Annotated in this window: 69 protein-coding genes, 2 tRNA genes and 1 pseudogene (1 of these 72 running past the window's edge); 32 read left to right on the plus strand and 40 right to left on the minus strand. The window is 69.7% G+C overall.

The window, feature by feature from the left end; genetic code table 11:
* Positions 1–153 precede the first annotated feature (153 nt).
* The 4 genes and pseudogenes from NY1_RS20350 to NY1_RS20365 all read left to right on the plus strand — a co-directional run.
* On the plus strand, positions 154–13,722 hold the full coding sequence (locus NY1_RS20350; protein ID WP_233434405.1) for a type I polyketide synthase: 13,569 nt from the start codon (positions 154–156) through the stop codon (positions 13,720–13,722).
* A 24-nt stretch (positions 13,723–13,746) separates the two neighbouring features.
* Positions 13,747–24,594, plus strand: a complete 10,848-nt coding sequence (locus NY1_RS20355) for a type I polyketide synthase (RefSeq protein WP_067715691.1) — start codon at positions 13,747–13,749, stop codon at positions 24,592–24,594.
* Positions 24,591–40,595 (plus strand): type I polyketide synthase, encoded by a 16,005-nt coding sequence (locus NY1_RS20360; protein ID WP_067715694.1) that lies wholly within the window; start codon positions 24,591–24,593, stop codon positions 40,593–40,595. Before NY1_RS20355 ends, NY1_RS20360 begins: the two co-directional genes overlap by 4 nt.
* Positions 40,596–40,626: 31 nt before the next feature.
* A pseudogene (locus tag NY1_RS20365) lies at positions 40,627–46,776 on the plus strand (type I polyketide synthase); the annotation flags it as partial.
* A gap of 45 nt (positions 46,777–46,821) precedes the next feature.
* On the opposite strand, the gene NY1_RS20370 reads toward NY1_RS20365, so the two are convergent.
* The 5 genes from NY1_RS20370 to NY1_RS20390 form a co-directional block, all read right to left on the minus strand.
* Positions 46,822–47,682 carry a class I SAM-dependent methyltransferase gene (locus NY1_RS20370; protein ID WP_067715699.1) on the minus strand — a complete coding sequence of 287 codons (861 nt, stop codon included), beginning with the start codon at positions 47,680–47,682 and terminating at the stop codon, positions 46,822–46,824.
* A complete protein-coding gene (locus NY1_RS20375; protein WP_169815380.1) occupies positions 47,675–48,412 on the minus strand; it encodes a thioesterase II family protein in 738 nt (245 codons plus the stop codon). Before NY1_RS20375 ends, NY1_RS20370 begins: the two co-directional genes overlap by 8 nt.
* 43 nt (positions 48,413–48,455) lie before the next feature.
* Entirely contained in the window at positions 48,456–49,673 is a 1,218-nt protein-coding gene (locus NY1_RS20380; protein WP_067715706.1) for a cytochrome P450 family protein, read from the minus strand.
* Positions 49,674–49,815: 142 nt separating this feature from the next.
* On the minus strand, positions 49,816–51,093 hold the full coding sequence (locus NY1_RS20385) for a cytochrome P450 (protein WP_067715709.1): 1,278 nt from the start codon (positions 51,091–51,093) through the stop codon (positions 49,816–49,818).
* 87 nt (positions 51,094–51,180) lie between these two features.
* Complete coding sequence (locus NY1_RS20390) at positions 51,181–52,203, minus strand: class I SAM-dependent methyltransferase (protein ID WP_067716219.1); 1,023 nt, start codon at positions 52,201–52,203, stop codon at positions 51,181–51,183.
* 540 nt (positions 52,204–52,743) lie between these two features.
* On the opposite strand from NY1_RS20390, the gene NY1_RS20395 reads away from it, so the two are divergent.
* Complete coding sequence (locus NY1_RS20395; protein WP_233434406.1) at positions 52,744–54,012, plus strand: ATP-binding protein; 1,269 nt, start codon at positions 52,744–52,746, stop codon at positions 54,010–54,012.
* Between the two features lie 75 nt (positions 54,013–54,087).
* Here the strand turns inward: NY1_RS20395 and NY1_RS20400 are convergent.
* A tRNA-Ala gene (locus NY1_RS20400) sits at positions 54,088–54,160 on the minus strand.
* 139 nt (positions 54,161–54,299) lie between these two features.
* Between NY1_RS20400 and NY1_RS20405 the strand changes: the two genes are divergently transcribed.
* A complete protein-coding gene (locus NY1_RS20405; RefSeq protein WP_067715712.1) occupies positions 54,300–55,010 on the plus strand; it encodes a phosphatase PAP2 family protein in 711 nt (236 codons plus the stop codon).
* A 116-nt stretch (positions 55,011–55,126) separates the two neighbouring features.
* Positions 55,127–55,459, plus strand: coding sequence for a hypothetical protein (locus NY1_RS20410; protein WP_157762396.1), 333 nt, complete (start codon positions 55,127–55,129; stop codon positions 55,457–55,459).
* Positions 55,460–55,462: 3 nt separating this feature from the next.
* Here the strand turns inward: NY1_RS20410 and NY1_RS20415 are convergent, their stop codons facing one another.
* The gene (locus NY1_RS20415; protein WP_067715717.1) at positions 55,463–56,950 is read right to left on the minus strand and encodes a condensation domain-containing protein; all 1,488 of its coding nucleotides are present in this window, start codon (positions 56,948–56,950) and stop codon (positions 55,463–55,465) included.
* A 179-nt stretch (positions 56,951–57,129) separates the two neighbouring features.
* Entirely contained in the window at positions 57,130–58,302 is a 1,173-nt protein-coding gene (locus tag NY1_RS20420; RefSeq protein ID WP_067715720.1) for a cytochrome P450, read from the minus strand.
* A 35-nt stretch (positions 58,303–58,337) separates the two neighbouring features.
* On the opposite strand from NY1_RS20420, the gene NY1_RS20425 reads away from it, so the two are divergent.
* On the plus strand, positions 58,338–59,180 hold the full coding sequence (locus NY1_RS20425) for an SAM-dependent methyltransferase (protein ID WP_067715723.1): 843 nt from the start codon (positions 58,338–58,340) through the stop codon (positions 59,178–59,180).
* Here NY1_RS20425 and NY1_RS20430 read toward each other — a convergent pair.
* The 4 genes from NY1_RS20430 to NY1_RS20445 all read right to left on the minus strand — a co-directional run bounded on the left by NY1_RS20430 (position 59,177) and on the right by NY1_RS20445 (position 64,318).
* Positions 59,177–59,614, minus strand: coding sequence for a hypothetical protein (locus NY1_RS20430; protein ID WP_067715726.1), 438 nt, complete (start codon positions 59,612–59,614; stop codon positions 59,177–59,179). The two genes, NY1_RS20425 and NY1_RS20430, sit on opposite strands and share 4 nt — an antisense overlap.
* Entirely contained in the window at positions 59,611–60,447 is an 837-nt protein-coding gene (locus tag NY1_RS20435) for a hypothetical protein (protein ID WP_067715728.1), read from the minus strand. Before NY1_RS20435 ends, NY1_RS20430 begins: the two co-directional genes overlap by 4 nt.
* A 178-nt stretch (positions 60,448–60,625) precedes the next feature.
* The gene (locus NY1_RS20440; protein WP_084535155.1) at positions 60,626–61,792 is read right to left on the minus strand and encodes a polyprenyl synthetase family protein; all 1,167 of its coding nucleotides are present in this window, start codon (positions 61,790–61,792) and stop codon (positions 60,626–60,628) included.
* Between the two features lie 354 nt (positions 61,793–62,146).
* Entirely contained in the window at positions 62,147–64,318 is a 2,172-nt protein-coding gene (locus NY1_RS20445) for a terpene synthase family protein (protein ID WP_067715734.1), read from the minus strand.
* A gap of 166 nt (positions 64,319–64,484) precedes the next feature.
* On the opposite strand from NY1_RS20445, the gene NY1_RS20450 reads away from it, so the two are divergent.
* Positions 64,485–65,693: a UDP-N-acetylglucosamine--N-acetylmuramyl-(pentapeptide) pyrophosphoryl-undecaprenol N-acetylglucosamine transferase gene (locus NY1_RS20450; protein WP_067715736.1), complete on the plus strand. Its 1,209-nt coding sequence runs from the start codon at positions 64,485–64,487 to the stop codon at positions 65,691–65,693.
* Between the two features lie 129 nt (positions 65,694–65,822).
* Positions 65,823–66,173: a ribosomal subunit interface protein gene (locus tag NY1_RS20455; protein WP_067715739.1), complete on the plus strand. Its 351-nt coding sequence runs from the start codon at positions 65,823–65,825 to the stop codon at positions 66,171–66,173.
* Between the two features lie 22 nt (positions 66,174–66,195).
* On the opposite strand, the gene NY1_RS20460 is transcribed toward NY1_RS20455, so the two are convergent.
* Together NY1_RS20460 and NY1_RS20465 are read right to left on the minus strand one after the other, a co-directional pair.
* Complete coding sequence (locus NY1_RS20460) at positions 66,196–67,311, minus strand: esterase-like activity of phytase family protein (protein WP_233434407.1); 1,116 nt, start codon at positions 67,309–67,311, stop codon at positions 66,196–66,198.
* Between the two features lie 43 nt (positions 67,312–67,354).
* Entirely contained in the window at positions 67,355–68,212 is an 858-nt protein-coding gene (locus tag NY1_RS20465) for a helix-turn-helix transcriptional regulator (RefSeq protein ID WP_067715744.1), read from the minus strand.
* Positions 68,213–68,280: 68 nt separating this feature from the next.
* Between NY1_RS20465 and NY1_RS20470 the strand changes: the two genes are divergently transcribed.
* The 6 genes from NY1_RS20470 (at position 68,281) to NY1_RS20495 (ending at position 74,242) form a co-directional block, all read left to right on the plus strand.
* Positions 68,281–69,927: an AMP-binding protein gene (locus tag NY1_RS20470; protein ID WP_067716224.1), complete on the plus strand. Its 1,647-nt coding sequence runs from the start codon at positions 68,281–68,283 to the stop codon at positions 69,925–69,927.
* Positions 69,924–71,627 carry an AMP-binding protein gene (locus NY1_RS20475; RefSeq protein WP_067715747.1) on the plus strand — a complete coding sequence of 568 codons (1,704 nt, stop codon included), beginning with the start codon at positions 69,924–69,926 and terminating at the stop codon, positions 71,625–71,627. The genes NY1_RS20470 and NY1_RS20475 overlap by 4 nt, the downstream gene beginning before the upstream one ends.
* A gap of 39 nt (positions 71,628–71,666) precedes the next feature.
* Positions 71,667–71,858 (plus strand): hypothetical protein, encoded by a 192-nt coding sequence (locus tag NY1_RS20480; RefSeq protein ID WP_067715750.1) that lies wholly within the window; start codon positions 71,667–71,669, stop codon positions 71,856–71,858.
* 111 nt (positions 71,859–71,969) lie between these two features.
* Positions 71,970–72,848, plus strand: a complete 879-nt coding sequence (locus NY1_RS20485; RefSeq protein WP_169815381.1) for an AraC family transcriptional regulator ligand-binding domain-containing protein — start codon at positions 71,970–71,972, stop codon at positions 72,846–72,848.
* Entirely contained in the window at positions 72,845–73,837 is a 993-nt protein-coding gene (locus tag NY1_RS20490) for an AraC family transcriptional regulator ligand-binding domain-containing protein (protein ID WP_169815382.1), read from the plus strand. Before NY1_RS20485 ends, NY1_RS20490 begins: the two co-directional genes overlap by 4 nt.
* Positions 73,838–74,050: 213 nt before the next feature.
* Entirely contained in the window at positions 74,051–74,242 is a 192-nt protein-coding gene (locus tag NY1_RS20495; protein ID WP_067715756.1) for a hypothetical protein, read from the plus strand.
* Here NY1_RS20495 and NY1_RS20500 read toward each other — a convergent pair.
* Positions 74,231–74,680: a MarR family winged helix-turn-helix transcriptional regulator gene (locus NY1_RS20500; RefSeq protein ID WP_067715758.1), complete on the minus strand. Its 450-nt coding sequence runs from the start codon at positions 74,678–74,680 to the stop codon at positions 74,231–74,233. The genes NY1_RS20495 and NY1_RS20500 overlap by 12 nt on opposite strands.
* A 127-nt stretch (positions 74,681–74,807) precedes the next feature.
* Positions 74,808–75,452 carry a TetR/AcrR family transcriptional regulator gene (locus NY1_RS20505; RefSeq protein ID WP_067715761.1) on the minus strand — a complete coding sequence of 215 codons (645 nt, stop codon included), beginning with the start codon at positions 75,450–75,452 and terminating at the stop codon, positions 74,808–74,810.
* A 107-nt stretch (positions 75,453–75,559) separates the two neighbouring features.
* Between NY1_RS20505 and NY1_RS20510 the strand changes: the two genes are divergently transcribed.
* Positions 75,560–76,276, plus strand: coding sequence for an SDR family NAD(P)-dependent oxidoreductase (locus NY1_RS20510; RefSeq protein WP_067715764.1), 717 nt, complete (start codon positions 75,560–75,562; stop codon positions 76,274–76,276).
* On the opposite strand, the gene NY1_RS20515 is transcribed toward NY1_RS20510, so the two are convergent.
* Together NY1_RS20515 and NY1_RS20520 are read right to left on the minus strand one after the other, a co-directional pair.
* Positions 76,277–77,119, minus strand: coding sequence for a hypothetical protein (locus tag NY1_RS20515; protein ID WP_067715767.1), 843 nt, complete (start codon positions 77,117–77,119; stop codon positions 76,277–76,279). It lies immediately after the preceding gene.
* 67 nt (positions 77,120–77,186) lie between these two features.
* Positions 77,187–78,149 carry a DNA polymerase domain-containing protein gene (locus tag NY1_RS20520; RefSeq protein WP_218028403.1) on the minus strand — a complete coding sequence of 321 codons (963 nt, stop codon included), beginning with the start codon at positions 78,147–78,149 and terminating at the stop codon, positions 77,187–77,189.
* A gap of 55 nt (positions 78,150–78,204) precedes the next feature.
* On the opposite strand from NY1_RS20520, the gene NY1_RS20525 reads away from it, so the two are divergent.
* Positions 78,205–79,830, plus strand: coding sequence for an alkaline phosphatase D family protein (locus NY1_RS20525; RefSeq protein WP_067715769.1), 1,626 nt, complete (start codon positions 78,205–78,207; stop codon positions 79,828–79,830).
* Here the strand turns inward: NY1_RS20525 and NY1_RS20530 are convergent.
* From NY1_RS20530 to NY1_RS44640, 4 genes are all read right to left on the minus strand, one after another.
* Positions 79,808–81,076, minus strand: coding sequence for a CHAT domain-containing protein (locus NY1_RS20530; protein ID WP_067715772.1), 1,269 nt, complete (start codon positions 81,074–81,076; stop codon positions 79,808–79,810). The genes NY1_RS20525 and NY1_RS20530 overlap by 23 nt on opposite strands.
* An 82-nt stretch (positions 81,077–81,158) precedes the next feature.
* Positions 81,159–82,685: a tetratricopeptide repeat protein gene (locus NY1_RS20535; protein ID WP_067715775.1), complete on the minus strand. Its 1,527-nt coding sequence runs from the start codon at positions 82,683–82,685 to the stop codon at positions 81,159–81,161.
* Positions 82,685–83,860, minus strand: coding sequence for a proline dehydrogenase family protein (locus NY1_RS20540; protein ID WP_067715777.1), 1,176 nt, complete (start codon positions 83,858–83,860; stop codon positions 82,685–82,687). The genes NY1_RS20535 and NY1_RS20540 overlap by 1 nt, the downstream gene beginning before the upstream one ends.
* Positions 83,857–85,362, minus strand: coding sequence for a hypothetical protein (locus tag NY1_RS44640; protein WP_233434426.1), 1,506 nt, complete (start codon positions 85,360–85,362; stop codon positions 83,857–83,859). Before NY1_RS44640 ends, NY1_RS20540 begins: the two co-directional genes overlap by 4 nt.
* Before the next feature lie 148 nt (positions 85,363–85,510).
* On the opposite strand from NY1_RS44640, the gene NY1_RS20550 reads away from it, so the two are divergent.
* From NY1_RS20550 to NY1_RS20560, 3 genes are all read left to right on the plus strand, one after another.
* Positions 85,511–86,062, plus strand: coding sequence for a lipoprotein LpqH (locus tag NY1_RS20550; protein ID WP_067715780.1), 552 nt, complete (start codon positions 85,511–85,513; stop codon positions 86,060–86,062).
* Positions 86,063–86,145: 83 nt separating this feature from the next.
* Positions 86,146–86,928, plus strand: coding sequence for a hypothetical protein (locus NY1_RS20555; RefSeq protein ID WP_067715783.1), 783 nt, complete (start codon positions 86,146–86,148; stop codon positions 86,926–86,928).
* Positions 86,929–87,057: 129 nt separating this feature from the next.
* Positions 87,058–87,675, plus strand: a complete 618-nt coding sequence (locus tag NY1_RS20560) for a DUF4328 domain-containing protein (protein WP_157762398.1) — start codon at positions 87,058–87,060, stop codon at positions 87,673–87,675.
* Here the strand turns inward: NY1_RS20560 and NY1_RS20565 are convergent.
* Entirely contained in the window at positions 87,669–88,670 is a 1,002-nt protein-coding gene (locus tag NY1_RS20565) for a polysaccharide deacetylase family protein (RefSeq protein WP_067715788.1), read from the minus strand. The two genes, NY1_RS20560 and NY1_RS20565, sit on opposite strands and share 7 nt — an antisense overlap.
* A gap of 121 nt (positions 88,671–88,791) precedes the next feature.
* Between NY1_RS20565 and NY1_RS20570 the strand changes: the two genes are divergently transcribed.
* Positions 88,792–90,120 carry a putative glycoside hydrolase gene (locus NY1_RS20570; RefSeq protein WP_233434408.1) on the plus strand — a complete coding sequence of 443 codons (1,329 nt, stop codon included), beginning with the start codon at positions 88,792–88,794 and terminating at the stop codon, positions 90,118–90,120.
* A gap of 17 nt (positions 90,121–90,137) precedes the next feature.
* Here the strand turns inward: NY1_RS20570 and NY1_RS20575 are convergent, their stop codons facing one another.
* Both NY1_RS20575 and NY1_RS20580 read right to left on the minus strand, forming a co-directional pair.
* Positions 90,138–91,367, minus strand: a complete 1,230-nt coding sequence (locus NY1_RS20575) for a cytochrome P450 (RefSeq protein WP_067715792.1) — start codon at positions 91,365–91,367, stop codon at positions 90,138–90,140.
* Between the two features lie 84 nt (positions 91,368–91,451).
* The gene (locus NY1_RS20580; protein ID WP_067715794.1) at positions 91,452–92,255 is read right to left on the minus strand and encodes a class I SAM-dependent methyltransferase; all 804 of its coding nucleotides are present in this window, start codon (positions 92,253–92,255) and stop codon (positions 91,452–91,454) included.
* Between the two features lie 109 nt (positions 92,256–92,364).
* Between NY1_RS20580 and NY1_RS20585 the strand changes: the two genes are divergently transcribed.
* Positions 92,365–93,054 carry a winged helix-turn-helix transcriptional regulator gene (locus NY1_RS20585; RefSeq protein ID WP_067715797.1) on the plus strand — a complete coding sequence of 230 codons (690 nt, stop codon included), beginning with the start codon at positions 92,365–92,367 and terminating at the stop codon, positions 93,052–93,054.
* A gap of 166 nt (positions 93,055–93,220) precedes the next feature.
* Here the strand turns inward: NY1_RS20585 and NY1_RS20590 are convergent, their stop codons facing one another.
* The 10 genes from NY1_RS20590 to NY1_RS20635 form a co-directional block, all read right to left on the minus strand.
* Positions 93,221–94,423, minus strand: coding sequence for an MAB_1171c family putative transporter (locus NY1_RS20590; protein ID WP_067715800.1), 1,203 nt, complete (start codon positions 94,421–94,423; stop codon positions 93,221–93,223).
* Positions 94,424–94,427: 4 nt separating this feature from the next.
* Positions 94,428–94,985: an ImmA/IrrE family metallo-endopeptidase gene (locus tag NY1_RS20595; RefSeq protein ID WP_067715803.1), complete on the minus strand. Its 558-nt coding sequence runs from the start codon at positions 94,983–94,985 to the stop codon at positions 94,428–94,430.
* A 3-nt stretch (positions 94,986–94,988) separates the two neighbouring features.
* A complete protein-coding gene (locus NY1_RS20600; protein WP_067715805.1) occupies positions 94,989–95,444 on the minus strand; it encodes a hypothetical protein in 456 nt (151 codons plus the stop codon).
* A 129-nt stretch (positions 95,445–95,573) separates the two neighbouring features.
* Positions 95,574–96,752 carry a cytochrome P450 gene (locus NY1_RS20605; RefSeq protein ID WP_067715808.1) on the minus strand — a complete coding sequence of 393 codons (1,179 nt, stop codon included), beginning with the start codon at positions 96,750–96,752 and terminating at the stop codon, positions 95,574–95,576.
* A gap of 66 nt (positions 96,753–96,818) precedes the next feature.
* A complete protein-coding gene (locus NY1_RS20610) occupies positions 96,819–97,682 on the minus strand; it encodes a DMT family transporter (RefSeq protein ID WP_067715810.1) in 864 nt (287 codons plus the stop codon).
* Positions 97,683–97,883: 201 nt separating this feature from the next.
* Entirely contained in the window at positions 97,884–98,339 is a 456-nt protein-coding gene (locus NY1_RS20615; protein WP_067715813.1) for a pyridoxamine 5'-phosphate oxidase family protein, read from the minus strand.
* Between the two features lie 243 nt (positions 98,340–98,582).
* On the minus strand, positions 98,583–99,026 hold the full coding sequence (locus tag NY1_RS20620) for a type II toxin-antitoxin system VapC family toxin (protein ID WP_218028404.1): 444 nt from the start codon (positions 99,024–99,026) through the stop codon (positions 98,583–98,585).
* Positions 99,023–99,253 (minus strand): ribbon-helix-helix protein, CopG family, encoded by a 231-nt coding sequence (locus NY1_RS20625; RefSeq protein ID WP_067715814.1) that lies wholly within the window; start codon positions 99,251–99,253, stop codon positions 99,023–99,025. The genes NY1_RS20620 and NY1_RS20625 overlap by 4 nt, the downstream gene beginning before the upstream one ends.
* A 69-nt stretch (positions 99,254–99,322) precedes the next feature.
* Positions 99,323–100,123 (minus strand): helix-turn-helix domain-containing protein, encoded by an 801-nt coding sequence (locus NY1_RS20630; RefSeq protein WP_169815383.1) that lies wholly within the window; start codon positions 100,121–100,123, stop codon positions 99,323–99,325.
* Positions 100,124–100,193: 70 nt separating this feature from the next.
* Positions 100,194–100,266: transfer RNA gene (locus tag NY1_RS20635), tRNA-Ala, on the minus strand.
* A gap of 125 nt (positions 100,267–100,391) precedes the next feature.
* Here NY1_RS20635 and NY1_RS20640 point away from each other — a divergent pair.
* Complete coding sequence (locus NY1_RS20640; protein WP_169815384.1) at positions 100,392–102,017, plus strand: DUF222 domain-containing protein; 1,626 nt, start codon at positions 100,392–100,394, stop codon at positions 102,015–102,017.
* A 360-nt stretch (positions 102,018–102,377) separates the two neighbouring features.
* The gene (locus NY1_RS20645) at positions 102,378–102,680 is read left to right on the plus strand and encodes a hypothetical protein (RefSeq protein ID WP_067715822.1); all 303 of its coding nucleotides are present in this window, start codon (positions 102,378–102,380) and stop codon (positions 102,678–102,680) included.
* 130 nt (positions 102,681–102,810) lie between these two features.
* Here NY1_RS20645 and NY1_RS20650 read toward each other — a convergent pair whose 3' ends face one another.
* The 4 genes from NY1_RS20650 to NY1_RS20665 are packed head-to-tail and all read right to left on the minus strand — an operon-like array spanning position 102,811 to position 106,845.
* Positions 102,811–103,548 carry a DsbA family protein gene (locus NY1_RS20650; RefSeq protein WP_067715825.1) on the minus strand — a complete coding sequence of 246 codons (738 nt, stop codon included), beginning with the start codon at positions 103,546–103,548 and terminating at the stop codon, positions 102,811–102,813.
* Between the two features lie 51 nt (positions 103,549–103,599).
* Entirely contained in the window at positions 103,600–104,802 is a 1,203-nt protein-coding gene (locus NY1_RS20655) for an MFS transporter (RefSeq protein WP_067715828.1), read from the minus strand.
* Positions 104,795–106,435 (minus strand): phosphoglucomutase (alpha-D-glucose-1,6-bisphosphate-dependent), encoded by a 1,641-nt coding sequence (pgm, locus tag NY1_RS20660; RefSeq protein ID WP_067715831.1) that lies wholly within the window; start codon positions 106,433–106,435, stop codon positions 104,795–104,797. Before pgm ends, NY1_RS20655 begins: the two co-directional genes overlap by 8 nt.
* 47 nt (positions 106,436–106,482) lie before the next feature.
* Entirely contained in the window at positions 106,483–106,845 is a 363-nt protein-coding gene (locus tag NY1_RS20665; protein WP_067716233.1) for a CrcB family protein, read from the minus strand.
* Between the two features lie 397 nt (positions 106,846–107,242).
* Here NY1_RS20665 and NY1_RS20670 point away from each other — a divergent pair, with 397 nt between their 5' ends.
* On the plus strand, positions 107,243–108,415 hold the full coding sequence (locus NY1_RS20670; protein ID WP_233041302.1) for a lipase family protein: 1,173 nt from the start codon (positions 107,243–107,245) through the stop codon (positions 108,413–108,415).
* Positions 108,416–108,565: 150 nt separating this feature from the next.
* Here the strand turns inward: NY1_RS20670 and NY1_RS20675 are convergent, their stop codons facing one another.
* A complete protein-coding gene (locus NY1_RS20675; RefSeq protein ID WP_067715833.1) occupies positions 108,566–110,062 on the minus strand; it encodes an MFS transporter in 1,497 nt (498 codons plus the stop codon).
* A 119-nt stretch (positions 110,063–110,181) separates the two neighbouring features.
* Here NY1_RS20675 and NY1_RS20680 point away from each other — a divergent pair, with 119 nt between their 5' ends.
* The 6 genes from NY1_RS20680 to NY1_RS20705 all read left to right on the plus strand — a co-directional run.
* Entirely contained in the window at positions 110,182–110,856 is a 675-nt protein-coding gene (locus tag NY1_RS20680; RefSeq protein WP_067715836.1) for a TetR/AcrR family transcriptional regulator, read from the plus strand.
* 57 nt (positions 110,857–110,913) lie between these two features.
* On the plus strand, positions 110,914–112,212 hold the full coding sequence (locus NY1_RS20685) for a D-arabinono-1,4-lactone oxidase (protein ID WP_067715839.1): 1,299 nt from the start codon (positions 110,914–110,916) through the stop codon (positions 112,210–112,212).
* 213 nt (positions 112,213–112,425) lie between these two features.
* A complete protein-coding gene (locus NY1_RS20690; protein ID WP_067715841.1) occupies positions 112,426–112,653 on the plus strand; it encodes a hypothetical protein in 228 nt (75 codons plus the stop codon).
* Positions 112,654–112,667: 14 nt separating this feature from the next.
* A complete protein-coding gene (locus NY1_RS20695) occupies positions 112,668–113,000 on the plus strand; it encodes a hypothetical protein (RefSeq protein WP_067715844.1) in 333 nt (110 codons plus the stop codon).
* Positions 113,001–113,073: 73 nt separating this feature from the next.
* A complete protein-coding gene (locus NY1_RS20700) occupies positions 113,074–114,630 on the plus strand; it encodes a BCCT family transporter (RefSeq protein ID WP_067715846.1) in 1,557 nt (518 codons plus the stop codon).
* Positions 114,631–114,728: 98 nt separating this feature from the next.
* On the plus strand, positions 114,729–115,343 hold the 5' portion of the coding sequence (locus NY1_RS20705; protein WP_067715849.1) for a peptidase inhibitor family I36 protein. 39 nt of this gene lie beyond the right edge of the window; the window shows 615 of its 654 coding nt (coding positions 1–615); it begins with the start codon at positions 114,729–114,731; the stop codon falls past the right edge of the window.

Below are 115,343 nucleotides of genomic sequence, written 5' to 3' on the forward strand. Positions count from 1 at the left end.
CCGTGAGCGCCGGCGCCGCCGATCCCGGCCGCTGCGCCGGCCACCGGCCAGGCCCCCTCGCTAGATTCCCAAATCCATTGGTGTAGTAGACATTTCACACCTGCGCGACGCTGAGGCGCGCAGGTGCGTGCTCGTCGTGAGGAAGGTTCTCGAGTGGTGACCCGATCGGATTTCCCCGTAGCTGTCGTTGGCATGGCGTGCCGGCTGCCGGGGGTTGCTGATCTCGACGAATTCTGGCGGCTGCTCGGCGCGGGCCGCGCCACCGTCGGCGCCGCCCCGGCCGCCCGCGCGAACCTCAGCGAACACGCGAGCTTCCTCGATTCGGTGAGCGATTTCGACGCGGAGTTCTTCGGCATCGCCCCCAACGAGGCCCGCTCGATCGATCCCCAGCAATTGCTGGCCTTGGAGCTGAGCTGGGAGGCCCTCGAGGATGCGGGACTGGCCGGCGCCGCCCGCGAATCACGGCGCGGGGGCGTGTTTCTCGGCTGTACCGGCGGTGATTTCGCGGAGCTGGTCACGGCCGCCGAGGGGCCCGGCATCACGCGCCACTCGCTGTGGGGCGCGACGCGCGGCATCATCGCCAACCGGGTTTCCAACTATTTCGGGCTCACCGGCCCCAGCCTCCTGGTCGACAGCGCCCAGGCTTCCTCGCTGGTCGCGGTGCACCTGGCGTGCGAGAGCCTGCGGGCGGGCGAGACCGATATCGCGCTGGCCGGTGGCGTCAATCTGATCCTGTCGCCGACCAGCGGTGAGCGGATCGAGCACTTCGGCGCCCAGTCCGCGCGCGGCCGGTGCTACACCTTCGACTCACGCGCGGACGGGTTCGTGCGCGGCGAAGGCGGCGGCGTGGTCGTGCTGAAGCCGCTGGCCCGGGCCATCGAGGACGGGGACCGGATCCACGCCGTGATCCGCGGCAGCGCGGTCAATACCGGGAACGAGCGGCGGGTGCTGAGCGCGCCGAGCCGCGACGCGCAGATCGCCGCGATTCGCGGCGCGCTCGAAGCGGCCGCCGTACCAGCCGATTCCGTGCAGTACGTGGAATTGCACGGCACCGGAACGCCGGCGGGCGATCCGGTCGAGGCCGCCGCCCTCGGCGCGACCTACGGCGCCGAGCGCGATCCGGACGCGCCGCTGGCGGTGGGATCGGTCAAGACGAATGTCGGCCATCTGGAGGGCGCGGCCGGCATCATCGGCCTGATCAAGACCGCGCTGTGCCTGCGGCATCGCGAACTGGTGGCCAGCCTCAACTTCGAACGGCCCAATCCGGCGATTCCCCTGGACGAGCTGCGATTGCGGGTGGTCGGCGCATCGGAGCGGTGGTCCGCGACCACCGTCCGGCGGGCGGGCGTTTCCGCGTTCGGCATGGGCGGTTCGAATGTGCACCTGATCCTGGACGAGGCGCCGCTCCCGGCGATCGCGGCCATTCGCGAGCCCGGGGACGTGCGCGAGGTGCCGATCGTGCTCTCGGCGCGCGATGAGGACGGCTTGCGCGCACAGGCGGACCGGCTCCGGGACTGGCTGGTGCGTCACCCGGAACTCGCCCCGGTCGATGTGGCGCATTCGCTGCTGACCACCCGCGCCCGGATGGCTTGGCAGGCAAGCTTTCTCGCGTCCGATCGGGAGCAGCTGCTGGCTGGGCTGGAGGCACTCGCCGAAAACGGCGGCGGTTCGGAATCGACTGCACCGCTACCGGATTCGAGCGACTGGGCGACAACCGGCATCCGGGTAGACTTGCCGCCGTACGCGTTTCGCCGGAGGGAGACCGCCGCGGATCGTGCGTTCCTCGAGACGCCGCCGGTAGCGGCCACCCCTTCGGAGCGGACTCCCGATACCGATGCCGACATCGAGCATCGCGCCCCATCGGACAGCATCCTGGCCCAGCACCTGGCAACGCTGCCCGAATTCCGGCACCGCACAACGGTTCTCGCAATCGTCCGCGAGCAGGCCGCCGCGGTCCTGGGGTACGAATCGGCCAGCTCGATTCGTGACGACCTGCCGTTCACCGACCTGGGGTTCGACTCGCTCAGTGGCGTGGAACTCCAGAAACGGCTGTCCCGGGCCACGGGCGTGGAACTGCCGCCCTCGCTGATCTTCGATCACCCGACCGCCACCGCGGTGGCCGATCTACTGAGTTCGCGCGCCACCGCGGCCGGTACCCGGCGCGGCCGGGTCACGCGGCGCACCTCGTCGGAGGAACCGATCGCGATCGTCGGTATGGGTGCGCGGTTCCCGGGCGGCATCTCCTCCCCCGCGGAGCTGTGGGAGCTGGTCGCGGCGGGCCGCGACGCCATCGGCGATTTCCCCGCCGATCGCGGCTGGGATCTGGATCGTCTCTACGATCCCGACGCCGACAAGGCGGGCACCGTCTACACGCGCCGGGGTGGATTCCTGGACGGCGCAGGCGATTTCGACCCGGCCTTCTTCGGCATCAGCCCGCGCGAGGCGCTGGCGATGGACCCGCAGCAGCGGGTATTCCTCGAAACCGCTTGGGAAGCACTGGAAGACGCCGGAATCGACCCGACCACCCTGCGCGGCAGCGATACCGGTGTATTCGTCGGCGCCTGCGCCTCGGGCTATTCCGGACTCGTCACCGGTGAGCTGGAGGGCTTCCGGCTGACCGGCACCTCGCACAGCGTCATCTCGGGGCGGCTCGCCTACGTCCTGGGCCTGGAGGGCCCGGCGGTGACGGTGGACACCGCGTGCTCCTCCTCGCTGGTGGCGCTGCATTCGGCGGTTCAGGCGCTGCGCCGGGGCGAGAGTTCCCTGGCGATCGCAGGCGGCGTGACCATCGCCGCGACTCCGGACCTGTACGTCGATTTCGCCCGGCAGCGTGGCCTTTCGCGCGACGGCCGCTGCAAGGCCTTCTCCGCCGCCGCGGACGGTGTCGGCTGGTCCGAGGGGTCGGGGGTGCTCGTGCTGGAGCGCCTGTCCGATGCGCGCCGGCTCGGGCACCAGGTCTTGGCGGTGGTGCGCGGCAGCGCGGTCAACCAGGACGGCGCGAGCAATGGGCTCACCGCGCCGAATGGGCCGTCGCAGCAGCGCGTGATCGAACAGGCCCTCGCCGACGCCGGCATCACCGCCGCCGAGGTGGATGCCGTCGAGGCGCACGGCACCGGTACGCGGCTGGGCGATCCGATCGAGGCGCAGGCGCTGATCGCGGTCTACGGACAGGATCGCGGCGACCGGGAACCGCTGCGGATCGGTTCGCTCAAATCGAATATCGGTCACACGGTCGCCGCCGCCGGTGTCGCCGGTGTGATCAAGACCGTGCAGGCCATGCGGCACCGGCAGTTGCCGCGCACGCTGCATGCGGAAACGCCTTCCCCGCACGTGGATTGGACCGCCGGTTCGGTACGGCTGCTGACCGTGGCCGAACCGTGGGAGCGCGAGGATCGGCCGCGCCGGGCGGGGGTGTCCTCGTTCGGGATCAGCGGCACGAACGCCCACGTGATTCTCGAGGAAGCGCCCGCCGATGCCACGGTATCGGCTGCGCCGCAGACTGATTCCGGCTCGCCGGGCAATCCGGTGCCGCTGGTCGTCTCGGGTAAGGGCGAGGCGGCGCTGCGCGCCCAAGCCGCCCGGTTGCACACGTGGTTGTCGCAACGTCCGCAGCTGGATGTCGCCGCGGTGGCGAGTGCGCTGACTTCGACTCGGGCACAGCTCGATTCGCGTGCGGTGGTGTTCGGCCGCGACCGGGACGAGCTGCTCGAACGGCTGCGCGCGCTCGCCGAGGCGGACGACGCGGCCGATGCGGGCGGCCCCGATATCGTCACCGGCGCCCCCGTCGCGGGCCGGACCGCGTTCCTGTTCACCGGACAGGGCGCCCAGCGCGCCGGTATGGGCGCCGGCCTCTACGACGCCTTCCCCGCCTTCGCGACCGCGCTGGACGAGGTGTGCGCACACCTCGATCCGCTGCTCGGACAGTCACTGCGCACGGTGATGTTCACCGATGCCGCCGGCGTGCTCGATCGCACCGAATGGACGCAGCCCGCGCTCTTCGCCTTCGAAGTCGCGCTGTACCGGCTGCTGGAAACGTTCGGAACGACGCCGGACGTGCTCGCGGGGCACTCCATCGGCGAACTGGCGGCCGCGCATGTGGCCGGGGTGCTGTCGCTGCCCGACGCCTGTGTGCTGGTGGCGGCCCGGGGCCGGTTGATGGGCGAGCTGCCCGAGGGCGGGGCGATGCTGGCCGTCGCCGTCGACGAGGAGCGAGCGCACGAGATCATCGCCGGACACGGCGGCCGCCTGTCGCTGGCCGCGATCAACGCGCCCGCCGCGACCGTGCTCTCCGGTGCGGCCGACGCGATCGACGCCGTCGAGAAAGCGCTGGCAGCCACGGGAATTCAGACCACCCGGCTGCGGGTCAGCCACGCCTTCCATTCGGCGCGAATGGATCCGATGCTGGCGGAATTCCGCACCGTCGCCGAGCGTCTCGCCTACCACCCGCCCCGGGTGCCCATCGTTTCCACCGTCACCGGCGACCTCGCGGACGAGACCATCGCCACCCCGGACTACTGGGTGCGGCAGGTGCGGGACGCGGTCCGCTTCGCACCCGCGATCACCACCCTGCTCGCGAGCGGCGTGCGGCGCTTCGTCGAGGTGGGACCGGATGCCATTCTCAGCGCGGCGACCAACCGGGTGCTGGCGGCCGATCCCGCCGGCGAGTCACCGGCCGCCGTGGTGGCCACCTCGCGACGGTCGAATGATCAAGTGCCGCAGCTGCTCTCCGCGCTGGCACAGCTCCACGTCACCGGTGGCCCGGTCGACTGGCGGCCGCTGCTGCGCGCCGCCGAGCGCCGAATCCCGTTGCCGGCCTACGCGTTCCAGCATCAGCGGTTCTGGCTGCGCCCGGTTCCCGTCGCGAGCACGTCCGGCGGTCACCCGATTCTGAGCGGCGTCGTCGGTGTCGCGGGCACCGACGAGTGGCTGTTCACCGGCCGGCTGTCCATGCGCGAACACGCGTGGATCAACGACCATGCGGCGCACGGCGTCGTGGTCGTCCCGAGTGCGGTCCTGGTGGAATTCCTGCTCGTCGCGGGCACGCGGATCGACTGCGGGGTGCTCGAGGAACTGACGCTGCAGGCGCCGATCGTCCCGGCCGCGGACGACGAGATCGAACTCCAGGTCGCCGTCCGGGCGCTCGAGTCGGGCCGCCGGCATTTCGACTGCTATTTCCGCAAGTCCACGGCTGATCCGTGGGTGCTCAATGCGACCGGCGCACTCGCGCAGGAGCATTCGGGCGATTCCGGGGCTTTGCGATTGCTCGGCCAGGCTTGGCCGCCCGCCGCGGAGACGCTCGACGCGGCGAGCATTCCGAGCCTGATGACAGCGGGCTCGGGACTCGAATACGGCCCGGCGTTCCGTGGCGTCCAGGGCGTGTGGCGGCAAGCGGACGCGGTCTTCTCCGAGATCGCCTTGCGCACCGAATCGGACAGCACCGCAGGCACTTTCGGCCTGCACCCGACGCTGGTGGATATGACGGTGCACGCCGGGCTCGCCGAACTGCTCTGGCGCGGGCTCGACCACGATCCGAACGCCGGGAAACTGCTGTTCCGTTGGGGCGGTGCACGATTGCATCGATCGTCCGCCGACGGTGCGGCGCGACCGGCGTCGCTGCGCGTCGCCGCCGTCGCGACGGGGCCGGAGACCATTTCCGTGGCCGCCGTCGACACCGCCGGCCGGCCGGTCCTCTCGGTGGATGCCGTCGTCATGCGCCCGTACGACGTGCGCCGATTCTTCGAAGGGCAGTCCCGGGGCACGGCAGATCTGTATCGGGTGCGCTGGGAGCGCGCAGGCGGCGCAGTCGGCGGCGACCCGGAGCGCATTCCGGCCGCGGTCACCTACCGGCCCGAGGTTCCTGGCGACGCACCGGCCGATATCCATTCCGCAACCCGGCAGGCGGTGAATGAGACTCTCGCCCAACTGAATTCGTGGCTGCGCGACGAGCGATCAACGGCTCGGCTGGTCGTCGTCACCACCGGCGGCGTGGGCGTCGCCGACGAAACCCCCGATCTCGTCGCCTCGGCGGTGTGGGGTGTGGTGCGCAGCGCGCAGTCGGAGCATCCGGATCGCTTCGTGCTGGTCGACGAGGACCCGGCGGCACCCCTGGACGCTGACGCCCTCGCCGCCGTATTGCGCACAGAGGAACCGCAAGTCGCGGTCCGCGGATCCGAACTGCTGGTACCGCGATTGGTTCGCGCCGAGACGTCCGGCGCCGACGTCGAGTCCACCCCGTTCGGCGCCGGAACGGTGCTGATCACCGGTGGCACCGGCGGATTGGGCGCACTGTTCGCCCGGTATCTGGTGACCGAATACGGTGTCCGCGATCTGGCGTTGACCTCCCGCCGCGGCCCCGATGCTCCCGGCACGGCGGCCCTGGTCGAGGAATTGGCGGCCCTGGGCGCGCAGGCCCGGATCATCGCCTGCGACATGGCCGATCGCGAATCGGTACGACAGCTCGTGAGCGGTCTGGCACCGAGCGCGGTGATACACGCCGCGGGTGTCCTGGACGACGGCACCATCGGCTCCTTGACGGCCGAGCAGGTCGACCGGGTACTCGCGCCGAAGGTCGCGGGCGCCTGGCATCTGCACGAAGCGACCGCGGACCTCGACCTCGCCGCCTTCGTGCTGTTCTCCTCGGTCGCGGGTGTGATCGGTTCGGCCGGGCAGGGCAACTACGCCGCCGCGAACAACTTCCTGGACGCCCTCGCCGAGCAGCGGCGCACCGCCGGACTGGCCGCGACCTCCCTGGCCTGGGGACCGTGGGGCGAAGCGGGCGGTATGACAGGCGAGCTGGACCGCGTCGCCGTCGCGCGCTGGGATCGCCTCGGGCTCGGTCAGATCGAGCGCGCGGAGGGACTGCGACTGTTCGATGCCGCACTCGCGAATCGGGCGGCGCGCCTGGTTCCGCTGCGTTTCGACGCCGCCGCCCTGCGGCGCGGATCCGACGGCCGCGCACTGCCGGCGGTCCTGCGCGGATACGGACGCCCGCGCACCGAGGTCGTGCCGTCCGCCGGTGCGGTTCCCACCTTGGCCGCGCGGCTGGCCGAGGCGGCGTCGGACCGCGGCGCCGACCTGACCTTGGAAACGGTGCGCGCCCAGGTCGCTACCGTCCTCGGACATGATTCCGGCGATTCGATCGACGCCGAGACGCCGTTCCGGGAACTGGGCCTGGATTCCCTGGGCGGTGTGGAGCTGCGCAATCGGCTCGGCAAGGCCACCGGCCTGACGCTGCCCTCGACCCTGGTCTTCGACTATCCGACGCCCGCGGCGGTGGCGAAGCTGGTCCAGTCCAGAATCGCGCCGGCGGCGCCATCGATCGCGCAGCCGACGGCGACGCGAACCGGCAGCACCGACGAGCCCATCGCGATCGTCGGCATGGCCTGCCGCTACCCGGGCGGTGTCGAATCCCCGGACGCACTCTGGGATCTGGTGTTCACGGGATCGGACGCCACCAGCGACTTCCCCGACGACCGCGGCTGGGAACTGGACCGGCTCATCGATCCGGACCCCGACCATCCCGGCACCACCTATTCCGGTCGCGGCGGGTTCATCACCGGCGCAGCCGATTTCGACGCGAACTTCTTCGGCATCGGCCCGCGTGAGGCCGTCGCGATGGATCCGCAGCAGCGCCTGCTGCTCGAAGTGAGCTGGGAGGCGCTCGAACACGCGGGCATCGACCCGAACTCGTTGCGCGGCAGCGATACCGGCGTCTACGCGGGCGTGATGTATCAGGATTACGAGGCGCTGACCCGCAATGCCGGTCCGGAGGTCGAGGGCTTCGCGCTCACCGGCTCGCTGGGCAGCGTGGTCTCCGGACGGATCGGCTATGCCCTGGGATTGGCGGGTCCCGCACTCACGGTGGACACCGCGTGTTCGTCCTCGCTGGTGGCGCTGCATCTGGCCTGCCGGGCGCTGCGGCAGGGCGAAAGCTCCCTGGCCCTGGTCGGCGGAGCCACGGTGATGGCCACGCCGGCGGTCTTCCTCGACTTCTCCCGGCAGCGCGGTCTCGCCTCGGACGGACGCTGCAAATCGTTCTCCGCGGCCGCCGACGGCGTGGCGTGGTCGGAGGGCGCGGCCGTGCTGGTCGTCGAAAGGCTGTCGGACGCACAGCGACTCGGCCACCGCGTGCTGGCGGTGGTGCGCGGCAGCGCGGTCAATCAGGACGGCGCCAGCAATGGCCTGACCGCGCCCAACGGACCGGCCCAGGAGCGGGTGATCGCCGACGCGCTGGCCGACGCCGGGGTGACGCCCGCCGACGTGGACGCCGTCGAGGCGCACGGCACCGGCACCACCCTGGGCGATCCGATCGAGGCGCAGGCGCTGATCGCGGCCTACGGGCAGGCGCGCGGCGACCGCGAACCGCTGCGGATCGGCTCGCTCAAATCCAATATCGGGCATGCGCAGGCGGCGGCGGGCGTCGGCGGCATCATCAAGATGGTGCAGGCCATGCGCCACGGCGTACTGCCGCGGACCCTGCACGCGGAAGAGCTGTCACCGCACGTCGATTGGTCCGCGGGAGCGGTGCGGGTGCTCACCGGCGCCGAGCCGTGGCCCCGTGGTGCGCGGCCGCGCCGTGCCGGTGTCTCGTCCTTCGGCATCAGCGGAACCAATGCGCACGTCATCCTCGAGGAGCCGCCCGTCGCGGCCGAACCCGTTGCCGCCCCGGCGAATCCGAACGTCACCGCCCTGATGCTCTCGGGGCGGTCCGAGGCGGCGCTGCGGGCACAGGCGGATCGCCTGCGGCAGTGGATGATCGAACGTCCGGCCCTGGCGGCACCCGACATCGCGGCGGCCCTGACCGGCGCCCGGGCGCGGATGGACTGGCGCGGCGGGGTCATCGGTCACGATCGTGACGAACTGCTCGCCGGGCTGGCGGCCCTCGCGGACGGCCGGGCCACCGCCACGACGGTCGCGGGTACGGCGACGCCGGGTCGCCTGGCGTTCCTGTTCACCGGGCAGGGTGCGCAGCGCCGCGGCATGGGCGCCGGGCTCTACCGCGACTACCCGGTCTTCGCGAGCGCCCTCGACGAAGTGTGCGCCGAATTCGACGCCATCCTCGGCGGATCGCTGCGCGCGGTCATGTTCGACGCGCCCGAAGGCGGCCTGAACCGGACGGAATTCACCCAGCCCGCGCTGTTCGCTTTCGAAGTCGCGCTGTTCCGGCTGCTGGAGTCCTTCGGCGTGATACCGGACGTGGTCGCCGGGCATTCCATCGGTGAGCTCGCCGCGGCCTATGTGGCGGGCGTGTGGTCGCTGCCGGACGCCTGCGCCCTGGTGGCGGCCCGCGGACGCTTGATGGGCGCCCTGCCCGAAGGCGGTGCCATGCTCGCGGTGGCCGTCGCCGCGGCGGACGCGGAAGCCGTGGTGGCCGGCTACGCCGATCGGCTCGCGGTGGCCGCCGTCAACGGTCCCGCCGCCGTGGTGCTTTCCGGCGACGAGGACGCCGTCGACGAGGTCGAGCGGCTGTTCGAGCAGCGCGGTGCCCGCACCAGCCGGCTCCGGGTCAGCCATGCGTTCCATTCCGCGCGGATGGACCCCATGCTGGCCGAATTCCGTGCTGTGGCCGCGGGTTTGAGCTATCGGCAGCCGCTGCTGCCGATCGTTTCGAACGTCACCGGCGCCGAGGCGGGCGACGCCGTCCTGGACCCGGAGTACTGGGTGGCGCAGGTGCGGGGCTGCGTGCGGTTCGCGCCGGGCGTGGACACGCTGATCGAGCGCGGGGTGCGCAAGTTCGTGGAGGTCGGTCCGGACGCGGTGCTCACCGCCATGACATCGGCCTGTGTGGCGCAGCACCCGGAGGTGGAGCCGAAATCCCTTGCGGTGGCGACCGCGCGGCGATCGATGGACGAGGCCGCCGCGTTCGTGACCGCATTGGCGCGGGTGGATGCCGCCGGGATCGCCGTCGACTGGTCGCGGGTGTACGCCCGGCCGTCGGCCCGGATCGAATTGCCCACCTACGCATTCCAGCGGCAGCGCTATTGGGCCCGGCCGGTGCGGGTGAACGATGTCCGGCGTTCGGGACTCGAGGACGCCGGGCATCCGCTGCTCGGCGCGATCGTCCGGCTGCCCGATTCCGAACAGGTGGTGTTCACCGGCCGGCTGTCGCTCGGCACGCATCCGTGGCTCGAAGACCATGCGGTCGCGGGCACGGTGCTGTTGCCCGGGGCGGCCTGGGTCGAGCTCGCGCTCCATATCGGAGCGGTGACCGAGCGGCCGCGATTGGCCGAACTGGTGATCGAGGCGCCGCTGCCGATACCGGCGGGCGCGGAGGTCGAACTCCGCCTGGTGACAGCCGCTTCCGGCGACTCGAACAGTGTTACGGCACAGTTCTATTCGCGGACCGAGCCCGCCGGATCCCCCGGCGACGACGAGCCGCGGTGGGTGCGCCATGCCGTCGCGACCCTCACCGGCGACGCGTTCGCCACCTCGGATCCGGAAGGCTCGCCCGAGTGGCCGCCAGTGGACACCGCCGCGGTCGCCGTCGAGGACGGTTACGCGGCACTGAAGGAACGCGGCTACGGATACGGGCCAGCCTTCCGGGGCGTGCGGGCATTGTGGGCGCGGCCCGGCGAGGCGTTCGCCGATATCGCGCTACCGGATTCGATCCGCGATCAGGCCGGGGAGTTCACGCTGCACCCCGCGGCCCTGGATGCCGCACTGCACACGATCCTGCTCGGCGGATTGATCTCCGTACCGCCGAGTGGTTCGGTGGCCGTGCCGTTCTCCTGGGAACTGGTCGACCTGCATGGCATCGGAGCGAACGCGCTCCGGGTGCACGCCAGGGTTTCCGGCGCCGGTCAGGGGACCGAGCGCATCGCCCTGTCCTTCACCGATCAGGCCGGCACGCCCGTCGGCGAGGTCGGGGCATTGACCCTGCGCACCATCGCGGCGGGCGCGGTCGGCGTCACCGAACCTCTTGGCTACCAGGTAGATTGGGTGGCCCAGCCGCCATCGGACGGTACCGTGCGGGTCGTCTGGGACGACAACACCTCCGATACCGCCGGGGACTACGAGACCGCCACGATCGACGGGCGCCGATACCGGGTCGCCCGCATCGAACCGGCGGCCACGAACGGATCCGTGCCGGATACCGTGCGCGAGAAGGTCATCGGCGTCGCCGCGCGGGTACGGCATCTGCTCGACGGCGACGATCCCGTCGTGATCGTCACCAGCCGGGCGGTCGCGGCCGAGCCCGGCGAGCACATCGATCCGGCGAGCGCCTCGGTGTGGGGCCTGCTGCGTACCGCGCAAGCCGAGAATCCGGACCGGATCGACCTCGTGGACGTCCGGGGCGATGACTATCGAGCGGGTGTGGAATCGGCGGCGGCGATAACCGGCGAATCCCAGCTGGCCGTGCGGGATTCGGCGGTGTACGCCCCGCGGGTCGCCCGCGACTCCGGCGCCCTGACCGCCCCCGGCGGCGCGGCCTGGGCGCTGACCCTCCGCGACAAGGGCACCCTGGCCGCGGAGAACTTCGGCCTGGACGAAACCTCCGGTGCGACAGTCGCTCTGGAGCCGGGGCAGGTCCGGGTGAGCATGCGAGCGGTGGGCCTGAACTTCCGCGACGTGCTCATGGCATTGGGCACCTATCCGGATCCGCTCGGCCGCATCGGCGGCGAGGGCGCGGGCATCGTGCTCGAGGTCGCGGCCGATGTCACCGAATTCGCCGTCGGGGACCGCGTTTTCGGCTTCACCCCCGGTATGGGCTCGGTGGTCGTGGTGGACCGGCGACTGCTCGCCCCGATGCCACGAGGCTGGTCGTTCGCGCAGGCCGCCGCGGTTCCGATCGTGTACGCGACCGCCTACTACGGTCTGGTCGACCTCGCCGAGGCCCGCTCCGGTGAGACGCTGCTGCTGCACGCCGCGACCGGCGGCGTCGGCATGGCGGCGGTGCAACTCGCCCGGCACCTGGGGCTGCGCGTCCTGGCCACGGCGAGCAAACCGAAGTGGAACGTCCTGCGCGACATGGGTTTCGACGATGCGGATATCGCCGATTCCCGGACCCTGGACTTCGAGCGGGAGTTCCTGGCGCGCACCGGCGGCGCGGGCGTGGACATCGTGCTCGATTCGCTGGCGGGCGAATTCGTGGACGCCTCGCTGCGCCTGCTCCCCCGCGGCGGCCGATTCGTCGAAATGGGCATGATCGACCGGCGCGACCCGGCCGAGGTCGGCGCGACCCATCCCGGCGTGCGCTACGCCAGCTTCATGCTGATGGAAGCCGGGCCCGAGCGGCTCCGGGAGATCCTGGCGGCCCTGGTGGAACTGTTCGACCGCGGCGAGCTGCGGCCGTATCCGATCACCGCGTGGGATCTGCGGCGCGCCCCCGAGGCCTTCCGTTACCTCAGCCAGGCCCGGGGCGTCGGCAAGAACGTGCTGACCGTCCCGGCGCCGCCGCGCCCCGACGGCACCGTGCTGATCACCGGCGGCACCGGCGGTTTGGGCGTGATCGCCGCACGCCACCTGGTCACCGCGCACGGCGCTCGCCGGCTCGTGCTCGCCAGCCGGCGCGGCGCGGACTCGCCCGGCGCGGCGGAGGCGGTCGCCGAACTCACCGCGCTCGGCGCGCACGTGGAAGTCGTGGCGTGTGACGCGGCGGATCGGGCGGCACTCGATCGGCTGCTGGCCGGCATCCCCGCCGAGCACCCGCTGACGATGGTCGTGCACGCAGCGGGCGTGCTGGCCGACGGACTGCTCGCCACCATGACCGACGAGCAGATCACCCGGGTGCTGCGGCCCAAGGTCGACGCGGCCTGGAATCTGCACGAGGCCACGGCGGGCCTGGACCTGTCGGCGTTCGTGCTCTACTCCTCGATCGCGGGTGTGCTCGGCACCGCGGGCCAGGCCAATTACGCCGCGGCCAATGTCTTCCTCGACGCGCTGGCGCACCAGCGGCGCGCGGCGGGGCTGCCCGCTACCGCCATCGCGTGGGGGCCGTGGCAGCAGAGCAGCGGGATGACCGGCGAGCTGACCGAAGCCGATCTGGCGCGGCTGCGACGAGAAGGCTTGCTGCCGCTGGATTCCCGCGCGGGCATGGAACTCTTCGACGCGGCGACCGCCGCCGGTCGTCCGGTCGCCGTGGCGGTCCGCATCGACCGCGACGCGCTCGGCGCGGGCGATCCGGGGAGTGTGCGACCGATCATGCGGGGACTAGCACGGCCCGCGCCGCGCCGTGGCGCGGCCACCGAACCGGCGGCGACGGTGGCTGATTCGGGACAGCTGGTCGCCCGCCTGCTCGGGCGTTCGGCCGAGGAACAGCAGCGGGTGCTGCTCGGTGTGATCGGCGTGCACGCGGCGGCCGTGCTCGGGCACACCGGCTCCGACGCGCTGGAACCGGATAAACCGTTCAGCGCGATCGGGTTCGACTCGCTCGGGGTGATGGAATTCCGCAACCGGTTGAAATCGGCGGCGGGCGTGCAATTGCCGGCCACCGCGATGTTCGACCACCCCACCCCGGCGGCCCTGGCCGATTTCCTCCGCCGGGAGCTGGTGCCCGCCGACGCCGCCGCACGCGCGCTCGCCGCCGAAGTCGACGCGCTCACCAGGAGTTTCGCCGCGGCGGAACTGACCACGTCGGAACGTTCCGACCTGGCCGGGAAATTGTCCGCGCTATTACGCAAGCTCGAGGACGCGGCGGCCGTCCGAACCGATCGCGGCGACAGCGCCGGCGATCTCGAATCCGCCGACGACGACGAGCTTTTCGATTTCATCGACAGCCTCTGAGCTGACAGACCAGGAGTTGCACTGATGGCTGACGACGACGAACTGCGCCGGTACCTCAAGAAGACCGCCAAGGAGCTGTACGACACCAAACAGCGGCTGCGCACGCTCACCGACCGCATGCGCGAACCCATCGCGATCGTCGGCATGTCGTGCCGGTACCCGGGCGGCGTGCGCTCGCCCGAGCAGCTGTGGCAGCTGACCGCGGACGGCGTCGACGCCATCGGCGGCTATCCGGCCGATCGCGGCTGGGACCTCGCGCGACTGTTCGACCCGGACCCCGACGCGGCGGGCACCATCTACACCCGCGACGGCGGATTCCTCGACGAGATCGGCGATTTCGACGCCGCCTTCTTCGGCATCGGCCCGCGCGAGGCGGCGGCGATGGACCCGCAGCAGCGGCTCATGCTGGAAGCGGCCTGGGAGGCCCTCGAGGACGCCGGCATCGACCCGATCTCGCTGCGCGGCAGCGAAACCGGGGTGTTCGCCGGGGTCATCCATCAGCACTACGGCCCGCGCATCGGTTCCGCCACCATCGGCGCGGAGACCGAAGGCCATGCCTACCTGGGTGTTTCCAATAGCGTCCTGGCCGGGCGGATCGCCTACACCTTCGGCTTCACCGGTCCGGCGATCGCGGTCGACACCGCGTGTTCGTCCTCGCTGGTGGCCATCCATCTGGCCTGTCAGGCCCTGCGTTCCGGCGATACGGACGTGGCGCTGGCCGGTGGCGTCACCGTCATGTCGGATCCGTCGCTGCTGATCGCCTTCGCCCGGCAGCGGGCGCTGTCCGGCGACGCCCGGTGCAAGGCGTTCGCGGCCGCCGCCGACGGCACCGGCTTCTCCGAGGGCCTCGGAATGCTGGTACTGGAACGACTTTCGGACGCCCAGCGCGCGGGCCATAACGTGCTGGCGGTGATTCGCGGCAGCGCGGTCAACCAGGACGGTGCGAGCAACGGTCTCACCGCGCCGAACGGCCCGTCCCAGGAGCGGGTCATCGCCCAGGCCCTGGCGGGCGCCGGGCTGGAGCCCGCCGATATCGACGCGGTCGAGGCGCACGGCACCGGCACCATGCTCGGCGATCCGATCGAGGCGCGGGCGCTCATCGGCGTCTACGGCGCGGGGCGGGCGGGCGAGCCGCTGTATCTGGGCTCGCTGAAATCCAATATCGGTCACACCTCGGCCGCGGCGGGCGTCGGCGGCGTGATCAAGATGGTGCAGGCCATGCGCCACGGCGTGCTGCCGAAGACGCTGCACGTGGACGAGCCGACGCCGCACGTGGATTGGTCCGCCGGTACGGTCCGGCTGCTCGAGGACAGCCGGCCCTGGCCGCACGGGGAACGCGTGCGCCGGGCGGGCGTGTCCTCCTTCGGCGCCAGCGGCACGAACGCGCATCTCATTCTCGAGGAAGCGCCGGCCGTGGTGCCCGCGGCGGCCGAGGCGGAGACCCCTGCCGCGGCGGAGATCGCGCCGCGCGTCACCGCCGACAGCGTCGCGCTCGTGGTTTCGGCCAAATCCGAGGCCGCGCTGCGTGCCCAGGCCGATCGGTTGCGGCAGTGGCTGTTCGAGCGCCCCGAGGTGGACGCGCACGAGCTGGCGCACGCCCTGGCCAGTTCGCGGGCGCTGCTCGATTGGCGCGGCGCGGTCACCGGCCGCGATCGGGACGAACTGCTCGCCGGTTTGACGGACCTGGCCGCGGACGGCACGAATACCGTTGCGGCGAAAGCGACTTCCGGCGCCACCGCGTTCCTTTTCACCGGTCAGGGTGCGCAGCGCGCCGGGATGGGCGCGGACCTCTACGCCGCGTATCCGGTCTTCGCCGCCGCACTGGACGAGGTGTGCGCCGTACTGGATCGCGCCCTGGGACGGTCGCTGCGCGAGGTGATGTTCACCGACCCCGACGGCCTGCTGGACCGCACCGAATGGACGCAGCCCGCGCTGTTCGCCTACGAGGTGGCGCTGTTCCGACTGCTGGAATCCTTCGGTGTCACACCGGATGTGCTGGCCGGACACTCGATCGGCGAGCTGGCGGCGGCACACGTCGCCGGCGTGCTGTCGCTGCCGCACGCCTGCGCGCTGGTGGCGGCCCGGGGCCGGCTGATGGGCGCGCTGCCCGCGGGCGGCGCCATGCTCGCGGTGGCCATCGACGCGGGCCGCGCAACCGAACTCATTGCGGCGGTGTCCGATCGAGTGTCGATCGCCGCGCAGAACGGTCCGGCCTCGACGGTGCTGTCCGGCGACACCGAGGCGATCGAGGGCCTGGAACGCGAACTCGCCGCGACGGGCGTCCGGACCAAGCGGCTGCGGGTGAGCCACGCCTTCCATTCGGCCCTGATGACGCCGATGCTCGACAAATTCCGTTCGCTCGCACAGAAACTCGATTACCGCGCGCCCACCCTGCCGATCGTCTCGACCGTCACCGGGGAGTCGGCCGGTCCGGCGATGACCGACCCCGAGTACTGGGTGCAGCAGGTCCGCGCCACCGTCCGCTTCGCGCCCGCCATCGACACGCTGCGCGCCGACGGGGTCGGCCGCTTCGTCGAGGTCGGACCCGACGCGGTCCTGACCGCCATGACCCGCGAATGCCTGGGCGAGAACGGCGATCCCGCGGCCGGCCCGGTCACCGTGGCCCTGGCGCGGCGGTCGTCCGGCGAGGTCGCGCAGTTCGTCGCGGGCCTGGCGCAGCTCCAGGTCACCGGCGCGCGCGTCGACTGGCGCCCGGCCTTCGCCGGGCGCGGCACGAGCACCCTCGCCTTGCCCAAGTACGCCTTCCAGCGTCGCCGCTACTGGCTCGACCCCGATCACGGTGCGGCGGCGGACCTGTCGGATCATCCGATCCTCACCGGCGTGCTCGGCTTGGCCGCCTCGGACGAATGGCTCTTCACCGGCCGGCTGTCCCTGGCGACGCACCCGTGGATCGCCGACCACCGGTCCTACGGCGTGATGGTGCTGCCGAGCGCCACCCTGATCGAGTTCCTGCTCGTCGCCGGTGGCCGGATCGGTTGCGCGGCGGTCGAGGAACTCACCCTGCAGGCGCCGATCGTGCCGTCCGAGGGCGACGAGATCGAACTCCAGGTGCTGGTGCAGGCCGCCGACGCGACCGGCCATCGCCCGTTCGAATTCTATTTCCGCACAGCGGCTTCCGAGGAGTGGATCCACAACGCGACGGGTTCGCTCGCCGTTTCCGCCGGGCCCGAGCCGGAAGCGCTCGCCCGCCTGCGGGCCGAATCGTGGCCGCCCGCAGACGCGGAACCCTTCGACAGTGCCGGTCTCCCCGCGCAGATCGCCCGGGACGCGGGACTGGAATACGGTCCGGCATTCCTCGGGGTGCGGCAGGTGTGGGAGCGCGACGACGCCGTCTTCTCCGAGATCGCGCTGAACCCGGATCTCACCGCCGCGGCCTCGAATCCGGTCCGCCACACCCTGCATCCCGCGCTGCTCGACATGGTGATGCACGCCGCGTTCTCGCGCCTGATCTGGCGGGACGGCAACCCCGATCCGAATACCGGCAAACTGCTGTTCCGCTGGGCCGGGGCACGATTCCACCAGGCCGCGGACGCGGACGCGGGCGCCAAGCCCGCCGAGGTGTCCGCGTTGCGGGTCATCGCGGTCACGCAGGGGCCGGAGGCGGTGGCGGTCGCGGCCGTCGACAGCGAAGGCAATCCCGTCGTCTCGGTGGACGCCGTGGTGATGCGGCCGTACGACGTCAAGGAATTCCGGGGTGCGCTGGCGGGCGACGACGCCGCGCTGTACGAGGTGCGCTGGGAGGAGGATCCGAGCGCCATGGTCGCCGGGTCCGCACCAACTCTCGCACTGCTCACCGAGACGGAAACACCCGGCACGGCAGCGGATTTCGAGAAGCGATACGCATCGGTCCACGACCTGGTCGCGACCCCCGATCTCCCCGGGGCGGTGGTCTGGCGCGCCGTATCGGGCACGGCCGCAGCGGATTCCGGCGCGGCCCCCGTGATTCGCGCACGCGTGCACTCGACCTTGGAGCTGGTGCGCTCCTGGCTCGCAGCGCAACAATTGGCCGCCACCCGGCTGGTGGTGGTGACTTCGGGCGGAGCCGGTCTCCCCGGGGAGCCTCTCGATCCGTCGGCGGCGGCGGTCTGGGGATTGCTGCGCAGTGCGCAATCGGAGCATCCCGATCGATTCGTACTGATCGACGAGGATCCGGCCGCACCCGCGACCGCCGAGCGGATCGCCGCCGTACTGGCTACGGGCGCAACCCAGGTCGCGCTGCGCGGCGAGCGCGTGCTGGTCCCTCGGCTCCGGCTTGCGGTCGAAACGAGCAGCGCCACCGGGAAACCCGTCGCCGATGCGGCGTCGCTCGACGGGGCGACGGCGCTGATCACCGGCGGCACCGGCGGCCTCGGCGCGCTGTTCGCCCGGCACCTGGCCACCGAATACGGTGTGCGCGAACTGGTTCTGACCTCACGCCGTGGCCCGGACGCACCGGGAGCCGACGACCTGGTGGCGGAGCTGGCGCGGCTGGGCGCCCGCGCCCGGATCGTCGCCTGCGATGTCGCCGACCGTGACGCGGTGCGCGAGCTGCTGGCCGGCCTCGGTGACGCTCCGATCGCCGTGGTGCACACCGCCGGCGTGCTCGAGGACGGCACCGTCGCGGCACTGACCGGCGCCCAGCTCGATCGCGTGTTCGCGCCGAAGGTCGACGGCGCATGGCATTTGGACGAACTCACCCGGGACCGGGACGTCCGGTCCTTCGTGCTGTTCTCCTCGATCGCGGCCGTCCTGGGCACCTCGGGCCAGGCGAACTACGCCGCGGCCAATGCCGCGCTGGACGCCCTGGCCCAGCGCCGTCGGGACGCCGGTCTGGCGGCGACCGCGCTGGCGTGGGGTCCGTGGAATCAGTCCGGCGGGATGACCGGCGGACTGGATCGCGGCGCACTGGCGCGCTGGGAACGACTGGGGCTGACCCCACTCGCCGACACCGACGGCCTGCGCCTCTTCGACGCGGCCCGCGCGCACGGCTCGGCACGGTTGTCGCCGATCCGCTTCGACGCCGCCGCCCTGCGCACCGGCGCCGAATCCGAAGTGCCCGAGGTGCTGCGCGGATTCCTCCCCCGCCGGGCGCGTACCACCGCACCGGCCGCCGCGGCGGCGGGGACGCTCGCTGCCCGCCTGGCCGAAGTGCCGGCGGCCCGGCGCGGCGACCTGGTGCTCGAGACCGTGCTGACGGCGGCCGCGGCGGTCCTGGGGCACGACTCCGCGGCCGACATCCGGTCGGATCAGCGCTTCGACGAGATCGGTTTCGACTCGCTCGGCGGCGTGGAGTTCCGCAACCGGCTGGGGAAGGCCACCGGTCTGCAATTGCCGTCGACGCTGGTGTTCGATCATCCGACCCCGGCGGCGGTGGCGAAGCTGGTGCTGTCCCGCATCGAACCCGCGACCGCCGAACCCGTGAAGAAGGCGGCGACCCGGGTCCGGGCCGACGAGCCGATCGCCATCGTCGGCATGGCGTGCCGCTTCCCCGGCGGTGTCGAAACACCCGATCAGCTCTGGGATCTCGTCGCCGCCGGGATCGACGCGACCGGTGACTTCCCGGCCGATCGCGGCTGGGATCTGGAGCGGCTGTTCGACGCGAATCCGGATAAGCCCGGCACCGTCTACGCGCGGCGCGCCGGATTCCTCGACCGGGCCGGTGATTTCGATCCGGCCTTCTTCGGGATCGGTCCCCGGGAAGCCTCCGCCATGGACCCGCAGCAGCGCCTGCTCCTCGAAACGTCCTGGGAGGCCCTGGAAGACGCCGGCATCGACCCGAACTCGTTGCGGGGCACCGACACCGGGGTGTTCGTCGGCGCGGGCGCCTCCGGTTACGTCGACCTGGTGGGCGGTGATCTCGAAGGCTATCGGCTCACCGGGACCACCGGCAGCGTGATGTCCGGGCGGGTGGCCTACGCGCTGGGGCTGGAGGGCCCGACGCTCACCGTGGACACCGCCTGCTCCTCCTCGCTGGTCTCGCTGCACCTGGCCGCCCAGGCCCTGCGCAACGGGGAGAGCTCCCTGGTAATGGCGAGCGGTGTGACGGTCGCGGCCAGCCCGTATCTGTCCGTCGATTTCGCGCGACAGCGCGGACTCTCGCCCGACGGCCGCTGCAAGGCGTTCGCCGCGGCGGCCGACGGCGTCGCCTTCTCCGAAGGCGTCGGAGTGCTGGTGCTCGAACGGCTCTCGGACGCGAAACGACTGGGGCACCACATCCTGGCGCTGGTGCGGGGCACGGCGATCAACTCCGACGGGGCCAGCAATGGGCTGACCGCGCCGAACGGCCCGTCGCAGGAGCGCGTGATCACGGCGGCGCTGGCGAATGCCGGGCTGTCGCCGTCGGATGTCGACGCGGTCGAAGCGCACGGCACCGGTACCCCGCTGGGCGATCCGATCGAGGCACAGGCGCTGATGGCGGTCTACGGTCGCGACCGCGCGGAGCGTCCGCTGCGGATCGGCTCGCTCAAATCCAATATCGGTCACACCGTGGCCGCCGCGGGCGTCGGCGGCGTCATCAAGATGGTGCAGGCGCTGCGGCACGAAACCCTGCCCCGCACACTGCATGTCGACGCACCGAGTCCGCACGTGGACTGGACCGCCGACGTCGCGCTGCTGACCGAGCCGCACCCGTGGCCCGCCGGTGACCGGCCGCGCCGCGCCGGGGTGTCGTCGTTCGGTGTGAGCGGCACCAACGCGCACGCCATCATCGAAGAGGCGCCGCGCCAGATCGTTCCGGCGGCAGCCGATGACCGGCCACTCCGGACGGTGCACTGGCTGCTGTCGGCCAAGAACGAGACCGCGCTGCGGGCGCAGGCGGCGAAACTCCAGCGGTGGCTGACCGAACATCCCGACGCCGATCCGGAGCAGATCGCGCACGCCCTCGCCACCACCCGCGCCCACCACGAGACACGGGCGGCGATCCTGGGCGGCGACCGCGACGAGTTGCTGGCCCGGCTGACCCAATTTGCCGCCGGAACCTCCACTGCCGGAGTGGTTTCCGGCACCGTGATCGCCGGGAAGACCGCCTTCCTGTGCACCGGTCAGGGCGCACAGCGGGCCGGAATGGGCGCGGAACTCGCCGCGGCCTTCCCCGTCTTCGCCGCCGCGCTGGACGAGGTGTGCGCGCAGTTCGATCCGCTGCTCGGAGGTTCGCTGCGGGAGGTGATGTTCACCGGTGAGCTGATCGATCGCACCCGCTTCACCCAGCCCGCGCTGTTCGCGTTCGAGGTGGCGCTGCATCGGCTGCTGGAGTCCTTCGGCGTGACACCCGATGTCCTGGTGGGCCATTCGATCGGCGAGCTGACCGCGGCGTACCTGGCGGGCGTGTGGTCCCTGGCGGACGCCTGCGCACTGGTCGCGGCCCGCGGCCGGTTGATGGACGCACTGCCCGAGGGCGGTGCGATGCTCGCGGTCGCCGCACCCGAGGACGACGTCGCCGCCGCGATCGCCGAGTTCGGTGATCGGATCTCGATCGCGGCGGTGAACTCCCCTGCCGCCGTGGTGATCTCCGGTGACGCCGCTGCCGTGGACCTGCTCGACCGGCGGTTCACCGAACAGGGCCGCCGGACGAATCGGCTGCGGGTGTCGCACGCCTTCCATTCGCATCTCATGGACCCCATGCTGGGCGAGTTCGAGGCCGTCGCCGCCGGCGTCACCTACCATGCCCCGCGAATTCCCCTGGTATCCAATGTCTCCGGCGAGATCGCCGGTGACGAGATCCTGAAGCCCGGCTACTGGGTGGCGCAGGTGCGCGGCGCGGTGCGTTACGCACCCGGCGTGCGGGCGCTGCTGGCCGCCGGGGTGCGCCGCTTCCTGGAAATCGGCCCGGACGCCGTCCTGGCGGCGATGACCCGCCAGACCCTGCCCGCCGAGCTCGAGTCGCGCACGATGGTCGCGGCGGCGACGCGCCGGGACCACGACGAGGCCGGGCAATTCGTGACGCTGCTCGCGCAGGCCCACACCGCGGGCGTGGCCGTCGACTGGACGCCACTGTTCGGCGACCGCCCCGCACCGCGAATCACCCTGCCCACCTATGCCTTCCAGCATCAGCGCTACTGGCTCGAACCCGGCCTGGCGCAGCGGCGGCCCGACGCCTCGGAACACCCGCTGCTCACCGATGTGGTGCGGGTGGCCGATCGCGACGAGTGGCTGTTCACCGGCCGGTTCTCGCTGCCCACCCACCCGTGGATCACCGACCACACCACCTACGGCGTGGTCGTCGTCCCCAGTGCCGCGCTCATGGAAATGCTGCTGGTGGCGGGTCGGCGCATCGGCTGCGAGGTCGTGGACGAACTCATCCTCGAGCGGCCAATCCTGCCGCCCGCGGACGGCGCGGTCGAACTCCAGGTGCTGGTGCGGGAACCCGATGCGGCGGGACGCCGGTCCTTCACCTTCCACTACCGCCTCCCCGGCGGCGAGTGGGCGCGCAATGCCAGCGGCGTACTGAGCGGACGGCAGCTGATCGACCTCGGCCTGATGGAGATGCTGCGCAGCACGACGTGGCCGCCGGTCGGCGCCGAAGCGGTCGACACCGAATGGATTCCGGAGCATGCGACACGGGTCGCGGGGCTGGCGTACGGGCCGTCGTTCCGCGGCATCGACGCCGCCTGGCACGACGGTGACACGTCGTTCTCCGAGATCACCCTGAACGCGGAGACGCCCGGCGACGGCTTCCAAATGCATCCGGGCCTGTTCGACATGGTCATGCACGCCGGGCTGGTCAGCTTGATCTGGTCGGATCTCGACAGCAACCCCACCGAGGGCAAACTGCTGTTCCGCTGGGGCGCCACGCAATTCCACACCGCCGCCCCGATCACCTCCATGCGGGTGATGGCGGTGCGGCGCAGCAGCGAGGCCATCGCCGTGGTGGCCGTGGACCAGGACGGCAACCCGGTGGTGTCCATCGACGAGGTCGTCATGCGTTCCTACGACGTCGACCAGTTCCGCGCCACGCTGTCGGGCGGCGGCGCGGGCCGGTACGGACTGCGGTGGGCGCCGGTCGAAACACCGGACGCCGCCGTGCTCGGGAGCGCGGCCGTACTCGGCACGGCGGTCGTCGCCGGGATCGAGGAGCGCTACCCGGATCTGGCGACGCTGGCCGCGGCCCCGACCGTGCCGGACGTCGTGGTCTGGACGGAAGCCACCGGACCACACAGTGATTCGGCGCAATCCGCGCGTGCTCGCGTACATGCCGCATGGGATCTGGTCCGAAACTGGCTGACCGACCAGCGGTTCGGCCGGGCACAGCTGGTCGTCGTGACCGAAGGCGCGGCGACCCTGCCCGATTCGGCACCGGATCCGGCGGCGGCCGCCGTCTCGGGGCTGATTCGCAGCGCGCAGGCCGAGTACCCGGACCGGGTCGTCCTCCTCGACCTGGATCGATCCGCTGGTACGCAACACCTTTCGGCCGATCTGATTCAAGCCGCGCTCTCGGCGCACGAGCCACAGGTGACGGTCCGAGGCGACCGCGTCCTGGCGCCACGCCTCGAGCCACTGACATCGACTGCGGGTGAACCGATCTCCTTCGGCGCCGGGACCGTACTGATCACCGGCGGAACCGGCGGACTGGGTGCGCTGCTGGCCCGGCACCTGGTCACCGCACACGGCGTCGATCAGCTGCTGCTGGTCTCGCGGCGCGGTGAACAGGCCGACGGCGCAACGGAACTCGCGGCGGAGCTGTCCGGCTACGGCGCGCAGGTACGCATCGCCGCCTGCGATGTCACCGACCGCGACGCCCTGCGGGCGCTGCTCGCCTCCCTGCCGGACGAGCATCCGCTCACCGGCGTCGTGCACGCCGCGGGCGTGCTCGCGGACAGCACCTTCGACGGCCTCACCACCGACCGGATCGACCGGGTGTTCGCGCCGAAGGCCGAGGCGGCCTGGCACCTGCACGAGCTGACCCGGGAGCTGAACCTGTCGGCGTTCGTCATGTTCTCCTCGATCGCGGGCCTGATCGGTTCGGCGGGACAGGCGAATTACGTTGCCGCCAACGGCTTCCTGGACGCCCTCGCACTGCGCCGCCGGGCCGAGGGACTGCCGGGGCTCGCGCTCGCGTGGGGTCCGTGGCGACCGGACCTCGGCATGACCGGCGCGCTGGATCATGCCGCCATGAGCCGGCTGGACCGGCTGGGCCTGACGCCGCTGGATCACGAGGACGGACTGCGCCTGTTCGACGCCGCCCTGACCACCGCGGAGCCGGTACCGGCGCTGCTGCACCTCGACACCGACAAGCTCCGCGTCGAAGCGCACACCGGATCGCTGCCCGCGGTACTGCGCGGCTTCGCGCGCGCGGGCGGCCGGACCCCCGCCAAGGTGAGCGACGGACCGACGCTCGGGGAGCGATTGCACGGGGTGCCCGAGGCCAAGCGCCGCGGCGTGGTGCTGGACCTGGTGCGCGAACACGCGGCCACGGTGCTGGGTTACGAGTCGCTCGACGACATCGGTCCCGATCGCGGCTTCGACGAACTGGGCTTCGATTCGCTCGGCGGCGTGGAATTCCGCAACCGGCTCTCGAAGCTGACGGGGCTGTCGCTGCCCTCGACGCTGGTCTTCGACTACCCCACCGCCTGGGATCTGGCGGGCTACCTGCTGGAGCAGGCGCTGGCGGAGACGCCCGCACCGGCCGCGGCGCCCACCCCGGCCGTGCCGGTCGCGGCGGCCGCGCCCGAGGTCGCACAGCTCGAGGCCATGGTCGAGCGGATCATCGCCGTCGGGGGCAATACCGACGAGACCATCGCGGCGCTGCGGGGTCTCGCCGACCGGCTGCACGCCCACCTGGGTGACGCGTGGTCCGACGGCGTTTACGACGACCTCGAATCCCATTCCGACGATGAACTTTTTAATCTGATCGACGAGGAGTTCGGCCCAGCATGAGCAATGCCAGCGTGAGCAATCCGAGCGGCAGCAACGAGGAACGCCTCAGCCGGTATCTGCGGAAGGTCACCGGGGACCTGCGCACCGCCAACAAGCGCATTGCGCAGCTGGAGGAACAGGCCGGGGAGCCGATCGCGATCGTCGGGATGAGCTGCCGGTACCCGGGCGGCGTCGACACCCCGGACGGGTTGTGGGATCTGGTCGCCGCCGGGACGGACGCCATCGGCCCGTTCCCCACCGACCGCGGCTGGGATCTGGAGCGGCTGTTCGACGCCGACCCGGACGTGCCCGGCACCGTCTACGCCCGGGAGGGCGGATTCCTCGACGCGGCAGGCGATTTCGACGCCGGCTTCTTCGGTCTCGGCCCGCGCACCGCGGAGGCGATGGATCCACAGCAGCGGCTGTTCCTCGAAGCGTCCTGGGAGGCGCTGGAGAACGCCGGCATCGATCCGGTGTCGCTGCGGGACAGCGACACCGGCGTCTACGCGGGCGTGATCCACTTCGACTACGGCCGCCGCGTCGGCGCGCCCGGGCACAGCGCCGAATCCGAAGGCAATGCGCACCCGGGCGTTTCGGCCAGCATCCTGTCCGGGCGGGTGTCGTTCAGCCTCGGTTTCAAGGGCCCGGCGCTGTCGGTGGACACCGCGTGCTCGTCGTCGCTGGTCGCCCTGCATCTGGCCTGCCAGGCGCTGCGCCAGGGCGAGACGTCGCTGGCCCTGGTCGGCGGCGTCACCGTGATGTCGGATCCGGCCCAGCTCATCAGCTTCGCCCGGCAGCGCGCGCTGTCGCCGGACGGCCGGTGCCGGGCGTTCGGGGCCGGAGCCGACGGGACCGGATTCTCCGATGGTCTCGGCATGCTCGTGGTCGAACGGCTCTCCGACGCGCGCCGCAACGGCCACCCCATCCTCGCGGTGGTGCGCGGCACCGCCGTGAACCAGGACGGCACCAGCAGCCGGCTGACCGCGCCGAACGGCCCGGCGCAGGAGAAGGTGATCGCGCAGGCGCTCGCCAATGCCGGTCTGACGCCCGCCGATATCGACGCGGTCGAGGCGCACGGCACCGGCACCCAGCTCGGCGACCCGATCGAGGCGCGGGCCTTGATCGCCACCTACGGTCGCGATCGCGTCGGCGAGCCGCTGCGCATCGGATCGCTCAAATCGAATATCGGGCACACCTCCGCGGCGGCCGGTGTCGGCGGCGTGATCAAGATGGTGCAGGCCATGCGGCACGAAACGCTGCCCGCCACACTGCATGCCGATACCCCGACACCGCATGTGGACTGGTCCGCGGGCACGGTGCGGCTGCTGACGGCGGCTGAGCCGTGGCCGGCGGGCGAGCGGGTGCGGCGGGCCGGTGTGTCGTCCTTCGGCGCCAGCGGCACCAATACGCACGTGATTCTGGAAGAGGCGCCCGCCCCGGTGGAGCCCGCGGCCGCTCCGGCGAACGGGACCGGTGCGGATGCCGCCGCCGAGACCGCGGCGGTGGCCGCGGATGACACCGCTGTCGTCACCGAGCTCGCCGCGCTGCCGCTCTCTTCGAAGACCGAGGAGGGCGTGCGCGCGCAGGCGGCCAAACTGCTGGCGTGGGTGCGTGAACGCCCGCACCTGACGGCCGGCGATATCGCCTATTCACTGGTCACCGGACGCACGCAGATGGAATGGCGGGGCACGGTGGTGGCGGGCGACCGCGACGCCATGCTGGCCGGACTGACGGCGCTCGCCGAGCACGGCACCGAGCCCGCCGAGCACCGCCCGGTGAGCGAGGTCGTCACCGGCCGGGCGGTGACGCGCAAGACCGCCTTCCTGTGCACCGGACAGGGCGCGCAGCGCGCGGGCATGGGTCGCGAACTGTACGAGGCGTTTCCGGTGTTCGCGGCCGCGCTGGACGAGCTCTGCGCGCAGTTCGACCCGCTGCTGGGCGTCTCGCTGCGGCAGCTGATGTTCACCGGCCGGGCGGCCGGCGACGGTCCCGAGGACGCCGAGGCGCTGCACCGGACCGAGTTCACCCAGCCCGCGTTGTTCGCCTACGAAGTCGCGCTGTACCGGCTGCTCGAATCCTTCGGCGTGACGCCGGACGCGCTGATCGGGCATTCGATCGGCGAGCTGGCCGCCGCGCATCTCGCCGGGGTGTGGTCGCTGCCGGACGCGTGCCGCCTGGTCGCGGCGCGCGGCCGGCTCATGGGGCGGTTGCCCGCCGGGGGCGCGATGCTCGCCATCGCGGCGAGCGAGGACGCGGTCGCCCCGCTGCTCGCCGACGCGGCGCTGAGTATCGCCGCCGTGAATTCGCCGACGGCCGTAGTGGTCTCGGGCGACGCGGACGCCGTGACCGCGCTCGCGCAGCGGTGCGCCGAGCGCGGCTGGCAGACCTCGCGACTGCGGGTGTCGCATGCGTTCCATTCCCACCTGATGGACCCGATGCTGGCCGAATTCGCCACCGTCGCCGGGTCTTTGACCTACCACCGCCCGAACGTTCCGCTGGTGTCGAACCTTTCCGGGCAACTGGCCGGTGACGAGGTACTCGACCCCGGCTACTGGGTCCGGCAGGTACGCGAGGCGGTTCGATTCGCCCGCGGCGTGGACACTTTGGTCGCCGCGGGCATGCGCCGATTCCTGGAGATCGGCCCCGACGCGGTGCTGACCGCGATGACCCGGCAGTGCCTGCCGGAGCCGATCGAAGCACAGGCGGCGGTACTGGCCGGAGCCCGGCGCGGGCGGGCCGAGGTCGAACAGTTCGTGACCTGTCTCGCGCAGGCGCACGCCGTCGGCGTCGAGGTCGAATGGACGGCGCTGTACACCGGACGCCCGGTGGCGCGAGTCCCGTTGCCCACCTACGCGTTCCAGCGCCGCCGCTACTGGGTCGACCCGGTCGGCGGCAATGCCGGGGTGGAAGCCGCGGGTCTGGGCGCGGTCCAGCATCCGCTGCTGGGCGCGGTGCTGTCGGCGCCGGAATCGGGCGAGGTCCTGCTGACCGGCCGGCTCTCGATCGCGGCCCAGCCGTGGCTCGCCGATCACGTGATCGGCGGCGCGGCACTGTTTCCGGGCACCGGTTTCGCGGAGCTGGTGCTGCGCGCCGGCATCGAGGTCGGCTGCCCGGTGCTCGAGGAGCTGACCCTGCAGGCGCCGCTGCTGCTGCCGGCGACGGGCGGGGTGCAGATCCAGGTCGTCGTCGGCGCGCCCGAGCCGGAGCAACGGCCGGTCGCCGTCTACTCCCGGGGCGAGAACGACGATGACGACGCCTGGGTGTTGCATGCGAGGGGCGCGCTGACCGTCGCCGACGGTGCGGCCGAAGCCGCCACCGAGGCGTGGCCGCCGAGCGGTGCGACCGAAATCGAGGTCGCCGCAGCGTATTCGAACCTGTTCGCCCGTGGTTACGAGTACGGTCCGGCCTTCCAGGGAGTGCGGGCGCTGTGGCAGCGCGGCGACGAGGTGTTCGCCGAGATCTCTGCCGATGCGGACACCGGGGTGCGCGCCGAAGGTTTCGGCATCCATCCGGCGCTGCTGGACGCCGCCCTGCACGCCGGCTACCTGGCCGGTGCGTCCGAAGGCTTTGCAGGACAATCGGAGTCGCTGTTCACCGTCCCGGCCGGTCAGGTTGCCTTGCCGTTCGCGTGGGACGCCGTCGAACTGCATGCCACGGAAGCCGCCGTGCTGCGGGTGCGGCTGACCCCGGCCGGATCCTCGGTGTCGGTGCTCGTGACCGACGAATACGGGCAGCCGGTCCTGTCGGGATCGGTTGCGGCCCGGCCGATGCCACTCGAACAGCTCGTCGCGACCACGACGGGCGGCGCGAACGATCCGGTCCTCGAACTCGTGTGGTCCCCGGACCGCTCGAGCGGGACAGACGATACGACGCAGCTCCCCGCGCCCGAGCTGGGCGGCTGGGACGAGCTGGACGAAACGGCGGAACTGCCGCCGGTGGTGCTCGTCGAAGCCGGCACCGGATGGAACGACACCGGCGACACCGGTGTGGTGGCAGCCACCCACGACGAAATCGCCCGCGTCCTCACGGTATTGCAGGAAGCGCTGGCCCAGGAACGGTTCACGGCGAGCACGCTGCTGATCGCCACCCGCGGCGCGGTCGCCCTGCCCGGCGAGGAGCCCACCGACCTTCCCGGCGCGGCGGTGTGGGGTTTAGTGCGCGCCGCCCAGGCCGAGGAGCCGGGCCGGATCATCCTGGTGGACACCGACTCCCGCATCGATGCGCAGCTCGCGGCCGCCGTCGTGGCGGTGGGCGAACCGCAGGTGGTCGTGCGCGGCGGCATCACCCACACCGCTCGCCTCGTCCGGCCCGCACCCGAGCACACGGACGGCGGCGAGGCGGGGTTCGGCACGGGAACCGTGCTGATCACCGGCGGCACCGGCGGTTTGGGCGCGGTGCTGGCCCGGCACGTGGTGGCCGAACACGGCGTGCGGTCGTTGCTGCTGGTCAGCCGCAGCGGCCCCGAGGCCGCGGGAGCGGCCGCCCTGCGCGCCGAGCTCGAGCAACTGGGCGCCCACGTGACGGTCGCGGCCTGTGACGTCGCGGACGCCGCGGCGGTCACCGACCTGATCGCCGCCGTACCGGCCGAGCGCCCCCTGACCGGTGTCATCCACGCCGCCGGTGTGCTCGACGACGGGACCATCGCGTCTCTGACCCCGCAGCGGATGAACACGGTACTGGCGCCGAAGGCCGATGCCGCCTGGTACCTGCACGAGGCGACCGCGGACCTGAATCTGGCCGCGTTCGTGATGTTCTCGTCGGTATCGGGCACCCTCGGCGGCCCCGGGCAGGGCAATTACGCGGCCGCGAACACCTTCCTGGACGCGCTGGCGGCCCAGCGCCGGGCCCGCGGGCTGGCCGGCCTATCGCTGGCGTGGGGTCCGTGGGCCCGTTCGCGCGGCATGACCGCGCACCTGCAGACCTCCGATGTGGCGCGGCTGAACCGCGGCGGATTCGCCGCGCTCACCGACGAGCAGGCACTGACCGGCTGGGCCGCGGCCCTGCGGCGGAACGCCCCGCACACGGTGATCGCGACCCTCGACACCGCAGCCCTGCGCGACAGCGCCGAAACCGGGCTGCTCCCCGCCGTACTGCGCGAACTGGCGCCCGCGGCCCGTCGCCGCGCGGTTACTGCCGCGCCGGTTTCCGGTCTGCGGCAGCGCCTTTCGAGCCTGGACCTGGAACGGCAGCGGCAGCTGGTCTTCGAGACCCTGCGCACCCAGATCGCGGCGGTGCGCGGCACCGACGGCGGTTCCGCGCTCGAGCCCGGCCGCACCTTCCAGGACCTGGGTTTCGACTCGCTGAGCGCCGTCGAACTGCGCAACCGTCTCAAGACCGTCACCGGGCTGTCGCTGCCCGCCGCGGTCATCTTCGACTACCCCACCCCGCAGGCGCTCGCCGAACATCTGGCCGACAAGCTGACGGGCGTCGCGAACGATACCGCGGTCACCGCGAAAGTCGTTGCCGACGAACCGATCGCGATCGTCGGCATGGCATGCCGGTACCCGGGCGGCGTCACCTCGCCCGAGGACCTGTGGACCCTGGTCTTCGACGGCGTCGACGCGACCTCGCGGTTCCCGGGCAATCGCGGATGGGACACCGAGCGGATCTACGATCCCACCGGCGAGCGGCCGGGCACCACCTACACCCGCGAAGGCGGATTCCTGCATACCGCGGGCGAATTCGATCCCGCGTTCTTCGGCATCAGCCCGAACGAAGCGGCGACGATGGACCCGCAGCAGTTCCTGCTGCTGGAGACGTCGTGGGAGGCCCTCGAACGCGCGGGCATCGATCCGGCGACGCTGCGGGGCAGTGCCACCGGCGTGTTCGCGGGCATGATGTATCACGACTACCCGGCCAACGCGAACTCGGGATCCATTGCCTCCGGGCGGGTTTCGTATGTGCTCGGGCTGGAAGGCCCGTCGGTCACCGTGGACACGGCGTGCTCGTCGTCGCTGGTGGCCATGCACCTGGCCGGGCAGTCCCTCCGTTCGGGCGAGTCCGATCTGGCCCTCGCGGGCGGTGTGGCCGTGATGGCCACACCCGAAGTTTTCGTCGAATTCAGTCGCCAGAAGGGGCTGGCTCCGGACGGGCGGAGCAAGTCGTTCGCCGATGCCGCCGACGGGGTGGCGTGGTCCGAGGGCGCCGGCGTGCTGGTGCTGGAGCGCTTGTCCGACGCCCGGCGCAACGGGCACGAAGTGCTCGCGGTGATCGCCGGCTCGGCGGTGAACCAGGACGGCGCGTCCAATGGTCTGACCGCGCCCAACGGCCCCTCGCAGCGGCGGGTGATCCGGCAGGCGCTCGCGAACGCGCGGGTCGCGCCGGGCGAGGTCGACGTGGTGGAGGCACACGGCACCGGCACCACGCTGGGCGATCCGATCGAGGCCCAAGCGCTGCTCGACACCTACGGGCAGGAACGCGCCGCGGACCGGCCGCTGTGGCTGGGCTCGCTGAAATCCAATATCGGGCACGCGCAGGCCGCGGCGGGCGTGGGCGGCGTCATCAAGATGGTGATGGCCATGCGGCACGGGCTGCTGCCGCGCACGCTGCACGTGGATCGGCCGTCGAGCAAGGTGGATTGGTCCGCGGGGCAGGTCGAATTGCTGACCGAACCGGTGGCGTGGCCGCGGATCGACCGGCCGCGCCGCGCCGGGGTGTCATCCTTCGGCATCAGCGGCACCAATGCCCACGTCGTCATCGAAGAGGCAGCGGCGGAACCGGTTCGGACGCCAAACAGCGACGCGGACCTTCCGGCTCTCGCGGACGCTCCGGCCGCCCGGGTGCTGCCATGGGTGGTGTCGGCGCGCAGCGATGCGGCGCTCGCCGATCAGGCCGCACGGCTGGTCGCGGCCGTGACCGAACAGGAGCTGGATCCGGCGGACGCCGGTCTCTCGCTGGCTTCCACGCGCGGCGTCTTCGAGCATCGCGCGGTGGTCCTCGGGGACAACCGAAGTGCGCTGTTGTCGGGGACCCGGGCGCTCGCCGCGGGCGCGCCGTACCCGGATGTGGTGTCCGGGCGTGTGGTTCCGGGATCGACCGGACTGGTGTTCTCCGGTCAGGGCGCGCAGTGGGCCGGGATGGCGAGCGAATTGCGCTCGGCATATCCGGTGTTCGCCGCGCACTTCGACGCGATCGTCGCCGAGCTCGAGCCGCTGCTGGGGCAGCCGGATGCGCTGAGCGTCGCGCTGGCCTCCGAGGAACTCGTGGATCGGACGGTGTACGCCCAGGCCGGGTTGTTCGCCTTCGAGGTCGCGCTGTACCGATTGCTCGAATCGTGGGGCGTGCGTGCCGATGTGGTCGCGGGCCACTCGATCGGCGAGGTGGCCGCCGCGCACGTGTCAGGGGTGTTGTCCCTGGCCGACGCGTGTGTGCTGGTGGCCGCGCGCGGCCGGTTGATGCAAGCCCTGCCCGGCGGCGGCGCGATGGTCGCCGTCGGTGCGGCACAGGCCGACGTGACGCCCCTGCTGACCACGGGGGTCGCGATCGCCGCGGTGAACGGACCATCGGCGGTGGTGCTCTCCGGTGTCGAGGACGAGGTTCTCGCGGTCATCGAAGCGTGTGCCGAACGTGGCTGGCGCACCCATCGCCTGCGGGTCTCGCACGCCTTCCACTCGGCGCTGATGGAACCCATGCTGGCCGAATTCGCCGCTGCGATAGCAGATTTGACCTTCGCCGAGCCGCTGATTCCACTGGTGTCGACGGTGACCGGTGCGCTGGTCACCGACGAGATGACCGATCCGCGGTACTGGGTCGATCAGGTCCGCGACACGGTGCGCTTCGCCGATGCCGTTGCCACGATGGCGGATTCGGGCGTATCGCGGTTCGCCGAGGTCGGCCCCGACGCGGTACTCACCCCGATGGTCGGCCAGCTCACCACGGGCGCGGTGGCGCTGGTACGGCGCAATCGCGCCGATGCCGCCACCCTGCTGACCGGTGTGGCCGGACTGTTCGTGTCCGGTGCCGCGGTGGACTGGGCCGGGTTCTACGCCGGTACCGCCGCGCGGCGAATCGACCTGCCCACCTATGCCTTCCAGCGCGAGCGGTACTGGCTCGACGCCCGCAAACTGCTCGCGCAATCGTGGATGGGCGCCGAACTGGGCGGCGTGACCGACGCCGGACTCGACACGGTGCAGCACCCGCTGCTGGGCGCCGTTGTGCCGCATCCGGATTCGGGTCAGGTGAGCTTCACCGGCCGCTGGTCCCTGGACTCGGTGGAATGGCTCGCCGACCACAGCGTGCACGGCACGGTGCTGCTGCCGGGTACCGGATTCGTCGAACTGGCCGCCCACGTCGGCGGCCTGCTGGGCTGCGACGTGGTCGAGGAACTCGTCCTGCACACCCCGCTGACCCTGCCCGCCACGGGCAGCGTCGCGGTACAGGTCGTGGTGGCCGACGCGGACGACACCGGCCGCCGGCGGCTGCGCGTGCATTCCCGTGCGGATGCCGAGGGTCCGTGGCTGCTGCACGCCGAGGGCAGCCTCGCCGTGGACCCGGAAACTCCTAACGCAACAGCCGATTTCGACCTTTCCACCTGGCCTCCGGCCGGCGCGCAGCCGCTGGACGTCGACGGCGCTTATGACGATCTGCTGGCACTCGGATACGGGTACGGCCCGTTCTTCCAGGGGCTGCGGGCGGCATGGCAGCGCGGCGACGAATTGTTCGCCGAGGTCGCGCTGCCCGATCCCCGGGACACCGACGGCTTCGGTATCCATCCCGCACTGTTCGACGCGGCCCTGCACGCCGGGATCCTGCACGGCCGCAAGGCCGGTGAGGCGGTATTGCCGTTCGCCTGGAACCGAGTGGTGGTGCACTCGGCCGGAGCGGCCACCGTGCGGGTGCGCAGCGTGCCCGTGGGCGACGACTTCGCCGTGCAAATCGCCGACGAGCAGGGCCGGCCCGTCGTGTCGGTGGGCGCGTTGGTGTCTCGCCCGGTGCCGGTCGAACGCCTGACGGCCGACCGCGTGCCGGACGCCTTGTTCACTGTGGAATGGGTTGCGGCACCGGGTTCCTCGGAGCAGGCCGAACCGGACCGCATCGAGAGGCTCGATACCGGCCGTGACCTCGCGGCCTTGCTCACCGAGCTGGACGCGGCCGAGAATTCGGTGGTTCCCGATCTCGTGCTGTTCGAATGCCCGCGTCACGACGGCTCCCCGGCAGATGCGGCGCGGCAGGTGCTGGGAGGTGTGCTGGACACCGTTCAGCGGTGGCTGGCTGAACCTCGTTTCGCCACCTCACGTTTGGTGATCGTCACCGAACAGGCTGTGGCAGTGCGCGATTCCGACACCATCGCCCTGGATCAAGCGCCGGTATGGGGTCTCCTGCGTGCCGCGCAGGCCGAAAACCCCGGTCGCTTCCAGCTATTGGATGTGGAGCGCGACGGCGGCGCGGTCGCCGCGGACGTCCTGGCTGCCATCGCCGGGGAACCCGAAGCCGCGTTGCGCGGCGCGACCGTACTGGTGCCGCGGTTGACCCGCCGGACACCGAGCACGACCGCCGAGCCGAACCAGCCGATCGAGCCCGGCACGGTACTGGTGACCGGCGGCACCGGCGGTCTGGGCGCGGTCATCGCCCGGCATCTGGTGACCGAACACGGTGTGCGCCGGCTCCTGCTGACCTCCCGGCGCGGCCTGGACGCTCCCGGCGCCGCCGCCTTGCGTGCCGAACTCGCCGAGCTCGGCGCCGAGGTCACCGTGGCGGCCTGCGACGTGTCGGATCGGGCGGCGCTGACGGCTGTGCTGGCGGGCATCCCCGACGAGCATCCGCTGGTGGGCGTGGTGCACGCGGCGGGCGTCGCCGACAACGGCCTGATCGCGTCGATGTCGGCGGATCGCATCGACACCGTGTTCCGCCCGAAGGCGGATACCGCGTGGCATCTGCACGAACTCACCCGGGACAGGCCGCTGTCGTTGTTCGTGCTGCTGTCCTCAGCGGGCGGTTTGGTACTGGCCGCGGGTCAGGCGAATTACGCTGCGGCGAACGTCTTCCTGGACGCGCTCGCCGCGCATCGGCATGCCCTGGGATTGCCCGCGACCGCGCTCGACTACGGCATGTGGGAGCGATCGAGCGGGCTCGGCGCGGAACTGTCCGAGGACGACTTCGACCGGATGCGCCGACTGGGCTTCCCGCCGCTGTCCGAGTCCGACGGTCTGGCGCTGTTCGACGCGGCGGTGGCCGCCGGGCACCCGCAAACGGTCGCGCTGCGAATCGATCCGGCGGTGCTGCGCACCCGGGGCGAGCAGATTCCGGCCCTGGTGCGCGGACTCGTCCCGGCGCCGGCGCGCCGCGTCAACCGGACCCCGGCGGGTCAGGCCCTGCTGCACAAGCTGGCGGGACTCCCGGACGCCGACCGCGCCGCCGCGCTGGTCGATTTCGTCCGCACCGTGGCGGCCGGGATCCTCGGCCACGCCACCGCCGACGCCGTCGCACCGCAGCAGGCCTTCCAGCAGCTCGGGTTCGACTCGTTGAGCGCCATCGAATTCCGCAACAAGCTCAATACCGCGACCGGGCTGCAACTACCGGCCACGCTGATCTTCGATTACCCGACCCCGCAGGCCGTCGCCGAATTCATCGGCACGCAACTCACCGGCACCGCCGCCGTGGCGGAGCGCGCGGTGCGCCGGGTCCGCGCCGACGACGAGCCGATCGCCGTGGTGGCCATGGCCTGTCGTTATCCGGGCGGGGTCGCCTCGCCGGAAGACCTGTGGCGGCTCGTCGTCGAGGGCGGCGACACCGTCGGGGCCATGCCGGTCGATCGCGGCTGGGACCTCGAGGGCATCTACGATCCCGAACCCGGCAAGGCGGGCAAGACCTATACGCGCAGTGGCGGATTCCTGTACTCCGCGGCCGAATTCGATGCCGACTTCTTCGGGATCAGCCCGAACGAGGCCACCATGATGGACCCCCAGCAGCGGTTGCTGCTGGAGGTCTCGTGGGAGGCCGTCGAACGCGCCGGACTGGATCCGGCGGCGCTGCGCGGCAGTTCGACCGGCGTGTTCACCGGACTGATGTATCACGACTACGCGCAGGCCACCGGGACCGGCAGCGGGGCCGCGGGCAGTCTGGTCTCGGGCCGGGTGTCGTATGTGTTCGGTCTGGAGGGGCCGTCGGTCACCGTGGACACGGCGTGCTCGTCGTCGCTGGTGGCCCTGCATCTGGCCGGGCAGTCGCTGCGCTCGGGCGAATGCGATCTGGCGCTGGCCGGTGGCGCCGCGGTCATGGGGACGCCGGATATGTTCCTGGAGTTCGGCCGCCAGCGCGGATTGTCGCCGGACGGACGGTGTAAGTCGTTCTCCGACACCGCCGACGGGGTGGGCTGGGCCGAAGGCGTCGGCGTGCTGGTGCTGGAGCGATTGTCCGACGCCCGCCGCAACGGGCACGAAGTGCTGGCGGTCATCGCCGGGTCGGCGGTGAATCAAGACGGTGCGTCGAACGGCCTGGCCGCGCCGAACGGTCCGTCGCAGCGGCGGGTGATCCGCCAAGCCCTGGCCAATGCCGGTCTGGCACCCGTCGACGTCGACGCGGTCGAAGCACACGGCACCGGAACGACGCTGGGCGATCCGATCGAAGCGCAAGCGCTGCTCGCCACCTACGGACAGGAACGCGCCGCGGACCGGCCGCTGTGGCTGGGTTCGCTGAAGTCGAATATCGGTCACGCGCAGGCGGCGGCGGGTGTGGGCGGCGTCATCAAGATGGTGATGGCCATGCGGCACGGGCTGCTGCCGCGCACGCTGCACGCGGATCAGCCCAGCACCAAGGTCGATTGGACCGAGGGCAATGTGCGATTGCTGACCGAGGCGGTGCCGTGGCCGGAGGTCGGCCGGGCCCGGCGCGCGGGCGTGTCATCGTTCGGCATCAGCGGCACCAATGCGCACGTCATCATCGAACAGGCTCCCGCGGCGGAACAGGTTGCGGCGCCGGTGCTTCCGGCGGGCGGGCTGCTGCCGTGGGTGCTCTCGGCGCGCAGCGGCGCGGCACTGGCCGGGCAGGCCGCCCGGCTGTCCGCGCAGCTGAATGATCCGGAATCGCCGGTGGCAGCGCACGATCCGATCGATATCGGCTTCTCGCTGGCGTCCACGCGCAGCGTGTTCACCCATCGGGCCGTCGTGCTGGCCGAGGGACGCGCGGAACTGACGGCCGCCGTACACGCCTTGGCCGCGAGCGCCGATGCGACCGCTGCGGGCACGACCGGTGTGGTGGCGGGTCGCGCGGTGGCGGGCTCGACGGCGCTGGTGTTCTCGGGGCAGGGCGCGCAATGGGCCGGGATGGCGACCGAGTTGCGCAAGGCGTATCCGGTGTTCGCGGACCATTTCGACACCATCGTGGCGGAACTGGATCCGCTACTGGCACAGCCGGCTTCGCTGGATGCGGCATTGACCTCCGAGGACCTCGTCGACCGGACGGTGTTCGCGCAGGCCGGGTTGTTCGCGTTCGAGGTCGCCTTGTTCCGGCTGCTCGAATCCTGGGGCCTGCGTGCCGATGTGGTGGCCGGTCATTCCATCGGCGAGATCGCCGCGGCGCATGTGGCCGGAGTGTTGTCGCTGACCGACGCGTGCGTGCTGGTGGCCGCACGCGGCCGGTTGATGCAGGCCCTGCCCGCCGGTGGGGCGATGGTCGCGATCGGCACCGCCGAAACCGCTGTGCTGCCGCTGCTTTCGGGCGAGGTGTCCGTGGCGGCGGTGAACGGTCCGTCATCAGTGGTGATCGCCGGCGCCAGCGACGCGGTCCAGGCCGTGGCCGACAACTGCACCGAGAAGGGTTGGCGCACCACTCGTTTGCGGGTGTCACACGCCTTCCATTCGGCACTGATGGAACCGATGCTGGCCGAATTCGCCACGACGATCGAGGGTTTGACGTTCGAACGGCCGAGCATCGCCCTGGTATCGACCGTGGCGGGTGCACGGGTCGGCGACGAGATGCGCGATCCGTCGTACTGGACCGGTCAGGTCCGGGACACGGTGCGTTTCGCGGACGCCGTTGCCGCAATAGCGGATTCCGGGGTTTCCCGGTTCGCCGAGATCGGCCCCGACGCGGTATTGACCCCGATGATCACGCAAACCCTCGACAGCGCGCACCCGGCCGCCACGGTGGTCCCCCTGGCGCGCCGCGGCAAAGCCGACGCCGCATCGGTGTCGAGCGGTGCGGCCCGATTGTTCGTCTCCGGCGCGGACCTAGATTGGGCCGCGCTGTACAGCGGCACCGGTGCCCGCCGCATCCCCCTGCCCACCTACGCCTTCCAGCGGCAACGGTATTGGGTCCCCGAGGACTCCACCGGCACGGGCGATGCCCGCTCACTGGGCCTCGCCACCACCGGGCACCCGCTGGTACCCACGGTGATCGCACAGCCGGACACCGGCGGCGTGATCCTCACCGGCCGCCTGTCGGTCCGGACACACCCCTGGCTGGCCGACCACGCCGTGCTCGGCACCGTGCTGTTCCCCGGCGCGGGCCTGGTCGAGTTCGCGCTGCAAGCCGCCAGCCGGGTGAACCTCCCGACGCTGACGGACTTCGTCCTGCACGCCCCGCTGGTACCGCCGGAAACCGGCGGCGTCGCGGTACGCAGCGTCGTCGGCGCCGCCGACGAGCCAGGCCAACGCCCGGTACGGATCTACTCCGCCCCGGAAAGCGAGACCGACTCAGCGGAATCGTGGACGCTGCACGCCGAAGGCACCCTCACCGCCGACGCGACCACCGACCCCGAAACCCCCCGAGCCGACCTCACCGCATGGCCCCCGCACGGGGCACAACCCCTACCGATCGACGACGTCTACAACGGCCTACGCGCCAACGGATACGAGTACGGACCCGCCTTCCAAGGTCTGCGCGCGGCCTGGCAGCGCGGCGACGAGGTCTTCGCCGAAGTCGCACTCCCCGACCCCCGGGAAGCGACAACATACGGACTCCACCCCGCACTACTGGACTCCGCCCTCCACGCCCTGCTCATCAGCGACTCCACCCCCGACGGCTCCGGCCCAGCCCTGCCGTTCGAATGGTCCGGCGTCACCGTCCACACGCCCGGAGCCGCAGCACTGCGCGTACACGCAACCCGCACCGGCAACCGCACGGTCCGAGTAAACCTCACGGATCCGACCGGCACTCCGGTGGCAACAGTGCACCGACTGGCCGCCCGGCCAATCGACCCCACACAACTCGCAGCGCTCACCTCCACCGTCGACAACGCGCTGTATCGGGTCGAATGGTCACCGATGGCGCTGTCCGACAGCGAAATACGCGCCGTATCGTGGACGGAGCTCGATGGCGAGGTTCCGGCCGCACCCGGCCACGAGGTTCCGACCGCTCCCAGTGGCGAGGTTCCAGCCGCTCTCGGTGGAGAGGTTCCGGCCGCCGTGGTGCTGGATGCACCGGCGGGGAATGATCCCGGCGCTGTTCGTGCCGCGACTCATGCTGTGCTGCACGTGCTTCGAACCTGGATCACGGATCCGCGATTCAGTCGGGCGGCGCTGGTGATTCGGACCAGCGGTGCGGTTTCCATTGCCGGTGAGGACATCACGAACCTTGCCGGTGCCGCGGTGGGCGGCCTGGTTCGGTCCGCCCAGGCGGAGGGTGCGGGGCGAATCATTCTGGTGGACAGCGATTCCGATGTCGCCGGACTGTTGGGCGGGATCCTGGCCTCCGGGGAGCCGCAGGTGGCTGTGCGCGGTGGACGAGTCCACAGCGCGCGACTGGTCCGAGCGGCGACCACATCGAGCCCGGGCGTTGTCTTCGGTCCGGACGAGACCGTGGTCATCACCGGCGCGAGTGGTTTCCTGGGTGGATTGTTCGCTCGGCATCTGGTGCGCACCCGTGGTGTGCGGCATCTGCTGTTGCTGAGTCGGCGTGGCGAGTCGGCGCCGGGCGCTGGTGAGCTGGCGGCCGAGCTGCGGGATGCCGGTGCCGAAATCGACTTCGTCGCTTGCGATGTCGCTGATCGGACCGCACTCGCCGAGGTGCTGTCCGGTATCCCCGCGAGTCGTCCGCTCACCGGTGTGTTCCACACGGCCGGTGTGCTCGACGACGGCGCTATTACCGCGTTGACTCCGGAGCGGATGGATACGGTGTTGCGCCCCAAGGTGGATGCGGCCCTGCATCTGCACGAGTTGACCGCCGAGCTGCCGCTGAAGGCGTTCGTGTTGTTCAGCTCGGTGGCCGGGACGCTGGGCAGTCCGGGGCAGGGCAACTATGCCGCGGCCAATGCCTGCCTGGATGCGGTGGCGGCGCACCGCCGGGCCTCCGGGCGCAGCGGGCAGTCGCTGGTGTGGGGGTTGTGGAGCGGCGACGGCGGTATGGGCGACGGGCTCGGTGAGGTCGAGCGGCAGCGTATGACACGTTCGGGGCTGCTGCCGTTGTCGGCGGAGCAGGGTTTGGCGCTGTTCGACGCCGTCTCCGGAATTGGCACGGCGGCACCGGTTCTCGCCCGGCTCGACCGGCAGGGACTGCGTGGCGCGGGGTTCGCGACGGCGCTGTTGTCGGGGCTCGTGCCTGCGCGCCCGGTGTCGGCCGCCCCGGCCGCACTACATGCGCGACTGGCCGAGACTCCCGAGAGCGAACGTCTCGGCGTGCTCGTCGATTTGGTTCGCGACCAGGTGGCCACGGTGCTGGGGCATCAGAACGCGAAGGCCATCGCGGCCGACCGGGCGTTCAACGAGCTGGGCTTCGATTCGATCACCGCCATCGAATTCCGCAACGCCCTCAAGGCCGCCACCGGCCTGCCTTTGCCCGCGACGCTGGTCTTCGACTACCCGTCACCGGGGGTGCTGGCCGAATACCTGGCCGGGGAGTTCACCTTCGAAGACCACCCCGAGGCGCCCGCGGCGGCGTCCGAGGACGAGATTCGCGACGCGCTCCAGTCGATTTCGCTGTCCCGGCTCCGCGAGGCCGGACTGCTGGACGCGCTCATGCAACTGGTGCAGGAACGCCCGGACGAGACGGCAGCGCACATCGAGACGACAGCGCCCAGCGCCGACGAGTCCATCGACGAACTCGATCTCGACGACTTGATCAATCTGGCTTACAACTCCGAGGACTGATAGCGATATGACGAATACCGAGAGCACCGCAAAACTCGCCGACGCGCTCCGGGCCTCGCTGAAGGAAACCGATCGGCTGCGGGCGCGCAACCGGCAGCTCGACGCCGCCCTGCGGGAGCCGATCGCGATCGTGGGCATGGCCTGCCGCTACCCCGGCGGCGTCGAATCGCCGGAAGACCTGTGGCGCTTGGTGACCGACGGCGTCGACGCCACCACCGACCTGCCCGCCAACCGCGGCTGGGACATCGAACGCATCTACGACCCCACCGGCGAACTGCCCGGCCGCTCCCACACCCGCTCCGGCGGCTTCCTGCACGGCGCGGGCGATTTCGATCCCGCCTTCTTCGGCATCAGCCCGAACGAAGCGGCCACCATGGATCCGCAGCAGTTCCTGCTGCTGGAAACCTCCTGGGAGGCTTTCGAACGCGCCGGAATCGACCCGGCCACCCTGCGCGGCAGCGCGACCGGCGTCTGGGTCGGCATGATGTACCACGACTATCCGGCCAACGCCAACGCCGGATCCCTCGCCTCGGGCCGGCTCTCCTACACCTTCGGACTACAGGGACCGTCGGTCACCGTCGACACCGCGTGCTCATCCTCGCTGGTGGCCATGCATTCGGCCGCCGCCGCACTGCGCGCGGGCGAATGCGAACTGGCGCTGGCGGGCGGGGTGACCGTGATGGCGGGCCCGGACACACTGGTGGAGTTCAGCCGGCAGCGCGGACTGGCCATCGACGGCCGCTGTAAGTCGTTCTCCGACAGCGCCGACGGCGTCGGCTGGGCGGAAGGCGCCGGCGTACTGGTGCTGGAACGACTGTCCGACGCACAACGCAAGGGCCACCGGATTCTCGCGGTGCTGACCGGTTCGGCGGTGAACTCCGACGGCGCCTCCAACGGCCTGACCGCCCCCAACGGTCCCGCGCAGCGGCGCGTCATCGAACAGGCGCTGGCCAATGCCGGCATCGCCGCGGACGGCGTCGACGCGGTCGAAGGACACGGCACCGGAACGACGCTGGGCGACCCGATCGAAGCGCAGGCGCTGCTGGGCACCTACGGCCGTGATCGCGCCCCGGAACGACCGCTGTGGCTCGGATCGCTCAAGTCGAACATCGGGCACGCGCAGGCCGCCGCGGGCGTGGGCGGCGTCATCAAGATGGTGATGGCCATGCGGCACGGGCTGCTGCCGCGCACGCTGCACGTAGACCGGCCGTCCACCAAGGTCGACTGGTCCGCGGGCGAGGTACGGCTGCTGACCGAACCGGTGCCGTGGCCGCCGCTGGATCGCCCACGGCGCGCGGGCGTTTCGTCGTTCGGCATCAGCGGCACCAACGCACACGTCATCCTCGAAGAGGCGCCCGCCGCCGAACCGGCTCCCGACGTCGCGACGCCTCCAGCCGAGTCCGGCGGGGCGGTCCTGCCCTGGGTGCTGTCCGCCGCCACTGCTCGTGCGCTCGGCGAGCAGGCCGCGCGCCTGGGACGGCACGTCCGCGAAAACGCCGACGCAGCACACGATGTCGGGTATTCACTGGCCGCCACCCGCGCCACGCTCGGCCATCGAGCGGTGATCCTCGGCGCCGATCGGGACGAATTGGTCTCGGGCGTAGAGGCATTGGGTCGCGGCGACTCCGTATCCGGTGTGGTGTCGGGGCGCGCGGTCTCCGGTTCGACGGGGTTCGTCTTCTCCGGTCAGGGCGCGCAGTGGGCCGGTATGGCCGACCAGCTGCGTACCAACCCAGTCTTCGCGGAAACCTTCTACAAGATCGTCGCAGAGCTGAATCCCCAACTCGATCAGCCCATTTCGCTCGACGAGGCGCTCACCGAGACGGACCAGATCAATCGAACCGTCTTCGCGCAGGCCGGGCTGTTCGCCTTCGAGGTCGCCCTGTATCGCCTGCTCGAGGCGTGGGGCCTGCGCCCGAACCTGGTGGCGGGCCACTCGATCGGCGAGATCGCCGCCGCGCATATCGCCGGCGTGCTGTCGTTGCCGGACGCCTGCACCTTGGTGGCCGCGCGCGGCCGGTTGATGCAGGCGCTCCCCACCGGCGGCGCGATGCTCGCGGTGGGAGCCCCGGAATCCGCCGTGGCCTCGTCGCTGACCGACGGCGTATCGATCGCGGCGGTGAACAGCCCCACCTCGGTGGTGATCTCCGGCGTCGAGACCGAAGTCGACGCACTGGCCGGGGTTTTCGCCGAGAAGTCCTGGCGGACCAGTCGTTTGCGGGTGTCGCACGCCTTCCATTCCGGCTTGATGGACCCGATGTCGGCGGAGTTCGCCGCGGTGGTCGCGGGCTTGACCTTCGCACGGCCGAAGATTCCGCTGATCTCGACCGTGACCGGCGCCCGGGTGACCGATGAGATGTCGGACCCGGCGTACTGGGTGCGCCAGGTCCGCGCCACGGTGCGCTTCGCCGACGCGGTCACCGCGATGACGGACGCGGGCGTGGTGCGCTTCGCCGAGATCGGGCCGGACGCGGTCCTCACGCCCATGGTGGCCGGCACCGTGGACGCCGCGGGCATCATCGCGGTCGCGACCGCGCGCCGCGAAGCCGCCTCCACCGCCACGGTCGCGACCGCGGTCGCGAAGTTGTTCGTGTCCGGTGCGGAGGTGGACTGGACCGCGTTCCACCCCGGTGCGCGGCCGATCGACTTGCCCACCTACGCATTTCAGCGCGAACGGTTCTGGCTCGACGCGAAACGGCATCTGTCGACCACCTGGCTGGCCGCCGAGGCCGATGCCGCAGGCTTGGATCCCGTCGCCCATCCCCTCCTGGCAGTGCGTGTTCCGCAGCCCGATTCGGACGGGGTGAGCTTCGTCGGCCGCTGGTCGCTGGACTCGATCGAATGGCTGGCCGATCACAGCGTCCTCGGCACGGCACTGCTGCCGGGAACCGGTTACGTCGAACTGGCGACCCATGTGGGCGGCCTGCTCGGTCACCCGCGACTGGACGAGCTGATCCTGCACGCACCGCTGCCATTGCCCGCCCGCGAAGGGGTTTCGATTCAGGTGGTGGTCGGCGGTGCGAACGATGCCGGACGCCGCCGCATCACGATCCACTCGCGCCAGCCCGAGGCCGTCGCCTGGACATTGCACGCGGAGGGCGACCTCACCGCCGAGGCCGTCCGGCCCGATTTCGATCTCGCCGCCTGGCCTCCGGCCGACGCGGAAGCGATCGACGTCACCGGCGCGTACACCGAGATGCTGGACGCCGGATACGGATACGGCCCCTACTTCCAGGGCCTGCGCGCGATGTGGCGACGCGGCGAGCGCGGCTCCGCGGGTTACGAGCTGTTCGCCGAGGTCGCCCTGCCGGACCCGGACGCCGCCGACGGCTACGGCCTGCATCCCGCGCTGTTCGATGCGGCCATGCATCCGCTCATCGTGGACGGCATCCGCAACGGCGGCCTCGACGCGCCCGCACTGCCGTTCAGCTGGCGCGGCGTCACCCTGCACACGGCCGGATGCAGTGCCGTCCGGGTGCGAATCGGCGTGCACGACAACCGTTTCCAGCTGTGGCTGGCCGACGGCAACGGCAATCCCGCATTGTCGGTCGATGCGCTGGACACCCGCCGGGTGTCCGCGGACCGGCTGCGCGCGGACCGGGTGGCCGACGCCCTGTTCACGGTGGATTGGATCACCGCGCCGGTCGCCGCCGGTGCGGTGGCCCCGGCCCGCACCGCCGTCCTCGGCGCGACGGGATCGGCGGAGATACCCGGCTATCCCGACCTCGCGGCACTCGTCGCCGAACTCGACGCGGCCGCCGAAACGGCACTCGCCGCCGAGCTCGACGCGGCCGCCGAAACCGTTGTCCCCGAACTTGTTCTGCTCCATTGCGCCGATACCGGTGACGCATCGTCGCACGCCGCCCGTACTGCGGTGCACGGCGTGCTGGCCACCGTACAACAGTGGCTGGGCGATCCTCGCTTCGCCGACTCCCGCTTGGTGATCCTGACCAGCGACGCCGTCCGCGCCGGCGAATGGGAGCAGGTACGCCCGGCCCAGGCCCCGGTCTGGGGTCTGGTGCGCGCGGCCCAGGCCGAACACCCGAACCGCTTGCAGCTGTTGGATATCGAAGGCGCGGCCGAACTCGATCCGGCCGCCGTCGCCACCGCCTCCGCCGCCCTGGCGAACGAGCCCGAGGGTGCGCTGCGCGGCCCGAATCTCCTGGTGCCGCGCCTGGTTCCGCATCAGCTCACCGAGGAGAACCGCGAACCGCTCGAACCGCTGGACCCCGGCACCGTGCTGATCACCGGCGGCACCGGCGGGCTGGGCGCGCTGTTCGCCCGGCACCTGGTCACCGAATACGGTGTGCGGCGGCTGATTCTGACGTCCCGGCGCGGGCCGGAAGCACCCGGCGCCGACTCCTTGCGTGACGAGTTGACCGAACTCGGCGCGCAGGTGACCGTGGCCGCCTGCGACGTCTCCGATCGGGACGCGCTGAAAGCATTGCTCGACGGCATCGATGCCGAGCACCCGCTGACCGGTGTCGTGCACGCGGCGGGCATCGCCGACCACGGCCTGATCGAAACGATGACGAGCGATCGCATCGACACCGTCTTCGCGCCCAAGGCCGACGCCGCCTGGCATCTGCACGAGCTCACCAGCGACCTGCCGCTGTCGCTGTTCGTGCTGCTGTCCTCCGCCGGCGGCCTGGTGCTGCCCGCCGGGCAGGCCAACTACGCGGCGGCCAACGTCTACCTCGACGCCCTCGCCACCTACCGCCGGGCGGCCGGATGGACGGCCACCTCGATCGACTACGGCCTGTGGGAACGCGCGACCGGTCTGGGCGCCGAACTGTCGGACGAGGATTTCGAACGGATACGGCGACAGGGTTTTCCGGCGCTGTCCGAAGCCGACGGACTGGCCCTGTTCGATACCGCGGTGGTCTCCGGCGTCGCCCAGCTGGCCGCGGTGCCCCTGGACCGCGCCGTGCTGCGCACCCGGGCCGAGCAGGCGCCCGCCCTGGTGCGCGGACTGGTACCGCTGTCCGCACCGTCCGCGACGCCGTCACCGCTGCTGGAACTGGTCGGCCTGCCGTCCGCCCAGCGGCTGCCGCTGCTGGTGGAGTTCGTGCGCAAGCAGGCCGCCGCGACGCTCGGCTACGCCGATTTCGAGCTCATCGAGGTCGACAATGTGTTCGGCGAAATGGGATTCGACTCGCTCACCGCAGTCGAATTCCGCAACGCGCTGCGCGATGCCACCGGCGTGCAGCTGCCCGGCACCCTGGTCTTCGACTTCCCGACGCCGCAGATTCTCGCCAAACAACTGGACGAGCGACTGTCCGAGGGCGCGGGCGCGCTGGCCAGCGCCATCGACGCGGCCGCCCGGCGCGATCGCGAGGAGGGCGTCGCCGACGACTCGCTGTACGGCATGTTCCGCACCGCGGTGGGCCGGGAACAGTTCTCGGTCGCCTTCCTGCTGCTGCACCTGGCCGCGCAGATGCGGGACCTGTTCACCGTCAACGACGAACTGGACGTCGAGCCGGAACTCATCCGGATGACCGAGGGCGCCGCCGCGCCGCGCATCATCTGCATCGCCCCGCCCATGGCGGCGGGCGGGGTGCGCCAATACGCCCGGATGGCAAGCAAACTGCGGACGCCCCGCGACGTGGTCGGCCTCGCGCCGATGGGATCGCACGCGGGCCAGCCGCTGCCCACCGACTACGCCGCGGCCACCAAGGCCCTGATCCGGCCCATCCTGGCCGCCGCCGAGGACCAGCCGTTCATCCTGTTCGGGTACTCCTCCGGCGGGGTGCTGGCCTACAGCGTCGCCGAACAGCTGGAAGCGCTCGGCGGGCCCAAGCCGGCGGGCGTGGTGCTGGTGGACAGCTACCGGGTGGCCGAGGGCGATGCGAGCGAATGGATTCTCAAGCCGGTCGCCGAGAACATGGTGACCAACGAGGCCGCCTTCGACCGCTTCGATCCGGCGCGATTGACCGCCATGGGCCAGTACATCCAGGTGCTGCGCGGCATCGTGCCCGGCAAGATCGCCGCGCCCACCCTGTTCCTGCAGTGCGGGCAGCGGATTCCCGGTGTCCCCGAGGACTTCCCGGATTGGCAGGCCAAGCCGTGGGACGAGAGCCACCGGGTGGTCCAGATCGACGCCAACCACTTCGCCATGCTGCACGAGGGGTCCGATCAGGTCGCCGCGGCGGTCGACGATTGGCTGGACGAGCTGGTGTGATCGATGCGGCCGGGAGGGTGATCGCCCTCCCGCGCCGCACTCGGATCAGGCGCGGGCGTGCGTGAGCCGGACCGCCGCGTACCACGGTATCCGCTTGGCGCCCAATGGCATCCGGGGTCCGACGGGTGCGAAGGCGAGCGACCACAGCAGCGGGGGCAAGCGGCGGAAGCGGGCCGCCATCCGGAACAATCCGACCACCTCGTCAGCGGTCCACCCCGCGTCGGCGAAGAATCGCAGCGGCTCGAGCGGCCCGAATTTCCAGGGCGAATTCTCGAGCAGGTTCTTGTTCACCCGGTTGAACCGATCGACCACGGGCTTGTTGTTCACATCCAGTATCCACCAGGCGATTTCGGGTCGCGCCAGTGCCGCCGCCAATCCCGAGACCTCGTCTTCGGACAGGTAGTACACCAGCCCTTCGGTCAGTACGAGCGCCTTCTTCGCACCCGCGAGCGCCCCGTCCAGGAACTGGCCGCGCGCCGCCGGGTCCGCGAGATCCACTGCGGCGCGGGTGAGTACGCAGCGGGGGGTCTGGTCTTCCAGCAGGCGGTTCTTCTCGGCGATCAAATCCGGGAAGTCGGCCTCGATCCAGCGGAGATCGGCGGGCAGCTCGAGACGATACGGCCGCGCATCCAGCCCCGCGGCCAGATTGATCACCAGATCGCAACCCTCGGTGAGGGTTTCGGCGATCAGGTCGTCGATGACCTTGGTTCTGGTGACCAAGGGCCAGCCGGCCATCGCGGTCTGCTTCTCATCCGCGACGATGGCCTTGCCGATTTCGCCCGCGAGCCGCTCCGCGAGCGGATCGTGAAAAAGCGCATCGGTACGGGCGGATTCGATCGCGCGGTACGCGGCCACCCAGTGGGCGGTATCCGAAACATTCGAAACGGGTCCGGCGGCTTCAGCCATTTTTGCAGTCTCTCTGGTCGCGAATCAGTTCGGCCACACCGTGGGAGTTGGCATCGATGTAGAAGTGGCCGCCCGGGAACGAGGTCTGGGTGAAAGGACCGGTGGTGTGCGCCTGCCACTCTTTCAGGTCGGCTTCGCTGGTGGCGGGATCGTTGTCGCCGACCAGCGCCACCAGCGGGGTGCCGACGGTGGAATCCGGTGCGCACGAATAGGTTTCGATGGCGCGGTAGTCGCTTCTGGTGACCGACAGGATGAGCGGCCGGAAATCGGGATCCTCCAGCAGCGCCGCGGGGGTGCCGCCGAAGTCCAGCAGGTGCCGGATCAATTCCGGATCGCTGTAGCGGTGCACGGCGTGAGAAGTCTTCCGCGACGGTGCGATTCGGCCCGAGACGAACAGGGCGCCGGGCGGCGTCACCCGCTCCTGTTCCAGCCGCCGACAGGTCTCGAACGCCACCGCCGCACCCATACTGTGGCCGAACAGCGAGTAACCCGCGGTCCCCGGGATCGATTCGCGGATTTCCGGCAGCGCACCCGCGACCAGGTCGGCGACGCTGTCCAGCAGCGGTTCGTGCCTGCGATCCTGGCGCCCGGGGTATTGCACGCCGAGCACCCGGAAGCGCGGTCCGAGCGTTCTGGCCAGCGGGCCGAAGGAGATGGCGGATCCGCCCGCGTGGGGAAAGCAGATCAGCGTATGCGCGTCCGCCTCCGATCCGGCGGACAAGCTACGCAACCAGCTGACGTTTCCCATGGGACCTCTCGGCGAATCGTGAATCTCATTGCAGCAGAACGGGAACCGACTGGTGACCGTTGGAGACGAAGCTGCCCAGCGGCCGGAGTTCGGCGGGATCCACCGCCAGGCGCATATTCGGGAAGCGCTCGAACAGGGCCGGGAGCGCGATCGCGGCCTCGAGCCGGGCCAAGGGCGCGCCGAGGCAATGGTGCGCGCCGTAGCCGAAGGCGATGTGCTCCTTGTTCTCCCGGTGCACGTCGAAATCCCCGGCGGTGGCGCCGTGAATCTGCGGGTCCCGGCTCGCGGCCCCGTAGGAGGCGAGAATGGCCTCGCCCGCGGCGATCCGGACGCCCGCGATCTCGATGTCCTCCACCGCGTAGCGCAGCGGCAGATGCGTGATCGGCGGCTGGTAGCGCAGCGCTTCCTCGATCACCTCCGACCACGGCACCCGGCCGGCGAGCACGTCGGCCCGCTGCCCCGGGTTGGTCAGCAGGGCGACGACGGCCTGGTCGAGCAGGTTGACCGTGGTCTCGTGACCGGCATTGATCACCAGGATCAAGGTGTCGATCACTTCCTTCTGCGTCAACCGGTCCGAGTCCTCGTCGACGGCCGAGATCAGCGCGCTGGTGATGTCGTCGCCGGGGTTGCCGCGCCGGTAGAAGATCAGCTGCCCCATCAGCGACACCATCTTCAGCACATTGGCCTTCGCCTGCGCGGGCGTGAAGGAGGTGTCGAAGAACCCGTCGACGCACGCGTTGATCTTGGCGTCCAAATGCTTTGGCACGCCGAGCAATTCACCGATCACCTGGATCGGCACCGGGTACGCGTAGGTGGGCCGCAGGTCGACGACCTCGCCCGGGGGAACGCCGTCCAGGCGCTTCAGCAGGCCGTCGACGATGGCTTCGATGCCCGGGCGCATCAGGGCGGTGCGGCGCGCGGTGAACGCCGGCGCCACGAGTTTGCGCAGGCGGCGATGCTGGGGGCCGTACGCGGTGAACATGTTCTCCGCAATGACCCACGGGTGCAAGGGCCAGCGCTGATCGATCTCGCCCTTCTTGAAGGCCGTCCAGTGCTGGCGTGGATCCTTCGACACGCGGGGATCGGCGAGCAGTTCTTTCAGCACCGCCGCATCGGTGACCGACCATGCCGAGACCCCGCCGGGCAACCCCACCGGCGCGACCGGTCCACGCTCGCGGATCCGCTCGTTCTCGGCCTGAACGTCGGCGCCCGTCGGATCCAGCACAATCGCTTCAGTATTCAAGGACCAACTCCCGAGCCACGGGGCACGCCCCGCACTGCCTCAATCTTGTTCCAGCAGAAGTGATGCGGGCCCCACCCGCCTCGCCGACACCACTTCGATGGGGAGTCGTTCTCGCATTACCTGCGAAACTTACCACCCAGTATCAAAGAGCCTTCAGCCGAACGGGCATGTGTGAGTAACCGCGCAGCGTGGACAGCCGGCGGCGGGTCGGCTCGCCGTCGAGGCGGATATCCGGGAAGCGGTCGAACAGTGCGGGCAAGGCCTGCAGGACTTCCAGCCGGGTGAGGCTGGCGCCGATGCAGCCGTGCATGCCGGTGCCGAAGGACAGGTTGTCGCGGGCGTTGGCGCGGGTGACGTCGAAACGGTTCGGGTCCGGGAATTTGACCGGATCCCGGTTGGCGCCGGCCAGGGAGACGACGAGCGACTTTCCCGGCACCAGGGAAACGCCGCCGAATTCCAGGGGTTCCAGCACGCAGCGGGCCGTCATCTGGACCGAGGTGTCGTAGCGCAGCAGTTCCTCGATCGCGAGCGGCCAGCGTTCGGGTTCGGCGCGCAGCAGGTCGAGTTGATCGGGATGGGACAGCAGCAGCGGGATGGAATTGCCGAGCAGGTTCATGGTGGTCTCGAAACCCGCGCCCATCAGCACATTCGCGCTGGCCATCAATTCGGTGGTGGTCAGGTCGCTGCTGGTGACCAGTTCGCTGAAGATGCCCTCCCCCGGTGCGCGGCGCAGCTTCTCGATATGGGCGGCAAGGTAATCCCGCATCGCACCGGTGGCGGCCATGGCGCGGCGGTGGGTTTCCCAGGAGATCCCGACATCCAGCAGCGGGGCGACGTGGCTTCCCCAGCGCAGGAACAGTGGCCGATCGGCCTTGGGGAAACCCATGATCTCCGCGATGACGGCGATCGGCACCTGCGCCGCGAAATCCGCCATCAGGTCCGCGGATTCGTGTTCGGCCATCGCGTCGAGCAGTTCGGTGGTGACCTCACGCACCCGGTCCCCCAGCCGCGCGACCGCACGCGGCGTGAACGCCGAGGCGACCGGTTTACGCATTCGCGAATGCTCCGGCGGGTTCAGCGCGAACATCGACGGCGGCTCGATCGGGTTGGGCGGCACCACAACCCGCTCGGCGTACCGCCGCAACGGACCCGGAACGGCCGGATCGATCGGCACCCGCACCCCGAATCGCCTGTCCCGCAATATCTCCCGGCACAGCTCGTAGTCGAAGGCAGCGTAACCGGCCTTGGTGACCAGCACCCCGTTCCCCCGCATCCGATCGATCAGCGCATACGGATCGTCATAGCCCGCGTCCCCGCTCATCAGCTGCGCGAACGGATCCCCCGTCGCCCGCAGCGCGCGAAACCCCAACCGCGGGAACCCGTGCTCCGCCGCCCACCGCAGCGCGTATCTCGCGTTCATCAAAACCTCTGTGCCATAACGAAAACCGAAACGCCAACACCTGGCCGGTCTCAATATAGGCGGCCGGGCGCCACCCCACCACGCGTCTCAGTGCTTCGTCGCGACGTAATAGCTGTTGAGGATGTCCGCATCGACGTGCTCGACAGTAACGGTGGCGAAGCCGGCTTCGTGCAGCATCCGGGTGGCGACCTGCTCGCCCCACATGGTTCCGAGCCCATCGCCGCCGAGCGCCAGTGACACCGTCATGCAGTGCATGGTGGAGATGGCGTACAGCCCCGCCCCGAGCGGATGATCCATGTTCTCCGCCAGCTCACTGGAAGCCTGAATGTCGACCATCAGGAAGGTACCGTCCTCCCGCAGCGCATCGGCGATTCCGCGGAGGACCTGCGCGGGATGAGCTTGATCATGTATCGCGTCGAAAGCGGTGATCAGATCGAAGCTGTCGGACATCCCCAGCTCGGTCACATCGCGAACCTCGAACCGGGCATTGGTCAACCCCATCGCCTCGGCCTCCGCCCGCGCCGCCGCAATGCCCTCCTCCGAGAAATCGAACCCACTGAACCGGCTCCCCGGAAACTCCCGCCCCAGCAGATTGAGCGCATGCCCGCTCCCACACCCGATATCCGCGACATCGATCCCACCCCGCAGCCGCTCCGGCAGCCCCGGCACCACGGTAATAGTGCTCCCGATCAACGCCAGATCGTGCACCGCGGCACTCTCCTCCGCCTGCAACTGCTGAAACCGCCCGAACTTCGAATACGGCACCCCGCCCCCGTCCCGGAAGCAATCGACGATATCCCCCTCGACACTCGCCGCCAACGCAATGTACTGCGCAAACGAAGCAAAATTCTCCGGCCCCGCAGCCCGCGTGAGAGTAGCCGCATGCGCCGCAGGCAACAAAAACGTCGAATTCCCGGCGTCATACTCGACCACCCGCCCCACAGCCAGCGCAGCCAGCCACTCCCGCACATACCGCTCGTCCAACCCCGCAGCCCCCGCAACCTCCGAGCTGGTCCCCGCCCCCATCCCACTCATAACATCGAACAACCCCGTCCGATGCCCAATACTCACCATCAGACAAAGAAACCCATCATTGACCATCCCCAGCATCCGCCCCCCGAAAGCCTCTGCCCGCCTTAAGAATTCCGCATCCACCGCGGAAGCCTGACCATTCACCGTAGGGGTTTGCATGCTGTCGGACATGACAACTCGATTCATGGAAAGAAATGCCTTACCAGCCCATTCTCCCGCAACACCCCGCAATACGGACCCACTCCGGCAAACATCTCGTAACTACAACAAACCGCCCGTGACCTCGAAAGAGATCACGGGCGGTCGTGTTGTGGACCCGACGGACCAGCATGCGAACCGGGCGGTGCTGGTGGATGGGCCGGACATCACGATTCGCGCGGTGGGTGCTCGGCCGGGCCCGGTTGGCGGTGCCCGATGATCGCGACCGCTCCCCGTGCCCGATCGCAACGAATCACCTGCGGACGAAGCCGCCGACTCAACGACAACGCTCCGGCGAAGCAGCGGCTCCGACATCGGCAAGAAGCGCACAACGATAGCGGCAGATCGCGCACACAGATTCCGGCAGATCGCGCACATTATATGCGGCAGATCGCGCACATAATGTGCAATACTGCTGCGGTGACCTCGTCCTTCTCGTCATCGCCGATTGGTAGGATCCTTCCCCGTCATGCTCACTCGGCAGTGCATGAAGCTCTTGCAGATACTCGCGTCGTCCTGGTCAACGGAGCTCGCCAATGTGGAAAGAGCACACTGGTCTCCCGGATAGGCAGGGAGCTCGGCGCGACCTGGCGCAGCCTCGACAAGCCGGAGACTCGGCAGGCGGCCGGCTATGACCCCACGCAGTTCGTCCTCGACGATTCCCTCTTGATCATCGACGAGGTCCAGCGAGTACCGGAACTGCTGCTGGCGATCAAGGAGACCGTCGACGCCGATGGACGACCCGGCCGGTTTCTGCTGACCGGTTCGGCTCACGTCATGGCACTTCGAAGCGTTCCCGACGCCCTCCCCGGACGCATGGAGACGATCGAACTCTGGCCGCTGTCCCAAGGCGAAATCGAAGGCGCGCCCGACAGATTCATCGATTGCGCCTTCGAGCGCGGGCCCCAGCTACGGCACGATGGGACCGAGAATCGCGATGACTACATCGAACGGATCGCACGTGGCGGCTTCCCCGAAGCCGTTGCACGGGAGGGCAAACGGCGTTCCCGATTCTTCTCCTCCTACGTCGCCGATCTGATCAACCGAGACGTCATGCAACTGTCCGAGATCGAACGTTCCGCAGAGATGTTCACCCTGACCAACCTCGTCGCGGCCAGATCCGGTCAACTTCTGGTGCCCGGCGCCCTCGGCAATGAACTCGGCCTGCCCAAAGACACCGTCGCCCGCTATCTTCGCCTCCTGGAAGAGGTGTTCCTGATCAAGCGAATTCCCGCGTGGTCCCGAAACCTGACCACCCGGGCCGTCGCAACCTCCAAGGTGTTTATGGTCGATTCCGGAATCGCCACATATTTGTGCGGTGCCGACACGCGCGCGCTGCGAGCCGTCAACGGCCCGCTCGGGTCACTGCTGGAGGGCTTCGTAGCCGCCGAACTCGCTCGTCAGCTCACCTGGTCCGACCAGGAGGCCCGCATGTTCCACTACCGCACCCGCGACAACGTCGAAGTCGACATCATCCTCGAGAACAATCGACGCGAGGTGATCGCCATCGAGGTGAAAGCAGCCGCCACCGTCAAGGGCGAGGACTTCCGCGGCCTCCGCCACCTCGCAGACCGCCTGGGTGACGACCTCCTCGCCGGATACGTGCTCTACACCGGCACCGAAACCCTCCCCTTCGGACCGAAATTCCGCGCCCTGCCGGTCAGCGCCCTGTGGAACGCCCGACCATGATCTCCGGCTCCGATTCGTGCGCTGTCGCGAAAATGGCAGAGCCGCAAGTCAATGACCTGCGGCTCTGCCATGGAGTGGAGCTAAGGGGACTCGAACCCCTGACCCCCACACTGCCAGTGTGGTGCGCTACCAGCTGCGCCATAGCCCCGGATGGGTGCGGATCGGTTTCCCGAGCGCCTGGAGAAAGGTACACCATGGGTACCTGGGGTGTGCAAATCGTGTGGTGAGGGACTCGGTGGGAGGGGGTGGGTGGGAGGTTGGGTGGGGGGACGTTTCAGGATGGCTGGATGGTGGCTGTGTTGGGGTTGGAGCGGAAGCCGGCGGTGCTGGCCGGGGCGGCGGTGCTGGTTGTCGGTGCGTTCGTGGTGGTTACGGTGCTGGTCGGTGCGGGCGGGGTGGTGACCGGGTGGGATCGGGGCGTTTGGGAGTGGTTTGTGGGGCATCGGTCGGCGGGGTGGACGACGGTGGTGAAGGAGTACACGTATTTCGGGAATCCGCAGCGGGCCACGGTTATTGCAGGGGTGGCGGCGGGGTGGGTGGGGTGGCGCCGGCGGAGTTGGTGGGATGGGGTGGTCATCGCGGGGACGGTGGCTGGGGCCGCGGGGGTGGGCACCGTGGTGAAGTGGGTGGTGGATCGGGGACGGCCGCCGGTGGGGTTGCGGTTGGTGAGTGAGACGAGCATGTCTTATCCGTCGGGGCATGCGACTGCCACGACGGCGCTGGTGGGGGTATTGGCGCTGATGTATATGGAGACTCGGCCGGGGCGCGGAAAAGCTGTCGCGGCGGGGGTTTTCGGGGCCGTGGTCGTGGGGTTGATGTGTGCTACGCGGTTGTATTTGGGGGTGCATTGGTTTTCGGATGTGGTGGGCGGGGTGTTGCTGGGGAGTTCGGCGGTGTTGATTGCCGGTGTGGCGCAGGGGATTCGGCGGGCGGGGGCCGGGGAGGAGGGGGATCGGATAGAGTCCGGGCTGGGTCGGGAGGAGCCCGGCGTGCGTTAGCGGAAGAGGTTGCGGTGGCGGATTTTCAGCCTGGGTCGTTGAAGGTGCTCGAGGTGCGGAATCGGTACCGGTCGTTGGTGATTCGGCAGATTCTGTGGGGGGATCACATTTCCGAGGTGGAGTTCGGGTATGGGGAGACGTTGCGGTACGAGGTGCTGTATCAGGAGGGGAAGAATCCGGCGTTCGTGGCGGCAGGCGGGTATCTGCGGCAGCTGGATTTGAACAATGGGAAGTCGGCGGACGACATCAACTTTCCGCAGCCGGGGAACAGTGGGGACGACAGCATCGACTATGTGGCGGGGTCCGGTAAGAAGGGGAAGCTGGTGCTGCTGAACGACGGTGCGGTGGGGGCGGTTGTCGACAATGACGGGATCGCGGGCGGGGCGCCGGGGCAGCTGGTGGCCAGCGTCGAGGACGAGACGCTCGTCATCACCCTCAGCATGAAGTAGGGGTCAGGGGCGAGGGCGGCCCGCTCGGCGGCTGCGGCGGCGGGGTGGGCTCAGCAGCAGCGGGGCGAGTGGGCCGTCGTAGCCGGAGGCGATGAGTTCCACCGTGGCGGTGAACTTTTCGGTGAAACGCTCGGCGGTGTCGCGGTCGAAGCGGGCCCGGGGATAGAGGAACGGGCCGTCGATGCCGGCGGGGGCGCCGGTGTGGTCGTAATGCTCGGTGAGACCGAACTCGAGATCGTGTTTGGCGCGGGTTACGCCGGTGGGGATTTCGGTGACGGCCAGCGGCCCGGCGGGTGCCGGCGGGGCAGCGTCGGCGCGTTGCAGGATGAGCGTGGCCTGGAACAGCGGGTGCGCGGGATCCTGTGGCAAGCAGCGCAATAGGCGAGGGTTCGAGGTATCGGGGTTGGCGAAGGCGGCCAGGGCGGCCCGGCGCACCTGATCGATGAGCTCGGGCACATCGGCGGCCCGGTCCAAGCGGACGCGCATGAGCACATCGTCGGCGAAATTGCCCACCAGATCGGCCAATTGGGGATCATCGCGCCCGGAAACCGCCGTCGCCACCGTCACATCGGGGCAGCCGGCGAAAGCGGACAGGCTGATCGCGAAGGCGGTCTGCAACAACATGAAGACACTGGAACCGGCACGGCGCGCACGAGACAGCAGCTCACGGTGGATCTCCGGATCGAAATGAATCCCGATGCTGTCCCCGGCGGCATCACGATGCGCCCCGGGCGCGCGGTCGTAGGGCAGCGCCAGCGGCGTCGGACGCCCGACGAGATTATTGGCCCAGTACCGCAATTGGGCACTCGCCCGGCTGGACGGATCGTCGAAGTCACCGAGAAACTCGTGCTTCCACAGCGTGTAATCGACGTAATCCACCGGCAGCACCGGCCATACGGGCGCACGCCGCGCGCACCGAGCCGCATAGGCGGTGACGAAATCCCGCATGAGCGGCCCCAGCGAAGCCCCATCGAGCGAAATGTGATGCACCACCAACGCCAGCACCACATCCCGCGGCCCGAGCCGGAACAGGCAGGCGCGCAACGGAATCTCGGTCGCCAAATCGAAGGCATACGAGCAGAACTCGGCCAGCCGCTCCGGCAACTCCCCCGGAAAGCTCTCCACCACCGGCACGTCGACACAGGCGTTGTCGGCGTCCACCACCAGCTGCACGGGCCCGAGCCGCGTCTCCGGATAGCAGGTGCGCAGCGGCGCGTGCCGGCGCACCACATCGGCGACGGCGGCCGCGAGCGCGCCGATATTCACCGTCTCGCCACGAATCCGAAACGCGCGAGCAACATTCCAGTCAGCCGAATAGCCGGCGGCCGCGGCATGCCACATCCGTTCCTGAGCGGGCGCGAGCGGTATCCGCGCGGCACGCGGCATCCGCCGCAAAGGCTGCGCCGGCGCGACGATTCGCAGGAAATCGGTGTCGTAAGCAGGCTTTCGACCCACCGCGGGACCGGTGATGGCGGCAGCCGGTACGAACATTCGACGCCAACCTTTCAGCTGCCTCGAACGCTCAGACACCGCCGACCAAGGTTCCGGCAGCAGTGCGGGACGGCGATTCCGCTCACCGTAGCAATGAGTCGGCTATTCCGCTGACCGCGGAAAGAGAGCCCGATCACCGGGTGACGCCCGCCGTCACCCGGCCCGGATGCGCTGGCGGCTCAGCGCGCCTGCACGGTGGTGGGCAGGCTCGCGAAACCACGATTATTGGAGGAGTGGATGCGCTTGGCGCCCGCGGCGTCCACCGCGTAGTCGCCGACCCGCGCGGCCAGCTCCTGCAATCCGACGCGCAGTTCCAGCAGCGCCAGATTCGACCCCAGGCAGTGATGGCGTCCGCTGCCGAACACCAGCGACGCCGAGGTATCGCGATCGAGATCGAACCGGTCCGGATCGGCGAACACCTCCGGATCCCGGTTGGCCGACCCGCTGAGCAGCAGCACCTTCGCGCCCGCCGGAATCGTCACCCCGTGCAATTCCACATCGGTGGTGGTGCTGCGCAGCTGCGACTGGGTCGCCGGATCCCAGCGCATGGCCTCGCCGATCCAGTCGTCGATCCGCCCGTCCAGGCTCGCCTTACGCGCGTCGGCGTGCAGCGCGCCCGCGTTCCAGGCATTGCCGAAGGTCAGCATATTGGTTTCGATACCCGCCCCGACCAGCAGAATCAGCACGCCCACGATCTCCTCGGGGGTGAGCCGGTCATCGCCGTCGGCCGCGTCGAGCAGCCCGGACAGCAGATCCTCGCGCCGGTCCTTGGCCCGCTCGATGGTCAGCTCGGTGTAGTACCCGACCAGGGCCCCGATGGCCGCCATGGCCTCGGGCCGCAGATCGGTGGACTCCTCCTCGGTGTACATGATCTCCATGCCGAGCTTGCGGATCATCTCCCGATCCGCCTCCGGCACACCAACCAGTTCGGAGATGACATCGGTCGGGAACGGGCCCGCGAAATCCGCCACCAGATCGAATTCGCCGCGTTCGACCAGCGGTTCGATCAGCCCGCGCGCGATCTCCCGCAGCCGCGGTTCCAGCCCCTGCACCCGGTGCGCGGTGAACGCCCGGGTCACCAGTCCGCGCAGCCGGGTGTGCTTGGGCGGATCCATGGCGACGAAGGAGAAGAAGTGCTCGGCCTGCGGTCCCCAGAAGGCCGGCTCCATGCGAATGCCGTTGACGCTGGAGAAGCGCTCGGAGTCGCGCAACGCGTCGCGTACGTCGGAGTACCGGGTCAGCGCCCAGAAGTCCTCGGCCTCGTTACGGTAGACCGGGGCCTCGTTTCGCAACCTGGCATAGTACGGATACGGATCGGCGTGGACGGCGAAGTCGTACGGGCTATAACGCATGATCAGGACACTAGTCGAAAAGGATTGGGGGCGTTGTGGACTCGGATTCCGCTCGGCGGCCGGAACCGGCCGGGGAGCCGGTGACGGCGCGGATCGACACCACCAAGCCGCATCCGGCGCGCCGCTACGACTATTGGCTGGGCGGTAAGGACAATTTCGCCGCCGACCGGGAATCGGCCGACGCGGTGTCCGAGGTGTTCCCGACCGTGCAGCTGGCGGCGGTGGAGAATCGCAATTACCTGCGCCGGGTGGTGGCGTATCTGGCCGGTGAGGCGGGGATCCGGCAGTTCCTGGATATCGGCGCGGGGCTGCCGACCACGGGCAATGTGCACGAGATCGCGCAGGACGTCGCGCCGGAATCGCACATCGTGTACGTGGACAACGATCCGATCGTGCTGCTGCACGCGCGCGAACTGCTCAACAGTTCCGCCGCCGGCGCGACCGCCTACCTGGACGCTGACCTACGCTCGCCGCAGGACATCCTGCGGCATCCGGACCTGTTGAAAACCTTGGATCTGAGCCGCCCGGTGGCGCTGATGCTCGTCGCGGTCCTGCATTTCATCACCGACGACGAGCATCCGTACCGGTTGGTGCGAGAACTGTGCGATGCCCTGCCCTCCGGCAGCTACCTGGTCATGAGTCACGCCACCAACGACTATCTGGAGGCCGAGGACCTGGCGCGCAACGCGGCCGCCAATCAGCGCAGCGGAGTGCCGTTCCAGCTGCGGTCGAGCCAGGAGTTCGCGCGGTTCTTCGAGGGCTACGAGCTGATCAGCCCCGGTATCACCGCGATCACCAACTGGCGGCCGGAGGTGTATCGGCCGCATCCGCGCGCCGAGGCGGTGTCGATGCTCGGCGCGGTGGCACGCATTCCCTAGAGCCGGCCGGTGTCCTTGAGCACCCGGCGGGCCTGCGCGAACAGCATGCCGACATTGACGGTGCGGCGGCAGACCACCACCACGACCACGTCGTCGCGGCTCTCGGTGCGGATGAACAGGTGCGTGAGATTCTCGCTGTTCACCAGGATCTCCTGGAAATAGTGGCGGTCCAGGCGTATTCCGCGGCGCTCCTTCCAAATATCCTCGATCATCACCACATTGCGGCCCTGGAAAAGATCCAGCGTCGCCGCGGCGAGCAGATCCAATACCTCCTGCGGATGATTGTCGACGGTTTCCACGGCCAGCAGCATTCCGGTGGACATATCGATCGCGCCGGCGGCCACGCATTCGGGGACTTCGGAGCGCAATACCTTGACCAGCACGGCGATCCGATCGGTCAGGCTGCCGGGTCCGTTATTGCTCGACGTGTTCATTGCGTCCTTTCTGATTTCCACCCGAAGGCGGATCTTTGGAAGCCACGGACCGGCTGCGGTGCGCGTGGCGGAATGGTGTCGTTGATGCCGCTGGCGCCGCGGCGGCGGCGCGGCAGCATGGAGCGGGAGCGCACGGGTTCGGGTTCCGGCAGCGGCTCCGGTTCCGGTTCGGCGGGGGCGATGAGCAGCAGTTCGCCGTCGAGCATGCGGGCCACTTCGACGGTCACGGCGTAGAGGCTGCGGCACAGCAGCATGGCGATATCGCGGCAGCTGCGGCGGCCGTTGACCCAGAGCAGGATCTCCTGGCGTTCGCGCGGACCGGGACCGGCGAGCAGGGCGCGGCCGGAGTCGGTGAGCAGCAGGTGATTCCGGTGCGGGGAGACGCGGCCGTGGGCGAGGGCGCGCAGGCGGCGCTCGGTTTCCAGCAGCAGCCAGGCGGGATCGACGCCGGGGACGGGCGGCAGGACTTCGGCGGCGGGGCGGTGGCGGCCGCCGGGCGCGTCCTGCCAGAAGCAGCTGCCGATCCAGCCGGAGGTGATGGCGAAGGCGCCGTCCAGGGCGGCCATCAGGGCGACCACGCGCAGATCGGCCAGGCCGCTGGAGGTGCGGCCGGGGCGAGCCAGCAATTGCCGCAGGCCGGGGGCGCCCGGGGATTCCACGGTGATCACCTGGCCGTGCACGATATGCAGATCACCGCCGGGTTCGCCGGCGACGCGGAGAATTCCGGTGCGGGTGGTGGCGGCGGCTTGCGCCAATTCGCCGACCAATTCCCGGGCGGATTCCCGGCCGAGCGCGAGCAACTGTCCCGGCTCGCCGAGCGGCCACGTCGTCATGCTCGAACTCCTGGATCGTTCAGCCTCGAATAGCTGAATATCCTGACAGTCCAGCAGTTTTGGAGCAACAGATTCCGGCGAATTAGCGTCATTGCCCCTTGACAGTATTGAGCAAACCGAAAGTTATTGCGGCGCAATAAGTACCGGCCGGTCGAAATCTATTACCGGGCGGGACAATTCAGCGATCGCGGTGAATCGCGCATTCTGCCAATGCGCGCAGATCTCCTGAATTCCGGACATCCGATAGGCAAGCTTCGGCGGCGCGCAGTCGCCGTATCGATTCCGCCTGGGCCCACCGCCTGCCGCCTGCCCGCGCGATCAGCTCGGCGGCATGCGCGGCGGCGGGACGATCCACCGGCCCGCCCGCCGCGTACAGCTCGGCGAACTCCCGCCCCGCGGCGGTATCCGAGGCCAGCGCGACCACCACCGGCAGACTCCGCTTGCGCCGCAACAGATCACTCCCCACCGGTTTCCCGGTCCGCGCCGGATCGCCCCAGATCCCCAGCACGTCATCCACCAGCTGGAAGGCGATCCCCAGTTCCCGCCCGAACCGATCCATCGCCTCCACCGTCTCCTCGTCGGCCTCCGCGCACAGCGCACCCATGGCGCACGCGCACCCGAACAACGCACTTCCCTTGTGCCCCAGCATCGTCAGGCACTCCTCGAGGCTCACTTCGGCCATGTTCTCGAACGCGCAGTCGTAGTGCTGCCCGAGGCACAGTTCGATCACCGCCCCCTCCACCCGGGCGATCCCGGACAGCGCGGCGGCCGGAGCATCGGCCAGCGTCCAGATGGCCAAGCTGTGCAAGGCATCCCCGACCAGCACGGCGTCATCGGTTCCCCACACCCGGTGCACGGCCGGCCGGCCCCGCCGCAGCGCATCGCCGTCCATCACATCGTCGTGCACCAGCGTGAAGTTGTGCACCAACTCCACGGCCGCCGCCGCATGCAGCGCTTCCGCCGGACGGCACCCCGCCGCAGCGGCGGCGGCCAGCACCAATGCGGGCCGCAGCCCCTTGCCCGGATCCCCCAGCGCCGCATTGCCTTCCACATCCCACCAGCCCAGGTGATACCCGGCCATATGGCGCAGATCCGCCGGCAACGTATCGACAGCGGCCCGCACCAGCGGCGTGGTCAGCCGCTGCGCCCGCCGCAACGCCCGCGCCCCGCGCTCCTGGAGATCGTTCGTCCGGAACCACGAATCGCCTTCCGTCCCAACGCCCCACGGCTCTCCGGCGGCGAGGCGGGGACCAGCGTCGAGCCCCTGGCGGGCCCCGAATCTCCGGTCCGCTCCGAACGCCGGATCGGCCCCGAACGCCGGGTCCGCTGCTGACGAGGTACTCATGACAACCTCCGGTGACTTACTGGCGGTGACTTCGCCTCTCGTCGTTCCGGCGCGCTCTTGGCCGGAATCTCACGTCAAGAGGTGAGATCCCGGCCGAAAGCATGCCGGGATGACGAAGGCAGAGGGGCTTCCCGATGACTGGAGGGCGAGGCGACTTCCCGATGACGCGAGAGCGAAGCGGCTTCCCGATGACGCGGGGCGAGGCGGCTTCCCGGTGACGCGAGGGCGGGGCGCCTCCCCGTTGGCCCTACGGCGAGACGCCTGCTTGGTGGCTCGATGGCGAGACACCTGCCCGGTGGCTCGGGGGCCCGGGCAGCAACCATCGGCACCGAGGCGAAGTGGCCGTTCATAAGCTCAGGTGGATGGGGTGCGGCTGCGGGTGCGCGGGTTCGCGGCACCGGCGAGCACACTGGTGAACGGGGTGCTCGGGAGCCGGGTCAGGGGCGGGCGAGGACGCTGGCGGAGGGTGGATTCGGGGTAGCGGGGGGTGGCGGTGTGCCAGGCGAGGTTGCCGGCGAGGTATTCGCGGAGGCGGCGGACGTGATCGAGGATGGCGGCGCGGGTTTCTTCGGGGAGGTGGTAGTCGGTGAAGAAGGCGGGCAGTTCGTTGCGGGTGAGGTGCTCGAACTGGTGCAGGCGTTCCTCGGCGAGGTCGGCGACTATGTCGCGGGCGGCTTCGCGGGAGCAGTGCAGGAAGGATTCGGTGAGGTAGACGAGGTTGTGGTGCTCGGCGTCGTACTCGATTTCCTTTTGATAGGAGTGCAGGTCGTTGACCAGGGCGGCGTGGTCGTAGGCCGAGTGTTCGAGCTGGCGGATCACGCTGGCGTCGGCGATATCGGGGTGGGCGATGCCGGCGGCGGGTCCGAGCGCTGCCAGCACCGCGCCGCCGAAGGCGTGACGGCGGGAGTCGAGGTAGTCGACGGGGTCGGGGATGCGGTGGCGGGTTTCGTTCTCCAGCACCGATTCCCAGGCGGTGATGGTGTTCAGCAGCGCGGAGCGGAGCCGGCGGCGGCCATGCGCGTCGGTGGCCGATGCGGTCGACCGCCACAGGTCGCGGAGGGCGTGCTCAAAAGGGCTGACGGGCGGGACGGAGCCGTCGCTGAGCTGACTTCGCAAGCGGCGCAGCTCTTCCCGGCCGCCCACCGGATCCGCACGGAAGACGTGGGTGAGCAGATCACCGGCCAGGAAACCCCAGGCGCACCAGCGGGCGCGGCGGACGAGTTCGCCGACGGTGGCGTCGCTGTCGGTCATGGCGGCCAGCGCGGCGTAGTCGTCGCGCTCGACCGATTCCGCGGTCCAGCCCGTGCGCGGGTCATCCAGCAGACCCATGGCGGACAACCATTCCGGGAGATCGGCGCGCGCCGTGGCCACATGCGGATTGACCGTCACGGGATACGGCATGGAGAGCTTGCCGAGCGGCAGCGGGCCGGGCGTACGCGGCGGCGGCGTCTGCTGGTTCACCAGCATGCGCGCGCCGGGCCGCAGCCGGGCGACGCCGCTGCCGAGCCCGGTCGGACCGGTGGCCAGGCCGCTGTTCATGTAGCGGCTGGAGCGCAGATGCCATTCGTGCCCGCCGGACTGCCAATCCTGCAGCCCGCGCACGTAGCGCGCCACCGCGAGCTGCTCGGCGGGCGTGGCGCCGTGTTCCAGGAACAGTTGCGGCACAGCGATTCCGGCGGTGTCCTCGTACAGCCGCAGCCGCGAGGTGATCAGGTCGTTGACCAGATCCGCCGCCCGCTGGGTAGGCAGGCCCAGGAACCGTTCCAGCACCAGCACCAGATTGGCGTTCTCCCCCTCCACGCGCACCTCGCGCTCGTAGGAGAACAGGTCGTTGCGCAGATGCACCGCGTCGGAGAAGGTTTCGCACAGTACGTGCAGCGGCCGGGTGCCGGCGAACCGGTCCGGCACCTCGGCGTCGGCCGCGAACTCGACCAGATTGGCCGACCACGGCGCACCGCCCACCCGCCTGCGCATTTCGAGGTACTCGATCGGGTTGGCGACCCGCTCGCGCACGATATTGTCCAGCTCCCACAGGGATTCGACCATCAGGTTGTGGGTGCTCAGCCGCATCCGCCGCCGCCAGTCCGCGGTCATGGCGGGCAGCGTGCGCAGCCAGCAGTCGAGCAGTCCGGCCTCGGACGCATTGGCGGGTTCCGGTGCGGTGCAACCGGGTTCGGGCATGAACTCCTCGAGCCGCTCCAGATAGCGGACCGCCTCCACCCGATGCTGCGGATGCTTGAACTCGGCGAGGAAATAGTCGTCGAAGTAGAAGACCCAGATGTACCACTCGGTGACCAGCGCCAGGGTCTCGGCATCGCATTCGGGATGGGTGTAGGCGCACAGCAGGGCGAAGTCCATGCGCGCCAAGGTCTCGACATCCCACACCGGCGCACCGTTCGGCCCGGGCTCGTCGTGCATGCCCAGGCGCTGCGCCCACGCGGCTGCGTGTTCGCGGGCATAGTCGAGGTGGGGGTTGAGGCGGGGTGGGTGCGGCAGGTAGAACTCGGGCAATCTGAACGGCTGCATTCCGGGCCCTCTCACCAGCTGCGGCAACGTGATCGGCGTCACACCATGGTAAAGGCCGGTTGCCGGATCGCCAATACTTCGCTGGGGTTCCAACCGACCGGTATTCGGGCCACGACTAACCTGGTCCGAGCGCCATCCCGGACCCGCGACCCGCAGGAGAAAAGCCATGCCACAGCCCGCCCAGGACCGCGCCGCCATTCTGAAGCGGCTCGCCGCACACGGACCGGTCCGCGTCATCGTCGCCGGCGGCGGCACCGGCGGGCACACCTATCCGGCCGTGGCGGCGGTGCGCGCGCTGCGCGATCTGGCCGCCGAGGCCGACACCACCGCCGAAGTGCTGTGGGTCGGTACGCCCGACAGCCTGGAACAGCGCGTCGCGGCCGAGAACGAGGTGGCCTTCGCCGGCATCAAGGCGGGCAAGCTGCGCCGCGACCGCAATCCGCTCAAGATGCTCAATGCCGCCAATGCCAAAGACGCCCTGCGGGTTCCGGCCAGCGTGCTGCGCGCCCAGCGCGTGGTGCGCGATTTCCGGCCGGATGTGGTGCTGTGCACCGGCGGATACGTCTGCGCGCCCATCGGATTGGCGGCGGCGCTGCGGCGCAAGCCCTTGGTGATCCACGAGCAGACCACCGGTATCGGCAAGGCGAATCTGCTGCTGGCCCGCCTGGCCGACCGGATCGCGCTCAGCTCGGAGGCGTCCCGGCAGCTGTTGCCCGGGCGCACCCGCGAGCGGGCCGTGGTCACGGGCAATCCGATCCGCCCGGCGCTCACCACCGGTGACGCGGAAGCCGCTGTGCCGGCGTTGAATTGGACCGGCTACACGCCCGGACTGCCGACCGTGTACATCACCGGCGGCGCGCAGGGCGCGGTGCAGATCAACGATCTGATCGACAGCCTGCTGCCGAACCTGCTCGATCACGCCAATGTGATCCACCAGTGCGGGCGGTTGTCCTACGAGCAGGTCAAGGAGCGCGCCACCACGCTGCCCGAGGAATTGCGCGGCCGGTATCTGGTGCGCGAATTCCTCGGCCCGGAACTCCCGCACGTGCTGGCGCTGGCCGATGTGCTGGTATCCCGTTCCGGCGCGGGCACTCTCGCCGAGATCACCACGCTCGGCAAACCGTCGATCCTCATCCCGTACCCGCATTCGGTGGGCGGCGAGCAGATCCGCAATGCGCGCATCCTGGCCGATCAGGGCGGGGCGCGGGCGCTCATCGGGCCCGAGGCAACCGCGGAGAACCTCAGCAACGCACTGACCGAACTGCTCGGCCAGCCGGAGACGCGGCGCGCGGTGTCGGCCGCCGCCAAGGCCGTCGGGCACCCCGATGCCGCCGAGCAGTTGGCGCTCACCGTGCTCGGGTTCGCCGCACCCTGACCCCGGAATGCCGCTGAGAGCCTTCTCACCTGCTGAGAGGGCACTGAGAGGTTGCCCCAACCGGCGCGGAAACGGGTAGGGTCGAGGGTGTCAGCAAGTTCTTGGCAATCCCGAGAGATTGGAGATGCCATGCAAATCCACGTTTTCGCCGACAAGCACATCGGCGGCGGTCCGGCACTCATTCGCGAGGCGGAAGACACCATCACCAGCGCGCTCGATCGCTTCGCCGACCAACTCACTCGGGTAGAGGCCCACATCACCGACGTCAACGGTCACAAGGGCGGCTCCGAGGACAAGCAGTGCACCCTGGAGGCGCGGCCCAAGGGTCAGCCGCCGGTCGCCACCACCCATCGCGCGGGAACCGCCGAGGACGCCTTCGCGGGCGCCGCCGACAGCATGGCGCATCTGCTGGACAGCCGGTTCGGCCGGCTGCATCACGCCAAGGGCGGCGAATCCATTCGCTATCTCGCGGCCGACTGAGCCGCCCCGCCGGGCCGCCCGCCTAGCCGCCGCTGACCGACAGCAGGTGGAAGGTGGTGCGGCCCGCGCGCCCGAAGTTGTTGTCCGCCACCACGATCAGTGATCGGGAGCCGTCGGGCAGGCGCGGACCCCAGGTCATACCCTCCACGCATTGCGGGTCGATGCCCGCCGCCCGGAAGTCGAACAGCAGTCGCTTGCTCATGGGCTTGGCGTCCGCCGGGGCGGCTTCCTTGCCGGTCACCGGATCGGCTCCGGCGGTGGAGGTTTCGTAGATGCGGCCGGTGAAGCCCAGTACCGGGATCACGCCGCGCTCCAGCGCGAGATAGCGGTCGCCGCCGAGCGAGAGAATCTCGGAAACGCCTGCGGACGAAGCGATTTCACCGAGTCCGACACGCCCGACCGGGTAGATGTATTCGGCGATGTTCTGACCACTGCCCCGGTCCAGTCGCACCATACGGGACCGGCTCTCGGCGTCGGCGGACGCGGTGGGTCCGTCCTGCACCAAGGCGTTCTCGGTCACCGCGACCACGGTCGAGCCGCCCTCGGTCAGGTCCATGGCCTCGAAGCCGAGATTGTCTCGAATACCCGAAATCTGTTGCCCTGCAGCGTCGTTACGCGGCGTGAAGGCGTCCGGCACCGGCACTTCGCGGCTGAAGGCCCCGTCCAGGGTGGCCTGACGGACGAACCCGGCCTGCCCGGCCTTGGCCTCGCCCTCGCTGGTGTACACGAACCCCTGATGGTCCGGTGTCCACCGAATCGCCTCCGGGTCGATGGTGCGCGCCGCGTACGGCGACCCGTCCTTGTCGAGAAGCTCGATGAGACTGCGGAATTCGGGCGCGCCCAGCTTGCCCTCCGGGGTGATCGGCACGCTCAGCGTGTACGCGCGCGCGGGACCTTCCTCACCGCGGTTGTCGCTGATCGCCAGGTAGCTGTCGCCCTCCGGCCAATAGTCCAGACCGGACAGCCCGCCGACTCGATAGCCCCCGAACTGGTAGTCGTCGCCCAGCGTGAACTGATCGAGATGCCGCACGGTCAGCGCATCCGCCACCGCCCCGTTCTCCCCCGTCGCCACACCCGCGGCACCAGCCGTCCCGACAACCACCGCGAAGGCCAAAGCCAAAGCGCGCACACCACTCATGGCTGCGTTCATATCAAGACCGGCCGGCCGCCGTCATTCCGGGTTATGGGAGGAGGCCGAGGCGGCGGGCGCGGACTACGGCTTCGTGGCGGTTGTGGGCGCCGAGTTTGGTCATGGCGCTGCGGAGGTAGCTTTTGACCGTCTCGGCGCGGAGGGAGAGGCGCTGGGCGGCTTCGGCATTGGTGCAGCCGAGGGCGATCTGGGCGAGGACGTCGAGTTCACGGGGAGCGAGGGAGACGGCGTGGTCGGGGGCGGCCACGCCGGAGACCAGGCGGGCCAGGCGGGCGGAGACGTCGCGGAGTTGGGTGCGGGCCTGGGCGTCGGAGACCAGCTGGGTGATGCCGCGCAGTTCGGCGTGCAGGTCGCGGAGTTCCTCGGTGACAACGGCGTTCGCGCCGGCGGCCTCGCGGGACAGATGCAGGCGCACACGGCGGTCCACTTCGTCGCGGATGGCCAGTTCGAGACTGAGGCGGCGGCCGGCCTGGAGCATCTCGTCGGCGATGCGGTCGCCGATGGGCGCGGGTTCGCGGTTCGCGACGTACAGCACCGCGCGCGCCTCGCCCGCGACCACCACCGGCACCGCGACCACCGCGCGCAGGCCCTCGCCGAGCACCGGGCCGTCGTAGTGGTGGGTGATGGTGGAGGCCGAGCGGTAGTCGGCCACCGACCGCGGCTTGCCCGTCGCCACCACGCTGCCGCCCAGCCCGGAGCTCGGCGCCACCGACAGCCCCCGCATGCCGTTGGTGCGGGTGCCGACGAACTCGCTGAGCACCAGCGTCCCGTCCTGCACCGCACCCCCGAAGACCACCGGCATCTTGGAGACGCCGGCCAGCTTGCGCAGCTCGGCCCGCAGGGCATCGCCGTCGCTGGGACGCAGCAGGCCATCGGACGCGGGGGTCATCGGGTACACCCTTCCGGGGGTAGTCGAGGTTCGAGTGTGATGTGGATCCTATCCAAGTGAGCGAGAGCATGGACCGGCTCCGGCCGGTGAGCTATACCCATGGCGCATGGGAGGTGCCGCTGCTCGGCGATACCATCGGCGCCGACCTGGACCGCACGGCCGCCGCGCACCCGGACCGCGACGCCCTGATCGACCACGCCTCCGGGCTGCGCTGGACCTACCGCGAGTTCGTAGCCGAGGTGGACGCGCTGGCGCTGGGGCTGCTGGCCTCGGGGCTGGGTAAGGGCGATCGGGTGGGCATCTGGGCGCCGAACTGCCCGCAGTGGACCTTGACGCAGTACGCGACGGCCAAGATCGGCGCGGTGCTGGTCAATATCAATCCGGCGTATCGGTCGCACGAGTTGCAATACGTGCTGCGGCAGGCCGGGATCCGGGCGCTGGTGGCCGCACCGTCGTTCAAGACCTCCGACTACGCGGCCATGATCGCCGAGGTGCGGCCGGAATGCCCGGAGCTGGACCGGGTGGTGCTGCTGGACTCCCCCGAGTGGGACGGACTGTTCGTCACCGGTCGCGCCGCCGACCCGCGCACCCTGGCGCTGGCGCAGTCGGAGCTGTCCGCCGACGACCCGATCAATATCCAATACACCTCGGGCACAACAGGTTTCCCCAAGGGCGCGACGCTCAGCCATCACAATATCCTCAACAACGGATACTTCGTGGGCGAGCTGTGCGGCTACACCGAACAGGACCGCATCTGCATCCCGGTCCCCTTCTACCACTGCTTCGGGATGGTGATGGGCAATCTGGCCGCCACCAGTCACGGCGCCGCCATGGTCATCCCCGCCCCCGCCTTCGATCCGCGCGCCACGCTGGAAGCCGTTGCGGCCGAACGCTGTACCTCGCTGTACGGGGTGCCGACCATGTTCATCGCCGAGCTGGCGGAACCGGATTTCGAGAGCTACGACCTGTCCAGCCTGCGCACCGGAATCATGGCCGGCTCGCCGTGCCCGGTGGAGGTGATGAAGCAGGTCATCGAGCGCATGGGCATGCGCGAGGTGAGCATCTGCTACGGCATGACCGAGACCTCGCCGGTGTCCACCCAGACCCGCCGCGACGACAGCCTGACCCAGCGCACCGCCACCGTGGGCCGGGCCGGGCCGCATATCGAGATCAAGATCGTGGATCCGGGCACCGGGCTGACGGTGCCGCGCGGGGAACCCGGCGAACTGTGCACGCGCGGCTATTCGGTCATGCTCGGCTACTGGAACGACGCCGAGAAGACCGCCGAGGCAATCGATTCCGCGCGCTGGATGCACACCGGCGACCTGGCGACCATGGACGAGGACGGCTATGTGGCGATCACCGGCCGCATCAAGGACATGGTGATCCGGGGCGGCGAGAACATCTACCCACGGGAGATAGAGGAGTTCCTCTACACTCACCCCGACATCCTCGACGCCCAGGTGATCGGCGTGCCCGACGCCAAATACGGCGAGGAACTCATGGCTTGGGTCCGGTTGCGAGAGGGCGCGCCGGTATTGACCGCCGAGAGCCTGCGCGCGTATTGCGCCGGGCGGCTCGCCCATTTCAAGATTCCCCGCTACGTGCACATCGTCGATGAATTCCCGATGACCGTGACCGGCAAGATCCGCAAGATCGAGATGCGCGAGCTCGCCGCACGACTGCTCGGCCAGTCCAGCCAGGAGGACGCATGACCGCCAATACCGACGCCTACCGCACCGCGCGCGATCAACTGCTGGCCGTCGCAACCGATTACGACGCCGCGCTGCGCACCTTCGAATGGCCGCGGCTGAGCGGCAAGTTCAACTGGGCGCTGGACTGGTTCGACGCCATCGCGCGCGGCAACGACCGGACCGCGCTGTGGATCGTCGAGGAGGACGGGCGCGAGCAGCGAATCAGCTTCGACGAGATGGCGATTCGCTCGGATCGGGTGGCGGCGTGGCTGTCCGGGCTGGGCGTGGCCAAGGGCGATCGGGTGATGCTCATGCTCGGCAATCAGGCCGAGCTGTGGGAGGCCATGCTGGCGGTGGCCAAGCTGGGCGCGGTCATCATGCCGACCACCGGCGCGCTCGGCCCGGCCGATCTGACCGATCGAATCGAGCGTGGCGGAGCGCGTTTCGTCATCGCCAATACCGCCGACACCGGCAAGTTCGACGAGGTGCCGGGCGACTACACGCGAATCGTGGTGGGCGAGGCGGTATCCGGATGGCGGGACTACTCCGACGCCGCCCATGCCGAACCGACGGGTCCGTTCGAATCCCGGACCGAGGTCGACGACCCCCTGCTCGTCTACTTCACCTCGGGCACCACCAGCAAGCCGAAGATGGTGCAGCACTCCCAGATCAGCTACCCGGTCGGGCATTTGACCACGATGTATTGGCTGGGTGTTCGCCCCGGTGACACCCACCTGGCGATCAGCGCGCCCGGCTGGGCCAAGCACGCCTGGAGCTGCTTCTTCACGCCGTGGCTGGCCGAGGCGACCATCTTCGTTTACAACTACGCGCGTTTCGATGCCAGTTCGTTGCTGAATCAACTTCGGCGCGCCGATGTGAATACCTTCTGTGCGCCGCCTACGGTGTGGCGCATGCTGATTCAGGCGGACCTCGGCGAGCGCCCCGCCGGCCTGCGCGAAATCCTCGGCGCGGGTGAGCCACTCAACCCGGATGTGATCGCACAGGTCGAGAAGGCCTGGGGTCTCACCATCCGCGACGGGTTCGGCCAGACGGAAACCACGCTGCAGGTTGGCAATACGCCCGGACAGCCGCTCAAGCCCGGTTCCATGGGCCGGCCCGCGCCCGGCGTCCCGGTGGTGCTGGTGGATCCGATCAGCGGGCAGCTCGCCGACGAGGGCGAGATCTGCCTGGATCTGGCGGCCGCGCCGGTGAACCTGATGAGCGGCTACCTCGGCGATCCGGACCGCAATGCCGCGGTCATGGCCGGCGGCTACTACCACACCGGTGACGTGGCCAGCCGCGACGCCGACGGGTACATCACCTATATCGGCCGCACCGACGACGTGTTCAAATCCTCCGACTACAAGGTTTCGCCCTTCGAACTCGAGAGCGTGCTCATCGAGCATCCGGCGGTGGTCGAGGCCGCGGTGGTGCCGCAGCCCGACGACACCCGGCTGGCGGTGCCCAAGGCGTATGTTTCGCTGGCCGCGGGTTGGGAACCCGATGCCGAAACCGCCCGCGCCATCTTCGAATACGCGCGCGATCACCTGGCCCCGTACCTACGGGTGCGCCGCGTCGAGTTCACCGAGCTACCCAAGACCATCTCCGGCAAGATCCGCCGGGTCGATCTGCGCCGGCGCGAGGACGACGCGCACGCCGCCGGCCGGCCCATCCCCACCGAGTTCCGCTACGAGGACGTTCTCACCGAAAAGAAGCCGTAACCCGCCGCAAACCATCCCTACGAGAAATGGAGCCTCCGAGTGCCCCACACGCTGGAAACCGCCACCGCTTTTGTCATCGCCGAGCTGGAAGCCAAGGGCACCGCGTCCGCCGACGACTTCGACGTGCGCGCCATTGTCACCGCAACGCACAACATCACGGAGACATGGGATTTCCACACGGTGGATCGCAGGAGGTTCTGGGGAATCGCGGCGACGTTCCTGCGACCGTGACCGGCGCGGCGTCACCGCGCCGGTGACGGTGGCCGCAGTTCGGTGAATTCCCGGGAATTGCCCGGGATTTCGCCGCAACATAGCTTGATGCACACCTCCGACACAGTCTTGATGCCCCGCTTCATCCTGTCTCGTGCGGCTGCGGCGGGAATCGATCCGAATCGGCTGGCCCGTCAGGCCGGTATGCCCGACTGGTTACTGAGCGATAGCAATGCTCGCGTCCCCAGCCATTACTACCCCCGGCTGTGGGAGCTGCTGGAACACGAACTCGGAGACCCGGATACGACGCTGCGGGTGGTGGGCGGCTACCGGGTCGGCGAGCTCGGCCTGTTCGACTATCTGATCTCCACCGCCGACACCCTCGGCGAGGGGCTGAGCGTGGTGGGGCCCTACGTCGGCGCGGTGAGCACCAATTTCCGGATGGATGCCGGGGAACAGACCGAGACCGAATCCACGTTCAACCTCTACATGATCAATGCCGAGGGGCACGGGCGCGACCTGTCCGTGCAATCCTCGCTCGGCATTCTGGTCTCGCGCATCCGGCAGGTCACCGGGCGGCCCATCGACCCGGTGCGGGTGGCGTTCCAGCAGCGCGCCCCCCGCACCCGGGAGGCCTTCCGCGAGCATTTCGGCACGGCGGAACTGGATTTCGGGTCGCCGGTCAACAGCATGACCTACCGGCTCACCGATTTCGAATTGCCGCAGGTCACCGCCGATCCCATGCTGGCGGCGGTGCTGCGGCGCTATGCCGCCACCATGCCGCCGCCCCCGCCGCGCGCCACCGAATGGCCGGACCGGGTGGGCGGGGTGCTGGAAAAGCTGCTGCGCCTGGGCGATCCGGCGCTGGAGGAGGTGGCGCGGCGGCTGTTCACCAGCCCGCGCACCTTGCAACGGCGGCTCACCGAATCCGGGACCACCTGGCGGCTGGAGGTGGAGCGCGCCCGCAAGCGCCATCTCGAACAGCTGGAGTCGGTCGCCGAAGCGCCGTGAACACATCCGCGGAATGGGCCGACAGCATTCTCATGGCCCGGTTCGTGCTGAACCGGGCCGCCCGGGCGGGCCTGGATCCGGACGCGCTGGCGCGGCTGGCCGGGGTGCCCAACTGGCGGGAGGGCGGCGAGGACACGCGCGTGGCCAACCGGCTCTGCGTGCGGCTGTGGGAGCTGCTGGAGCAGCGGACCGGGGACGCGGAGATCGCGCTGCGCTCGGCCGACGAGAGCACGCCCGGTGAGCTCGGCCTGCTGGAATACCTGTTCCTGTCCGCGGATACGCTCGGCGAGGCGCTGATCGCGTGCATCCGTTACTGCGGGTGCCTGACCACCAGCTACAGCCTGCTGATCGGCGCGCACGACGCCGAGCAGGTGAGTTTCGAACTGCTCACCGTGACCGAGGAGTGCCGGGGGCGGGAACTGTTGGTGCACTCCGCATTCGCGCTGCTGATCAGCCGGAGTCGCTGGGCCACCCGCAATCACGTGGATCCGGTGCGAATCACGCTGCGCCAGAGCGCACCCGCGGAGCTGGGCGCGTTCCGGGAACTCTTCGGCACCGCCGCGCTCGAATTCGGGGCGGCCTCGGACGCCATCACCTTTCACACCCGGGATCTGGCGCTGCCCATGAAGACCGCCGATCCCGATCTGACCGCCGTGCTGACCGGTTACGCGGCGGCCATGCCGGCGCCACTGCGGTTCATGGTGACCTGGGCCGAACGGCTGGCGGCGGCGCTGGACGCGGCGCTCGACGAGAACACCGCCACCCTGGAAGTCGTTGCCCGCCGCTTGCACACCTCGCCGCGTTCGCTGCAACGCCGGCTCGCCGAAGCCGGGACCAGCTGGCGGCGCGAGCTCGATCAGGCCCGCCGCCGGCGGCTCGAGGAAGCCACCCATCTGCCTCGCGCACGGCAGGCCGAACTGCTCGGTTACGCCGACCCCGCGGCCTTGCGCCGGGCCGCGCAGCGCTGGAAGCTCAGCGACAGCACCTGAGCCGATTCCCTCCAGCGCACCGCCCGCGGTGGCCGGCGCGCGTACGCCGAACGCGAAACCCCTACTCCCAAGGGACCTTCCGGCTACCGGCGGGCAAAATTTTGGCGTGTTCCCCTGCGCTTTGGCGCTTTCGACTCTCCCCAACCCCCTAATCGGCCCCGACACTGGACGAAACGCCTCTCGACACCCCTCGGCGACCGATCGGAGCTTGGCATGCCACACACCCCGGAAACCGCCACCGCCTACGTGATTACGGCACTCGAGGCCAAAGGTACCGCCACCAGAGACGATTTCGACGTGCCCGGCATCGTCACCGCTACCCACGCGCTCACCCAGTCCTGGGACGTGCATCTGCTGGATCGCCGTATGTTCTGGAATATCGCCGCGTCGTTCCTACGGACGTAGCTCCTCGACGTGGGAGGCGATGCGCTGCAACAACTCCATGAGCACCGCCTGCTCCGCCGGCGAGACGCAGTCCAGCATGCGCGCCCGCAGCTCGCCCGCGACGGCCGAAACGCGTTCGTGGGCACGGCGGCCCGCCGGGGTCAGCGTGACGACCTCCACCGAGGTCAGATCCACCCAGCCGCGGTCGATGAGCCGATCCACGAACGGGCGCATGGTGGGTTCGAAGTCGGAACGGAACGCGGACATGGTGTAGTCGAGCTCGCCCAGCGTGATCGCGCCGTAGGAGATGGTGTTGAAGACCTGCCAGGTGCGGGCGTCCAGATCCTCGGCGGCGAGATGGCGGGCCAGCGCCTCCTGGATCGAGCGGTCGATCTGCTTCAACCAGTAGACCAGGGGCCGTTGTTCACGAATATCGGCGAGCTGGGCGCGGTCGGACATCGGGCTCCTTCGCTGGTCGGATTCCGGGCCACCGCCTCCGGCACCGGAACCGGCGAGCCCCCGCAGGCCAGGTAACCACGCGGGCCCGGCGCGCCGCATCGGACATCTGCCCCATTTCCGCGGTGAATCAGGCTCCGGGCGTACCGCTTTCGCCGAGGGCGGCCATGAGCTGCGCTTCGGTGATCGGCGGCACCGGCAGCGGATGGGCGGCCGCGGCGCGCAGGCCGTCGAAGGTGAGCGCCAGATGCCGGCGCCAGGCGTCCGGCGCGATCGCGGCGGTGGCCTCCACGATGCGGGTGTGCGCCCAGGTGATGAAGCCGAGATCCTCGAGCACCCAGTCCGCGCGCAGCACCCCGGCACGCTGTGCGCGCGTGACGATTTCGCGCATCTTGGCATGGCCCTGCTCGCGCGCGCGGGCGACCGCGGGACCGGGGGCGGCCCGCACCGCGAGTTCGCTCAGCAGCCGGTCGCTCGCCTGCAGTTCGCACACCCGCTCCACCAGGTAGGTGAAGGAATCCCAGGGATCGTCGATGGTCAGCGCCGCGTCGGCGATGCGCTCACCGGCCTCGAGGCGATCCTCGACGGCGGCCGCGATGAGGTCGTCACGGGTCGGGAAGCGGTTGTACAGGGTGCCGATGGCCACGCCGGCCCGGGCCGCGATCTCCTTGAGCGGGGCGTCCAGCCCGCGTTCGGTGAACACCTCGCGCGCCGCGCCGACCAGGGCGTCGCGATTGCGGCGCGCGTCGAGGCGCAGCGGCTTGTTCGAGGACATGCGCCGATCCTACAAATCCGGGCATCGATTTAAGTTGAGCATGAGTTCAAGTTAGTGCTAGCGTCGGCAAGGTAACTTGAACCTACGCTCAACTTAATGAGGCAGTCATGGCAAAGACCATCGCCATCTTCGGATTCGGGCCCGGCCTGGGCATGGGAGTCGCCCGCGTCTTCGGGCGCGAGGGGTTCCGGATCGCCGTCGTCGGGCGGCGGCCCGGCAAGGCCGAACAGCATGTGCGGGACCTGAAGGCCGAAGGCATCGAAGCCGTCGCGTTTCCCGCCGACGTCACCGACGCGGCGCAGCTCCACGCGACCGTGGCCGCCATTCGCGGCAGCCTCGGGGAGATCGACGTCGCGCTGCACGGTGCGGCCGGCGAGATGACCGACCGCGCGCCCAGCACCCTCGAACTGGATGTGCCGAGCCTGGGCATTCCCATTGCCCTCAAACTGCATTCGCCGATCCTGATGACCCGGGCACTGGCGCCGGACATGATCGCGCGCGGCTCGGGCACCTTGCTCTTCTCGTCGGGTTCGTCGCCGGACCTGCCGCTGCCCTACCTGTCCAACTTCGGGGTGGCACTGGCCGCGCAGCGCGGGTACGTCCAGCAGCTCGCGGCGGAACTGGCGGGCACGGGCGTGTACGCCGGGGTGCTGAACATCGGCGTACTCATCCGGGACAGCCGGGCCGAGCAGCTGCTGGACGAGCGGCCCGAGCTCGCGCCCGAGGGCATCGAGATCGCGCGCATGTCCAGTGCCGAACTGGGCGAACACTATTGGCGCATGTACCTCGAACGCGATCGGGTCGAGGTGAACGTCGGGTTCTGATCAGAGCGGCAGTTCGAACCGATGGAACCGGGCCGCGATATCGAGACCGGCCAGCTCGAGCGCGGCCCGCACCGGATCGTCGTCGAATTCGAAGACCCGCAGCACCAGCACGTGCGGCATCTCGTCGTGCAGTTCGGTGATGAGCGCGCCGGTCAGGCCCGCCAGCGCCAGCGCGTCGATCTCGCCGTAGGCGAAGCCCTCCCCCACATTGATATAGGCCTCGCTGCCCAGGATCGAGGTGGTGATGGTGGCGACCGGGCCCGCCGATTCCGGATCGAGCAGCGCCACCGCGAGCACATGCCCCGGCGGATCGGAGGATTCGGCCAGGGCCTGCAGGACGCAGTCCAGCGGGGCGGCCTGGGCGATCGCGGCGGGCGCGACCCAGCTGCGCGGTTCCGCGGTCCACAGGCGGGCGTACTCCTCCTCGACCTTCGCGCCGAGCAAGCCGGCGGCCAGACCCTCGGGACCGGTGTCGCCGCCGCTCCAGCCCAGGGCGGGCAGACCGGCCGCGCGGGCCTGTTCGGCGGCCCCGGTGAGCAGGGCCAGCACCACGGCCTCCTCCTCGCCGGTGGCGGTCTCGAAGTCGTAGTGGCCGAGCTGGATCCGCCGGACGTAGCGGGCGGCGTAGAGGACTTCGGCTTCGGCGCTGCCGGATTCGCCGCGATGCAGTTCGGCCCAGCCCACCAGTTCGCCCCCGCGCCGGGCGGCGACGATGCCGATGCGATCCGGGTCGGCGACCGGCTGCTGATCCTCCAGATCGGCCAGTCCGGCCATGCCCGCCAGTTCACTCGCCAGGCGCAGCCCGGTACCCGGATGCGTATCCCATTCGAGCGTTATGTCCACACCGCACCCTAACCGCGAATTCGCGGAAAGTTTGCCAATTGCCCCGGCCGGGCGCGACATCGCAATGTCAGGCCTCGCGCCGTGCCTTCGCCCGGCGTTTGCCCTCATGCATGGCCTGCACCCGGGCCACCGGAATGGTGTGACCCTCCGCCAGCAGATCGGCGGGCAGGTCCTGCGGTTCGGGCATCTCCTCGGCCCAGGGATCGCTGTCGCCGAGCAGTTTCGGGACGGTGCGCAGGGTGAAGTCGTGCGGGTCGGCATCGGCCAGTTCGGACCAGCGCAGCGGGAAGGAGACGGTCGCGCCCGGGCGCACGCGCGGACTGTAAGCGGCCACCACGGTCGCGCCGCCGGAGCGAGTGGAATCCAGGAAGACCTTGCCGTGCCGGTCCTCCTTGATGAAGGCGGTGGTGGCCAGGGCCGGGTCCAGGCGTTCGGCGCGGGCCGCGATGGCGCGGGTGGCGGCGGCCGCGTCGTCCAGGGAGACCGGGCGGACCGGGACGAAGATGTGCACGCCCTTGGAACCGCTGGTCTTGACCGCGCCCGCCAGGCCGTCGTCCGCGAGGGCCTGGCGGATGAGTTCGGCGGCGCGCACCACCTCGCGGAACGATTGCGCCGGATCGGGATCGATGTCCAGCACCAGATGCGTCTGGCTACCCGAATAGTCGGCCAAACCCGCGGCGAGCAGCAGGGTGGTGTGATATTCGACGGCGCGCTGATTGCCGAACCAGATCAGCGTGCGCACCTCATCGCAATCGGCATAGGAGATTTCACGTTTCGAGCTGCCCGCCCACAGGGTGACGCGGTGCACCCAGTCCGGGGTGTATTTGGGCAGGTTCTTCTGCATGAACGGTTCCTGTCCGGGGCGCACCCGCACCACCGACAGCGGGCGGCCGGCCAGCTGGCGCACCAGGCGCTCGCCGATCACCTCCAGGTAGTCGACGAGATCGCCCTTGGTGGCGTCCGCCCCGTCGAACAAAGGACTGTCCAGGCTGCTCAGCTTGATGCCCATCCGGACGTCATCACCCATCAACCCACCCTGCGCCGCGAAGGGGACCGCGTCAACCGGGGCACGCGTACCGTTGCTTATGGCTTTGTCGCGGCGGGAGTTGTTGAGGTTCGGCGGGGTGGGGGCGTCGGCGGTGCTCGTGGGTGCGGGCGCGGTGAGCAGCGGGCGGTTCGCGGCGTCGCGGCGGATCGGCGGCGATCCGTTCACGCTGGGGGTGGCGTCGGGGGATCCGGCGCCGGACGGGGTGGTGTTGTGGACGCGGCTGGCCCCGGATCCGCTCGCGCCGGACGGGCACGGCGGGATGGCGCTGGCTCCGGTGAGCGTGGATTACGAAGTCGCGCACGACGAGTACTTCCGGCAGGTGGTGGCGCGCGGAACGGTGGTGGCGACGCGGGAGCTGGCGCACAGCGTGCATCCGGAAGTCGGTGGGCTGGAGGCGGATCGGTGGTATTTCTATCGATTCCGGGTGGGGTCGGTGATCTCGCCGGTCGGCCGGACCCGGACCGCGCCCACGGCCGGGCAGGCGGTGTCGCGGTTGCGGTTCGCGTTCGCTTCCTGCCAGTCGTGGCCTTCGGGGTATTTCACGGCGTACGAGCATATGAGTGCCGAGGATCTGGATCTCGTTGTGCACCTGGGGGATTACATCTACGAGCGAGGGTGGCGGTGGGGACGGCTGGGGACGCCGGTCGATCCCGGGTTCCGGGACGAGGTGTTCGATCTGGCGGGGTATCGGCTGCGATACGCGCAAGCCAAGAGCGAAGGGCCGTTGCGGGCGGCGCATGCGGCGTTTCCGTGGCTGGTGACCATGGACGATCACGAGGTCGACAACAATTGGGCGGGCGATACCGCCGGGATCGGGATCGATGTCTATCGGGTGCCGGCCATGTTCCGGCGGCGGCGGGCCGCGGCGTTCCAGGCCATGTACGAGCATCAGCCGTTGCGGCTGGCGCAAATGCCTTCGGGGCCGGATATCCTGCTGCACCGGCGGTATCGGTACGGCGATCTGGCCGAGATCACCATGATCGACACCCGGCAGTATCGGAACAAGCCGGCGTGCGAGCCGGGGTTGCTGTGGGGCGGATGCACGGATCCGGCCGCCGCGGATCGCACCATACTCGGTGCGCGGCAACGGGATTGGCTGCTCGATGGGTTCAGCAGCTCGAACGCGCGGTGGCAGGTGATCGGCAATCAGGTCGCCATGGCGCGATCGGATTACGATCCGGGGCCGGGGGTGGATCTGGGGTCGGACGGGTGGGACGGGTATGTGGCCGACCGCAATCGGGTGCTGGGCGGGGCGTCGGAGCGCGGGGTGCGGAATCTCGTCGTGCTCACCGGGGATCGGCATCACAACTACGCGGCGGATCTGCGGCGGGATTACGCCGAGCCCGAATCGCCCATCGTGGGAGCGGAATTCACGGGGACGTCGATCACCTCCGGCGGGAACGGGTCGGATATGAACGACACCGGGCGGGATCTGCTGGCGGCCAATCCGGATCTGAAGTTCTTCAACGGGCAGCGCGGGTATGTGCGGGTCGAGGTGGATCATCGACTGTGGCGCAGTGACTTCCGGGTCGTGCCGTATATCGACCGGCCGGGCGCCGGGGTCGAGACGCGGGCGGGTTACGTCGTCGAGGACGGGGTGCCCGGGGTCACCGCCGCCACCGCGCCGTCGGCACCGGCGGTCACGCCCGCGCATCCACGGTAGCCAGCGCCGCCCACAGCAGCGGGGAATGCTCGATGCTCGATGCGGCCTGCCAGGCGGCGAGCTGCTTGCGCTGCCAATTGTTCAGTGCGACAACCGGATCCGGCTCCTCGTGGGCGGCGTCGACGGCGCGGATGGCGTGCTGGAGCGGGCGGCTGCCCGGCGGGGCGCCGCCCAGGCGTTCGAAGGCCAGATCGGTGGGCAGCGGCCAGCGCCCGGCCGTGACCAGCTCCGCGCCGCCGGTGAGCATGGCGGAGATCAAACCGAACGCCTCCCCGAAGCGCAGATCGCCGCCGCTCTCGCAGGCGATGAGCGCCACCCGGCTGGGAATCGGCCACAGTTCCGGGCCGGTGTGCGGCTCCGGGGCGAGGGTATGGGTGCCGAGCAGCAGATCCCGCGCCGACAGTGGCCGGTGATCACGCTGCGCCGGAGCGAAACCCACCGCATCCGCCGTACACGCCAGATGCATGGTGGCCGACTCGCTCTGCCCCGACGCGGGCGCGACCGCGGTGACATGCCCGACATAGAGCAGCCGGGACGCCCCCGCCCGCAAGGCCTCCCCCAGCCACTCCCGATCCACATCGGTCCGCCGGAACACTTCCACCGGATCCCCCGTCGCCGGCACCAGCCGTCCGCGCCGCGCCAGCTCCGCCACCAATTCGGCGACCGGCGCATCCGCCGTCATCCGCCCGAGCACGGACCCCAGCACCGAATCCGCCCGGAACCCCGGCACCCGCGGATCCAGCACCGCCACAACCGGCAGCTCCCGAGTCTCGTTCCAGGACTTGGCGATCCGCGCCGGCGCCTGCACGATCCCCGCCGGGGCCAGGACGCTGGTGTCCGCCATATCCAGCAACCGCAGGCCCGGATCGGGAGCCAGCAGCTCCCACGGCAATTGCGCCACCCGCGGCGACGGCTGAATCCGCAGATGCGGCCGCAGCCCCTTGCTGTGGAACTCGTGCGTAGCCACGGCGAGGTTGTACGGCAGAAACGCCGCCGAAAGCTCCTGCGCCAGCGCATGCTCGGACTCGAACGACGCCAATTCCCCTTCGGTGAGCGCGAATTCGAGTCCGAACGGGTCTCCCGGGGCGGGCAGCGCCGCCGAGAACCGCCGCATGGCTGCCTCGAGTTGCTCGCGCGGCACCACACCGATCCCGGGCGGAGCCGCGTTGTCCAGCCACCGCCAGGTGATGAACAGATCCCCCGCATCTGCCATGCGCACCAGAGCCGTCGGCCGCACCGTCGTCATCCGGTCACCGCCCGCGGCCTGGATGGAAGCGCGGCACGGCAGGCGTGGTGGCGATCCTTCACCCGGGTACCGCCGTATCGCGTCATGAGCGGACCAGCCGGTCGTCGCGGAGTGGGCGGCCGTAGCGTTCCTCGGCGGCGGTGATCCAGGCGGCGAGGGCGATGTGGTTGTCGGGGCCGACGGCTACGCGGGGCGGCGGGGCGACCGGTAAGCCTGCTGTCGCGGCTACGGCGGCCAGCGCGGTGCCGAGTTGGAGGGCGTCGTCCGCCGGGCCCGAGGGGGTCGGGGGCGGGGTGAGGGGGCGGCGCGCTTCGAAGGGGGCGACGGGGGGTGCGGCGAGGCGGGATATGTCGAGGGTGGTTCCGGCGCATTGGGTTTCGATGAGGTCGGCGATGAGGCGGCCGTCGCCGGCCAGGTAGGCGTAGTGGAAGGCGACGCGCATGGCGGGGTCGGCGATGCGGCGGTTCCAGTTCTCGCGTTGGGCGCCGTCGGGGAGCTCGTAGCGGACGGCGTCCAGGGCGAGGGCGGCGGGGAGGGCGAGATCGACGGCTCGGGCCAGCAGGCCGGGGACGGATTCCAGGAGCGGGCCGAACATTTCGGCGAGCCAGAAATCCATTTGGGCGCAATGCAATCCGAGACCGCGTTCGGCGAAGACCGTGCGGGCGGCGACCACTTCGGCTTCGGCTTCCTGAAAGCGGCCGGCGGCCATGGCGACGGAGGCGAGGCGGGTGCGGACCTCCGCCGCTTCCATGATCGCGCCGGAGGCTTCGAAGCTGGCCAGGGCCGCGCGGTATTCGACGTCCGCCGTCGTGTGCTCGCCGCGATGCTCGGCGAGGAAACCCATGAGCTTGCGGCCGACCCCGGCGCGCAGGGTGACGCCCGCCGCTTCGAAATACTCCTGCGCGGGCCGCAATACGGGCTCGATGTCATCGAACCGCCCGGCCCGGACGAACATCAGCGCCAGATTCAGCTGCGCTTCCGCCACCCCGTCCCGTGCCCCAGCAGCGTCGAACGCCACCAGCGCCTGCCCCGCGAAATCCTCCGCCAGCTCCCAGCGCCCCGTCTCGAAATGCGCTGCCGCCAAATTCATCAGCGCATGCCCCGCCCGGTCCGGCACGTACCGCACCGCCACCCCGAGCGATTCGTTCGCCAGCTCGATCGCCCGAGACCACTGCTGCCGATACACCGCCAGCGCCGTCGCCGCCACCAGCGCCGCGAACCGCATCTCCCCCGGCGCGCCCTCCTCGGCCACCAGCACCCGCGCCCGCTCCAGCGCATCCTGAGCCCCATCCAGATCCCCCAGATGCTGCAACGCCTGCGACAACCCGATCCAAGCCCCCGGCCGCATCCGCGGCCCCGGCCCCGTCATCTGCGCCAGCGCCGCCCGATACTTCGCCGCCGCCCCCGCATGATCCCCCAGCTGATCCAGCACCGTGGCCACATCCACCATGGCGCACACCCGCAAATCCCCCGTCTCGACCCGCTCCGCCTCCTCGAACGCCCACAGCGCCGCCGCGAACTCCCCCCGCCCCACCAGTTCGGCCCCCGCCCGCAACAACTCCGACTCCCCCTCGCCTTCCGGGGAATCGCCGGTATCGGCTTGCACCATCAGAAGTCCGAATCGTCTGCGGCGGCGGCTATTTCGGCGAGCAACGGGGCGTCGGCCGCGGTGTCGCCGACCGTGGTCCCCGAGGCGAAGCGCAGGCGGGCGGCGGCGAAGTCGCGGATTCGGCGGCGGACTTCGGGCGTTCCGGAATCGTCGAAGACGCCGAATCCTGGGACCCGGATGTCCACGCGGGCAACCGATCCCGAGGATGGGATCCGGATCGCTCCGGTCCAGACGTCGCCGGACAGCCGGAGGGCAGTCTCCGCGACGTCGGCGTCTGCGCGCCGATGGCCGTTCACCGCATCGGACCGTGTGCCGTCGGCACGCCGTGTGCCGTCGGCGTGATCACCGCCTTCGGCCGTGCCGGTCGGCTGCACACGTGCCCAGGGGCGGAGGTGCGCGGGCACCGCGGCCGGCGCGCCGGGGGCGGCGGCGACACTGATCGCGACGGTGGTGATTCCCGCCGCGCGGGTCACCTGCCAGGAGACGGCGCGTTCGGAGGCGTCGACCAGGCCGGGCGGGCAGTGCCGCCAATCCCAGCCGTTGGTGCCGCGGGCCAGGGTCAAGGCGTCGGGGTGGGGTGGTTCGGCGCCGGCCGCCAGAGCGTAATCCGATGCGCGCGGGAAGGTTTCGATCAGGGCCGCCAGCTCCGGGGCGATGGCGTCCGCACCGTCCACGAGGGCGTCGCATTCCTCGGTGAGGGCGGCGATGTCGCGGTCGAGCAGGGCCGGGTCCAGCGCGGCGATGCCGTCGAGGGTGGAGGCGGGCCACCAGCGAGCGGCCCAGTGCGCGTACGCGAGGCGGCGGGCGCTCACTGCCAGCGGAAGCAGGGCGGGGGTGGCGGTTTCCCCGCCGGGGATCGCGGGGTGATCACCCGGGAGCGTGTGGTGCGTGCCCGGGGCCGTGAGGTTTTCGGCGGGATGGGCGTCGGCCAGGGCGAGGGCGATCGGTTCGCCGTAGATGGCCCACACCCAGTCCTGGGCGGCGTCCACGTCGTCGATGACGGCGGCGGGGAGCAGTCGGCCGTCGAGCACATTCCAGGTGAGGTGGCCGCCCGTCACCTCGAGCACCATGGTGTCCACGGTGGCCGGGCTGTCGAGCACGGTCGGGGTCCCGGGCGGGAGCAGACCGTAGAGGCCGCCACCGTAGGGGTGAATCCGCAAGGCCGAGCTGGTCATCCCGCCCTCGATTCCATTGCTTCCGGTTCGTTCACACTGGTCGCGAGCGCCCGCTTCACGCGGGTGCGGTGGTCGAGAATCACCGACCGGGCGACGCCGTCCAGCACATCCCAGAGTTCACCGGCCGAGTACAGCGGGAACTCCCGGACGTCCCAGCCGTGCAGTCGCGCCCACAATCGTCGCAGATAGGGCCGCCAGGGCACCTGAAGGTCGGCCGCGATAGCCGCCAGCGGACCGGTGGTCGCGGCCGGGTCCGTCCGAACCGCCAGCCGACGCGCTTGCAGCACATAGGCTTCGCGCTGCCACCGGCCGTTGATCACCCGGGCGGCGGCCGTGTCCGCCCGCTCGCCGCGGTCCGTGCCCACCCGCACGCCCCCGTCCGTACCCACCCGCACGCCGCCGTCCGCGCCCACCCGCTCGACGGCGTCCGTTCGGCTCGGACCGTCCGCAGCGCCGGACGCCCCGGCGCGTGGAGTCCGTACGCCCGTACCGCTCACCGTGGCCGCGGTTCCGGCGATCTCGTGCACCACGTCGAGTCCGGTGCGTGCTGCGGGCAGGCCCGCGATGGGGCGCAATTCCTGTGCGAGCACCGCGCCGGCGGCGGCCGCCACGCGCAGTGATTCGTCGAGCAGCGCCCAGGGCGCGCAGGCGCGGGCGATCTCGGCGGCTACCAGTTCGGGGATTTCGGGGAGGTCGGCGCGTTCGCTGGAGGCTTGGAGAACGGTGAACACCCGCTCGTGGACGGTGCGGTCGAAGGGCAGGCCGAGGGTGGCGGTGGCGGCGGAGGTGCCGACCATGGGCGGGAGCGGTTGCGGATGCAGGGTGAGGCCGAGTTCCTGTGCCGCGCCGGTGTTTTCGTCGAGCCAGAAGGCGATGCCGGTGTGGGTGCCGGCGAGCGCCGCGACCAGGTCGTCGAGGTCGATGTCGGCCGGGGCCTCGCCTAGTCGTTCCGCGGCGCAGGCATCCAGCAGCAGGGCGAGCTGGGCGGTGTGGCGGGTCGCGGGGGTGTGCGGGCGGCGGCCCCACGCGGTGGCGATCAGGGCCGCCAGGTCCCGTTCCCGGGCCGGGTCGGTGAGGTATTCGCGCAGCGCCTGGGTGGTGCGGCCCGCGGTCAGATCGTGGATTTCCCGCAGCGCGGCTTCGGCGGCGGCCCGGTCCCGGGTGGCGTCGGGCATGCCGGAGCGCGTCGCCAGTTCGAAGCAGCGCTGGAAATACTGGTCCTGGGCATTGCCCTCGGTGATGCGCAGCGCCCGCCGGGTCTGCTTGAGCAGGGTGAACCAGGCGGCGGTGGCACGCAGGACATCGGAGGCGGCATTGACGCGGGTGGCCAGCAGCACCGCTCCGTCCTCGGTGAGCACCGCCCCCGCGCACAGCGGATTTTGAACCGGGCGAATGACCAGCGGATCGAGGATCAACTTCACGGTGCGGCGCAAAGGCCCCCCATGCGGTCCGCTCAACGCCTCGACGCCGTCGAGATGCCGCCAGACCTCGTCCAGCACCATGGCCCGCGGTCGTCGCATTCGCCCAGGTTAGCGGAGTGCGGCGCGGATTCGCGCACCGAAAGTTGGGATCGGTAGGGCACGGCCGGATTCCTACTGTTCTGGCAACGGCTCCGCACGAGAGCCGGAAGAACGAGAACAAGGAATCACCATGAACGCCAAATCCTTCCGCCGCACCGCCACCGCGCTCGTCGCCACCGCCGCCGCCATCGCCCTGGTGACCGGCTGTTCCGACGACAAGAGCAGCACCACCGTCACCGAGCGCTCCAGCTCCGCGGCCCCGGTCGCCCCCGGCACCCCGGCCCCGACCGGCGGCAAGTCCACGGCCATCGTGGACGGCAAGGCCATCGACGCCAAGTTCGACACCACCTGCGCCAAGCAGGGCGGCACCCTGGCCCTCGCGCTCACCGACCTGGACAACGCCACCTACGGCAACCTGAGCGTGAGCGCCACCCTGACCGGTGACGACACCGTGCAGGCGGTCGGCATCGCCGGCACCAAGGGCGGCAGCAACGGCTCCCCGTACGCGGTCGGCTACGGCAACGGCGTGCCCGGCGGTTCGGCCAAGGTCACCAAGAGCGGCAACACCTACACCGTCACCGGCGAGGGCGTCGGAGGGGTCGACCTCGCCAATCCGCTTGCCGGACCGAAGAACTCGAAGTTCGAGATCGTCTTCGCCTGCTCCAGCGTCGTCGGCGGGTAATGCTCCACCCCCGCTCATGCCGGATTGGCATGAGCGGGTTAGTTCCCCTTTCCCGTTCCCGCACAACACTTCCCGAGGACATCATGACCAAGAACATTCGCGTCGCCGCCCTGGCCCTGGGCGGCCTCGCCATCGCCTACTACCTGTGGAACGGGCTCACCTCCGACAGCGTGTTCGGCTGGGTCGGCTGGCAGCTGGCCCTGCCGATCATCGCCCTCACCCTGATCCCCATCGTGTTCGCGTTCACCGGCGAAGGCATCATGTCCGCCTTCACCGGCCTGAACAGTTCCGAATTCCGGGACGGCGAACTCGGCATCGGCACCGTCCGCGCCTTCGCCCAGACCGGCCTGACCGTCAACGACCAGCCGCAGATCCGGCTCGATATGCAGGTCGAGACCCAGGACGGCAAGACCTTCGACTCGCACGCCAAGATGATCATCCCGCTCACCGAGCTGGCCCTGCTGCGCCCCGGCGTGGTGCTGCCGGTCCGCTACCTGCCCGGCCGCACCGATCGCGTCGAGGTCGACCTGTCCGGCGATACGGACGGCGCGCAGGAAGCCATGAACGCCAGCATGATTCGCAAGGGTTTCACCACCGAGGCCAAACTCGACATCGGCCGCCGCGGCGTCCCCGCCCAAGCCGTGGTGCGCGCCCTGTCGGTGCCGGGCGAGATCCGCGACGGGCACTCCCGCCTGGATCTGACCCTGGTGGTCACCCGCCCCGACGGCAGCACCTTCGAGACCCGGACCGAGAAGTTCCTGCCGCCCGCCAGTGTGGCCCAGGTGCAGGTGGGCCGGGTGGTGCAGGTGCGGTATCTGCCGGAGAACGAGCGCGAGGTGGTGCTGGCGCTGCCGGTGAACACCTGAATTCGGTTCCGGAATCCATTGAGCCGCAGGCATAATGCCTGCGGCTTTCGCTTATCCGGCGACTATTCGTGGTTCATCGGTAGCTGTCAGCATCGCCCCGATCCACGAGTGCAGCAGGAGGCGCTGTCAATGAACACCACCACGGGTTACGCCGGGACCTTGCCCTTACGCGGACGGGCGATGGCGGCCTCGATCGCCGTATTCGCCGCGCTGCTGGGACCTTTCGCCATGGCGGCCGCCACGCTGACCTTCGGCAACAGCCAGGACACCGATGCGGCGCGCGGCGGAATGGCGTTGCTGGCCATCGGTCTGCTGCTGACCGTCCTGCTACGTCCGGTGGCCGCGATCTGCCAGGCGAGCTGGCTGTCCCGGGCCCGCGCCAACGCTGATCTGTTCGCCCCCGCAGCCGGTCATCGCCTCGCGGCCGGCTGGGCCGTCGGCGGCTGGTTCGTGCCGGTGGCGAGCTGGTTCGTGCCCGCGCTGGTGGTCGGCGACGTGGTCCGGGCGAGCGACCCGGCCGGAGCCGGTCTGCGAGCGGTGGCGGTGTGGCGGTCCGCCCGGGTCCTCGGCGATCTGGCCTTGCTCATCGGAGTTTTCAGCCTGTTCTCGCTCGGGCGCGACGGGGTGTCCACCCTCGCGCAAGCGTTGATCAGCGCCGCCGTCTCCTATCTGGCGGCCGCACTGGCGCTGCGCTCGGTCGCCTGCACGGTCGCGGGCTGGCAGGACGGGCGTCGCCCGAATCAGTAGGGCCGGGCCTGACCGGACCAGCGGGGCGCGAGTTCGGTTCCCAGCGCCGACGGGAAGGACACGTGCGCCGGGTCGCCGTCGGCGGTGTAGCGCTGCTCCGGGTGAGCCGCCAGCTGGTCGAGCCAGTATCCGGAATCGAACGGGACATCGCCGCGCCCGGATCGGATGCGCGGAATGCCGTCCGGGTCGAGCGCGCCGAAAGGCGCTGGGGCCGGGTTGGATCCGACCAGCAGCACCCCGTCGAAGGCATAACCGACGCCGCCCCAGCTGCCCGCGCGGGCCAGGGCGCGATCCGATGGCGCGATGCCGAGCGGGAGCGCCATGGTACGGACGGCGTAACCGGGCACGGTGGCGCCGATGGCCCGTACGTTCTCGGCGAATTCCTGCTGCACACCGGTCGCGTCCAGGCGGCCCAGGTTGGCGTGACTCGCGGTGTGCGCACCGATTTCGTAGCCGTGCGCGGCCAGCCACGGCAGCGCGCGCGGATCGTTGCCGAACGGTTCGTTGTTCACATAGAACGATGCCGTCGCCGGGAAATCCGGATGGCGGGCCGCGAACTCCTCCAGGACGCCGACCGCGGAATCCGGTGCGACCGCGCCGCTGTCGGTGAAGCTGAGCTGACTGCGGGTGGAATCGTCGAAGGTGAGAACCACCGGATGCGTACCGGCGGGCAGGTTCAGATCCCCGGAAAGGTAGCGGGACAAGGTAACCGGACGATAGCCCTCGCGGTAGAGCCGATCGAGTTCGGCGCTGAATTCGGCCGGGGTCTGATCGTATTCGCCGCCCGGCACCGCCACGATCTGGTGATACATGAGCACCGGCACCAGTCCGAGCTCATTGGCCGCGACGGTTGCGGGATCGGGCGGCGGCGCGGTGGTCGAGGCATCGGCGGGAGCCACCACCGCGGCGGCCGGATCGGCGGGCGAACCGCATCCGGCGAGGGCGGCGCACATCAGCCCCGCGGCGACCATCCGGACCACAGATCCCCGCTTCATCGCCGCAACGCTACGCCGCGACAACGGTTTTGGGATGATCTCGGTAAAACCGGCCGCACCGCGTCACCCAGCGGCGATAGTGATGCCAAAACGTCTGTGGAAGTTGGTGTGTGCCTTGCTCATGCGGCTCCGGTCATCCAACCGGCGACGGTTCGCCCTGTTCACGATCGGCGCGGTGCTGGCCCTGCTACTCGGCGCGATCCTGCTCACCGCCGGGGGCAGGGATCCCTCCCGCGCGACGGCCGACACCGAACCCCCGGGCCTGGACCTCATCCAGCCCGATCCCGTTGGCTCCTACCGGGATCCGGTGACGCTGCGCGGCGTCGCGGCGGGCGCGGAACGGGTGTCGGTGGGCGAGCAGTCGACGCAGCCGGGCCCGGACGGGGCGTTCGAGCTGCGGCTGTCCCAGCGCCCGGTGAACGCGACGGTGGTCGCGGTGGACCACGCCGGAAACCAGACCACCCGGCCGCTGACCGTGAATTTCGCGCTGCCGCGGCTGCGCGCGGTGCACGTGACGGCCTACGGCTGGGCCTACGAGGGCCTGCGCGAACCCGTGCTGGACCTCGCCCGGCAGGGTCTCATCGACACCGTGCAGCTGGATATCAAGGACGAGGACGGCGTCGTCGGCTACGACTCGCAGGTGCCGCTGGCGCGCGAATCCGGTGCGGCGACCACCATCTACGACGCCCGCGCCGCCCTCACCCAGCTGCACGACATGGGCATCCGGGTGGTGGGCCGGATCGTGGCCTTCCGTGATCCCACCATGGCGACCTGGGCCTGGCACAACGGCCGGCCCGACTGGGTCCTGCAGAATCCGTCCGGCGCGCCCTACTCCAGTCACTACGGACCGGTCGCCTTCACGAATTTCGCGAACCCCGAAATCCGGGCCTACAACATCGATCTCGCGGTCGAGGCAGCCAAGCTCGGCTTCGACAGCATCATGTACGACTACATCCGCCGCCCGGACGGCAGCCTGTCCAGCATGATCTTCCCGGGACTGACCGAGACGCCGTCGGAGTCCATCGCCGGATTCCTGCGGGACAGTAGGGATCCGGTGCACGCGGCCGGAGCCTCGGTCAGCGCCGCCGTCTTCGGCATCGCCGCCACCCGCCCGGACGAGATCGCCCAGGACATTCCCGCCATGGCACGTCAGGTCGACTACCTCGCGCCCATGCTCTACCCGTCGCACTGGAATTCCGGCGAATACGATGTCGCCAGCCCGAATTCGCAGCCGTACGACATCATCTTCCGGTCCTTGCAGGACTTCCGCGCCCGGGTGGAGGGCACCGGCGCGACCATCGTGCCGTGGCTGCAGGACTTCAGCCTGGGCGTGTCCTACGGCGACGCCCAGGTGCGCGCGCAGATCGACGCCACCCGGGACGCCGGTTACGACGGGTTCGTGCTGTGGAACCCCGGATCGACGTATCACGGTGGCGCACTGCGTAATTGAGCGCCACCGCGACCCGGCTACGGCAGCGGCAACGTCGGCGTGGCCGGGAACTCGACCGGCAGCGCGGTAAGCGCCCGGTGGAACGGCCCGGGCCGCCACACCAGCTGGTCCGGCGCGACCGCCAGCCGGATCTCCGGAATCGCGTCCAGCAGTTGATCGATGGCCTCCTGCGCGATCAGATACGCCATCGCGCTGGCCGGGCACGCGTGCGGCCCCGCGCCCCACGCCAGATGCGATCGATTGCCGACATGGCCCACGACGCTGACCGCCGGATCCGCGTTGCAGGCGGCGATGCTGATCACCACCGGCTGATGCGCGGGCAGCCACACGTCCTCCACCAGCGTGGGCTGGCGCGGAAAACTGATGCAGAAGTTGGCCATCGGCGGATTGTCGAACAGCACCTCGTCCAGCGCGTCCCGGGTGGCCAGGCTGCCGCCGACCAGGCTGCCGCCGAAACGTTCCTCGGTGAGGGTGAGCAGCAGCGAGTTCACGATCAGGTTCTGCTGCGGTTCGATGCCCGCGCCGTAGAGGGTGGCCAGCTGGTGCACCATCTCGGCATCGGTGAGCTCGGCGGGATGGCCGAGCAGCCGACTGGTCAGGTCGTCGCCGGGGGCGGCCCGCTTGTGCGCGGCCAGTTTCGACAGCGCGTCCACGAGCAGCTTGTTGCCGGCTCCGGCGTCGACGCCCTCGAAAATGGCCGCGAATCCGGCCGCCGCCTGCCGCGCAATCTCCTCCGGACAGCCGAGCAGCTCGTTGAGCACCGCGAAGGCCACCGGAAAGGCGTACTCGCGCACCAGATCCGCGCTGCCGCGCGGTCCGAAGGCGTTGATCAACGGCACCGCCACCCGCGCCACCGTGGCCGGCAGGGCGAAGTGATCGACCTTGTCCAGGCCGGCGGTATTGGCCTGCCGGTAGCGGGCGTGCTCGGCGCCGGAATTGCGCAGGGCGTTGGGCCGCCATTGCATCATGGGCAGCACCGGGCAGTCCTCGGGCACATCGCGCTGCCAGGTGCGCGGGTCGGCCGGAAAGCGGTCCGGATCGTTCATGATCCGGACCGCCGTGTAATAGCCGAGCACCAAGGTGGCCGGCACCCCCGGCGCGAGTTCCACGGGCGCCAGCGACCCGTATTTCTCGCGCATCTCGCGATAGACCCGCTGCGGGTCGGCGGCGAACTCCGGGGTGTACATCGGCACCCGGGCGCCGGTGTGTTCGAGCGGGGATCCGTGTGGGAACGCGGATGTGATCATTGCAGGCACTCCAGAATTCGGGCCATCGAGCCCCGCGAGCCTAAGCAGCGGACCGTCCGGTCGCACACGGATTCGCGTTTCCGCTCAGCGCCGGGCGGTCACCAGCAGATACTCCCACTCCATCCGGCCGCCGCCGAGATCGTGCCGGGCCGCCAGATCGGCCAGTTCCCGATCGAGTCCGGCGATCCGCTCGAGGTCGCCGGCCAGGGATTTGTAGACCGCCACCGTCGGACCGTAGTTGGTCTTGAAGAAGTCGCGGAACGCCGCGCCGTCCGGGAAGCAGTCCACCACGGCGTGCTCGCGGGTGAATTCGAGCTCGGACACCTTGTCCCCCAGCAGTTTCCGCACATGCTCGGGATCGCCCCAGAGCGGCGGCTGGGCGCCGGCCGGGGGCGGCGGCGCGTAGGGCTTCATGGTGGCGAACATCTGCCCGATGAAACCGGCCGGGGTCCAATTGATCAGCCCGATAGTGCCGCCCGGCGCGGTCACCCGCACCAGTTCATCGGCCGACGCCTGATGGTGCGGCGCGAACATGAGCCCGACGCAGGACAGCACGATGCCGAACGCGCCGTCCGGGTACGGCAGCCCCTGGGCGTCGCCTTCCTCCCAGGTGACGTCCACTCCGCGCGCGGCGGCCAGCGCCCGGCCCGCCTCGAACAGTTCCGGCGTCAGATCGCTGGCCACCACGTCGGCTCCGGTCGCGGCGGCCGGAATGGCCGCGTTCCCGGATCCGGCGGCGATATCGAGCACCCGGTCGCCGGGGCCGACACCGCAGGCCCGGACCAGGCGCGCGCCCAGCTCCGGGATCACCGTGGCGGCCACGCTGGGATAGTCGCCCGAAGCCCATACGGCCCGCTGGCGGGTTTTCACATCGAGAGGCAAGGTCATCGAATACTCCTGATTCGGTAGTGCGTCCCCAACAGCGTCCGATGCGCTCCCCACCCGCGACCAGTTCAACATCTGTACCGGTGCGCCCGCGGGATGCTCTACTGGACCCATGCCTGGTTACGGGGAGTTCTGCCCGGTCGCGAAGGCGATGGATGTGCTGGACGAACGCTGGACGCTGCTGGTGGTTCGCGAATTGCTCTTGGGCAGCAAGCATTTCAACGAACTGCGACGCGGCAATCCGAAGATGTCACCGGCGCTGCTGTCGCGCCGCCTGCGCTCGCTGGAACGCGCCGGCATCCTGCTGCGCGAGGTGGACGACACCGGCCGCACCTCGTATCGGCTCACCGAGGCCGGACACGAATTGTCCAGCGTCGTAGAGGCTTTGGGCGCGTGGGGCATGCGCTGGATCCCCGACCTCGGCGAGGAGGATCTGGACCCGCACCTGCTGCTGTGGGATATGCGCCGCACCATCCCCCTGCACACCTGGCCCCCGGATCGCACCGTACTGGCCCTCGAATTCACCGACCTCGACGGCAAGGCCGCCCGCTGGTGGCTGATGGTGCACCGCGCCGAAGCCCAGCTCTGCGATTACGACCCCGGTTTCGAGGTGGCCGCCACCCTCCGCACCACGCTACGCACCCTCACCGAACTCTGGCGCGGCGACCGCACCTGGCCCGCCGCGCTGCGCGAACGCACGGTCGAGATCAATGCCACCGCGCCCGTCCAGCGCGCGGTCCCCACGTGGATCGGCAGTTCCAGCTTCGCGAAGATCCCGCGCGTCGATCAGGGCCGGGCGTAGACGATAAGACCATGCGTCCGTGGGATTTTGGACGGGTGTGGTGTTCGACGAAGGGGATGTCGAACACCAACCCGCATCGGCAAGGATAGCCCTCCGCGGGGGCGGCGCAAGTCGTGGCGTTTCGGAATACGGTTTCGCACAGGGGATTTCGATACCCCGGCGGGGTTCATGCGGCCGGGGACTCCAGTCCGGCGCGGACCGCCGCCACCAGCGGCGAGGTGCGGTAGGCGGTGGCCACGGCCACCAGCCAGGCCAGCTCGCCCTGCACGGTGGGCTGAGGCGGATGGCGAAAGGTGTCGCCGTGGTCGATGGCGGGCGCACCGGTGCCGTGCGCGTGCAGGGCGGCCGCGATCCGGGCCGCTTCGACGGCGGCGGGGCGATCGGTGGCGGGGATGCCCAGTTCGGCGGCGAGACGTTCGGCCCGGGCGGTCGTTTCGGGGGTGAGGTGCGGTTGCAGGAGCAGCAGGGTGTCGCGGATCTCGATGACCCGGCGGTAGACGCGATCGCGGGTGGGGCGGCGGGTCACCGGGGCGGCATCGGACAGTTCGGGGGCGGCGGCGCGCAGATCCGACCACAGCGGATGCAGGCGGGGCAGCGCGCGCACCCGGTGCAGCACGCCGGCCGCCTGCGGCAGCAGCGACGGGCACAGGTAGCCGAGCAGCATGACGGCCGCGCCGAGACTGGCGAAGGCGGGGGCGATCTCGGTGTTCAGGCGGAAGGCGTCGATATCCGCCCAGGCGGCGGCGATGGCGGCGACCTTGCCGATGCTGTAGCCGACCGCGATCAGCGAGCCGATGCCGAGCAGGCGTAAACCGATACGCAGCCAGGGCTGTTCGCGGGTCTGCGGCAGCCAGGTGCGGCAGAGCTGGGCGATTCGCAGCAATCCCGCCGTGTAGGCGAGCAGGTAGACGCCGAGGAAGGCGTCGACCGCTCCGGTTCTCGCGTAGTGGTAGTCGAAATCGGTGGCGTGCACGGCGTCGTGCACCGGCGCGAGGGCGAACAAGGCCACCATGAGCGCCACCACGACGGCATTGACCAGCATGACCGTGCGCGCACGGCTCCACGGCGCGGCCGCCGCCGGGCCTTCGGGTTCGACCAGGTACGCCGTCCACACCAGCTGCGACAGCACCGCCGTGGCGATGGAGGAGTAGACGATCAGCGTCGCCAGGTTCGGCACGCCCGAGACCCGGCCGATCCATTCGTAGATCTGCGGGACGGCCGCTTCGAAACCCGTTGCGGCGCAGGCGATCGACACGGCCACCGCCCAGCGCGCGGGCGCGTGCGGGGCGCGGGCGGCCAACACCAGCCGCCAGGCGCAGGCCAGCACGGCCAGCGCGCCGATACATCCGTAGGTGAGCGCGAACTGCACGTGATCAGTCTTCCCCGGGGCCGAGCGTATCGAGCAGATTGCGGATATCGGCGGGCACCGAATCCGGGAGCACCCATTCGGCGTGCGGCGTCCAGCGCGAAATATGGTGGGACATCAGCAGATCGGCGATGTGCTCGGCTTCCTGTTCCTGCTGTTCGGAGGAGCAGGTGCGGCCCAGCATGCGGCGCACCACCGCCGGGTCGATATTCGGGGCGAGCAGGCGCAGCGCGTCCTGGCCGGTGACGGTGACCGTGCGATGCCCGGCCAGCAGGTGCCCCAGTTCGTGGCACACGATGTGATCCTGATGCAGTGGCGACGTATCGCTCTGGTAGGCAATGAAATCGATATCGCGGGTGACCAGCAGTCCGCCAGACAGGCCCGCCACCGGGAACCGTTCGGGGCGCAACCGCAGCGGCCGCTCCCGGCGCGCCGCCAGCGCCGCGGCCAGCTGGGTCACCGTGAAACGACCGGTCAGCCCCAAGTGCCGCAGCTCCCGCCGCAGGCCGCGCCGGTCCATCATCGCACGCTCACCGTCGGAGCCCGCCCAGGCCGCGATTCGCATGGCTCACATATCTCCCCCGCCGTGCTCGGCCTCGATCCGCCGCAATACGTCCAGCATCGCCACGATGGCCTCGGCGCGCACGATACCGTGCGCCAGGCCGTCCCGCAGGACGAGTTCCAGGGCTTCCCCGTCGGCTTTTCCCTTGAGCGCGTTGACCAATGCGAGTTCGCGGCCGCGCGCCACCGCCAGCTCCGGATTGGTCAGCGGATCCAGGCTGTCCAGGCCGAAATACACTCGCAGCGCGTCCAGGGTCTCGAAGGACGGGTTCACGGTCTGGCCGGTGCGCAGCTTCCACAGGTAGTTCGCCGACAGCGCGAAACCGGTGGTGTTCGCGATGTCCTCGGCCAGCGCGCGATGGGTGATCTCCACTTCGCGGCCCGCCACGGTGGCCGGCGGGTGCATGGCATTGATCAGCGTGGTGAGTGCGCTGGTGAACGGATGCTGTTGTGCGGCAACCATTCGAATCGTGTCTCCTGCAGTTGACAGGCGCGGTGAGCGCGATCATATACTCAGTCCGATTTCGCGACCAACCGCCGAACTCGTTGTCCCAGAAGGGGAGGACACCGACGACCGGCGCGGCCGCCGAAGTCAGGATGGGGCGATCGACGCGGCTCGCCCCATTCGGGAAACGGCGACCGGCAAGGTGAGCGGTCCTCGGTGCCGGAACCCCGAACGCCACGGAATCGACTGCGCGTCAACGGCGATGCGCGGTGCGGGCCAGTGGTCGTAGATCGCCTGCAGCACGGCGCCGATAACCGGGCGTACCAGCGCATTGCCCACACAGGCGTGCGCACCGTGCCCGAGTGCGAGCTGCGGATTGGGGTTCCGGCGCACGTTCAATTCCATTGGGGCGTCGAAGATTTCCGGATCGTGGTTGGCGGCGGCCAGGCAGAGCAGTACCGTCTCGCCCGCTCGCACGGTGTGACCGGCCAGTTCCAGATCGGTGCGGGCGAAGCGCGGACCGGCCAGGACCTGCGGGGACAGGAAGCGCAGCAGTTCGTCCACCGCCGTGGTGGGGTCGGTCGCGGTCTGCAGGGCGGCGAGTTCGCCCGGGCGGGCGGCGAAGGCGTGCACCGCGCCGGCCAGCACGTCCATCAGCACCTCGTACCAGACGAACAGCAGGTAGAAGAGCAGTCCGGCGGTCTCGCCGGGGTCGCCGGAGTGCACCAGGCGGCCGAGCATGGTGGCGTCGCCGTCGGTGCGGCCCTGGGCGAGTGCGCCGGTGATGACGCGCTGCATGATCTCCAAGGTGTCGCGGGCGCGCGGGCGGGCATCGGGGCGCAGGGTGGTGTTCGCCCACTCCGCCAGGGCCGTGCGCTGCGCCGGGGACAGGCCGAGCAGTTCGCCCAGCAGCAGGCCGGGTAGCGGCAATGCCACGCGCTCGACGAAGTCGAATTCCGTGGCGTCGTCGAGGGTGTGCAGCCAGGGAGCGATGAGATCCCCCGCCCGCTCGCCCCATTCGCCCGCGCGGCGCAATTCCCCGACCACCGCGCCGCGCAATCGGGCCAGCTGGTCGGGTTCGCTGTTCTGGAAGACGTCCAGGGGCGGCGGTACCGCGAAGCCGCGGTAGTCCGTCTCGCCCGCATATCTCAGATTCGTGGACAGCCGCTCGTCCAGCAGGCCGGCCCGCACCTCCGGATACCTGGTCACCAGCCAGGCGGGCGGGCCGTCCGGCGTCAGCACCCGGTGCACGCCGCCGTCATCGCGCAACTCCCGCAAGACATCCCACGGATCCCGGGCGAACGCCGCATCGAAGATACTTCGCATCGAGTCATCATCTCCTGTGCGGCCCAGGCCATTTCGCGGACCTCACCGATCCGCCGATATCCGCGACTACCCCGGCTCGGCCTGCGAACGGGACAGCCCCACCGCCGTCACGCACATGACCAGCACCGCGAGGGCCGTGACGAACAGCCCGAAACCGTGTGCGCGCAGGCGCTCGTCGAGCACCGTGCGGCCCAGGAACGCGGCGGCCAGCGGCTCCGCGATCGTCACCGCCGGCAGCGAAGCGGCCAGCGGGCCCACCTGATACGCGCGCTGCTGCAGATACAGGCCGACCACGCCCGAGGCGACCAGCGCCCAGGTTTGCCAGCTGCTCAGCACCTCGCCCACACCGTGCTCGAAAAGGTCGGTCACGTAGGACGTCAGCGCCGCCGCCAAGCCGAAGAGGGCACCGCCACCAGCGCCGAGCAACAGCGCCCGCTCCCCCGCGCTTGCGCGCCTTCGGATCTGCGGGGCCTCCGCGGCTGCGACGCAGATTGCCACTGCGCCGAGCAGCACCGCGAGGGGTATCAGCCAATCACGCAGCGGCGCGGTCGAATTGCCCTCGGTGGGGTTGCCGATCACCACGAAACACACCAGTGCGGCGGTGAGCGCCACCGCCATACCGAGTTCGCGTCCGGTGATCCTCCGCCCGTTCAACCGGGCGGCGAGCGGCAGCGCGAAAACCAGCGCGCTCACCAGGATCGGCTGCACCAGCAGCACCGCGCCCAGGGCCAGCGCCGCGACCTGCATGCCGTAGCCGCCCGCATCGCCGACCATCCCCGCCCACCAGCGCGGATTCCGGATCAGCGACCCGATCAGCGGCTGGTCCGCCGCGACCGACGCCGCGGCCCGCTGCTGCGCGACGGCGGCGATCGCGAACAACAGGGCCGCGAGCAAAGCGCAGGCAATCGCTCCCACCGGATGATTCGGCATCCGGCCAGTCTGCCGCACCGCACCCGTTTTTCCCGGCGATGCCGTCCCCTCCACGGCACCGCCGGAGCGCGGCGCTGCGCTCGTGGCAGGTGTTTGCCGAGAAAGAGTGAAGCGCATGCCATGTCATACGAACAAGCCGAACGACTAACCCTGAATAGGGTCTGCGTGCTTCTGGTCACATGCGCGCCCCCGCGCGCACGACTATTCGCCCGGCTGCATCGGATTCGAATAAACCCGGCTGGGCGTCACGAACACCAAGGTCCCCCGCTTCTCCCGCATCACTTGCTCATACGTATCCCAGTCCTGCTCCACCCCCGCCGCCGCGAAAACCTCCCGCACCAGCAGCCGCTGCTTCTCACTGTCGATCCCCGCCTCCGGATCATCGGGCCCGATCAACCGAGCCGTCCCCTCCACCGTCATCCACCGCCACCCGCTCCGCACGGTGAGCGCAATCGCCGGATTCCCCCGCAAATTAGCCAGCTTCGCGGTGGCACTCGGCGAAACGAACCCCACCGCCTCCACCCCCGTCACCGGATCCGGCAACACCCCCGCATTCACCACGGTGGCCTGCGGAGTCCCATCCCCCCGCACCGTAACCGCCACACTCAGCCCGAAATCCAGCGCAACCAGCTCCGAAAACCCCTTCAGATCACCCACGACACTCCTCCCATTCGACCACCTCGACGGATTCGCCACGAGATTCTGCGCCACTCCCCACCCCTTGCCACAAGCCCCCCACCGCGATATACGTTGAAAAGGGAAGCGAATTCCGCACGCACCTCGCCAAAGTCTGCATAGACGGCATAGCCTTCATGACCACCTCCAGACTCAGCGACGACGCCGTAACCCGAGTCCCCGAATGGGACAAAACCTGCCCCACCCCCAAAACCAAGTAGCGACTCAGTCGCCCTGGAGCAACAGCCGGAACGACGGATGGGCGGGAGTCAGTGGTCGCACAGCACGAAAGTCCTTCTCATCCAACGTCAATAGGTCGTTGGTGAGGTAACGCTCGGCAAGCACAACGGTGACCGCATCAGCCAGATCGAGCCGCAAACCGCGATACTGCTCGATGATCTTCTGCGCGACCCGGAGATCATCGCGATCCACCGGCGGCACCAGGACCGCGCCCTCCTCGGCCGAGGTGAGCAGGTCGTCGAGGACGAGATCGGCTGTGCGGCGGTCTTTTCCGAACCGCGCGACGAGCAGATGATCGACTTCGTCCAGCACGAGCGGCGAAACAACCGCCACCGATGTGGAAAGGAATTCCCGCGCCCGTTCGTGCAGTTCGGCGGCACGGTCGTAGGCGGCGATAATGGCCGAAGTGTCTGCGATGAAGAAGCTCACTCGCCGTATGCCTCGCCGAGCAAGTCCTCACTGTCGGCAGCGAATCCAGGATCGCCGGAATCGAACGACGGCCACGGACGAGTACGCCGAACCCGATGCGCCCGCAACAGCACCAGGTCGATCCCCTCACGGATCAAATCAGCTTCCGACCGACCCGAAGCTGCTGCCGCCTCCTTGAGACGGGCAGCCTGTTCAGGATCCAGGTACACGCTCGTTTTGGCCTTCATAAACGTAGGGTACCGCGTAGGGCATGCACTGGGTTTTCCCTTGCCGAAATGCAGCGCCTAGCGCGGGGATCAGCCGATTCCGATCGCGCGGCCTGAGATTTCCGGCGGCGCGTCGGGCTCGCGGTGCGGGCTCACCACGGCGATGCACAGGTGGAGGTGGTCGCGGGCGGAGGGGACGGATTGCAGTTGCATGCGGACGGTGACCGGGCCCGCGGCGGTGTGGACGTATTGGGGTTCGTCGACGGAGCGGTCGAAGGAGACTCGGCGTTCGAGCCAGAGGCGGGCGAAGTCGGGGTCGTGCTGTAGGTGGGCGAGTAGTTGGATGCCCACCTGCGGGTTGCCGAAATGGGCGTACATGCCGCGCATTCGGGCAACCACGTTGGCGACCTCGGTGTCCCAGTGGAGCATGGTCTTGCGGCCTTGGGGGCCGAAGAGCCAGAGCATGACGTTGTTCGCGGCGACCCGGCCGGGGAACAGGGTCTCGTAGGCGTCGTTGGCGGCGACTACCTCCCAGGCCAGGTTGCAGTATGCGGCGGGGCGGGGCATGAGGTCGTCGAGAAAGGCGCGCTCACCGGGGGTTACATCGGAGCGAAGCTGGGCGGGGAGCCATGGGCGGGGCAGGTGGACGCGGGTCAGATCGTCGAGATGGCGGCGCTCGTGGTCGGAGGTGAGGCCGAGCGCGTGGGCGAGGGAGAGCTGTGACGCCTCGGTGAGGCCGGTTTGTTCGCCGCGCTCGAGTTTCTGGATGGTGCGGGGGGCGAGAAAAGCGCGCCGGCCCAAGGCTTCCCGGGTCAGGCCGAGACGTTTGCGATGGAATTCGATGTAATCGCCCAGGGACGGCAAGGGGAGAATCAAGTCGTCGGGGGACACGGGCACCTCTGAATTACCGCGGGCAAAAAGAAAAGGCCCGGCGTCGCCGCCGAGCCTTTTCTTGTTCGAGTGGAGCTAAGGGGACTCGAACCCCTGACCCCCACACTGCCAGTGTGGTGCGCTACCAGCTGCGCCATAGCCCCGTATTCAGTTGGCTCGCGGGGCGTGCCCCGCTTGCTTGAACGAAGTTACACGACGGCGGTCGAACAAACCAAATCGCCTGCACAAGAGCTGGCGGGGGCGATCTTCAGGGGGTATGGTCGAACGTATGTTCGACAGCAGAGAGGTGGAGGCGATGGGCGATGAAGAGCTGATCGAGTCGCTGCGACGGGCACATGGGGCGGCGGCTTTCGCGCAGGCGGCGGAGGTTACCGCGGTGCGGGAGGTGTATCGGCGGCATCGGGCCGGGAATGCCGCGCCGGGGCCCGGCGGGGTGCGGGCCGGGGAGTTCGCGGCGGCCGAGGTCGCGGTGGCCGTGCAGGTGTCGGAGGGGGTGGCGGCGGCGCTCATCGATATCGGGCTGGCGCTGGACTCGCTACCGCAGACCAAGCTGGCGTTCGCGGCGGGGCGGATCGATCTGTCGCGGGTGCAGGTGATCGCGGACTGCCTGCGCGGGTTGTCGCGGGAGGTGCGAGAGACGTTGGAGCCCAGGCTGATCGAGGTGGCCATGCGGTCGGATCCGGATCGGTTGCGGCAGACCGCGGGACGGTGGGTCATCAGGTTCGATCCCGAGGGTGAGCAGCGGCGGCGGGAAGAGCGCGAGGAGGACCGGGATGTCCGGATTCGCGCCATCCAGGAGGGGATGGCGGTGTTCGACGGGATGCTGCCCGCGGCCGGCGCGCAGACCGTGGCCATGCGATTGCGTGAGATGAGCCTGGAAGTGTGCGCCGAGGATCCGCGGTCCATGCCGCAGCGCCGGGCCGATGCCCTGGTGGCGCTGGCCGACGGTTCCGGGCGGCTGACCTGCGCTTGCGGTCGCGGGCGCGCATGCCCCAAGTCGGCTCCGGTGCGTACGCGTCGCCGGCCGCTGATCCAGATCGGGGTGTCGGCGGAAACGCTCATCGGCTTGCGCGACGACCCGGCTTACCTGTCCGGCCACGGGCCCGTCGATCCCGCCTTGGCGCGCAGTCTCGCCGAGCACTCGGCCTTCCTGGTCATTCCGGAGCAGCCCACCGAGACCGAAGAACCCCGGAAAGCTGTCGGCGAGAACGTATCTCAGCCTCCTGCGACACCCGGCGTCCGGCCCGCCACGCCCGGTATCAGCGACGCCCGAATCCCCCGGCCCACCGGCCCGGGCAGCGGCGATGCGCGTGTCGCGCGCCCGGTGCACGTGGCCCCCACCCCGTACGAACGGGCCTTGCAGGCCTCCATGCGCCGCCACCCGGCCGGACGCTCGACCCGTGAGGTGAAGGCCGCCGACGGCACCTGCCGTTTCCCCGGCTGCCCGATGCCCGCCGCCGAAACCGTGCTCGCCCAGGTGCTTCCGATCTCGGCCCGCCAGGTCTTGCGGTCCACCGATTCGACCCGCGCGTCGCTCTGCGGACATCACTACCGCTTGAAGACCATGGCCGACCGCGGCAAACAGCCGTGGCGCGTCTACCTGGCCGATCCCGATCACCTGCGCTGGATCGACCCCACCGGCGAGCCGCACGAAACCGTCCGGGAAGGTGCGCGATACCTGTTCCCGCACACCGATTTCGAGGCCCCCACTCGCCCCGCGGCCTGCTTCCTGCGCCCGGTCTCCATTCCCCCGGAACCCCCGGCTGCCCGCCACTCCTACCCGGTGGACCTCGCCTACCCCTTGGAAGATCACGTCCTGATCCATCCACAGCTCTCCCGCTGCACACCGGACAACGATCTCCCCGACGCCACCACCCGCGCCGGAACTCGCTGACCGCCAGCCGTTTTCCCGCCATCTGCTCTACCCCGCCCGTCAGCCCGGCATGCGCTCGGCCGGAATCTCACCCGATGACGTGAGATTCCGGCCGGAAGCGCGCCGCAACGACCGGTTCGGAATACCCAAGGACGAAGCCGCCACGCAGCGCGGCTTCCACTCCCCGATCCACGGAACCGTGTCCGGCACGGTTCCCTGCGAGGGGTGCGGCTCGCCCCGGTTGCCCCCGATGGGCCGCACCCCGCCCAAAATCCTCGCGATCAAGCGCGCGACAAGCGCCCGCCAACCGTACCCGCACCGAACACCTGGCCACGCCGGCCGCCCTGTTGCATGTCGCCGCCACACTCGCATGCTGGTGGCATGCACCCGGATTCCGCCACCGATCCCCTGCTGCTGGAGCAACGCCGCGCCCTGCTGCGTGAACGCCTGCAAGCGATACGCACCGAACTGGCCGCCCTCACCGCGGACTATCGCGCACTGCCGCGTTCGGGCCTGCTGCTCGACACCCCGGGCATCGGAGCGCTCACCACGCCCGGCTACTGCGTGGCCGGCGCCGCGGAGGTGTTCGACGAAGCCGCCATCGAACTCGATGCCGCCGACGACGCGCTCGCCCGGGCCGCCGACTACACCACCAGACTCCGCCGAGCCGCCTTGAACGACTGAACCACGAGGCCCGCGGCGGCCACGGGCAGCTCCCGACAGGCCTGCAATGCCCTGGACGTCGTGTGCGGGTGGCGATTCACCCTGCGACACAAAACGGCCGCACCCGGAAGGTGCGGCCGTCGAACGCGACTCACTTGGATACGTTCTGCACCCAGCCCTCGTCGTTCACGTCGATCTTCTTCCCGTCCAGGAACACCGACGGCGTAGCCACCCGCCCGCCGGATGCCTTGGACAGCGCCTGCTCGGCCGCCTCGGCATGGTTACGGGCATTGTCGACCCGCTCCCCGGAGGTGATGCACTTGACCGCCTCGTCGGAAGCCCCGGCCGTCTTGGCGATCTCGGCCAGCGCCTTGTTGTCGTGATCGGACCCGCCTTCGGAAGGCTGCTTGCTGGTGAACAGCAGTTCATGGAACTTCGAGTACGCTGGCCCGTTCCCGGCCTGCGCCACACACTCGTTGGCCGCCACCGCGCGCGTCGAGTAGTCCTTGCTGCCCGACTGCCCGTCCAGGAAGTTCAGCAGCCGGTACCGCACCGCGAACTTGCCCTCGTCCACCTGCTGGGCGATCTCCTGGCCGTAGATGCGCTCCAGCTGCCCGCACGCCGGGCAGATCGGATCCTCGTAGACGTCAATGGTTTTCGCGACGTTCGGCTTCCCCAGCACGATCGCGCCGTCGGAGTCCATCGCCACCGTGACCGCGGGGTCGTGCGCGGGCCCGTACCCGTCGTTGCGCACCTCGTCGCTCCCGCGATTCCACTGGAACACCGCGAACACGATCAGCGCGACCATCACCACGGCCACCCCCGCCAGCGCATAGGTGGTCTTGCTGGAGACCGGCTGCGGGGTGTGCTTCGAAGTCGGTTTGCTCACCCCGCACACTCTGCCCCAACCCGCGACCGGTGCCCAGCCCGGGGTGGCCGCCTAGGACGCGACGACGGCGGGTGTGTTGCGGCGCAAGGTCTCCGGAGCCAGCACCCAGACCGCCGACGCCGAGGCCAGCAGCACACCGGTGGCGGTCAAAGCCACGCCGTAGGAGACGTGGTCGGCGAGCAGGCCGATGGCGTACGGGCCGAGGAACGTGCCCAGGTCGGCCGACATCTGATAACCCGCCAGCACCGGCCCGCCGCGCGTACCGGGTCCGACGATATCGGCGACCGCGGCCTGCAGCGCCGGGGAGAACATCCCCGATCCGAGCCCGGCGACGAAGGAGGCGACCAGGAACCACGGCAGCGCGGGCGCGAGCCCCAGCCCGGCGGTGCCGAGCGCGCAGATCAGCGTGCCCGCGATCAGGAACGGCCTGCGGCCCAACTGATCCGACCAGCGCCCGGACAGGAACAGCACCGCGGCATTGCCGGCCGCGAAGACGGTCAGCGCGACACCGGCCATGGCGGCGTCCCGGCCCAGCACCTCCACCACGATGAGCGGCACCAGCGCCATCCGGACGCCGAACACCGCCGCGCCATTGCCGAAGTTGGACCACAGCGCCGCCCGGTACGCGGGCCGTTCCAGCCCCTGCCGGAAGGTCATGACGGGCGCGCCCTTACCGGCCTCGGGCAGCACCAGGGGTGAATCCTTCAGCGCCACATAGACGATCAGGCTGGCGATCAACAGGGCGACGCAATAGATGATGAACGGCGCCCGCAACCCCAGGAACGACAGCGCCCCGCCCACCAGCGGCCCCATGATCGACCCGATCAGGAAGCTGGTCGAGTACACCCCGGATACCCGCCCGCGTTCGGCCGGCGGCGACATGCGGATCACCAGGGCCAGCGAGGACACCGTGAACATGGTCGAGCCGATGCCGCCGAGCGATCGCAGAATCAGCAGCTGCCAATAGGTTTGCGCGAAGGCGCAGGCGCCGGTGGAGACCGCGACGATGATCAGGCCGGTGAGGTAGACCGGGCGCTCACCGAGTTTCTGCATCAGCCGCCCGCTCATGGGGGCGAAGAGCAACCGCATCAGGGCGAAGGCGCTCACGATGAAGGAGGCCGCCGCGACGCCCACGCCGAAGCTGCGGGCGAATTGCGGAAGAGCTGGAGCTACGAGACCGAAACCGATGGCGATGGTGAAGGCCGACCCCACCAGTACCCAGATCTCGACCGGCAGGGATTTGGTCTTACTCACCGGATAGCGCCCGTCCCACCATCTCCTCCGCGGCCGCTTGCACCTGGGTCAGGTGCTCGGGGCCTTGGAACGATTCCGCGTAGATCTTGTACTTGTCCTCGGTGCCCGAGGGCCGCGCGGCGAACCAGGCGTTCTCGGTCACCACCTTCACCCCGCCGAGTGCCGCGCCGTTGCCGCGGGCTCGGGTCTGGATGGCGGTGATGGGTTCCCCGGCTATCTCGGTCGCGGTGATCATGTCCGGCGTCAACGCCGCCAGCTTGGCTTTCTGTTCCGCCGTGGCATTGGCGTCGACCCGCGCGTAGGCCGGTGAGCCGTACCGCTTCTCCAGTTCGGTGTAGCGGGTGGAGGGGCTCTGCCCGGTCACCGCGGTGATCTCGGCGGCCAGCAGGGCCAGCAGGATGCCGTCCTTGTCGGTGGTCCACACGGTGCCGTCCATGCGCAGGAACGACGCCCCGGCCGATTCCTCACCGCCGAAAGCCAGGCTGCCGCTGAACAATCCGGGCACGAACCATTTGAACCCGACCGGGACCTCGTAGACGTCGCGGCCCAGCACGCCGACCACGCGATCGATCATGGAGGACGTCACCACCGTCTTGCCGATCTTGGTGAGCGCGTCCCAGCCCATCCGGTTGGCGATCAGGTACTCGATCGCCACCGCCAGGTAGTGGTTCGGATTCATCAGCCCCGCATCGGGAGTCACGATGCCGTGCCGGTCCGCGTCCGCGTCGTTGCCGGTCGAAATGTCGTAATCGTCGCGAATGGCAACCAGCGAGGCCATGGCGTAGCGCGACGAGGGGTCCATCCGGATCCGCCCGTCGGCGTCGAGCGTCATGAACCGCCAGGTCGGATCGACGAACGGATTGACCACCTCGAGCTCGAGGTCGTACCGCTGCCCGATCTCCTCCCAGTAGTCCACCGACGCCCCGCCCATGGGGTCCGCGCCCAGTCGAATACCCGCGCCCCGAATGGCATCCAGATTCAGGACATTGGGTAGGTCGCCGATATAGCGATCCAGATAGTCGTACCGCTCCACCTTGGTGAGCAGGGCGTGCGCCAGCGAAGTCCGCTTCACTTCCGAAAGCCCGTTGCGCAGCAGCTCATTGGCGCGCGCGGCGATGGCATCGGTGGCGACGGTATCGGCCGGTCCCCCGTGCGGCGGATTGTATTTGAACCCGCCGTCGCGAGGCGGATTGTGCGACGGCGTCACCACGATCCCGTCGGCCTGATGCCGGGTCCCGCCGCGATTGTGCCGCAGCACCGCATGGCTCAAAGCCGGTGTGGGCGTGTACCGATCACGGGCGTCGATGATGGCCGTGACGTCGTTGGCGGCCAGTACCTCGATGGCGGTGGTCCACGCGGGCTCGGACAGCGCGTGCGTATCCCGCGCCAGATACACCGGCCCGGTGATGCCGCGCGTCGCCCGGTATTCCACGATCGCCTGCGTGATCGCGAGAATGTGCGACTCGTTGAAGGCGCAGTCCAGCGAGGAACCCCGATGCCCGGAGGTCCCGAAGCTCACCAGCTGCTCGGGGTCCGACGGATCCGGGATGCGGCTGTAGTACGCCGTCACCAGATGCGCGATGTCCTCGAGGTCCGTGGGGCGCGCGGGTCGACCGGCACGATCGTGCGCCAAGTTCGTGCCTCCCTTCCGTATTGCCTGTGCCCGGCTCGTCATCAGGATCACGGCCGCACCCGCTGCCCGATCGAGGCAACGAGAAAGGCCGCGGCCAGGCTTGCCGCAACGCCGATCACGACGTTCGCCACCGCATAGCTGTCAGCGCCCTCCTCAGCCCATCGAACCGTTTCACACCCGAACGTACTGAACATGATCAGTGCCGCGGGGAACACGGTTCCCACGGTGGCGAGCAGCCGATGGTTTGCTCCCGTTCCGAACGACGCGAACGCCAACGCCGACCCGGTCACGTTCACCAACGATGTGCCCAGTGGGAAGACACTATCGAATCGAGGGGCCCCCGCGCGATCCGCCGGAGCCGGGAAGTGCGCGGCGAACCCGCCGCCGGAGGCCGCCGACGCCACCGTCATCGCCGTTTCACTCATCGCCTGCCCCCAATCCTCGTCGCGCCGTTCCCGATAACCCACCGCGTCTCGCCCGTCCGGGCACCACCGCCGCCTGCGACACCACCACAGTCCCCCCGTGCGATCCGGGCCCGGCTCCCATCCGGCCCCGATCCGAGCAGTCTACGAACTTCCGCGCCGAGAGTGGAGGGGGCGCCGCGGCCGATGACCGGGAGAACGGCGGCGCGGGAACCGGCGGCTCGAGTACCCATCCACCCTCCTCTCCAGTTTGCCAATTCGTAGCTGTTCGGCGTGTTGCTGAGCCTGAACAGACCCCGGGAACTGCGAGGATAGTGCGGCTTGCCCGGAGTTGTCCCATCGGCCTGGAGGAGCGAAGTTGGCGGTGCGCCAAACGATCAGAAGGATGCTGGTCCAGAGCGCGACCATGACCGCGGTGATCATCGCCGCAGTGGCCGGAGCACCGGCCGCACACGCGGGAGCGATCTACCCGGTCGCCGACCCGGACGGGTTCTACTACGGCCCACCGAATCTCGGCGATTTCGCGCCGGGCGACGTGCTGCGCTCGCGGCTCGTCCCCGCCCACCCCTGGCCCGGGTCCACCGTCTGGCAGCTGGCCTTCCGGTCCACCAACTCCGAGGGCGGCCCCATCGCCGCCATGACGACGCTGATCGTGCCCGGCGCCGGGCCGCGGCCGCTGGTGTCGTATCAGCCGTTCGTGAATTCGCTGGGGCTGCAATGCGCTCCGTCGCACGCCCTGCTGGACGGCGGGCTCAAGGAGGCGAGCGCGCTCAACCTGCTGCTGGCGCGCGGCTGGGCGCTCAATGTGCCCGACCATCTGGGGCCGACCAGTGCGTACGGCGCGGCCCGGCTGGGCGGCCAGATCACGCTGGACAGCATTCGCGCCGCCAAGCGCTTCGCCCCCGCCGGGCTCGCGAATTCGCCTGTGGGACTGGCCGGCTACTCCGGCGGCGCCATGGCCACCGGCTTCGCGGCCGCCATCGCGCCGGACTACGCGCCCGAATTGCCGATCGTCGGCGTGGCCCAGGGCGGGGTGCCGGTCAATCCCGGCAAGATCGCCATCGAGGCCGGTGACACGCCGCAGCCGCTGTTCGGGCTCGGGTTCGCGGTCGCGGTCGGGATCCAGCGCGAATACCCGGGGCAATTGCCCCTGGACCAGGCGCTGACGCCGGCCGGGTTCGCGCTGCGGGACCGGATCGCCAATGCCTGTGTGGACGACATCATTTCGGCCGGCGCCAATCACCGGATCAGCGAAATGTTCAATCCCGGTATGGAAAACGATCCGGTCATGATCGCGACCATGCACGACAACGCCCTCGAGATCGTGCCCGAGCTGATCCGCGCGCCACTCTACGAATGGCACGGCAGCAATGATCAGGTGCCGCTCAACCTGGCGCTCTACACGGCCGGACGGTACTGCGCGGCGGGCACTCCGGTGCAGTTCGACATCATTCCCGGCGCCGACCACGGCACGGCCATGTTCCCGGGCGCCTCGACCGCGATCGGATATCTCTCCGATCGCTTCGCGGGCATCCCCGCACCCTCGAACTGCCGCTGAGCCGCAGGCTCGGCGATACGGCCCCGCTCACAGAGCGTGAGCGGAGCCGTATCGCATTCCGGCAATCGCCGGTCCCCCCGCACCGAACAGCCCCGCTCGCGCGTCCGCGAGCGGGGCTGTTGTTTCTCACCTACCGAGCGGGAACGAATCTCAGTGAGCGAGAACGGGTTCGCCCTCAGCGGGCACCGGCACCTTGTTCGGGATGATGAGACCGGTCACCACCGCGCCGACCACGAAGATCGCGGCGGCCCACCAGAAGGTGGTGGTGTAACTCTGCACCGCGGCCTCGGCCAGCACGCCCGGGGTGGGCGGGGTGTGATCGGAGACGTAATTCTCGAAAGCCGTTGCCGCCAAGGTCGACAGCAGCGCGGTGCCGATGGAACCGCCGACCTGCTGGCTGGTGTTCACCATGGCCGAGGCGACGCCCGCATCGGTGTGATGCACGCCCGAGGTGGCCCCGGTGAACGCGGTCGACATGGCGGTACCGAGACCCACGCCCATCAGCAGCAGGCTGGGCAGGATGTGGCTGGCGTAGGCGGTGTCGACGCCGATCCGGGTCAGCAGGGCCATGCCCAGTGCCGAGAGCAGGAAGCCGACCACCAGGGTGACCTTCGGCCCGACCTTGGGCAGGAAGATCGACGGCACCGTGACCGAGGAGGCCACCATGCCCGCGACCATGGGCAGGAACGCCACACCGGTGACGATCGGCGAGTACCCGAGCTGCTGCTGCATGTAGTAGGTCAGGAACAGGAACATGGCGAACATGCCGATGCCGATGGCGAACACGGTGATGTAGGACGCCCCGCGGGTGCGGTCCAGCACCACGCGCATGGGCAGCAGCGGATTGGCTACCCGCAGTTCGATGAACACGAACAGCGCCAGCAGCGCCGCGCCGCCGAGCAGGAACGCCAGGGTGACGCCATTGGTCCAGCCGTCGGATTCGGCGTGCGAGAAGCCGTACACGATGCCGAACAGCGCCGCGGTGACGGTGATGGTGCCCGGCAGGTCCAGCTTGGGCCGCTCGGTGGCGACGTGCTTGGCCAGCAGCATGACCGCGCCGACCAGGGCGACGGCCGCGAACACCAGGTTCACGTACATGACCCAGCGCCACGAGGCCCATTCGGTGAGCGCGCCGCCGAGCAGCAGGCCCAGCGCGCCGCCGGCGCCGGCGATGGCGCCGAAGATACCGAAAGCCTTTGCCCGCTCACCTGGTTCGGTGAAGGTCACGGTGAGCAACGACAGTGCGGCCGGAGCCAGCAGCGCCGCGAAGACGCCCTGGGCGACGCGCGCGCCGACCAGGATCTCGAAGTTGGCGGCCGCACCGCCGACCGCGGAGGCCAGCGCGAAGCCGATCAGGCCCACGATGAAGGTGGTGCGGCGGCCGAAGAGATCGGAGAGGCGGCCGCCGAGCAGCAGCAGCGAGCCGAAGGCCAGCGCGTATCCGGTGACCACCCACTGGCGGTCGGCATTGGAGAAGCCGAGGTCGAGCTGGGCTTCGGGCAGTGCGATGTTCACGACGGTCGCGTCGAGAACGACCATCAGCTGGGCGACGCCGAGCACGGCGAGTACCCACCAGCGCATGGCGTGTGAGCCGCGACGGCCGGTGTCGACCGGGGCGCTCACCTCTTTTTCCAGAGCAGTGGTCATGTGGATTTCCTCGTCCCCTAGGATTAACGGAGAACCTATCTCCGTTTCATTGCAATGAAGCTACCAGTCAAACGGAGAGAAGTCCTCCACTTAATCCCGTTCCCTGTTAGGATTGGGCTGTGAATCACGTCACCACCGCGCCTCCACCTCGGCGCTTGCGTGCGGATGCGGCACGCAATCAACAGCGCATCATCGCGGCCGCGCGCGAACTCTTCGCCGATCGCGGACTCGAGGTCACCCTCGACGATGTGGCCGAACGAGCCGGCGTCGGCGTGGGCACCGTCTATCGCCGCTTCGCCAACAAGCAGGAGCTGATCTCCGAGGTCTTCGACCACATGGTCCGGGAGATGGGCAATGCCGTAGAAGTCGCGCTGGCCCACCCCGACGCCTGGCAGGGCCTCGCGGACCTGTTCGACTACGCCTGCCGCAATATGGCGGGCAATCGCGGCTTCGGCGAGGTGATGCTCGAAATGCACGACAGCATGGAGCGTTTCGACTGCCTGAAGAACCTGATCCGCCCGGGCATGCTGGCGGTCATCCAGCGCGCCAAGGACGCGGGGGCGATTCAGCCCGAAATCGAATCGGGCGACTTCTTCGCGATGGTGAACATGGTGGACGCGGTCGCGGGCTTCGCCCGGCCGGTGAATCCGGATGTGTGGCAGCGCTATATGACATTGGTCCTCAACGGCATCCGCAGCGACAGCCGCCCGCGCCTGCCGCTGACCATCCCGCCGCTGACCGAGGAAGAGGTGGATGCGGCCAAGGCGGCCGCCTACTCCTGCCGTAAGCGCTGACGCCACAAAAAACGCTTTCAGTAGCGCGGATCACAACCACGGTTTACAGTTGGTCACATGACCAACTCTTGGGTGAATTGGGCTGGAGACCAGAGCTGCACTCCGGCGTCCATCGCCGAACCGGGCACGCCCGAGGAAGTCGCCGCTCTACTGGCTCAGGCCGAGGCCGCCGGCCGCACCGTTCGCGTCGCCGGATCCGGCCATTCCTTCACCGAAACCGTGCTCACCGACGGCACGCTGCTGCGGCTGAACAAGCTGAACAAGATCCTCTCGGTGGACCGGGCCAGCGGGCTGGTGCGCGCCGAAGCGGGCATCACGCTCAATGCCGCCAGCAATGCGCTGCACCCGCTCGGGCTAGCATTCCCCAACCTCGGTGATATCGATGTGCAATCGGTGGCCGGCGCGACCGCCACCGGCACCCACGGCACCGGGGCCAAGCTGCAGAACCTCTCGGCCGCACTGCAATCGATCGAACTCATGCTGGCCGACGGCAGCCGGGTGGAGCTCAACGAGCAGACCGATCCGGACGGCTGGCGGGCCGCGCGGGTGAACGTGGGCGCGCTCGGCGTGGTCACCGCGGTCACCTTGCAGATGGTGCCGTCGTTCGTGCTCGAAGGCGTCGAAACGCCCGAGCCGGTGGAGGATCTGCTGGCGGATCTCGACACCCATATCGACGGCAACGAGCACTTCGAGTTCTACGTGTTCGCGCACAGCCCGCTCGCGATGACCAAGCGCAACAACACCGTCGAGCTGCCGGAACAGCCGCGCGGCAAGGCCGTCGACTGGTTCTCCGACGTGCTCACCACCAACTACGCCTTCGACGCGCTGTGCCGGTTGACCCGGCGCTACCCGGCGACCATCCCGTACGTGCAGCGCGGCGCGGCCTACGCCGGCAGCTACCGGCGGCAGGTGGAGCGGTCCTACCGGGTGTTCGCCAGCCCGCGCCTGTTCCGGTTCACCGAGATGGAATACGCCATCCCGCGCGAGCATTCGGTGGACGCCATCCGCGAGATCAAGGAAGTCGCCAAGCACTACGACACCCCGATGCCCATCGAGGTGCGCTGGGTCGCCCCCGACGACGCCTTCCTCTCCCCCGCAGGCGGCCGCGACACCTGCTACATCGCCGTGCACCAGTACCAGGGCATGGACTACGAGCCCTACTTCCGCGCCTGCGAAGCCGTCTTCGACCGCTACAACGGCCGCCCGCACTGGGGCAAACGCCACTTCCAGACCGCCGAAACCCTCCGCGAGCGCTACCCGCACTGGGACAAGTTCGCCCAGGTCCGCAACCGCTTCGACCCCAAGGGGCGGTTCAGCAACGAGTACATCAACCGCGTACTCGGGCCGGTGGGCTGACACCCCTCCCAGCTACGAATCCGGGTCCCCGGGGCAGTGCCCCGGGGACCCGTTCGCATGGGGGTTCGGGGGCGAAGCCCCTGAGAGCCTCCGAGAGTTGGATATTCCGACTATGCTGATTTGCTGAAAGATCGCTGCAAAGCGATAGAGCTCGTCGAACTGTCCTGGATACGCGTCCGGCCCACGGGCGCGTCCATACGCGAGGAGGTTCCGATGTCTTCTTTCGGCGACAAGATGGACGAAGCCGGTGACAAGGCCAAGGCCGATATGCAGGGCGCGGCCGACAAGGCGCGCGACGGCATGAACAATGCCATGGGCGATATGAAGAACGCCGCGGACCAAATGGGCGACCGCCTCGAGCACGCCGCCGACGAGATGAAGGAAAAAGTCGGCGGCTTCATGGGCAAGATGAAGGAAAAGCTCGGCGGCGGATCGAAGTAGGCCGGGTATTCACGATGCCGACGAATGACGAAATCGGCGACAACGCCGAACGGCTGGCCGACGATATCGGCAGCACCGCCGGCAATCTGGCCGATCAGGCCGGAACCGCCGCCGGACAGCTCGCCGAACGTGCCAGCGGCGCCGCCGCCGAACTCGCCGACCGTGCGCAGAGCGCGGCCGCCGAACTCGCCGATATGGCGAAGGCGTTCGCCGACAAGCTCAATACCGAGGATGTGCAAGGCACTCTCGAACAGGTGCGGGCCAATCTCGAACACGCCGCCCAGGACGTGATGGCGGCCGTGAACGAGATCGTCAACACCGTCAAGGACAAGGTCAGCGGCAAGTAGTACCCACGCGACCCCGATCCCGGGCTGTCCGCACGCCCGGGACCGGGGTTGTTCCAACAGCACAGGGGATTTCGTGAGCGCACCGAACAGCACCTCGCCCGAGCCGGCCGTCCATCACCGGGCCGCGGTGGCGCCCCGGGTCTTCTGGCCCGCGGCCCTCGTGGTGCTGGCCTTCACGGTGTACGCCATCGTCTTCCGCGATACCGCCGCCCGGCAGGCGAAAGCCTTGCAGGACAATGTGATCGGCGGCTTCGGCTGGTACTACATCGTCATCGTCACGCTGTTCGTGGTGTTCGCCATCTGGCTGGGGCTGGGCCGCTACGGCGACATCACCCTCGGCGACGACGGCGAGACCGCCCAATACTCCATGGGCGCATGGCTTTCCATGCTCTTCGCGGCCGGCATGGGCATCGGGCTGGTGTTCTGGGGCGTGGCCGAACCGCTGTTCCACTACGACGATCCGCGTCCCGGCGTCGGCGAGACCCAGGCCCAGCGCGCGGACGCCGCCATGGTGCAGACCTTCCTGCACTGGGGGATTCACCCGTGGGCCATCTACGTGGTGGTGGGGCTGGCCATCGCGTACGCGATCCATCGCAAGGGCCGGCCGGTGTCCATCCGGTGGTCGCTGGAATCGCTGGTGGGCGACAAGATCCGGGGCTGGCGCGGGGACGTCATCGATATCGTGGCGGTGATCGGCACCGTCTTCGGCGTCGCCACCTCGCTCGGCCTGGGCGTGCTGCAGATCTCGGCGGGCCTGAATTATCAAGGCTGGATTCACGAACCGGGCAAGGGCGCACAGGTGGTGCTGATCGTGGCGGTCACCGCGCTGGCCACCATTTCCGTGGTGACGGGCGTCGACAAGGGCATCAAGCTGCTGTCGCAGGCGAACATGGGCATCGCGGGACTGCTGCTGTTGTTCGTATTGGTCGCGGGGCCGACCCTGTTCATCGTCAACGACCTGGTGCAGAACATCGGCGCGTATATCCAGACGCTGCCGAAGATCAGTCTCTATACCGGGGCCACCGAGGGTCCGACCGGCACCGCCTGGACGCAGCAGTGGACCGTCTTCTATTGGGGCTGGTGGATTTCCTGGGCCCCGTTCGTGGGCGTGTTCATCGCCCGGATTTCGCGCGGACGCACCGTGCGCGAGTTCGTTGCCGGAGTATTGCTGGTCCCGACTTTGCTGACCTTCGTATGGTTCGCCGTCTTCGGCGGCGCGGGCCTGCACCGCGAGATGTTCGGCGGCGGCGGACTGGTCGGCCCGGACGGTCCCGACCGCGACAGCGCCCTGTTCGCCCTGCTGCACACCCTGCCCGGCGGCAGCGTCACCGCCGGCCTGGCCATCCTGGTCATCGTGCTGTTCTTCGTCACCTCCGCCGACTCCGGCGCGCTGGTGGTGAACATGCTGTCCTCCGGCGGCAACCCGGAACCGCCCAACTGGAGCCGGATCTTCTGGACCTGCGCGCAGGGCGCGGTCGCCATCGCACTGCTGGTGGCCAGCGGCACCGGCGCCTCGGCCCTGACCACCCTGCAGACCGTGGCCATCCTCATCGCCCTCCCGTTCAGCGTGGTCATGCTGGCCATGTGCGCGGCGCTGGTACGCACCTTCCGCGCCGAACGCGGCAGCTGATTGGTTTGCCGTTAGCACGCTGTTGGTGGGCGTTCGCACTCTGAGCGGGCAGCCGGGAAACGGCTGGAACCACGCTCCAGAGAAGGAAATCCACCATCATGACCGTCCGTTCCCGACTGCTCGGACTCGCCGGAATCGGGGCGATCGCCCTCGCCTCGACCCTGATCGGCGGCGCGCCCGCTCGAGCCGCCACCGAGGGTTTCGACCGCTGCCCCGACGGCAAGATCTGCCTGTTCGACCAGACCGACGGGAAGGGGCATATGGCTACCTTCACCATCGGATCGGCGGATCTGACCAAACAGCACGCCAATGACAGCACCCGTTCGCTCTGGAACCGGACCAAGGCCGGCGTGACCCTGTACAGCGACAAGGACTATCGCGGCGGCTTCCACCTGTCCGCGGCCGGCGAGATACTCGCCGACGCCGCACCGTACGGCATCGATCAGGCCAGCTCATTGACGGTCGACGGCGCCGACGCCGGTGGCTACAACCGCTGCCCCGAGAACAACTACTGCCTGTTCACCGGCCCGAACGGCTCGGGCCGGATGACCGTGCTCGACTTCGGCTCCTCGGACCTGCGCCGGCAGAACGCCGACGACAATACGGTGTCCTTCTGGAATCGCAGCGCGCACAAGGTCGAGATGTACACCGATTACAACTTCGCCGGGTACGTCATCACCTATGGCTACAACGACAAGCTCTCGGGCGCGTAC

It is taken from the genome of Nocardia yamanashiensis NBRC 100130 (genome assembly GCF_001613325.1).
Classification (GTDB): domain Bacteria; phylum Actinomycetota; class Actinomycetes; order Mycobacteriales; family Mycobacteriaceae; genus Nocardia; species Nocardia yamanashiensis.

Bases quoted from the DNA above. Each gene is read 5' to 3' on its own strand.
- NY1_RS20355 (WP_067715691.1), top strand. From the start codon at position 13,747: ATGGCTGACGACGACGAACTGCGCCGGTACCTCAAGAAGACCGCCAAG.
- NY1_RS20360 (WP_067715694.1), top strand. From the start codon at position 24,591: ATGAGCAATGCCAGCGTGAGCAATCCGAGCGGCAGCAACGAGGAACGC.
- NY1_RS20370 (WP_067715699.1), bottom strand. From the start codon at position 47,682: ATGGCTGAAGCCGCCGGACCCGTTTCGAATGTTTCGGATACCGCCCAC.
- NY1_RS20385 (WP_067715709.1), bottom strand. From the start codon at position 51,093: ATGAACGCGAGATACGCGCTGCGGTGGGCGGCGGAGCACGGGTTCCCG.
- NY1_RS20390 (WP_067716219.1), bottom strand. From the start codon at position 52,203: ATGCTGGGGATGGTCAATGATGGGTTTCTTTGTCTGATGGTGAGTATT.
- NY1_RS20405 (WP_067715712.1), top strand. From the start codon at position 54,300: ATGGTGGCTGTGTTGGGGTTGGAGCGGAAGCCGGCGGTGCTGGCCGGG.
- NY1_RS20415 (WP_067715717.1), bottom strand. From the start codon at position 56,950: ATGTTCGTACCGGCTGCCGCCATCACCGGTCCCGCGGTGGGTCGAAAG.
- NY1_RS20420 (WP_067715720.1), bottom strand. From the start codon at position 58,302: ATGCGTTATAGCCCGTACGACTTCGCCGTCCACGCCGATCCGTATCCG.
- NY1_RS20430 (WP_067715726.1), bottom strand. From the start codon at position 59,614: ATGAACACGTCGAGCAATAACGGACCCGGCAGCCTGACCGATCGGATC.
- NY1_RS20435 (WP_067715728.1), bottom strand. From the start codon at position 60,447: ATGACGACGTGGCCGCTCGGCGAGCCGGGACAGTTGCTCGCGCTCGGC.
- NY1_RS20440 (WP_084535155.1), bottom strand. From the start codon at position 61,792: ATGAGTACCTCGTCAGCAGCGGACCCGGCGTTCGGGGCCGATCCGGCG.
- NY1_RS20445 (WP_067715734.1), bottom strand. From the start codon at position 64,318: ATGCAGCCGTTCAGATTGCCCGAGTTCTACCTGCCGCACCCACCCCGC.
- NY1_RS20450 (WP_067715736.1), top strand. From the start codon at position 64,485: ATGCCACAGCCCGCCCAGGACCGCGCCGCCATTCTGAAGCGGCTCGCC.
- NY1_RS20455 (WP_067715739.1), top strand. From the start codon at position 65,823: ATGCAAATCCACGTTTTCGCCGACAAGCACATCGGCGGCGGTCCGGCA.
- NY1_RS20460 (WP_233434407.1), bottom strand. From the start codon at position 67,311: ATGAGTGGTGTGCGCGCTTTGGCTTTGGCCTTCGCGGTGGTTGTCGGG.
- NY1_RS20465 (WP_067715744.1), bottom strand. From the start codon at position 68,212: ATGACCCCCGCGTCCGATGGCCTGCTGCGTCCCAGCGACGGCGATGCC.
- NY1_RS20470 (WP_067716224.1), top strand. From the start codon at position 68,281: ATGGACCGGCTCCGGCCGGTGAGCTATACCCATGGCGCATGGGAGGTG.
- NY1_RS20475 (WP_067715747.1), top strand. From the start codon at position 69,924: ATGACCGCCAATACCGACGCCTACCGCACCGCGCGCGATCAACTGCTG.
- NY1_RS20485 (WP_169815381.1), top strand. From the start codon at position 71,970: ATGCCCCGCTTCATCCTGTCTCGTGCGGCTGCGGCGGGAATCGATCCG.
- NY1_RS20495 (WP_067715756.1), top strand. From the start codon at position 74,051: ATGCCACACACCCCGGAAACCGCCACCGCCTACGTGATTACGGCACTC.
- NY1_RS20500 (WP_067715758.1), bottom strand. From the start codon at position 74,680: ATGTCCGACCGCGCCCAGCTCGCCGATATTCGTGAACAACGGCCCCTG.
- NY1_RS20505 (WP_067715761.1), bottom strand. From the start codon at position 75,452: ATGTCCTCGAACAAGCCGCTGCGCCTCGACGCGCGCCGCAATCGCGAC.
- NY1_RS20510 (WP_067715764.1), top strand. From the start codon at position 75,560: ATGGCAAAGACCATCGCCATCTTCGGATTCGGGCCCGGCCTGGGCATG.
- NY1_RS20525 (WP_067715769.1), top strand. From the start codon at position 78,205: ATGGCTTTGTCGCGGCGGGAGTTGTTGAGGTTCGGCGGGGTGGGGGCG.
- NY1_RS20530 (WP_067715772.1), bottom strand. From the start codon at position 81,076: ATGACGACGGTGCGGCCGACGGCTCTGGTGCGCATGGCAGATGCGGGG.
- NY1_RS20535 (WP_067715775.1), bottom strand. From the start codon at position 82,685: ATGGTGCAAGCCGATACCGGCGATTCCCCGGAAGGCGAGGGGGAGTCG.
- NY1_RS20540 (WP_067715777.1), bottom strand. From the start codon at position 83,860: ATGACCAGCTCGGCCTTGCGGATTCACCCCTACGGTGGCGGCCTCTAC.
- NY1_RS44640 (WP_233434426.1), bottom strand. From the start codon at position 85,362: ATGGTGCTGGACGAGGTCTGGCGGCATCTCGACGGCGTCGAGGCGTTG.
- NY1_RS20550 (WP_067715780.1), top strand. From the start codon at position 85,511: ATGAACGCCAAATCCTTCCGCCGCACCGCCACCGCGCTCGTCGCCACC.
- NY1_RS20555 (WP_067715783.1), top strand. From the start codon at position 86,146: ATGACCAAGAACATTCGCGTCGCCGCCCTGGCCCTGGGCGGCCTCGCC.
- NY1_RS20560 (WP_157762398.1), top strand. From the start codon at position 87,058: ATGAACACCACCACGGGTTACGCCGGGACCTTGCCCTTACGCGGACGG.
- NY1_RS20565 (WP_067715788.1), bottom strand. From the start codon at position 88,670: ATGAAGCGGGGATCTGTGGTCCGGATGGTCGCCGCGGGGCTGATGTGC.
- NY1_RS20570 (WP_233434408.1), top strand. From the start codon at position 88,792: ATGCGGCTCCGGTCATCCAACCGGCGACGGTTCGCCCTGTTCACGATC.
- NY1_RS20575 (WP_067715792.1), bottom strand. From the start codon at position 91,367: ATGATCACATCCGCGTTCCCACACGGATCCCCGCTCGAACACACCGGC.
- NY1_RS20580 (WP_067715794.1), bottom strand. From the start codon at position 92,255: ATGACCTTGCCTCTCGATGTGAAAACCCGCCAGCGGGCCGTATGGGCT.
- NY1_RS20585 (WP_067715797.1), top strand. From the start codon at position 92,365: ATGCCTGGTTACGGGGAGTTCTGCCCGGTCGCGAAGGCGATGGATGTG.
- NY1_RS20595 (WP_067715803.1), bottom strand. From the start codon at position 94,985: ATGCGAATCGCGGCCTGGGCGGGCTCCGACGGTGAGCGTGCGATGATG.
- NY1_RS20600 (WP_067715805.1), bottom strand. From the start codon at position 95,444: ATGGTTGCCGCACAACAGCATCCGTTCACCAGCGCACTCACCACGCTG.
- NY1_RS20605 (WP_067715808.1), bottom strand. From the start codon at position 96,752: ATGCGAAGTATCTTCGATGCGGCGTTCGCCCGGGATCCGTGGGATGTC.
- NY1_RS20610 (WP_067715810.1), bottom strand. From the start codon at position 97,682: ATGCCGAATCATCCGGTGGGAGCGATTGCCTGCGCTTTGCTCGCGGCC.
- NY1_RS20625 (WP_067715814.1), bottom strand. From the start codon at position 99,253: ATGAAGGCCAAAACGAGCGTGTACCTGGATCCTGAACAGGCTGCCCGT.
- NY1_RS20640 (WP_169815384.1), top strand. From the start codon at position 100,392: ATGTTCGACAGCAGAGAGGTGGAGGCGATGGGCGATGAAGAGCTGATC.
- NY1_RS20645 (WP_067715822.1), top strand. From the start codon at position 102,378: ATGCACCCGGATTCCGCCACCGATCCCCTGCTGCTGGAGCAACGCCGC.
- NY1_RS20665 (WP_067716233.1), bottom strand. From the start codon at position 106,845: ATGACGGTGGCGTCGGCGGCCTCCGGCGGCGGGTTCGCCGCGCACTTC.
- NY1_RS20670 (WP_233041302.1), top strand. From the start codon at position 107,243: ATGCTGGTCCAGAGCGCGACCATGACCGCGGTGATCATCGCCGCAGTG.
- NY1_RS20675 (WP_067715833.1), bottom strand. From the start codon at position 110,062: ATGACCACTGCTCTGGAAAAAGAGGTGAGCGCCCCGGTCGACACCGGC.
- NY1_RS20685 (WP_067715839.1), top strand. From the start codon at position 110,914: ATGACCAACTCTTGGGTGAATTGGGCTGGAGACCAGAGCTGCACTCCG.
- NY1_RS20690 (WP_067715841.1), top strand. From the start codon at position 112,426: ATGTCTTCTTTCGGCGACAAGATGGACGAAGCCGGTGACAAGGCCAAG.
- NY1_RS20695 (WP_067715844.1), top strand. From the start codon at position 112,668: ATGCCGACGAATGACGAAATCGGCGACAACGCCGAACGGCTGGCCGAC.